General features: G+C 66.5%; 90 protein-coding genes and 1 pseudogene. 83 read left to right on the forward strand and 8 right to left on the reverse strand.

Annotation, left to right across the window (positions count from 1 at the left end; genetic code table 11):
* Positions 1-31 precede the first annotated feature (31 nt).
* From ABZ824_RS35615 to ABZ824_RS35635, 5 genes and pseudogenes are all read left to right on the forward strand, one after another.
* A pseudogene (locus ABZ824_RS35615) lies at positions 32-580 on the forward strand (hypothetical protein); the annotation flags it as partial.
* Positions 581-682: 102 nt separating this feature from the next.
* Positions 683-1,537: a hypothetical protein gene (locus ABZ824_RS35620; protein WP_356968946.1), complete on the forward strand. Its 855-nt coding sequence runs from the start codon at positions 683-685 to the stop codon at positions 1,535-1,537.
* Between the two features lie 601 nt (positions 1,538-2,138).
* Positions 2,139-2,294: a hypothetical protein gene (locus ABZ824_RS35625; RefSeq protein WP_350910434.1), complete on the forward strand. Its 156-nt coding sequence runs from the start codon at positions 2,139-2,141 to the stop codon at positions 2,292-2,294.
* Positions 2,291-2,686: a hypothetical protein gene (locus ABZ824_RS35630; RefSeq protein WP_356968782.1), complete on the forward strand. Its 396-nt coding sequence runs from the start codon at positions 2,291-2,293 to the stop codon at positions 2,684-2,686. Before ABZ824_RS35625 ends, ABZ824_RS35630 begins: the two co-directional genes overlap by 4 nt.
* Positions 2,687-3,022: 336 nt before the next feature.
* Positions 3,023-4,429, forward strand: coding sequence for a selenium-binding protein SBP56-related protein (locus ABZ824_RS35635; protein ID WP_356968784.1), 1,407 nt, complete (start codon positions 3,023-3,025; stop codon positions 4,427-4,429).
* Between the two features lie 3 nt (positions 4,430-4,432).
* Here the strand turns inward: ABZ824_RS35635 and ABZ824_RS35640 are convergent, their stop codons facing one another.
* Positions 4,433-4,828, reverse strand: coding sequence for a hypothetical protein (locus ABZ824_RS35640; RefSeq protein ID WP_356968786.1), 396 nt, complete (start codon positions 4,826-4,828; stop codon positions 4,433-4,435).
* 256 nt (positions 4,829-5,084) lie between these two features.
* On the opposite strand from ABZ824_RS35640, the gene ABZ824_RS35645 reads away from it, so the two are divergent.
* The 4 genes from ABZ824_RS35645 to ABZ824_RS35660 all read left to right on the forward strand — a co-directional run bounded on the left by ABZ824_RS35645 (position 5,085) and on the right by ABZ824_RS35660 (position 8,998).
* Positions 5,085-5,624 (forward strand): hypothetical protein, encoded by a 540-nt coding sequence (locus ABZ824_RS35645; RefSeq protein WP_356968788.1) that lies wholly within the window; start codon positions 5,085-5,087, stop codon positions 5,622-5,624.
* A gap of 907 nt (positions 5,625-6,531) precedes the next feature.
* Positions 6,532-7,143, forward strand: coding sequence for a hypothetical protein (locus ABZ824_RS35650; protein WP_356968789.1), 612 nt, complete (start codon positions 6,532-6,534; stop codon positions 7,141-7,143).
* Between the two features lie 634 nt (positions 7,144-7,777).
* Positions 7,778-8,269, forward strand: a complete 492-nt coding sequence (locus ABZ824_RS35655) for a DUF2199 domain-containing protein (RefSeq protein WP_356968791.1) — start codon at positions 7,778-7,780, stop codon at positions 8,267-8,269.
* A gap of 306 nt (positions 8,270-8,575) precedes the next feature.
* Positions 8,576-8,998, forward strand: a complete 423-nt coding sequence (locus tag ABZ824_RS35660) for a hypothetical protein (protein ID WP_356968793.1) — start codon at positions 8,576-8,578, stop codon at positions 8,996-8,998.
* A 449-nt stretch (positions 8,999-9,447) separates the two neighbouring features.
* Here ABZ824_RS35660 and ABZ824_RS35665 read toward each other — a convergent pair whose 3' ends face one another.
* Positions 9,448-9,963: a hypothetical protein gene (locus ABZ824_RS35665; protein WP_356968794.1), complete on the reverse strand. Its 516-nt coding sequence runs from the start codon at positions 9,961-9,963 to the stop codon at positions 9,448-9,450.
* A 278-nt stretch (positions 9,964-10,241) separates the two neighbouring features.
* On the opposite strand from ABZ824_RS35665, the gene ABZ824_RS35670 reads away from it, so the two are divergent.
* The 4 genes from ABZ824_RS35670 (at position 10,242) to ABZ824_RS35685 (ending at position 12,114) form a co-directional block, all read left to right on the forward strand.
* Positions 10,242-10,475 carry a hypothetical protein gene (locus ABZ824_RS35670; protein ID WP_356968796.1) on the forward strand — a complete coding sequence of 78 codons (234 nt, stop codon included), beginning with the start codon at positions 10,242-10,244 and terminating at the stop codon, positions 10,473-10,475.
* Between the two features lie 63 nt (positions 10,476-10,538).
* A complete protein-coding gene (locus ABZ824_RS35675; protein WP_356968798.1) occupies positions 10,539-11,216 on the forward strand; it encodes a hypothetical protein in 678 nt (225 codons plus the stop codon).
* Positions 11,213-11,497, forward strand: coding sequence for a hypothetical protein (locus tag ABZ824_RS35680; RefSeq protein ID WP_356968800.1), 285 nt, complete (start codon positions 11,213-11,215; stop codon positions 11,495-11,497). The genes ABZ824_RS35675 and ABZ824_RS35680 overlap by 4 nt, the downstream gene beginning before the upstream one ends.
* Positions 11,498-11,571: 74 nt before the next feature.
* Complete coding sequence (locus tag ABZ824_RS35685; RefSeq protein ID WP_356968802.1) at positions 11,572-12,114, forward strand: hypothetical protein; 543 nt, start codon at positions 11,572-11,574, stop codon at positions 12,112-12,114.
* 81 nt (positions 12,115-12,195) lie between these two features.
* On the opposite strand, the gene ABZ824_RS35690 is transcribed toward ABZ824_RS35685, so the two are convergent.
* Positions 12,196-13,191 (reverse strand): tyrosine-type recombinase/integrase, encoded by a 996-nt coding sequence (locus ABZ824_RS35690; RefSeq protein WP_356968804.1) that lies wholly within the window; start codon positions 13,189-13,191, stop codon positions 12,196-12,198.
* Positions 13,192-13,522: 331 nt separating this feature from the next.
* Between ABZ824_RS35690 and ABZ824_RS35695 the strand changes: the two genes are divergently transcribed.
* The 4 genes from ABZ824_RS35695 (at position 13,523) to ABZ824_RS35710 (ending at position 17,295) form a co-directional block, all read left to right on the forward strand.
* Complete coding sequence (locus tag ABZ824_RS35695; RefSeq protein WP_356968806.1) at positions 13,523-13,762, forward strand: hypothetical protein; 240 nt, start codon at positions 13,523-13,525, stop codon at positions 13,760-13,762.
* Positions 13,759-15,549: a zeta toxin family protein gene (locus ABZ824_RS35700; protein ID WP_356968808.1), complete on the forward strand. Its 1,791-nt coding sequence runs from the start codon at positions 13,759-13,761 to the stop codon at positions 15,547-15,549. The genes ABZ824_RS35695 and ABZ824_RS35700 overlap by 4 nt, the downstream gene beginning before the upstream one ends.
* Before the next feature lie 101 nt (positions 15,550-15,650).
* The gene (locus tag ABZ824_RS35705) at positions 15,651-16,508 is read left to right on the forward strand and encodes a Fic family protein (protein ID WP_356968810.1); all 858 of its coding nucleotides are present in this window, start codon (positions 15,651-15,653) and stop codon (positions 16,506-16,508) included.
* 70 nt (positions 16,509-16,578) lie between these two features.
* A complete protein-coding gene (locus tag ABZ824_RS35710) occupies positions 16,579-17,295 on the forward strand; it encodes a hypothetical protein (RefSeq protein WP_356968811.1) in 717 nt (238 codons plus the stop codon).
* Positions 17,296-17,683: 388 nt separating this feature from the next.
* Here the strand turns inward: ABZ824_RS35710 and ABZ824_RS35715 are convergent, their stop codons facing one another.
* Positions 17,684-18,343, reverse strand: coding sequence for a hypothetical protein (locus tag ABZ824_RS35715; protein ID WP_356968813.1), 660 nt, complete (start codon positions 18,341-18,343; stop codon positions 17,684-17,686).
* A gap of 438 nt (positions 18,344-18,781) precedes the next feature.
* Here ABZ824_RS35715 and ABZ824_RS35720 point away from each other — a divergent pair, with 438 nt between their 5' ends.
* Both ABZ824_RS35720 and ABZ824_RS35725 read left to right on the forward strand, forming a co-directional pair.
* A complete protein-coding gene (locus ABZ824_RS35720; protein WP_356968815.1) occupies positions 18,782-19,534 on the forward strand; it encodes a hypothetical protein in 753 nt (250 codons plus the stop codon).
* Between the two features lie 956 nt (positions 19,535-20,490).
* A complete protein-coding gene (locus ABZ824_RS35725) occupies positions 20,491-21,492 on the forward strand; it encodes a hypothetical protein (RefSeq protein WP_356968816.1) in 1,002 nt (333 codons plus the stop codon).
* A gap of 635 nt (positions 21,493-22,127) precedes the next feature.
* On the opposite strand, the gene ABZ824_RS35730 is transcribed toward ABZ824_RS35725, so the two are convergent.
* Positions 22,128-22,619: an N-acetyltransferase gene (locus ABZ824_RS35730; RefSeq protein ID WP_356968818.1), complete on the reverse strand. Its 492-nt coding sequence runs from the start codon at positions 22,617-22,619 to the stop codon at positions 22,128-22,130.
* A gap of 538 nt (positions 22,620-23,157) precedes the next feature.
* On the opposite strand from ABZ824_RS35730, the gene ABZ824_RS35735 reads away from it, so the two are divergent.
* Positions 23,158-23,493, forward strand: coding sequence for a hypothetical protein (locus ABZ824_RS35735; RefSeq protein ID WP_356968820.1), 336 nt, complete (start codon positions 23,158-23,160; stop codon positions 23,491-23,493).
* A gap of 297 nt (positions 23,494-23,790) precedes the next feature.
* Here the strand turns inward: ABZ824_RS35735 and ABZ824_RS35740 are convergent, their stop codons facing one another.
* Positions 23,791-24,645, reverse strand: coding sequence for a hypothetical protein (locus tag ABZ824_RS35740; protein ID WP_356968822.1), 855 nt, complete (start codon positions 24,643-24,645; stop codon positions 23,791-23,793).
* Positions 24,646-24,921: 276 nt separating this feature from the next.
* Between ABZ824_RS35740 and ABZ824_RS35745 the strand changes: the two genes are divergently transcribed.
* Positions 24,922-25,647, forward strand: a complete 726-nt coding sequence (locus ABZ824_RS35745; protein ID WP_356968823.1) for a hypothetical protein — start codon at positions 24,922-24,924, stop codon at positions 25,645-25,647.
* A gap of 62 nt (positions 25,648-25,709) precedes the next feature.
* On the forward strand, positions 25,710-26,210 hold the full coding sequence (locus ABZ824_RS35750; RefSeq protein WP_356968825.1) for a hypothetical protein: 501 nt from the start codon (positions 25,710-25,712) through the stop codon (positions 26,208-26,210).
* Between the two features lie 182 nt (positions 26,211-26,392).
* On the opposite strand, the gene ABZ824_RS35755 is transcribed toward ABZ824_RS35750, so the two are convergent.
* Positions 26,393-26,881: a hypothetical protein gene (locus tag ABZ824_RS35755; RefSeq protein WP_356968827.1), complete on the reverse strand. Its 489-nt coding sequence runs from the start codon at positions 26,879-26,881 to the stop codon at positions 26,393-26,395.
* A gap of 29 nt (positions 26,882-26,910) precedes the next feature.
* On the opposite strand from ABZ824_RS35755, the gene ABZ824_RS35760 reads away from it, so the two are divergent.
* From ABZ824_RS35760 to ABZ824_RS35900, 29 genes are all read left to right on the forward strand, one after another.
* Positions 26,911-27,216: an immunity 53 family protein gene (locus tag ABZ824_RS35760; protein WP_356968829.1), complete on the forward strand. Its 306-nt coding sequence runs from the start codon at positions 26,911-26,913 to the stop codon at positions 27,214-27,216.
* Positions 27,217-27,818: 602 nt separating this feature from the next.
* The gene (locus ABZ824_RS35765; RefSeq protein ID WP_356968831.1) at positions 27,819-28,052 is read left to right on the forward strand and encodes a hypothetical protein; all 234 of its coding nucleotides are present in this window, start codon (positions 27,819-27,821) and stop codon (positions 28,050-28,052) included.
* Positions 28,049-28,849, forward strand: a complete 801-nt coding sequence (locus ABZ824_RS35770) for a Fic family protein (RefSeq protein WP_356968833.1) — start codon at positions 28,049-28,051, stop codon at positions 28,847-28,849. Before ABZ824_RS35765 ends, ABZ824_RS35770 begins: the two co-directional genes overlap by 4 nt.
* A gap of 358 nt (positions 28,850-29,207) precedes the next feature.
* Positions 29,208-30,086, forward strand: a complete 879-nt coding sequence (locus ABZ824_RS35775; protein WP_356968835.1) for a Fic family protein — start codon at positions 29,208-29,210, stop codon at positions 30,084-30,086.
* Positions 30,087-30,173: 87 nt separating this feature from the next.
* A complete protein-coding gene (locus tag ABZ824_RS35780; RefSeq protein ID WP_356968837.1) occupies positions 30,174-30,863 on the forward strand; it encodes a hypothetical protein in 690 nt (229 codons plus the stop codon).
* A 383-nt stretch (positions 30,864-31,246) separates the two neighbouring features.
* Positions 31,247-31,498: a hypothetical protein gene (locus ABZ824_RS35785; protein WP_356968839.1), complete on the forward strand. Its 252-nt coding sequence runs from the start codon at positions 31,247-31,249 to the stop codon at positions 31,496-31,498.
* 208 nt (positions 31,499-31,706) lie between these two features.
* Positions 31,707-31,949, forward strand: a complete 243-nt coding sequence (locus tag ABZ824_RS35790; protein ID WP_356968840.1) for a hypothetical protein — start codon at positions 31,707-31,709, stop codon at positions 31,947-31,949.
* Positions 31,949-32,803: a Fic family protein gene (locus ABZ824_RS35795; RefSeq protein WP_356968842.1), complete on the forward strand. Its 855-nt coding sequence runs from the start codon at positions 31,949-31,951 to the stop codon at positions 32,801-32,803. Before ABZ824_RS35790 ends, ABZ824_RS35795 begins: the two co-directional genes overlap by 1 nt.
* A gap of 487 nt (positions 32,804-33,290) precedes the next feature.
* The gene (locus tag ABZ824_RS35800) at positions 33,291-33,956 is read left to right on the forward strand and encodes a hypothetical protein (RefSeq protein ID WP_356968845.1); all 666 of its coding nucleotides are present in this window, start codon (positions 33,291-33,293) and stop codon (positions 33,954-33,956) included.
* Positions 33,957-34,268: 312 nt separating this feature from the next.
* Positions 34,269-34,739 carry a hypothetical protein gene (locus ABZ824_RS35805; protein ID WP_356968846.1) on the forward strand — a complete coding sequence of 157 codons (471 nt, stop codon included), beginning with the start codon at positions 34,269-34,271 and terminating at the stop codon, positions 34,737-34,739.
* 124 nt (positions 34,740-34,863) lie between these two features.
* The gene (locus ABZ824_RS35810) at positions 34,864-35,262 is read left to right on the forward strand and encodes a hypothetical protein (protein ID WP_356968848.1); all 399 of its coding nucleotides are present in this window, start codon (positions 34,864-34,866) and stop codon (positions 35,260-35,262) included.
* A 1,012-nt stretch (positions 35,263-36,274) separates the two neighbouring features.
* Positions 36,275-37,891, forward strand: a complete 1,617-nt coding sequence (locus ABZ824_RS35815) for a hypothetical protein (RefSeq protein WP_356968850.1) — start codon at positions 36,275-36,277, stop codon at positions 37,889-37,891.
* 87 nt (positions 37,892-37,978) lie between these two features.
* Positions 37,979-38,116, forward strand: a complete 138-nt coding sequence (locus tag ABZ824_RS35820; protein ID WP_356968851.1) for a hypothetical protein — start codon at positions 37,979-37,981, stop codon at positions 38,114-38,116.
* A gap of 291 nt (positions 38,117-38,407) precedes the next feature.
* Positions 38,408-39,160 (forward strand): hypothetical protein, encoded by a 753-nt coding sequence (locus ABZ824_RS35825; protein ID WP_356968853.1) that lies wholly within the window; start codon positions 38,408-38,410, stop codon positions 39,158-39,160.
* 79 nt (positions 39,161-39,239) lie between these two features.
* Positions 39,240-39,593 carry a hypothetical protein gene (locus tag ABZ824_RS35830; RefSeq protein WP_356968855.1) on the forward strand — a complete coding sequence of 118 codons (354 nt, stop codon included), beginning with the start codon at positions 39,240-39,242 and terminating at the stop codon, positions 39,591-39,593.
* Between the two features lie 35 nt (positions 39,594-39,628).
* Positions 39,629-40,267 carry a hypothetical protein gene (locus ABZ824_RS35835; RefSeq protein ID WP_356968857.1) on the forward strand — a complete coding sequence of 213 codons (639 nt, stop codon included), beginning with the start codon at positions 39,629-39,631 and terminating at the stop codon, positions 40,265-40,267.
* Positions 40,264-40,707: a hypothetical protein gene (locus ABZ824_RS35840; RefSeq protein ID WP_356968858.1), complete on the forward strand. Its 444-nt coding sequence runs from the start codon at positions 40,264-40,266 to the stop codon at positions 40,705-40,707. Before ABZ824_RS35835 ends, ABZ824_RS35840 begins: the two co-directional genes overlap by 4 nt.
* 64 nt (positions 40,708-40,771) lie before the next feature.
* Positions 40,772-41,041 carry a hypothetical protein gene (locus tag ABZ824_RS35845; protein ID WP_356968860.1) on the forward strand — a complete coding sequence of 90 codons (270 nt, stop codon included), beginning with the start codon at positions 40,772-40,774 and terminating at the stop codon, positions 41,039-41,041.
* Positions 41,042-41,334: 293 nt separating this feature from the next.
* Entirely contained in the window at positions 41,335-42,363 is a 1,029-nt protein-coding gene (locus ABZ824_RS35850; RefSeq protein ID WP_356968862.1) for an NERD domain-containing protein, read from the forward strand.
* Positions 42,364-42,640: 277 nt separating this feature from the next.
* Positions 42,641-43,039 (forward strand): hypothetical protein, encoded by a 399-nt coding sequence (locus ABZ824_RS35855; RefSeq protein ID WP_356968864.1) that lies wholly within the window; start codon positions 42,641-42,643, stop codon positions 43,037-43,039.
* Positions 43,036-43,410, forward strand: coding sequence for a hypothetical protein (locus ABZ824_RS35860; RefSeq protein ID WP_356968866.1), 375 nt, complete (start codon positions 43,036-43,038; stop codon positions 43,408-43,410). Before ABZ824_RS35855 ends, ABZ824_RS35860 begins: the two co-directional genes overlap by 4 nt.
* Before the next feature lie 207 nt (positions 43,411-43,617).
* A complete protein-coding gene (locus ABZ824_RS35865; protein WP_356968868.1) occupies positions 43,618-44,037 on the forward strand; it encodes a hypothetical protein in 420 nt (139 codons plus the stop codon).
* A 755-nt stretch (positions 44,038-44,792) separates the two neighbouring features.
* Positions 44,793-46,073 carry a hypothetical protein gene (locus ABZ824_RS35870; protein ID WP_356968869.1) on the forward strand — a complete coding sequence of 427 codons (1,281 nt, stop codon included), beginning with the start codon at positions 44,793-44,795 and terminating at the stop codon, positions 46,071-46,073.
* Positions 46,070-46,549, forward strand: coding sequence for a hypothetical protein (locus tag ABZ824_RS35875; protein ID WP_356968871.1), 480 nt, complete (start codon positions 46,070-46,072; stop codon positions 46,547-46,549). The genes ABZ824_RS35870 and ABZ824_RS35875 overlap by 4 nt, the downstream gene beginning before the upstream one ends.
* 303 nt (positions 46,550-46,852) lie before the next feature.
* Positions 46,853-47,836, forward strand: coding sequence for a hypothetical protein (locus ABZ824_RS35880; protein WP_356968873.1), 984 nt, complete (start codon positions 46,853-46,855; stop codon positions 47,834-47,836).
* A 66-nt stretch (positions 47,837-47,902) separates the two neighbouring features.
* Positions 47,903-48,484 (forward strand): hypothetical protein, encoded by a 582-nt coding sequence (locus ABZ824_RS35885; RefSeq protein ID WP_356968875.1) that lies wholly within the window; start codon positions 47,903-47,905, stop codon positions 48,482-48,484.
* A 205-nt stretch (positions 48,485-48,689) separates the two neighbouring features.
* Positions 48,690-48,956, forward strand: coding sequence for a hypothetical protein (locus ABZ824_RS35890; RefSeq protein ID WP_356968877.1), 267 nt, complete (start codon positions 48,690-48,692; stop codon positions 48,954-48,956).
* A gap of 322 nt (positions 48,957-49,278) precedes the next feature.
* On the forward strand, positions 49,279-49,902 hold the full coding sequence (locus ABZ824_RS35895; RefSeq protein ID WP_356968879.1) for a hypothetical protein: 624 nt from the start codon (positions 49,279-49,281) through the stop codon (positions 49,900-49,902).
* Between the two features lie 114 nt (positions 49,903-50,016).
* Positions 50,017-51,486: a hypothetical protein gene (locus ABZ824_RS35900; protein WP_356968881.1), complete on the forward strand. Its 1,470-nt coding sequence runs from the start codon at positions 50,017-50,019 to the stop codon at positions 51,484-51,486.
* A gap of 615 nt (positions 51,487-52,101) precedes the next feature.
* Here ABZ824_RS35900 and ABZ824_RS35905 read toward each other — a convergent pair.
* Positions 52,102-52,473, reverse strand: a complete 372-nt coding sequence (locus ABZ824_RS35905) for a hypothetical protein (RefSeq protein ID WP_356968883.1) — start codon at positions 52,471-52,473, stop codon at positions 52,102-52,104.
* A 502-nt stretch (positions 52,474-52,975) separates the two neighbouring features.
* Between ABZ824_RS35905 and ABZ824_RS35910 the strand changes: the two genes are divergently transcribed.
* The 32 genes from ABZ824_RS35910 (at position 52,976) to ABZ824_RS36065 (ending at position 82,590) form a co-directional block, all read left to right on the forward strand.
* Entirely contained in the window at positions 52,976-54,073 is a 1,098-nt protein-coding gene (locus ABZ824_RS35910) for a hypothetical protein (RefSeq protein ID WP_356968885.1), read from the forward strand.
* A 241-nt stretch (positions 54,074-54,314) separates the two neighbouring features.
* Positions 54,315-55,229 (forward strand): hypothetical protein, encoded by a 915-nt coding sequence (locus ABZ824_RS35915; RefSeq protein WP_356968887.1) that lies wholly within the window; start codon positions 54,315-54,317, stop codon positions 55,227-55,229.
* Positions 55,230-55,259: 30 nt separating this feature from the next.
* Complete coding sequence (locus ABZ824_RS35920) at positions 55,260-55,748, forward strand: macro domain-containing protein (RefSeq protein WP_356968889.1); 489 nt, start codon at positions 55,260-55,262, stop codon at positions 55,746-55,748.
* Positions 55,735-56,091, forward strand: coding sequence for a hypothetical protein (locus tag ABZ824_RS35925; protein WP_356968891.1), 357 nt, complete (start codon positions 55,735-55,737; stop codon positions 56,089-56,091). The genes ABZ824_RS35920 and ABZ824_RS35925 overlap by 14 nt, the downstream gene beginning before the upstream one ends.
* A gap of 286 nt (positions 56,092-56,377) precedes the next feature.
* Complete coding sequence (locus ABZ824_RS35930) at positions 56,378-57,058, forward strand: hypothetical protein (RefSeq protein ID WP_356968892.1); 681 nt, start codon at positions 56,378-56,380, stop codon at positions 57,056-57,058.
* Entirely contained in the window at positions 57,055-57,831 is a 777-nt protein-coding gene (locus ABZ824_RS35935; RefSeq protein ID WP_356968894.1) for a DUF2786 domain-containing protein, read from the forward strand. Before ABZ824_RS35930 ends, ABZ824_RS35935 begins: the two co-directional genes overlap by 4 nt.
* Positions 57,832-57,949: 118 nt before the next feature.
* Entirely contained in the window at positions 57,950-58,330 is a 381-nt protein-coding gene (locus ABZ824_RS35940; protein ID WP_356968896.1) for a TIGR04338 family metallohydrolase, read from the forward strand.
* A gap of 383 nt (positions 58,331-58,713) precedes the next feature.
* Positions 58,714-59,142, forward strand: coding sequence for a hypothetical protein (locus ABZ824_RS35945; protein WP_356968898.1), 429 nt, complete (start codon positions 58,714-58,716; stop codon positions 59,140-59,142).
* A complete protein-coding gene (locus ABZ824_RS35950; protein WP_356968900.1) occupies positions 59,139-59,711 on the forward strand; it encodes a hypothetical protein in 573 nt (190 codons plus the stop codon). Before ABZ824_RS35945 ends, ABZ824_RS35950 begins: the two co-directional genes overlap by 4 nt.
* A 288-nt stretch (positions 59,712-59,999) precedes the next feature.
* Entirely contained in the window at positions 60,000-60,863 is an 864-nt protein-coding gene (locus ABZ824_RS35955) for a hypothetical protein (RefSeq protein WP_356968902.1), read from the forward strand.
* 536 nt (positions 60,864-61,399) lie between these two features.
* The gene (locus tag ABZ824_RS35960; protein ID WP_356968904.1) at positions 61,400-61,726 is read left to right on the forward strand and encodes a hypothetical protein; all 327 of its coding nucleotides are present in this window, start codon (positions 61,400-61,402) and stop codon (positions 61,724-61,726) included.
* 223 nt (positions 61,727-61,949) lie between these two features.
* Entirely contained in the window at positions 61,950-62,435 is a 486-nt protein-coding gene (locus tag ABZ824_RS35965; protein WP_356968906.1) for a hypothetical protein, read from the forward strand.
* Positions 62,436-62,577: 142 nt separating this feature from the next.
* Positions 62,578-63,315 (forward strand): hypothetical protein, encoded by a 738-nt coding sequence (locus ABZ824_RS35970; protein ID WP_356968908.1) that lies wholly within the window; start codon positions 62,578-62,580, stop codon positions 63,313-63,315.
* A gap of 389 nt (positions 63,316-63,704) precedes the next feature.
* A complete protein-coding gene (locus ABZ824_RS35975; RefSeq protein ID WP_356968910.1) occupies positions 63,705-64,145 on the forward strand; it encodes a hypothetical protein in 441 nt (146 codons plus the stop codon).
* Positions 64,142-64,414, forward strand: a complete 273-nt coding sequence (locus tag ABZ824_RS35980; RefSeq protein ID WP_356968912.1) for a hypothetical protein — start codon at positions 64,142-64,144, stop codon at positions 64,412-64,414. The genes ABZ824_RS35975 and ABZ824_RS35980 overlap by 4 nt, the downstream gene beginning before the upstream one ends.
* Before the next feature lie 99 nt (positions 64,415-64,513).
* Positions 64,514-65,836 carry a hypothetical protein gene (locus tag ABZ824_RS35985; RefSeq protein WP_356968914.1) on the forward strand — a complete coding sequence of 441 codons (1,323 nt, stop codon included), beginning with the start codon at positions 64,514-64,516 and terminating at the stop codon, positions 65,834-65,836.
* Positions 65,837-65,930: 94 nt separating this feature from the next.
* Positions 65,931-66,674, forward strand: coding sequence for a hypothetical protein (locus ABZ824_RS35990; protein WP_356968916.1), 744 nt, complete (start codon positions 65,931-65,933; stop codon positions 66,672-66,674).
* Between the two features lie 92 nt (positions 66,675-66,766).
* Complete coding sequence (locus tag ABZ824_RS35995) at positions 66,767-68,182, forward strand: DUF3560 domain-containing protein (RefSeq protein WP_356968918.1); 1,416 nt, start codon at positions 66,767-66,769, stop codon at positions 68,180-68,182.
* Between the two features lie 208 nt (positions 68,183-68,390).
* On the forward strand, positions 68,391-69,323 hold the full coding sequence (locus ABZ824_RS36000; RefSeq protein ID WP_356968920.1) for a hypothetical protein: 933 nt from the start codon (positions 68,391-68,393) through the stop codon (positions 69,321-69,323).
* 19 nt (positions 69,324-69,342) lie between these two features.
* The gene (locus tag ABZ824_RS36005) at positions 69,343-69,531 is read left to right on the forward strand and encodes a hypothetical protein (RefSeq protein ID WP_356968922.1); all 189 of its coding nucleotides are present in this window, start codon (positions 69,343-69,345) and stop codon (positions 69,529-69,531) included.
* Between the two features lie 494 nt (positions 69,532-70,025).
* On the forward strand, positions 70,026-70,358 hold the full coding sequence (locus ABZ824_RS36010; RefSeq protein WP_356968924.1) for a hypothetical protein: 333 nt from the start codon (positions 70,026-70,028) through the stop codon (positions 70,356-70,358).
* A gap of 54 nt (positions 70,359-70,412) precedes the next feature.
* Positions 70,413-70,700 (forward strand): bifunctional DNA primase/polymerase, encoded by a 288-nt coding sequence (locus tag ABZ824_RS36015; protein ID WP_356968948.1) that lies wholly within the window; start codon positions 70,413-70,415, stop codon positions 70,698-70,700.
* A 382-nt stretch (positions 70,701-71,082) separates the two neighbouring features.
* Complete coding sequence (locus ABZ824_RS36020; RefSeq protein WP_356968926.1) at positions 71,083-71,451, forward strand: hypothetical protein; 369 nt, start codon at positions 71,083-71,085, stop codon at positions 71,449-71,451.
* Positions 71,452-71,688: 237 nt separating this feature from the next.
* Positions 71,689-72,147 (forward strand): hypothetical protein, encoded by a 459-nt coding sequence (locus ABZ824_RS36025; RefSeq protein WP_356968928.1) that lies wholly within the window; start codon positions 71,689-71,691, stop codon positions 72,145-72,147.
* A gap of 349 nt (positions 72,148-72,496) precedes the next feature.
* Positions 72,497-74,395: a ParB N-terminal domain-containing protein gene (locus tag ABZ824_RS36030; protein ID WP_356968930.1), complete on the forward strand. Its 1,899-nt coding sequence runs from the start codon at positions 72,497-72,499 to the stop codon at positions 74,393-74,395.
* Between the two features lie 170 nt (positions 74,396-74,565).
* Entirely contained in the window at positions 74,566-75,153 is a 588-nt protein-coding gene (locus ABZ824_RS36035; protein WP_356968932.1) for a hypothetical protein, read from the forward strand.
* 204 nt (positions 75,154-75,357) lie between these two features.
* Positions 75,358-76,071: a hypothetical protein gene (locus ABZ824_RS36040; protein WP_356968934.1), complete on the forward strand. Its 714-nt coding sequence runs from the start codon at positions 75,358-75,360 to the stop codon at positions 76,069-76,071.
* A gap of 285 nt (positions 76,072-76,356) precedes the next feature.
* Entirely contained in the window at positions 76,357-77,598 is a 1,242-nt protein-coding gene (locus ABZ824_RS36045) for an AAA family ATPase (protein WP_356968936.1), read from the forward strand.
* Positions 77,595-79,211: a hypothetical protein gene (locus ABZ824_RS36050; protein WP_356968938.1), complete on the forward strand. Its 1,617-nt coding sequence runs from the start codon at positions 77,595-77,597 to the stop codon at positions 79,209-79,211. The genes ABZ824_RS36045 and ABZ824_RS36050 overlap by 4 nt, the downstream gene beginning before the upstream one ends.
* Positions 79,212-79,246: 35 nt before the next feature.
* Positions 79,247-80,323 (forward strand): DUF6744 family protein, encoded by a 1,077-nt coding sequence (locus tag ABZ824_RS36055; protein ID WP_356968940.1) that lies wholly within the window; start codon positions 79,247-79,249, stop codon positions 80,321-80,323.
* A 268-nt stretch (positions 80,324-80,591) separates the two neighbouring features.
* On the forward strand, positions 80,592-81,491 hold the full coding sequence (locus ABZ824_RS36060) for a bifunctional DNA primase/polymerase (protein ID WP_356968942.1): 900 nt from the start codon (positions 80,592-80,594) through the stop codon (positions 81,489-81,491).
* 286 nt (positions 81,492-81,777) lie between these two features.
* The gene (locus ABZ824_RS36065; protein WP_356968944.1) at positions 81,778-82,590 is read left to right on the forward strand and encodes a PD-(D/E)XK nuclease-like domain-containing protein; all 813 of its coding nucleotides are present in this window, start codon (positions 81,778-81,780) and stop codon (positions 82,588-82,590) included.
* The last annotated feature ends 77 nt before the right edge of the window (positions 82,591-82,667 follow it).

The raw sequence follows: 82,667 nt of genomic DNA on the forward strand, positions 1-82,667 counted from the left end.
ACGGCCCGTGGTGGTGAGCGGAAGCGACGATATGACCCTGCGAGTGTGGGACCTCGCCACGGGAGCCCCGGTCGGTGACCCGTTGACCGGCCATACAGGACCGGTCAAAGCGGTCGTTGCCGCGGACGTCGGCGGTCGGCCCGTGGTGGTGAGCGGAAGCGACGATATGACCCTGCGAGTGTGGGACCTCGCCACGGGAGCCCCGGTCGGTGACCCGTTGACCGGCCATACCGGCGGTATTTCCGCAGTGGCGGCCGCTACCGTAGGCAATCGCACGGCGGTATGCAGTGGAAGTTACGACGGCACAGTGCGAGTCTGGGACTCCGGTACCGGTACCGCCATCGGCGCACCGTCGCCGCGTCACGCGGGCGGTGTCTCCGCAGTGGTGGTCGCTGCCATAGGCGGTCACTGTGCGGTTTTCAGTGGGGGTTCCGACGGCACGATACGAATATGGGACCCTGCCACCGGTAGGGCGATGGGGGAGCCATTGACCGGCCACAGCAATCGAGTTTCGGCAGTAGCTGTCGCCGCCGAGGGCGACCGCGCAGCAGTGATCAGCGGGGGTTGGGACGGCACAGTGCGAGTCTGGGACCCCGCCCCCGCCTACCTTCCTCGCGGCCCGCGCAGTGGCCATTCCGGTGCGGTCAGGGCCGTCGCCGTCGGGATACTGGAGGGCCTGCCCATGCTGGTCAGCGGCGACGACAAGGGCGTCGTTCAGGTGTGTGACCTCGCGACCGGCAACCCAGTCGGTGCCTCGTTCATCGGCCACACCTGTCCGGTGCGGGCGCTCGCGGTGGGAATGTTGGAAGGCCCGCACCGCACCGCAGTGATCAGCGGCGACGACCAGGGCGTCGTTCGGGTCATCGACCTGGCGACCGGCAGCCCAGTTGGTGCTCCGTTCACCGTAGGCAATCCACCGGTCAGAGCGGTCGCTATCGCAGTCAGTAACGGCCGCCCGACGGCGATCACTGGCAACGACAAAGGCGAGTTCGAAATGTGCGATCTGGCGACTGGATATCAGTTGGAAATCGACGGCACCATTCCGTTCCCGAATATCTTTGTCGGGGCGGTGGCCATCGGTGAACATGCCGGTCGGCCGATCGCGGTGACCAGCGACCACAACGGGGTGGTTCGAGTGCGGGATCCGGTTACCGGCGCCCGAGTCGGCGCTCCACCAGCTGGCGGCACCAGATCAATGACAGCGGTCACTGTCGGGATGGTCGAGGGCCGCTCCGCGGTGATCGGCGGCGATGACGAAGGTGTCGTGAGGATATGGGACCTGGCTACCGGTGTCGCTGCCAGCAATCCGCTCGTGGGCCACACCGACGAAATCCGAGCAGTATCAGTCGGTGCACTCAACGGCCACTCGGTCGTAGTCAGCGGGAGCCGCGATTGCACAGTTCGAGTGTGGGATGCAGCGACCGGCGAATGTCGGCAAGTTATCCGGCTCGGCGTGACCATCTCATCAGTGACAAAGCCTCTGAACAATCTGGTAGCTATCGGCCATAGCTCCGGAGTGACTACCCTCCGCTTCTGACACCCTGCTGGCTGCAATAAGCACTCTGAACTTGCTCCGGTATTCCGGACACCGATGGTGCGGCGAGATACTCGCCTTCAAAAGGAGTCTGGATACACCTGAGCCGTCGGCGTCAGCCCTTTCGAATCCGTGCCTCAGCGGCGTGAGCTCCGCGCTGCGCCGTGGGTTCGCACCTCTCGAATATCGCACGTTCGAATATTGCGTAGCCGCCACTCACCGTCCCGGTAAACGTCCCGCCAAGTTGGCGCCACGACAGGAGCCACCAGCGCCGGTTGCCGCTTGCACCGCACGCCGTTGTGCAACGGCCGGGCACTTTCGACATCCTCCGAACCCACGCCACGCCGCATCGGCGCCCCACCGCCTCGCGCTGAGGTAGATCCGCTCGGCAGTCGTGGCGCGCAGTGCGCGCCTGTCGGCGACTCCTGACAGCGGTAGCACATTGCCCGTCGACCGCCACGCATGGGCGCGCAGCGTGCCCGCTGGCCTCAATTCCGACCTGAGGCGCGGCGCAGGCGACGCGGCCTTGAGCTGGCTTCTACACGCTGCCCGGACGTCGTCCTGCAACTCCCGCAGCGGACGCCCGCCTCGTATGATGTGCAACATGAGCGAGCAGGCGGTCGCAAACTGGGACAAGCAGGTGGAGCAGTGGCGCCGCGACAACGGAGCGCCAACACCTGACCAGATCACCGAAGCCGAGGCTCTGGTGGACGCATTCATGAAGCGTCAGGCCCGCCGCGAAGCCCGCCACGCGGCGTGACCTACGCCGCCAGTGCGGCAGTCGGCTTCATCATCGACGCGACCGCAATCGCTCAAGCCCGCTCTAGCATCTTCCTTCAAACCCTGATCCGGACGAACCTCGCTCAGGATCGCCGCATCGTCATTCCCGCCACAGCGCTTCTGCAAGCAGCCAGCACCGGCCGCATCACCGCAGAAGAACTCAATCACCGCGGAATCACAATCGTCGCGCTCACCGAAGCCATCATCGACGATATCGCCGCGATCATGAGCAGCGCCGCCACGCCCGTGCAGCAGCACATTGCCCATGCCGCCTACGAATCCCGTGAAACGGGGTTCTACCCGATCGTCACCGCCGAAGCCTCGGCCTACAGCAGCCTGCCATTTCCGCTCGATCTCGAGCCGCTGCCTTGAAGTGCTGACGGCCGAAGCGACGTGTAAGCACCGCCAGAGCCTCACCAACTTCTGCCGAATCGAGGCGTGACGGGAGCATGGCTGTTCCGAGGACCCCGCGACCGGTCGTGATCGACGTTATCGCTTCGAGTCGCTAGTGGCGGCGCGCCGTTATCGGGAGCTGAGAACGACTTACAGTCGCCGGCGGCAGCTGGTCGATCTGCGTCGATAGGCCGAGACTGGTTACTGCCTGCCCGCGACATCTCGGCACGCGACCACCTGGGTCGCGCCGACCTGGAAACCGCTGGATCGGGCGAGGTGCGTGGGTCTCCGCCATCGGCAGGAAGGAGGCTGGAAATGAATCACTCGGACTTGGACCCGACCTTCTATCGGAGCGCAGCGGAGGCGGCGGCCGCGCCACCGGAGCGGCTCGCATACGTTGTTGCGTTCGACCGCGCGGCACAGAAGCCAGATGCGCTGTCAGTAATCGATGTGGATCCGGGCTCGGCTACCTACGGCCGGGTGGTGGGCTGGACCGAGGTACCCCACCTGGGCAACGAGCTGCACCATTTCGGCTGGAACGCCTGCAGCAGCGCGCTGAAGCACGAGGGGCACCGGATGGAGGGTCTGGCTCGGCGGTACCTGATCGTGCCGGGTCTGCGCTCGTCGCGCCTGTACGTGTTCGACACCCAGCCCGACCCACGCCGGCCCACCCTGTCCAAGATCGTGGACAGCTCCGAGCTCGCGGCCAAGGCCGGCTACTCCCGTCCACACACGCTGCACTGCGGGCCGGACGGTGTGTTCATGACCTGCCTCGGCGGGGCAGACGGATCGGACGGGCCGGGCGGGATCGCGCTGCTCGATCACGGCACGTTCGATGTGCTGCGGCAATGGGAGACCGACCGTGGGCCGCAATACCTGGCGTACGACGCCTGGTGGCATCTCAATCAGAACACGCTGATCAGCAGCGAGTGGGGCACCCCAGCCATGATCGAGGACGGGCTGAACCCGGAGCTGCTGCTGGCCAACAAGTACGGCCACGCGATCCACTTCTGGGACCTCAGCGCCGGTCGGCACCAGCAGCGGATCGATCTCGGCGAGCAATACCAGATGGCACTCGAGCTGCGCCCGTCGCACGATCCGGACGCCGCTTGGGGGTTCGTCGGCGTGGTGATCTCGACCGAGGATCTGTCGGCCTCCGTGTGGCGTTGGCACCGCGATGGCGGCGTGTGGGCGGTCGACAAGGTGATCACCATCCCGGCCGAGCCAGCCGATCCCGACCTGCTGCCGCCGGCACTGAAACCGTTCGGCGCGGTGCCGCCGCTGGTCACCGACATCGACCTGTCGGTCGACGACGCATACCTCTACGTCTCGTGCTGGGGTACCGGGGAGCTGAAACAGTTCGACGTGCGCGATCCGGCTGACCCGAAAGAGACCGGGTCGGTCCGGCTCGGCGGGATCGTAGGCCGCACCGCCCACCCGGCCGCGCCGAACCAGCCGCTTGCCGGCGGCCCCCAGATGGTCGAGATCAGCCGTAACGGCCGACGCGTCTACCTCACCAACTCGCTCTATGGCGCATGGGACGACCAGTTCTACCCGGATGGGGTTGGCGCCTGGATGGCCGTGATGCGCATCCATCCCGACGGCGGAATGACCATCGACGAGTCGTTCTTCCCGCACGACGAGGACTTTCGAGGTCTGCGGGTGCACCAGGTGCGCCTCCAGGGCGGCGACGCCTCCTCCGACTCCTACTGCTACCAGTAGTTACTATGTGCCACTGCCACGTTCGGCATCCCACCGATCCAGCAGTGCGGGCAGCTCCGTGCCTATCCATACGAAGAATTCGTGCATATCCCCCACTCGCGCGGTGTCCTCGCCGTTCGTGTCGTCGAACAGTGCCATGCGCAACTGCTCGGCGACCCCCACAGCAGCCCCAGACGCGTCACAGGCGCGCATGCCGGGCCCGCTGCGCTGCGGCCGGGCGGATATACCCGCCGCGCGCAGGCCCCGGACCTTGCCGAGATCCGGCTTGGACCTGCCTTTCAGATAGACCACTTCGGCCAGTTCCCGCCCCTCCAGCAGCAGATCCTGCGCGAAGGTATTGCGCAGCACTTCCGGAGACAAGGCCGAAGGCAGGCCCGCTGACACGCCGATCTCGTACATGATCTCACCAACACGTCGTGGTGAAATCCGTGCCGAAGGAAGAAAGTTCTTGTCCACCTGTCCTTGCGGCGGCTCTCGCGAGGCATCCACCTCTGATGAGAATGGCTCTGAAATGCGAGGAGGAAATCGACTCGGCGGCAGCGTGGCTCGCGCGTAGTCTGGGTTCCCGGATCCATAAACCCCGGGAGTACCAATGCAGCCCGCTACCTGCTGCCCGGCCTGCGGCAGCACCTACGCTGTTTACAGCCTGCGGGCTGTGAACCAGCAAGGCACCGGCACGATCGAAACCCACAGCACCCACACCGGTATCGGTATCACCTCCACCGGTGCCCTGCTGCCGGTTACGGGCACGACATCGACTCTCGCGGTGCTCAGCACCGGCTTGGCGGCACAGACGGCCCCTGTACCGGCGCCGCGGTCCACCGCCGGGCCGATTGTTTTCGCGTTGGTAGCGCTCATCGCGCTCATGCTGGTCTTCCCGCTGGTCGGTCTCATGCTCGCGGAAGAAGCACGTCACGGCGGCGATGTGGCTGTGAAGGCAGGAATCTGTTCGGCGGTATTCGGCCTGCCCGTGGTCGTGGGTTTCGCGGCCGCCGCAGTGCGTGCACGAAGCAACCGGCGCATCAGCCGCGGTAGGCCGACCGCACTGGGGGTGTGGCACAACAGCTGGTATTGCGGGCGGTGCGGCGGCTGCTTCGTGCCGGAGACGAAATGGCCGGACATACTGCCTGCCCGTCAGCTCCTGGCTCCTCGGGACTACCAGCTGCGCCTGTGGCGCGTCGCCGGTTTCCGCTGATTCACTTACGACACCGTGAGGCTTCGTTGCGGCTCGCTCACCGCCGCGAGACCGCGACTGAGGCATCGCTGGGCGAACCGCTTCGCCGGTGGCCTGTCAGCTGATCAGTGGCCAGGGCCGGCGCTGGAGTCTTGACCGTCGCGGCGCGCTCGATGGGCGGTTTACGGCAGCGGTGACCAGGTCGGCCCACTGCGTGTCGAGGGGCTCGGACCTGTGACCATGCCGCGTGCATCCGGTCATGCCCTCACTCGTCGCGTAAGGGCACGAACAAGGGCGGCTCGGTCATCGTGCTGCTCTACCGCCATGCTGCATCTCCGCCTCGCCCGACTACAGCGCCGCGCCGAGGTTTGCGCGCCAGCATCTGCGGGCGCCGCGTACGACTGTTCAACTCGCACTTCCCCCGCTCACCACATGTGGTTGCGGTAGTTCGCCGCAGCGGAGCCGAGATCGACACGCACCAACTTCGGCGCGCCCCGCTAGAACTGATCAACGCCGGTCTGCATCGACGTGGGGGTGCGAACCTCCTGGCATGCCCGCCAAGCAACCTGCATGGGTTGGGCGGCTTGTCCAGGAACAGCCAGCGATGAGGTTCATGTCGGGCTGAACTCCGGTGAACACCGGCTGCACCTTCGGTGGCATGCAGCGACATCCGGATATCGGGCACGTCGGCAGGCGACACCGAGCATCCCTTTGGTGTCGCCGCCGAATACGTCTTCAATGATGCGCGGGACGCTGCCGGGATCGAGCTGCCGCGGGGCGCTTGCTGGACACTCGTTGTCCGGACAGCCGATCATCTCGCCCGCGCCGTCGAGCGCGCCCGGACAATCGCTACCGCAGTGCGAACCGCCGCCGCTACGCTACGGCTGATGCGCCGTGGCACCATCACGACCACCCCGAGGAGTCCGTTGTGACCACCGCCGACCACACCACCGGCCTGCCCCCTGGTTGGAGTATTCGCATCACCCCCGACAGCGATGCCTGCACCGTGGCGTTGGTCGACGACGACGGCATCGACCGCCTGTCGACCCTCCACCCCCACCACGACCGTGGTCGCGATGGCGAGCAGATCACCGTGCGCCGCCTGACCGACATCGCCGATCCCGCCCTGCGCTCATGTGCCGACGATCTGGTGACCCGTCACCGCGACCGGCTCACCACCGGCGCGCAGACCTTCCTGGCCTTTCGCCGGACCATCGGCCCCATCGACCACCTCACCCAGCGCTTGGACTCGACGATCGCAGGCCTGCGCACCGAGGTCTATCTCGACCTCGACACCCTCAGTGTCGTCACCAACCTGCGCGCCACCTTGCAGGCCACCGGCCCGGTGCGCAGCCTGATCACGACGTGGCTCACCGAAACCGGCCGCGGTGATCAGTTGCCCGCCGGCGTCACCACCGAACTCGACGAGGACGATCCAGCGCTCACCGTGACCCTCGACCAGCCGCAGGCCGAAGCATTCTTCACCTGGTACACCGCCTACACCGAACCCGAAACCTGCACGCACACGGCCGCGTCCTAGAACCGGACGCGCGATGTCGGCCCGAGCAACCAGCGTGACCGGCGTGACTGCACCCGAGCCGAGCGCGAACTGGTTTCGCTGATCCGCAAGTTCCAGGGCAAATGTCCGCTACCAGGACGACAGGGCAACGGTGCGGGAGCCCGCGAACTGGTGATTGAACCACAGTCTCCTCTAGTGGCTGGCTGCCGCCGACGGCGCGGTCACAGTGTCGGTGTACCGGCGATTGCTCCGCGATGGCGTTCGCCCGGGAATTCGCGGCCGGGATCAACGACACCGGATGGTGCAAGCCGACTTCCAGCGCAGCGAGACCGATACCGCCGCGATCCTCGCCGCCGCCGCACCGACGAGTCCGCGCAGTACAGCATCGCCACACGCACCGGCGGCTGGAGCCGGATGCACTACCCGACCCGTCGAATCACGCCCCGACTGATCGAGGAAGCGAAATGACCACCAACCCAGCGTCATTCGAGCCGCGGGTGCAGCCCGGCGACATCGCCATGCTGCTCCGCCAGACCAATGACTCCGGAGCATCCCCGATCGTGGCCAAGGACGCCATCCTCGCCGCCCTCCTGGCTCCCTCACACCACCCGCCAGGCCGTCGCAGCCACGACCCCGAGTCACTGATACTGGTGGCGTGTCTACTGACAGATGCCCCGACTGTGGACGTGTGCTCGACGAGCACGACCGCCACCGAAAATTCAGGCTGCCGGAGCCGGTGTTGCACGCATCCCAGCCGGTGCCCGCCCCGGATGTGTGGAGGAGTGGCTCGGATTACGGGGATTCGGAGTTGCTTCAGGTGCAGCAGATCGGAACGTTCGCACGCGCGACACTGCCGGTCGAGCTGACCGGCGGTTACCGCCTCACCTTCGGAGTCTGGCTGCTGGTTCATCCCGCCGCATTCCCCTCGATCTGCGAAACCTGGTGGAGCCCTGGCTATCGTGAGCTGCGCATCGAAGGCTACCTGGCGAACGAGATCCCGCCGTGGGGAATGCTGGCATCACCGGTCGAGGCGATCGTGAAAGACCCCACCCAACTCCCGGTGTGCGTAGCATCAACGGATGCGCTGCTGGCTCGAGTGTTGCAGCAGCAGTGGCCGCACGACGTCGTGTTGGATTCGATCCCCTGAACCCCATCAGCAGTCCGGTGCTGTACGTTCGCTGTGATCGCGGGACCCCGTGTCGTACCGCGCTGGTGCTGTCGCCGGTCTGTAGGCCGCCGCAAGCAACACGGCGCCGATAAACCTCCAGCACGTCGCACCGTCGACATTCACCCGATGCACCATCCGGTGTGTGGTTCCATCGGCGATCTGTGACATCACCCATCGGTGGAAGCTGACGTCGCCTCGGATCTGAGGATTCTCGTATCGGTGAATTTCGACGTCATGATGTTGGTGGCGCATGGTGTTCGGCTGCCGTAGTGCACAATCGGGCGTATGGCACGATCTCTGCCCGAGGGCGAATCGCTTCTGGTGCGTACGGACTTCACCGACGACGCGGCGTGGGCCCAAACCCTCGCGGCGGTCATCGCGTCCTACGACGAAGACATGATGTCAGAGCTGACACCCGTCGACGACGTGACCTTCGACGGGCTGAACCCCGCCGACCTGGGTGATCTGGTTGATGGCCAGACCTATGTGTTCCTCGCCGACACCACCACGATGACCGACCCCGAGCACCCACTGCTCGTGGTCGATACCAGCGACGAGGATCTCCGAGGGGACGGCGACCCGGTGTTCCGGATCGCGCCGCGCGCGATGGCCGAGGTCGAGGCCAACTTCCTCCTCGCCAGCGTGAATTTCGAGGAATACGCCGCCAGCGTCGACGACGACGGTGTTTACCGCGGCTTCGATCGGTGAACGCCACCGGCGCTCATGACCGGCCGCAGGTCCATCCCCCTGGAGCTATGGATGGACGACTTACCTCCCCACTGCACGACCGTGGGCCAGTACCGGCCGCCCCCAGCTGCATGTACTTCCAGCGTTGGGCAACCGGCCGCCACCGGTAACAGCCAGGTACAGGCTCACCGATGCAGCCTCTACCCGGCACTCTGGTGACGTCGGATTTCACCGATCGGATCGGTCGGTCTGATGCCTGGCGCCGACGGCATTCACCGATAAACGACGTCAGCATTCGCAGGCATAACCAAGTGTGACCGAGCCGCTGCCGAAGCCCGTCGATCAACGACCTCATCGTTCACCCATCCAGCCACCACAGCGTCGGATGCCGCGTTGACGGTCATGGCCAGCCGGGAGTGCTCGCTCGCTCGACCGCTGTCTGCTCACTCCGCCGCGGTGCAGGGCGAGACTTACCGGTCGGCGACACCGAGCATCGTGTAGTAGGCCGTCGGAAGTTTCTGCAGTGTCTGCGGATTGAAACCGACCGGCGCGTGCACCTGGAACCGGAAGGTCGTATCCAGGCCGGTCTCGGGGTCGGTGGCCACCAGCGCCACCGGCTGCGTCCACACCCTGGTGATCTCCGCGGGGTCAGCGTCTACCAGCAGCGGTTTCAGGGCAGGGTTCTCCGCGGCGCACGAGCACAACAGTTGGAAGGCGCGTTTGGTGCCTGAGTCACGCTCTTGCGCGTCGAGGTACCAGAGCAGCAATTGCCGCGCGCTGTCGCTCCAGTTCGGTATCCGTTGCGCCGCCGGATCCAGAAACACCCACTCGATGAGGTTCATCCCCGGCCGAAGCCCGGTGAACACCTGGCTCCACCACCGGTTGCACACCGCCACATCCCAATCCAGCGTCAGGTTCGCGGCAGGCCCTCCGAACACCTCGACCATGCGAGCGTTGTGAATATCGGGCACATGAGCTGGAAACATCGGCGATCCTTCACTGTCGCTTCCCCATAGAGATCCACCCGCATCCCGCCACCAGCATGCCACCACTCCCCCAGCCTCTGCTCTACCCCGGGTAGCCACAACCCCAAGGCCGGCATACCGCACCGACAGCAAACGGCCCCCGCAACAAACCCACATTCGTGCACCCGGCCTTCAGCCCACCCGCTCAGCCAAGTGGCGAGAAGCCGCCGCGGGACGCTCGCCGCGCCGCTGCCCCGGCACCGCAGCCGCGCCATCCCAACCTCTGGAAGGAGTCTGCGATGCCGACCTATGACCCTGCACAATTCGCGCGACTCATCGCGCACCTGCACGCGATGGGGACCTTCACCGACGACACCGTCACGGCCCTGGCCGCCGCCATGAACCTGCGCCCTGACGAGCTCACCGAACTCATCGACCACGCCGACACGCTTTCGAACACGGTGCCCACCCAGCTGAATAACATCGCCAGTGCAAAGAGCTACCGCGGTCACGGCGCCACGGTGAGCGACTAGCGAGCGAGCCCCTCGCCGCTGCCCCCACCCGCCCACCAGCAGTCCACGGCATCGGAGCCGCCGATGCCGCGGCTGCCGTCGCCACCGCAGCCCCAGCCGCCGCAGCCCGTCGAGATCCGCATCGACCACACCGCGCTTGCCTACTGCCTACACAACGCCGCCTGGCTTCCAACGGTACCGACCACCACCCGCGACTGGAACCTGCGCTGGCGCAGAACCACTCGACGCATCATCGACGAACTCGTCACCCACGGCGGCGTCTTCGCAGCCAACCTCCCCAGCGATCTGCCGGTCACCGTGCGCTACGACGACCTCACCGACCCCGTCGGGGTCCAGGTGTGGGCGCAGACAGGGCCCGACGACACCCCGGGGGGCGTGCGCCTGGCCACCGTCGAATATTCAAGCGGCCTGCACTACGCAGCCGACACCACCATCCAAGCCGAAGCCGTCAACGGCTTCCTCACCGACCTCCTTTGCCGCCGCAACGACGACCTGCGCGCGGTGCTCGCGGCCCTCACACCGCACCACCGGCCGCTGCCGACGCCGATGACGCGCAGTAAATCGAACTGGTGGTGGCCCGCGATCCCGACGCCCCTACCAGCAGGTCGTGGAATACCCCATCGACCCGGCCGAGGCGCCGGCAACCACACCCTCGCCCATGCCTTACCCGCTGCCCGCGCACGCCTGCGCGAACCGCGCAACCGCTACCCCCCCCCCCCCCCCCCCGAGGACACCAATTGACCACCCATCCCACCTGCGCAGCCACCCTCGCTGCCGCTGTCACCGACTACTACGAAGTCGCCGAAGGCTTCTTCTCCAACGACGAAGAACACGCCGCCGGAATCGAACTGGCGCGGTGCGCCGAATGGCTGCTGGACACCCGCGCTGTCCGCATCGCAGACCACTTCGCCCGCACCGGACTGCGTGCCCGCGCTTTCGCCCTCCGAACCCGCGCAGCCGCTGCCGCCGTAGCGCGCCGGCCGCGGCGAGCCACCACCATCACCTCCAGGAGCCTGCCCTGATCACCGTCGACGCCGACACCGGCCTGCCCACCGGCTGGAGAGTCCGCATCACACCGGCATGTGACATGCACACCGTGACCTTGATCGACGCCGACGGCATCAACCGTCAATGGACCGTGCGCCGCGGCGCGAACAATCAACGCGGCGGCGAAGAGATCACGGTGCGCCGCCTCGCCGACATCACCGACCCCGCCTTCGGCGAATGCGCCCGCGAGCTGGTCACCCGCCACCGCGACCAACTCGTCACCGCGGCAGCGACTTTCGACGCCTTCTGCCGCACCGTCGGCGACATCGATCACCTCACCCGGCACCTGGACACAACCTTTCCCGGGCTCAGCACCCACCTCCATGTCGACCACACCACCCTCAGCGTCGTCGCCACGCTCACCACCACCGCACAGGCGACCGGTGCGGTGTGCAGCCTCATCACGGCATGGCTCACCGACACCGGCCGCGCCGCTCGGCTACCCAACGGCGTCACCGTGGACCTCGAACCGGACGATCTCGCGTTGACGGCGACCTTCAATCAAGCGCACGCCGAAGCGTTCTTCACCTGGTACAGCACAACCCGGGAAACCGCCGGCACCGTGGCGCGAAAGCAACGAGCCCGACAGTGACGAAGACTCGTCCTACGTCACCGATAGAACGCGGTGCCGAAGGACAGCCACAATCATCCGCTTCCGAGGTAGCCGAGCCTGTCAGAACTCCATACGCAACTGCTCCACCGCGCCCGCAGCCCCAGACCGGCCACCCGCGGGCCTACGACGCTGCGGGCCGGCGGGAACACTCGCCGCGCGCAGGGCTCGCACCTTGTCACGATCCGGCTTGGAGCGGCCCATCAGATAGGCGACCTCAGCCAGTTCACGACCCTCGAGCAGAAGATCCTGCTCGAAGGTGTTGCGCAGCACCCCCGGAGACAAGGCCGACGCCAAGCCCGCCGCCGCACCGATCTCGGCCACGATCTCCCCGACCCGTCGTGGTGAAAGCCTCCGACCGCTATGGCCGAGGAAGAACGCTGTGCCCTTCCTGCGGCCCAATACCTTTCGCCGGGCGGCCGCCCACGTCAGCTGAACCCGGCGTGTCCCCGCCTCCAACGGAATAACCCGATCCGTGTCACCCGGGCCGGGCGCACGCACCCAACCGGAAACAGCGTCGAGGTGAATGTCGTCTTCATCGAGGTTGGCCAGCTCTTCGCGTCGCAGACCGGTTTTCAACAGCAGCACGAACACCGCGTAGTCGCGCGGGGACCGGGTGGCCGCCTCATCCAGACACCGGCTGCGCTGCCAAGCAGTCAACGTCGCTGGCACACCCCAGATCACGCTCACCGCCGCCACCTGCGGTTTCCCCAACCCCCGCCAGGTGTAATAGGAATCCAGCGCCGCCAGCGACACATTGTGCGTGGAGCTGGCCAGACCCCGCTCGACATCGAGGTGAGTAAGGTACGCCGCCACGGCGCGGTCGCGGCCGGTCTGCGAACTCAGCGCATCGAGATACTCCGCGCCCGCCGCCTTCAGCCACCCCAGATACGCCCCCGTCCGCTCCAGGTATGTTGTCTGCGACGCCGACGCCAACATACTCGCCGCAAGCCAGCGACGAAACAACTCCTTCTCCTCCGCCCAACCACCATCACTGCCCGGCTGCTCACCGAACACGCCACCGTCACGAAAATCAGCCGCAGCGACCCCACCAGTCACCGGCCATCACCTCCTCGCCGTCCTTGCCAAGGATCGCAGGCACCACCGACAAAACCCGGCATCCATTAGTGGCGAAAATTGTTTCTGGCGCCGCTACTAATTGGTGCCGAATTCTCCGGCCCAGGAACAATATTTCGAACCAAGATCCGCAGCGCGATGAACCAGAGAGCTACCCAGCGAACTCACCCATCATGGCGTCGGCGAGTCACGTCCCGCGTGACACGAATGCGGTTGGTCGGTTGTCGGCCACGGTAGGGGTGCGTGCGCGCGTAGCCTCGTACCCGCGCTCGCTGTACACGCCGCGAGCCCGGCCTAGGAGGACGACATCGCTGTGGGTAACGCTATCCCGCCACTGGATGAAACAGCCGCCTACGACAGCGCCGTACGCTATCTGACCTGGCTCGCCGCCGCGGCGAGCCAACGGGCCGACGACGACCCCCGATGGGGCGAGGCTCGCGACAATCTGGTTCGCCGACGGGCCGCGTTGCGGCCGCAGCACCACGAGGACATCCGAGCTGTGCTGGACATCGACGCCGCCGACCTGGCCGCGCAGCTGGCGTCCCCGCAATGATCTTGCCGGGGCCCGCGCCGCCGCGACTATCCGAGCACGACCATGCCCGCATCTTTACCACCCAGATCATCCCGGTGCTGCTGGCCGATGCGTTCCCGGACCCCGAGCCACGCGCGGTGGTGCTCACCAGCCATCCCGGCACCCCCTCAGCGGCGCTGGCCCGCGCGATCGCCGACACCTTCTCAGCGCGCAGCACGGCGAGCATCTTCGGTATCGAAGACCTGCTTCTGTTTCACCCGCACCACCAGCACGGCCGGCACCCCGTCGATCCCGTCGTCGCCGAACAGGCACATCAGTGGCTGGTCGCGGCCACCGAACATCTCGCGAACATCGGCGCCAGCTTCATCATCGACAACACCCTCGCCAGCCGAACAGTCGCCACTGACGTCATCACCGCACTCCCCGGCGCCTACCGCATCGAATGTGCCTTCACCGCTCACTCACTCGACGAAAGCCTCCTCGGCGCACTCGAAACAGCCCAGATCGACTACGTGTGCCTGCGAACGGCCGACTACCCCGGCAACGATCACCTGTTCGAGTATGCGCACAACCTGCTCGACGTCGCGGACTGGGCAGACACCGCTGAGCGTGTAGCTGCTGTGTCGATCTACCACGGCCGTGGCAGCGAACCGTATCTGCGCAGTATCCGCACCCCCAGCGGGTGGCGCACCACCATCTCCCCCGGCGACACCCCCCACCCCCACACCCCGCCGCTGGAAGTCAGCGGTACCTCGACCCGCCAAGCTATCGAAACCCTACGGAAGCGGCCTCTGTCATTCCGCGAGAGCCGCGACTGGCTTCGGCTGCACGCCAGCCTGCGCGCACGCGCACACCCGCAACTGCGGGACTCACTCGAGCATGCCCGCGAACTCGTCCAACCACGGCTGTGGCCCACCGCCGAGCGACCGCACTCACAGCTGTCAGCAGTGACTTTCGACCGCTTCCAGGTCGTCACCATCGCCGATCTCGACACCGTGGCCACCATTTTGCAAAGCTATCCCCGCCTCACGATCGGGATCTTGAACCTGCGTCCGCCGCTGCCACCGCCACCACAGCTGCCCCCGGATTTGGTTCTGGCGCATCGCGAACTCGATCGGCTCAGCGCCGAGCAACACAATCCGTTGAGCAGCGGGCAGCGCAGGACGATGTGGATTGCGGCGTTGACCGCCGCGGGACTGGATGAGCGGGTGCGCGTCGAAGAGGTCACCGACCTCCGCGAGATCAACGCCCGCTTCCCGGTCGAGCAGTTCCAGCTCGTCTTCGCCGCCGAGCGGGCCGACGACGCACTCGACGCGACCGCGGCCCGGTTGTTCGCTGCGACGCTGCGGCGAAACGCGACGGTCGTCGATGCGCCGATGCGCTACCACCAGCCCGACCTTGCCGGCATGCGGCGTGCGGGCACCGAGATGTGGCGACGTTACATCCCGCGCGGAGCGTTGGAAGCGTTCCTCGCTGTCGACGGCCCTGACCGAGTTCTCGCCGACCCCACGTCGATGACCACGCAGCGGATCCTGCATCAAGGACCCCGCCCTGACGCGGCCACCGACAGGATCACCGCACAACTCGATGCCGCAGTCGAGGATTTGCGTGCCGAGATCGCCGGCCTCCCCCGCCGCGACCACGGCCTGGATCCCGAGCCCGCACCAGCCGACCAGCACCCAGGACACAGCATCGCAATCGCGGTCGCAGACATCCTCTCGATCGACACCCGCTATGCCAGTGACGTGTTGCCGCACCCGGCGCAGCCGCCCGATCGACCCGGACCGGATATCGGGCCATCCCCATGATCGTCGCGGGCCGCCGATGAATTCCCGGAGCACCCCAGGGGGCGACTACCCGCGTCGGTGGCGCACCTCAGGACCGAACGACCCGGCCGGATGAGGCAGTCATGAGCATCGAGGAACCCTACGATCACGACACGCTGTGGCAGGCGTACCTGTGGCCCTCGGACGCCGGCGAGATGATGCTGCGCAACCGCTACGGACTGCGCAACGAACAGGAACTGGCCCGCCGCGAGCACCGCGAAACCGCCAAACGGGAACTCGAAATCCGCAGCGGAAAGGTCGACATCCCTGTCACGGGCGATCTCACGGAGTGGCGCGCGATCCATGCCCACCTGTTCGGCAACGTCTACGACTGGGCAGGCCAGCTACGCACCGTCGGTATGAGCAAAAGCGGCCGAGACTTCCTGCACCCGCTGCATTTCGACCGCTTCTTACCCACTGCCCTGGCTGACCTGCGCGCCGTGCCCTGGGCACAGCTGGACCGCTTCCGGTTCGTCGAGTACATCTCCTACAACTACATGCGATTGAACTGGGCGCATCCCTTCCGGGAAGGCAACGGCCGAGCACTCGGCATCTTCCTCGATCGCCAGATCGCCGATGCCGGGTACACACTCGACTACACCCGCCTCGGCGCCGACCCCAGCGAATGGAACCACGCGGCCTGGTCAGCATGCCCGGAGAAATACGCGGCACCCACCGACTACCGCCCGCTACTGCGGATCTTCTCCAGAATCACTGTCGCGCGCTGCGCGACCACTACACCCACTCTCGACCCCACAGACCCCCACCACCTCGAGACCATCCGCCACACAGCCCAAGGCCACGAAACCGGGGACGCCATCGCCACCGCGGGCCTGACCGGCAGCGACATCGCGGCCGCGACGCTCCCGCCCGCCGACCAGGCAGCGCAGCAGGTCACCGGCCACGAACCGCACCCACCAACCCCCAGCCCCGAACTCTGACAAGGGAACTCTATGCGCAACCTGCAAAGCCTCGATCGCTCCCGCTCCAGGCGGCTGGGCTGTCGGCAAGATGCCTCCCCGCCAGTGGGTCGACCAGAACAACAACGTCGCTCAATTCGCCCCTGTGCGCCACGAACATTCGCCAGCACCACTCTGCGGCTGCGGCCACCCCGCCGAGAAGGCCATCGGAACGCCACCGGCACGATGCGGCGTATTCCGCTGCACCTGCACGCGGCATCCCACCCCTGACTGGACACTCGACGGCCCGGCCATCGACTGGATCCAGATCGGCCGAGACGCCCACGCCAACGGCGAGCCTGGAATCCCCGCGCTGAACCAGCAGATCAGCGAAGCGCTAATCGGAATGCCTGTCGGCGGCGACGCGGCCGATATCATGCGGCAGTTCCTCGAAGGCTGGAACGCAGCCAACGCAGGCCCTGTCGAAACCGCAACAGCCATCGGTGTGGCCGACTCGCAGCTTCTGATCAAAGCCGCCCTACAGCTCTACGACGACCACGGCGATGTCGACGGCATCCTCAGCGACTCACAGATCGAAACCATCGAACGGCTCCGCCCCGAGGCTGGCTCCCCCATCGAGGAACTGGCGCTTCTCGACCCCTGGGACGTCGTCTCGATCGCCGTCACCGCTCGGGAACTGGCCGACCGCCACCACCGAGATGACGAGCGGTTGCGTGAGGCGATCGAACGCGCCCGAGTCCACCTCGATGTTGGCGACGACGACGATCATCCGGAAGGCGACGTGACTACGGACAGGCTCCCACAATGAGCCGTCAACCGACTTTGTGACTTTCGCCCGTGGTCGCGTTCTCCCAGGTACATATGTCTGAAGCCGACGAACTGCTGATCGCCTGGCGCCATCCGCTGCACCTGCCTGACGACGAACACCCGACCGGCCGACCCCGGGTGCCGGTGGTGTGGTGACGCGCCTCGTCGAACGCGGCGCGGCGCCGCCTGGCCTGGACCCTGATCTCGTCGACTGGCGCGCTTGGCTCACCGACGCGCTTGTCGCCTGCGGTGCCCAACCGCGCCGCGCAACACCAGCCCGGGTCCTCCAGCGACGCTGGCGCATCCCTTCAACGCCGGACCCCGAGTTCATCGACTCCCGTCTTGCGGCAGACCACATGGAGCCTCCTTGGGGCGACAGCAGCTCATGGTCAGCCCACCCTGACCAACTGCTGGCCTTCCCACCAATACCGCGGCAACTCACCCACGGCATCAACCCAATGCTCAGGACAACTGCCATCGCCGAACGGGGAAAGGGCCGGGCAACTCCAATCCGGCTCATCAATGATCACCCCGCACAACCCCAACTCCGCCAGCGAAATCGGCGCCGCACGGCCCTGCGAATCCGGTCTGCGGGGCACCCGCCACTCCCGCTCCTCGACCCACTCCGAGTCCGGGCTCCAACGCACCGCCCAGCTACGCAGGGCAGGTGTCTCAGCTAGCGCCGCGTACTCGGCAGGCCGGGCATACCACACCGGGCCGCCGCCAGCGTCGTAAACCGCCTGCCGGTCGAACATCAACGCCCACGGCCGGTAACCGCGACTGCTGATCATGAAATCCAGTCCGGCCCACGACATCTCGGTCATGCACAGCGCCGGAAACCCTTGCGAGAACGTCATGAAAGGCGTGATGCTGCCCTGTTGCAGAATCGCTGTCAGCCGCTGCTCAGCATCCATCTCCCGGATGTCGGCGGGCACACCCGGCCCCGGCTCGCGGCCACGGTCGACGAAATGCACCAACGTCGCAGAAAGATCCGGGTGCTCGACAATACGAAGACGAGCAGCATCTGCACCAGTCCAACGGCTATCCATACCTTGAACTCCGACGCGAACCGGCGAACCGTTACATCGCCCGCGCGCAGGCACTCAGCGATTTGCCCCCGCCGTTCCACCGCCCGCCAGCTCCCGGCCAGGCCACTTCACCCAGCAGCCGCGCCGAGACCCCATCACTCGAACACTCGGCCCTAACCAGCACAAACGACACGTCCCCCTCGCGGTATCGATCAGGCGCCCACCGCGAGCCCTCGGCTGGCGCCCGCCACACCGAACCGCCCCCGGGACATGTCATCTATCCAGGTCACCGTACCTTTAGGCATCAGGGCGTCGGGCGCGCATCTCGACATGCGAAGCCCTCCGCACGCTCGGCGACCAAAGTTCACTCTCAGCCGACGTCGTCGATTGCCTGCGGATAGCCGACTCACGGCGTTACGCTCGGTGAAATCCCGCTGCAGCGAAGGCAGCCACCGTTTCGTGAGGGGTTCGACCGTGTGGGACGACATCCAGCGCTTCATGACAGGCGAGGACGTGACGGTCATGATGGTCGTCGGCACGCTGATCGGGATGCCGCTGCTGTTGACAGCCTGGGCCAGCGCGGCCTCCCCCGGCTTCCGCTGGACGTGCGGGCTGACCGCGGGCGCCATCCTGGTGACGACTGCGGCGTCTCAGCCCGCCGGATGGATCAACATCGGCGCCTCCCTGGTCACCCTCGCCGTCCTCGTCGCCGCCGTCATCGCCATCGACAGCCACGATAACGACCACGACAACCTGGCTTCGATCACTTGGCGGGGCGGATTCTTCACCCGCCCACAGCGCGCTCCACGCGAGGAACGCAAGCAGGCCCGCAAGGCGCGATTGGCCCGCACCAGCAGGCTTGCGACCGCCCTCGGCGTGGAGATCGCGTTGCTGCGCATCGACGCCGGACTCGACCGCCTCACCATCGCCGACCGCCTCGGCATCCCCGTCGGCCGCTACGGCGACATCGAAGACGCCACCGAAGGCGGCCACTGCGTGAGCGTGGCCGACCTCGAAGCCATCGCCACCCTGCACAACACCAACTACACCGCGATATACGAGGCAGCCCTGAACAGGATCGCCCGCAACGACCTACCCACCCGCAACGAACGGGCGCTGCGAGCCCTCGAGCTGGCTTTGGGCACTGCTACCGACCGATACTTCACAGACCGCGCCATAGCGGCCTCCCCGGGCATCGCCGACGGCACGTAGTTCTCCGCTTCCGCCCGACTCCTCAGCCGTCACCCGACCTGCGATAGCCGATTCCGCGCCGTGCGGCCAACGAGCCGCGGCACGCGAAGGACCGACATGCCAGCACGGGGGGTCGGTCCACGCGGCCTTGGTGAAGTGGTGCTAAATCCCCCCAAATCCCCCGGCGACACGTCCTGGTGGATCGCGCGATGCAGCGCAGCCAAGCTCGGCCCACCCGCCTCGGCCCGGTCGACGAGTTCGCGTTGCAGCGCCGAGGCATGCTGCGCCAATACGTTGGCGCACACTCAGTTCGTCATTCACCCGGAACCACAGCCGCTGCTTCCTCGGCGCTGGCGGCATCCGGCGGCCCCAAAGTCTCGGCAGCCAAACGGACACGCTCGCTGGACAGAACGCCGACCGCCGACAGCGTCGCCAAACCGGCCCGCAGCGGCCCGGCGCACCGCATCCACGTCAAGGTGCACCACCACGTCCTCCGAACGGACTGGCTCTGAACGCAACCGGCGCTACCGAATCAACTGCGGTGCCTTCGACCACATCATCGGGACAACGCTGACCAGCACAGACGACATGTCCCGCACCACCGTGGACACCCGACCTCAACGACCGACCAGCCGATGGTTCTCGCAGGATAGCAACGGACACGACCGGACACCACGAGCTGCGGCCGCCCGCCCCCGGCAACGACCACCGAACTTCGCACTGCTCTCCCGAAGGTGTCGCGATCGCGCTTCCGGCTCGTTCGTTGCCAGTGTGCTGACGCCAGCCCGGCCCCCGTCCGATCAAGGCCAACGGGCCGGAAGCTGCCTGTCAACACCGTCCTGGGGGCATACTCCGAGATCGCCACAGTCAGCATCGGCCTGGTCGTAATACTGCTTCACCAGCTGCGCACGGACACCAGTCCGGACGCGATTTGGCTCACTCACTTCGCGGGCGGCGAGGCCTGAGATGCTGAAGGCGTGGAAAACCCCAACTCCCGCTTCGAAATTCAGCGGCCCCCATACCTCGCTGACGGCTACTGGCAATGCATCTCGGCCGAGGCCGACCGGCTGTGGCGCTCACTCGAGGCTCAGGACGCCTCTCAAGCGCTGGGCGACATCAAATGCCTGGTGGAGTCGGTCGCGAAGATCGTGCTCGACATCAACGGCACCCCGCCCCCGCCGTCCGAAGATTTCAAGAAGGTCGTCGGTGACGCGCACAAGCTGCTCGCCCAGCAAACAGGCTATGGACTGGTCCACACCTCTCCCTTCGGGGACATGGCCAACCAGGCACTGAAAGTCGCCCGCAACCTCGCAGAGGTCCGAAACAATTACGGTGGCGGGCACGGCCGATTCCGGACTCCTGACCTGGCCGACGAGATGCTGCACATGGCCCTCGACGGTGGCTTGATGTGGGTGCGGTGGGCAGTGCGACGAGTCAGCTACTTCGCCGAAGGACGCCCGACACCGCTGATCAACGACCTCATCGTCAACCAGCAAACCTTCTACTCCGGCGTGCTGAAACGACGCCTGGTCGCAGCGAACCTGCCCTCGCTCGAGGACAAGCATCAACGCAGCATCGGCGTCGCCGTCGGTCAGCGCGCGGCGCAGGGCACGTTCGTAGTCAGCCACGATGGTGTCGATGCGTGCCGAGACTCCGACGACCTCAACACATGGCCGGCCGGGTACCGGATCGGAGTGGTATCTGGATTGTGGTTCGACCCCCAAGGTCGAGTCACCCTCACCAGCAACTCGATCACCGACGCGCTGAAGATCCTCGACCCGATCCCCGACTGCGCCACCGAGTTGACCGACTGGGTCGAAGAGATCGTGAAGTCGAAAATCGTGCTCACCGACACCGAGGAGATCACGACGGTGGTGACCGCGTGGAAGGCGATTCTGAATCGGATCGACGACCGCCCCACAAGTGAGCATGCCGCGTGGAAAAAGTTCGCGGACTTCATCGAACCAACGCCGTTTTGAGGTCGGCCGACACCACCGTGGTTCCCTCGACAATCGCGCCCCCGCAGTCGACTTCCCCACTGAAGTCGTGCTTCCCGTTCAACTGCTGACAGGGCGGCGAGCGCGGCTCAGTGCATTCGGACGGACCGACCGTGGAGGCCCGGTCATACTCCCGCGGCGGTCCCCGGATCCCGCACCCGGTCGTGCTCGGCGCCGACCGCAACCCCGCGTGTGGCCATCACCTGTCCACGTTCTGCCTTGGCTGCTCGGCGTGCACCGAATGCACAGGAACCTGCTATTGGCCGCCCAAAGACACCGATCTGCTCGACTTGGCCAGCTGACCGCTGCCACGAAACCCCGCCCGGCAAAAGATTCCGGACGGGGGGTGTGGGCGGTGGGCGAGCCCGCATGTGGTGTACCGGCTCAGCGACAGCCGGATCGTCGAACCACGGCCGCCTCTACCGACTGCGCAACATCAAGTAGGCCCGCGGCTGCCCGCACTGCCGCCCGGCGACGATCCCGTCGACACCTGAACGCTCTGGCTTGTCCTCTTCGACGACGAAGACTGCGGCGCCTGCGGATCGGCAGCGGGTCTCGGTCGGCGCACCCCAAACGCCTGCCCGTGCCGCTATACGCCCTCCGCCCGACGTCCGCCGTCAGATGATCGGCCGGACCAGCACCAGCGATGTCACCCCTAGCCCAGGATGAGTGTGGCGGGTGACGACCTCGAAGCCGTTGCGGCGGTACAGCGCGATGGCGGCGGTGTTGCTGTCGCGCACGTGCAGACCCAGCCAGTCGACACCGGCGTCCTCGCCGGCCCACCGATACAGCTCGGCGCACAGCGCATCGGCCACGCCTCGGCCGCGGTGGCACGCTTCCACGTACATCCCCCACACCATCGCCCATCGATCGCCCTCGGTGACGGGTGGATCCGGCAGATCGAACTCGTCGCTATCGCGCTCGGAGTCCACGAAGGCACCCGCCATCGCCACCCATTGCCCCCGGGTCTGGTCTTCCGCGACCGCCAGCACCTGGCGACCGCTGCGGCTGTAGCGGCCGATCCGCGCTTCCCATGCCCCGGCATCCAGCCTCGCCGCCTCATCGACGGTCTCGAGGAATGCGTGCCCGGCCTCGCGCAGTGCCCGCATCCGCAACATCCGCAACCTCGGCCCATCACCTGCACGCGCTCGCCGCACTATCCACATCGGCGGGACTCACGCTTGCCCGGCGCCGCCGCGGGCGCGTTCGAGCTTTGAGCGGCACAGACCTCGACCCGTCTCTCCCGCGAAACAACAGCACCTTCAAGCGCTTTCGCCATCAGACCATCATCAACACCAGCTGCGGGTCTGTGCCACCGATTTCACGACTGCTCCTCACTCGCAAACGTACTTGTCTGCCGAACGTCGCGCTTGGACGGCGAGCTTCGGCGCGCGGTGGCCAACGAGGTGAGGTGTGCGGCAGATCCGTCTAGCTCCGGGTTCACGACTCAGTTCCGGGAGGCTCGGCCAACCAGAAAGTCTGTAAGACAACGGGCTCGGCGACAGCGAACATTGCAAGCTCCAATACTGTGCATCCGCCACGCACGATGCCGATCTGACAGGGAACCTGCGACGCTGGTCATCGCCCCGCCGCGCGGAGCCCGCCTCGGGCTGCGGTCGGGCCGCAACGACGAAGACAGGTAGGGACATGGATGCAGAATTCGACGACCCGCGGCCCGCGATCGTATACTCGCACAACCAGGTTCGTGTCTGCGAAGACCGATGCACCACCTGTATCTTCCGGCCCGGAAACCTGATGATGCTGCAGCCCGGCCGCCGGTCGCAGATGGTGCGCGATGCACTCCGCAACGAAGGCCACATCCCTTGCCACTCCACCCTCGACCAGAAGCGATCCGCAATCTGCCGGGGTTTCGCCGACCTGCCTGCCGCCCAACAACGCAGCCTCGCCCTACGCGTGGGTGCCGCGCTCGGAATCCTGACCTACGTCCCAACCGAGACCAGCCATCTACACCCACCGCGATGATCAAATGGTCTGCCCGTGCTGGATTATTCCGGACCCGTCGCACTCGCCTGACCTGCAGAGTGTCCGGTTTCACGCCTCGCAACGAGATCGCGCTTTGAGGGAACAGGGCCAGCTGTGATCATGTCGGGCACGGCAGGCGTGGTGTCACGGCGCAACCTCCGCCGCAGCCGCGCGACCCACGATTCGCCGCGCGGAGGAGCCAGCTGCCGGTATTCGGAGTGCCAGCCCGGCGATGGTGGCGGCGGCATCCCGGGCACCAGTACCCGCCCAGCTTGATCCCTCACCGCAGGAGGCGCGTCACCGACCATCGTGCGGGCCCATCCCTGCGCGTCGAACAGCACCTCTGCTGGTAGTCCCGTCCGGACGATCGGTCACGTGCAAGGGCCTCGGCAACGCACTCGTCCGCACCAACGCCAGCAACGGCAACCCGAACACCCGCGCGAAATGCGCCCGATGCGTCCCATCCGCACGCAGCACGTACACCGGACCAGCGGGACCCTCCACCCGTATCAACCGCACCGGCTGCCGCAACCGCCCGATCGTGAAGTCATCGATCCACTCCTCCAGCGCCGCCGCGGTGTCCGCCGCGCGTAACGTCTCGCAGAACCCGACAAGCGAACGCCGACCGGCCTCCATCCGATCGAAATCACCCCACCGCCGATCCGGCGTCGACACGATCGCCCGCGGATCCACCCAGCACAAACACTCCGAACATGCCTCCGGCTCGCGGCTGGGCTCATAGCCAACCGAACCTTTGCCATCGAAGACCGCTACCTCGCCGACCTGCGGCGCTGTCGCGTTCACCTGCTCGGTTTGCTCGCCCAGCCATGCGGCCAAGTCCTGTGGCTCCGCGGGAATCCGGGTCCGCAACTGGCCCAACCGCCCACGCAGCACCTGCCGCTCGGGGCCCACGGCAACGGCCCGGAGCCACGTGTGCCAGGCCTCAGCGTCACGCTCGAGCTTGCCCGCGCGCACATGATCCCACTCCGCGGCCGCCACAACCGGCGACACCGCCGCATCGGCCAACTCCGAGGACCCGACGCCGTAGCGGGCCAACAGCGCCGCCATGTCCTCCACCGTCGACGACCATCCCCGCACGACCAGAGCACCTACCTCGGCCTCGAACACTCCACGTCCATCACGCCAGATCATCCTGACTCTCTCCCCTGCAACTAGATTCGAGTCGGGCAGCCCGATCCGAGTATCGCCCCCGAGTACCGACAGCGGCCAGCGCGACCGAATTCGGTCCCACGACAGCGGCCAGGCTGTCGCGCGGCCGCGGCACCTACCGATGACCCGTCAGATCAGCTGGCCGTACGGGCTGTCGACTGTGGTCGCGTTCTGCTGGGTCAGGCTGGCAGCGGCCGAGGAACTGCTGATCACCTAACCCACTGCACCTGCGCCCCACCCAGTCGAAAGTTGACACTCATGCCGAAATCTCCTCCCGACCGCGAACGGTTCGCCCGAGCCGCGGCCGTGCTGGCCGACATCCACACCTCGATCCGCGCTGTCCTCGACCGCGCACCCGACAGTCCCGCCCCGGCCGACCTGCCGATCCCCGCTACCCCTGAGGACTACGCCGAAGCCCGACACAACCTCTCCGCCAACCTGTGGACCGACAACGGCAACAGCAGGCACCCGCACTGGATCCAGTGGCGGCATCACAATCCCCAGCACGACGCCGTGTTCGAGGCAGTGTATGTGTGGGGGCAAGCTCTCACCGACGCCCTGGATTGGGCTCGCAACAGGACAAGCCCCGCCAACGGCCTGCACGAGATCCGAGAACGCGTCCTGCGGCGGCTGGCAGTCAACGACGCCGAACTTCCGCTCCAAGGCGACGAGCAAGCGATCAAACAACTCGCCGCCGAACTCGGCGGCAGACTGACGCTGGTGCGCGCGAAGCCGTTCACCGCGATCGTCCAATACGACCCCCGCCACGTCCACGAAGAGGCGGCCCACGACGCGCTGGCTCGCCACAACCTCACCCTCCAGCACGCCGCGGTCCTCGAAGCGGTCACCGACGACGCGCCACCGCCCACACTCGACGAATTCCGAGACGCCCTGACACCACCCACACCGACCGCGCCCACCGCCACAACACCCGACCTCGACAGCTTCACTGCCACCGACACACCGCCAGCCGCCGCCGACTGATCACCAGAGATTCCATGACACAAGACCAGCGACCCAGCGCGGACGCCGCTTCCTCTCGCCAGATGCATTTCGATCTGCATTGCGACTCGCCGGCCACCAGACTCAGCGTCGCTCGTGCGGAGGGCCGCTGCGACTGGCCGTCGTGCGGCTTCCCGGCCACCGTCACCCCCGAGCGTGTGGCCAGCGCGTTCCGCGAGCATCTGCGCCTACATCCCGGCATCGACCACATCGTGTTCACCGCGGCCGGGCGACCCCACAGCCGCCCCTACCTCGAGGCGCACCTGGTCGAGGGGCGCGTGCACGTCAAGGTGGCGCCGCTGCACAACACCGAACCTCGAACCCGAGCGATCGTGCATCACCTGCACGCAACCATCACCGATGCGTTCGACCGCACTCGCTCCAGCACAATCGAAGTCACCACCGACATCGGCGGATTGACACGATTGGCACAGACCGTACTTGCCCAAGCACCCGCCGACAGCACCGACGCCAAGATAGTTCGCAGCGTTCTGCGCCTGCTGCACAGCGGTCACACCGACGCTCCCGACACCACGAATGAATGAGCCTCAGCGCCGCAGATGGCGCTTGAGAAGAATCCTCAGACTTGCTCGGCGAATGTCCCCAGGCGCAGCCACAAGCTGTTCGACCCCCCGCCCAATGCGACATACTCACAGTGCAGGAAGCCGACCGGCCCGGCCGCAACCTCCCCGAGGAGGTCACGCTTGGCCGTACACCGCCGACCCTTTCAGCCGCGGCGCCGGTCGCGGGCGCGGATTTCGGGAACCTTCTTCGCGTTGGGGCGGTCGACCTCGCGGATGTCGAATCGTCCGGTGGCATCGATTAATCCGAGATCGGTGGTGTAGCCCCACCGCTCGGACATCCACTCGGGATCGGCACGTTCGAGGGCGGCGACGACCTTTTTCGAGGTGGCCCACCCATCCTCGGCGCGGGCGGCCGCGCTGAGCGTCTCCCGCAGCAGAGTCATCAGGTGCTCGTCGCCCACCAGCTGCGCGCGAGTGCGCCGGGTCTGTGTCAATGCCATGATCCGGCGGTTGATGTCGTGGCGGTAGTCGATCTGCTCGGGGTGGGCCAGCTCGTGCGCCATCAGCGCCGCGACCTTGCAGGACCTACGATCCTCGGGCTCGCGAGCGAGTGCGGCGGCGCGGGTCAGCAGGGTGTGCACCTGTTGCCACATCGACCGCATCGCGACCACCACGATATTCACCGAGGTCATCACCATTTGCTTGATTAGCATCGGCGTTCATGTCCGAGCATGAACATGTCCTCGACTGGCTGCAGAGCTGGTACGCCGCGCAGTGTGACGGCGACTGGGAACACGGATGGGGTTTGCGGATCGAGACGCTCGACAATCCCGGCTGGCTGGTCAAGATCAATCTCGAGCAAACGGACCTGGCAGACCAGGAATATCCTCGACAGCAGATCGACCGGAGCGAGCACGATTGGGTTCATGTCTGGACCGCTGGGCAGACCTTCCACCTGGCCTGTGGTCCACGCAATCTGACCGAGGCGCTCGCGCTGTTTCGTGTCTGGGCATCGGCGCGGGACTGATCAGCGCTCACGGCGTCCGTGCCGATGGCCCGGCTGCGTCAACGCTGGTATCGGCGGGCACGCCGATTGCACGGTGACGTCGAGGTGGTGACCGTGCTCGACATCGAGAACGTGGACGCGGCCGCAATTCTGGTCACGCCGATCTCCCGGACGAGGCGCGCCTGGCGCTACTCGACCTCGACCCCACCGAGGCGGCAATGCACGGAAAGGTCTTGGGCCGGGACGCCGAACGCCAGCAGTGGATACCCGTGCAAGCACCAGTCACGCAGGTGAGTCCCCCGCCCAGCGCCCAAGGATAGGTTCTGACCGATCGCGGCAGCCGAATCGGTCACAGGCACGCCGATCCTGCACGGGATGCGGTGGCTGAAAGCGGCCAGCGAGGGTCACCGCTCAACCCTGCCCGCGGCGGCCCGGCTACCCGAACCATGCGGCACGACCAGCACCGTGCCGGGCCCGCCGAAGCCATGCCCCGATCGCCGAGTATCCCGTCGACCGCGACCACCTCTACGGGTCCGACGCCGCCGAGCCCTTACGCCCGCCGGCGTCGGGTGCGGCAGACTCGACATCATCGACCAGCCTTTGAGCTACTCCAGGAGATCTCTGTGTCCGACGACCCCTCCCCATGGCAACTGCGCTTCCCCGATCTGTACGAGCCGCTCGACGACACGCAACGTCACGCCCTGGACCAGACATTGGCCAACCACGCACCCGAAGGCCTACAACCCGACCGGGACTTCGTCGCCGACCTCGTCGCTCTCCTCACCGGTGCGATCGACGAACAGGAATACGATCAGCGATCTGACCGGTGGGCAGCACAAGCCAAACCTGACCAGTGAGTTCCGGCAACGAGCCCAGCACCGACTACCCTGCGTCGGGCGCCGCGCTCGACGGACAGGCGGCGGCTGCCAATCTGCTCGGTATCCGCGGCGCCGAGCAACTGCGCCGCCGGGAGTATCGCGAAACCAGTTTGCGCGCCCTCGAGATCGTGACCGGCCGCGTAGAAATTGCCCGCACCGGCGATTTCCTGGAATGGTCGGCGATTCACGCCCACCTGTTCGGCAGAATCTACGAATGGGCGGGCATGCCCCGCGCAGTCACCATGAGCAAAGACGGCCGCCCGTTCCTTCAGCCGCGCCACTTCGCCGACTACATCCCGCTGACCACCGACTACATTCGATCTGTCGACTGGTCCCGCCTCGAGCGCGAACAGTTCGTCACGCACGCCGCCCGCGCCCTCATGCAACTCAATTGGTGTCACCCCTTCCGGGAAGGCAACGGCCGCGCGATGCGACTGTTCTTCGACCGCCAGATCACCGACGCCCCGTGGCAGTTGAACTACACCGATCTCGACCCCGCCCTCTGGAACGCCGCTACCCATCTATCCCGGCCCGCCAACGACCAAACACCCACCAACTATCACATCCTGGTCCCCGTCATCGACGAGATCACCCACGCCCGCCCCCACAACGCCCCCACCCGCCGCGAGCCCAGCCACGACGGCTACGACATCGGCACCGCGATCCATGACATCAGCAGACCCGCGACCGAGCGAGCCGCCTCCCCAATCGAGACAGAAAACCACTCTCACGGCGTCGCTCCCGCCCGCGCGAGCGACCCAGACCCAGGTCCATAAGCGACCGCCGCGCCTCACCACCTCCGCGGCAGTTCAGACGAATCTCGTGGCGACACCACGTGGAGGTAAGCGAGGTCACCGCGACACGACAGCCGCTGCTGGTGGCCTTTCAGCCAAAGCCCGCAGCACGCGAGCAGACTGAGCGCAGATCATCGTTGCCGTCGAACTCGAGAGCAATTCTCATGCCAGGGAGCCGATTACATCGTGACCCGTTCACGGTGTGTCTCGATGCCGCCGGTTTGAGCATCGGCTTCAAGCCCACCGTAGGGTCGAGATCCGATGCTGACCTCGTGCAAGCGCCGAGCTGTTTTCCGGTCAGGTGGGCACGGTCACAGGCCGCCGAGACCTGCAGTGGGCCATGACAACCGACGAGGGAATGACCGACGAGCAGCGGTGGGAAGCCTACCTGTGGCCCTCAGATGAAGGGCCCGGCCGCACGATGCTCCGAAACCTATACGGGCTGCACAACATCGACCAGCTTCGCCGCCGCGAGTACCGGGAAACCACGAAACGTGCCATGGAAATCCACCTCGGCCAAGTCGACATTCCGCGCACCGGTGACCTGCGCGAGTGGCAGGCCATCCACGCTCATCTGTTCGGCAACGTCTACGAATGGGCCGGCCAGCTACGTGATGTCGCCCTCGGCAAAGGGCTACGAACCTTCCTTGCCCCGGAGTTGTTCGACGCCTATATCCCCAGCATGCTCGACGGAGTCCGCGCCATCCCCTGGTCCTCGCTGGACCGGCTTCCCTTCATCGAACTCACCGCGCAGGTCTACGCGGCGTTGAACTGGGCACATCCTTTCCGCGAAGGCAACGGCCGCACAACCCGACTGTTCCTCGACCGTCAAATCGAGTCCGCCGACTGGAAACTGGACTACGGCCGCATCGAGCCACACCGGTGGAACGCAGCCTCCGAGGAATCACGTCCCGCGCTCTACGGCATGCCCTCGCACTACCCGCTGCTGCCCGTCTTCGCTCAGATCACCGTGCACCGGAGGGCGACCGTTCTCTCGCTGGACCCCGTCGATCCCCGCGACCTGGAAGCCGTGCTCGCACGATACCGCCACACACCCGGCCACGAGACCGGCGAAGCCATCGCCGCGGCCGGACTCGACAACACCACCCTGCCCTCCACAGCCATCGACACCGACAACGGTACCGACTCCGTGCCACCGAGCCCCGGGCAACAACCCAGCCGCAACTCCTCGCCACCAACATCCGACGCCACCGACTGACCGGCCTTGACCGAATTCGCGAGGCGCCCTCGGCCGCCAACCCGAAACCGCCCATCGAACTGCCGACCGACGTCAAGAAAGACCCGATTGCACGGCCGCGACCTGCTACTGCCCTACGACCTCCTCGAGCGTGCCGCTGGCTACACCCTCACCGACGAGCACCTGGCACGCGTGGTGGACGCCCTACCCGACAGCACACTGTTGGACGTACTCGCCGATACCTTCGACCGGTTTCTCACCGCCACCGACCGTCAGGCCCTCGCAGGCCTCGACCCTCACCCGCGACGAGCACCCACTCACCGGCCAGCGGGCCTGTCACTCACCGTCAATGACATACTGCTCGAGCACCAACTCGAGCACACCAGCGTGCGCGCTCCCTCCAGCGCCGAGTGGGGCCCGGCATGGTGCACCACGGCGGCTGAGCTCATCGGCGAACTCGGGTGGAGCGAGCTGATCACCGTCACCGGCATCGAGCACATCGAGGGCCCGGCCGCCACCCTGATGTACACGGCGACCGCCCCCGACCTCGGCCACTGTTGCGACGGTTTGAGTGTCTGGGTCGAAATCGCAGGCATGCACGGTGTGCGACTGGGCAGCGTCGACTACTTCGCCGGCAGCGCCGACGGCCAGGGACCTGCATTCCGCGACGCCACCGGCGCATCGAACCCGCAACTGGCTGACGCTGCGTCGATGCTGCGCGGCATTCTCGCCGACATCAACACCCAGCTCCACTGGCACAACCACCTGCTGCATCCGTCCGTTCCCCGCCCCGCCTGAATCCTGAATCCCGACCCCCGGCGAACGGCCGGGCTCCGCGCTGCGGGCTGGCGCCGGCGAGGCCGCGCGACCATCCTCTGAAACCGGCAGTTACGCGGGCCGGGCATCGTCTTCAGCGAGTGAGACTGTTGTTCGATGATCCGACCAACCTCGACAACGTCGGGAGCCCATTCCTGGCGGCTGTGGCGTGCGGCTGTGGTGAAACCACACCAGCACCGGCAAAACCGTGTCCAGCATCGCTAACTGTGCTCTTGTGACGGGCGATGATCGACAACGCCGGCTTCGGAGCCCAGAGCGCTTGTAACCGTCGGCGTCGCGCGCATGGCGGCACCATCAGCCGGCCCGACCGCTCCCCCCAACCCCCTATCCGAAAGGACAATCGGATGACCGCCGAAGCGTGGGCCGCTGCGATCGCGGCCGCGCTCAACAGCAAGTGCGAGGGTATGGAGTCCTCGGCACAGAAGGCTCGGGGCGCCGACCCGTGCGACCGCTGGAAGTTCGAGTGGGCGCGCGACAAGTTCAAGGCCCAGCGCGACAGCCTGGTCGAGAAGGCCCGCAAGTTCGGTGATCGTGACGTGATGCAGCGAGCGCTGGACCCGTACATGCTCGGCTACCTGCTCGACCACGCCACCTAGCCCGGCAAGGTCGATGTTCAACGGCGGACCGCGCGGGAACAGGCGATGACCCCGGACCCAGATTCAACAGCATCCTGCAGCCGGTCGCCGGGTCGGCCGACTCCGCATAGCGGTGCTCGCGACCGATTCGGGGGTTTCGGCGGCTGGCAGTTCACGGTGTATCTCGGCAGACTGGACAGCAGTTGATCAAGGCTGCAGGAGGTCGGCGGTGGACCGTGTCACAGACTGGGAGCGCCGGTACCCGGATCTGTTCGCATCCTTGGACGGCTCTACCCGCCGCGCGGTCACTCGCGCGGTCGCCATCCACGCTCAGGAAGTCGGGATCGAACCCGACCGCGACACATTCGCCGACCTGATCGCGGTTGTGACCGGGGCGATCACCCCCGAGGAATACGACAGACGCTCAGACGAGTGGGCCGCGCGTCACAGTCACCGGCCGCCTCCACGCTGATGCCGAACAACCCTGAGTGGACCGACCCCTACCTGTGGCTCGCCGAGGACGGCGAACACAGCGATGTCCTGCGCAACCGGTACGGGATACGAGATCCCGACCAGCTCGCGCTGCGCGAGTACCGCGAAACCGCGCTGCGGTGGATCGAGATCGAGCAGGGCCGCGCGGACATTCCCGCCACCGGAGACGCCGCGGAGTGGCGCGCCATCCACCGGCACCTGTTCTCCAACGTCTACGACTGGGCCGGACAGTTCCGCACCGTCAGGCTGTACAAGGGCGAGTTGGAATTCGCCAACCCGTCCGACATAGAGGACTATCTCGTCGAAGCGACCGCAGAGATCGATGAGATCGACTGGTCTGCCCTCGATCAGAACCAGTTCATCGACCGCGCGGCACGCGCCCACATGCTGTTGAACTTCACCCACCCGTTCCGTGAAGGCAACGGACGCAGCGGGAAACTGTTCCTCGACCGCCAAATCGCAGCCGCGCAATGGGAATTGGACTACAGCCTCGTCGGAACCGAGGAGTGGAACTGGGCGGGCATGTGGTCCCGTGACACCGACGGGCGCAAGCCGACCGACCATCGTGTCCTGCTCGGGGTTTTCCGGCGAATCACAATCCCGCGCGCCGACCCCACCGCCCCCGCGGTACTGGACCCCACCAACCACCGTGACCTCGCCATCATCCTCGACAACATCCGCACGCAGACAACAGGTGCGCACATCGGCGACGCGATCGACGCGGCCGGACTGACCCACGGCCCGCATTCCGGCCTCCAGCCCACCACCGACGCATCAACCACCCACGGCACCGCCGTGTCGCAGAACGCGCCGGATGTAAGTCTCGACACCTGACCGCAACCTGCACGCCCCTTCCCCCCGCCGCGGCCTCGCCGCGGCGCTGTCGGGTCGTGCATGGAAGTTCCACCAATCTCTCGTCTGGCGTTCAGCTCGACAACCGATCGGGTCGTCGTGGGCTCCAATAACCAGATCGCCAGCGGCACTCGGCCTGCCATCCGGCGTCCATCCGCCAGCACGAGATGTGCGTTTACATAGAGAAAGGGCAACCAACGATGGACTTCTTCGACCTCCGTCGCCTTCACCCCGACTGGGGATTCACCGTACCGGGGCTGGTGTGGCTGGGCATCTGGCAGTTCGGACCGGACCTGACCTGACCTGACCACGCAACGTCCACCTCGTCCCCAGATATCGGACAACGCCACCGCGGTAGCGGTGAGCTCGCCGACTCCCGACGCTTGGACATGACATGACAACCCTTCTTCACCGTGCCAGGCAGATCGCCTCCCACCTCGGCCCAGGCTGGCGCGCCGCCTCCGGCTGGGTGCGCTTCACCGAACATGTGATCCTGCATGGACCTGCCGATCAGCGCCTGGACATCAAAAGCGGCAACACATCCCACCGCACGACCGATCACGGCAAGCTGTTCATCTGCCGTGACTACGCAGAGCTGGGAACCCATCTAGACCCCGGGCAGGGAATCGCGACCATCACCGTGTCCGAAACCCGCCCCACCGAGGCCATAGCGGCCAGGATCACGCGCGATCTCTTGCCAGATTTCGTCGAAACCCTCGCACGCTGCCGCGCCCGCGCCCTGAAAGCCGCGCAGACCGAAGCCGGTCGCATGGCGACCATCGAAGCCTTGTGCGCTGCGCTGCCCTCCGCCCGCCGAGTACAAGACAGCCACGTCTACTTCGGCCGGGTCGGCAGCTCACTCAGCGGCCGCATCCGCGTCCACGACAACCGCAATGCCACCATCCACATCGAGGCCACCTGGACCCATGCCCTCGCACTCGCCCGGGAAATCGGCAACCACACCAACTCCGCCACGCCAGCGTCCCCTTACCCCGAAAACGACCATCAGGCCGCCACCGAACCACCCGGCCCGCCGGCGCCGCGACACAGCCGACATCCCCGCAACCCGCCACAGCCCATTCCGCGACGCAGACGCCCCACACCACCGGCCCCGCGAAACCCGCAAAGGACATGATCGGCAGGATTATCACGGCAGGCGCGGAAACCTGATCGGCTCATGCACACTCCACCACGCTGTCGCTGGCGGAGATCGCGACGGAACAGATCCTCGACTGTGCCCTCTTCCCGCAACGGCCACCGCACACCCCGCAGCTTCTATGCGCCGACACCACCGGACCGACGTACCAGGGTGATCATCCGCGGTGCTGACGGCGCGACCGTGCACCCACTCATCACAGCGCTCGACCACGACGGGCTCATCCAACGACCGTCTGACTGCACCAGTCCGGCGGACGCTCCCTTTTCAACGACCCCATCGGCTTCGACCATGAACTCTCCCCAGCCGCCAGCGCCCACGATCTCGCAGATCACAGCACAGATGCACCGTGAGATCACCGAGCACATCACCGCCGGCACCGTCCCCGCATCGGTATCGAACCTGCAGCACCTTCGGTGCTACCTCGACGTGACCGCGCTGGCGCGCGATCTGACCACCGCACGTGAGCAGCTGACCGGCCAGCCTGTGGCCGAGATCGTCGACACCGTCGGTGTGCTGCTCGATGCGTGGCTGCGCGCCGGTCGGCCCACGGTGCTGGTCACCTCGATCCGCCCCAGCCCGCTCGCCGAGCACGACACCGAAATCGAGTTGAGCAACGGCATCCGGATTCTGGCGGCCGACGGTGGCGTCCTGGTCACCACCACCGACCATCGGGTCTTGAGCTTCCTCGACGTGATCGACCACGACCAGGACCACGACCATCTCGACCTCGCGATCGACACGCCGCCAACCACGCACTGACCCACATCCTCTTTCCCTCACCGCGGCGCGCCGCTGAGCCCGCTGTCGCTGCAAGAGGCTGCTGCGTCGGCGAACCACCTGTCGCAGCCGCAAATTCTTGCTGATCCACTATTCAGGAGGCCCTGTGCCGATCGCTTCTCCCGCCGCCTTGTGCCTCGCCGTCGCCGTGCGCGATCTGCTCACCATGCACCCGAGCCTGCACTGCCAGAACCTGTGGATCGGGTCCACCGCCCACAGCCTTGTCGGATGTGTCGGGGGATGGACCGCGCTGCTCGACGGCGCCCGCCCGCACCCCGCAGGCCGGGCGCGGTGGCGCAGCGGCTACCAGTTCGTTTCCGTCATCGGGCCCAGTGGCGCGCCGATCTTGATCCGCGACTATTGCACGACACGGCTGGGACTCGACCGTGAGGAGCGCGACCAGCTGCTCAGCGAGCCCGAAACCACCGCCGCCGCATTGAGTTACCTGAACTCACTCATCGTCTCCGCAGCACACCGGCTCGAGTGCCCCCAATACGACGACTGACCGTGCGGCCGAGCACCGACCGGTACATGTCCCACTGCTCGGCGGCGACAACACGCCCCGCACCCGCAGCTAGACCCTGCTGAGCTCTCGACGCGGCATCGCTGCGCCACCCGCCCCGCACGGGGACGCGGCGCACCGCCACACCTAGGAGCGGCACTCGCTCGAGTCGCCGATCGGAAAAGGACATCTCTTCATGGCAAAGCGCCCACCCCGGGGTCGGCGCCGTCGATTCGACGTCGCCGACATTCACACCGTGCTTGTCGCTATCGTCTCCGCGGACCCCGACCGGCGGGATCAGCATGTCGCCACCGGACACACCCCCCGTTACATCGTCGCCGGCCGCCCCTGCTGCCTTGTCGCTGTCGTGTTCGCAGAATTAGGATTTTCCCTCGGCGTACTGCGTGCTCTCGACAGAGAGTCCAGGCAACCGGCCAAGCGGGCGGTCACCACGATCGAGCTATCGGAGTCCAAGCACCCGATCCTCAACCGCTTCACACCGGCCGCCCGCGCGCTACTCGAATCACTGCAGCGGCGCCAGGACCGTCGACAGCCATGGGCGCAGGTCGTCTCCGATACCTGCGGCCTCGAAATCTCTGGGCGCGATCGCCGCCACCATCCACACCATTGACCCTGGATGCCACTGCTGCGTCGGCGGACTCCACGACCGGCGCCGACCTGCCCCGATCAACATCGGCGTCCACCGGTCGTCCCATCGCACAATCCGGGGCTCGGCGACCTCATCACCGATGCGGCAGTCGAGCATCGATGCAGGATGCAGCACCCCCAACGCTGGCGCAACCAAGCGCACGGCAGCTGTGATGGAAACCGGGCAGCCTACCGGACCTCCTGTCTGCGACGGCTGATCCTCCAGCCCCAGACAGCAGGCGTTGAGACGCCGACAGGCCTGGAGCCGGACAAGGACACTGCGAAGCGAAGCGACAATGGACTCACACCCCAGCGCACCCAGCACGCCACACGCTGCGCTCGCCGCCACGGATACAGGGGTTCGGTGATGAGCGCGCCGCTGGCGACGGGACCGGCTGGACGAAGCCAGCGCATGGCTCATCTGCTGATCAAAGTGGCGCTGCACCGCGCCAGCATGCTGCTCGCGCAGTGGTCTTCCGCCTACACCGCCGCAGACTCAGAACCGACCGGCAGCGGCGGTGTCGACGACATGATCTCCCGCCACCGTGCGGCCGCCCACCAGCGGATGCACAACATCGACTACCAGGGCTCGCTCGAAGAGTTGGCGACCGCGCTGACCGATGCCTGGCTGTGGCGTGGCACCTCTACGCTCGCGGCCGAAACCCTGGCCAACCTGATCGAGGACTTCCACGACGACTACGGGCTGATCCTCGACCCCGACACCGCCACGCTCACCGTAGACCCCGCCGTCGACCTCGACTGGGCGGAATGGTCCAACGAGCGCGTCAGCGCGCTCAACCGGTCGATCTCCGCCGAAAAGTTCGCCAAAAACACTCTGTCGGTCGCCATCCCGTCCGAGCAGCGCCGCGAGGTCGATCAGCAGCTTCGCCGGTGGGCGATGGCGTTCTCCCGATTCCCCGACAGCCGAGAACGCCTCCGCCTCAACGCTATTCGTCAGGATTTCGACGCGGCAATGGAACGCGCGGCGGTCCCGGCCGCCACACGGGAAGCCATCCAGTTCGGGCTCATCTACCTCTCCGGGTGGCTACCGGAATCGTTCGACCTTCGCTCCTGCCCGATACTCGTGGACACAGCCACCTCACCAGGCGGTGAGGCCGATCGGGCCCAGATACGGGGCATGCTGCCCGAATACGCCGCCGCGGCGGGCGCGATGGCCGCCTACGCCGACCGCGTGGCCGACAACCCCGACCTCCCGCTCGGTGAGCACATCACCGACATCGAGGACCTTCTGGCCCGCATGGACCGACACCGTCGTGATTTGTCGTGGTTCGCCGACAACAGTGAAGGGCTCCACAGCCTCGAACGCAGCATGGTCCGCTGCCTGGTCCACGAAATCGGGCACGGCGACATCACGCTGCCCGACCTGCTGCTGATCGACCCGCACTCCCAACACCTCGCCGAGCGCCAGCAGCACGACCGGATCGGGCGCAGCACACTCGAGACTGCCGAACACCGCATCATCACCGCACTCGACGCTGCCGGCACCGGTGTGCGGGATCTGACCGACACCGACGCGGAGGCGATTCGCACCACCTGGGAGCGAACCATCATCCACCTCAGCGCCTTGGCTTACCGTTGGACCCCCCACCCCGACGTGGCACGCACTGAATGTCGCAGGCTCGCTGGCGAGCTCGATCGGCAACTCGCCCACCGCGCCGTGCCCGCCGAGGCCCGCGCCGACATCCACCGCACACTCCAGGACACCATCGACTTCGCCGACCACCACGCCCACCACGGCATCCAACGCGACCGGGAGTGGGCCGCCCGCTCGATCGGCCGCGATTCCGACATCCAGCGCGACATCAGCGCGCACCTGTCACCGGACATTCCCGGCCCATCTCAGACCACCGAGATCCTCGACGCCCTGCCAGCCACGCCGCACGCGCCCTGGACCTCCCTGTCCGAGGCACAACACACAGCACTTCCGCCACCGCCCGAGCGGCAAGCAGGCCCCGCACTCTGAAACACCACCAATCCCATCCGCACCCCGGGCACCCGCCTGTAGGCGACGTTGACAATGTCAACGAAAACAGTGCCGCTCATTGGGGACATGGCGCCGGATACAGCATCCGAGCTCAGCGCGGTCCGGCTGTCCGCAGAGACTGCGGACGGCGGCCGCGATCGCAAGATCACCATCGCCGACGATTCCGATCCGATTTCCCGCTTCGTCTGCATCCTCATCGTCTGAAGCTGCCCGCGACGTAGGAATCTGCGTGCCGGCCGATAATCCGCCGCGCACGAAATCCACGATGGGAAGACCACGCGGCCACCGTCCCTGGACCCCGCCCAGCAGACCTACCCGTGACGTGCCCGCCTTCGCTTCTGTCTCTTCCCTGCTCGTTTCCGAAGCCGAGAACGGCCGATCGTTCCCGATCCGGCCCGCTTCGAGGAGCAGTCACCGACGGCGGCCGCTTCGACACTGGCACGCCCACGACGCACCAACGGGGCCGACGAATCAACACATGGAAGGCGACGAGAAGTGACCGTCTACATTGCTCTCACCGACGCTGGGCTCCCCGCCATCACCCACCCGCAGATGCGTTCGGAGTTCTCCAGCCCGGCCGCCGCGCACCGGTGGTTCGACGACTACGTCAACAGCCGCATCAACCGCGGTAGCGGCTCCCGCACCGGCATCAAGGGTGGCTCGGCCTCCGCGGTGATGCAGATCTACCGCCACCGATACGACGAGGTGCCGATCGCCCGGCTGCGTGTCGCAGACAACCCGAATGGCACCCGCCGCGTCATCAACGAGGCCGAAGGCGACCGAATCGACAAGGGCGCAGCGGCCGCCAAGGCGGGTGGTGTCGACATCGGCGCAGTCGTCGACGGGTATCGCGAGGCGCTGCTGGCCATGCAGCCGGACTACACAGGCCTTGCCTGCACCTGCGCCAGGGTGAATCCGTTCGATCACGCTGCCCCAATGTCACGTCGGCTCACCGTCGAGGACATGGCAGGTGAGCTGGTTACGAGGATTTGGGCCAACCTCCGTTACGCGATCGGGCGGCATCCGCTCGCCGCCCGCCTGTATGTGGCCGCAGTCGGCTCTCGCACGCTGGGCTGGGATCTCTACGCCGACCAGGTGCACAAATGGTGCGGGTTCCGGTGGCGCACCGGCGCCGGAGAACTCCACGCCTACATGGTGCGGCTGAGCCACAGCATCCCCGTGGTGCACGTGATCGAGCGCAACGGCGTCCTCATCGACAGCACCTCGGTGAGGCGCTCGAAGCAATGAGCGAACGACAGCAGCAACGCCGGTGGTCACCCCCCGCGACCCGATCAGCCACCAATTCGCCGAGAAAGACGGTACAGCAATGACTTTCGCTATCCCTGAGGAACAACCCCAACCCTACGCGGCGGCCGGGCGGGCGCTGATCGCCCTAGCGGCGTGGGCGTCCACCCGCGAAGAAATCACCGTCGAACAGATCTACGACAACACCTACGACCACGAGGTTCTCGGCGACTTCGGCGCCGACCTGCTGCACCTGCTGCACCTGCACAATGTCGACATCGACGAGGTCCGAGGGCGGGCGTGGATGCACTTCACCGAGGAGTCGACCGCCCAGCCGACCCCGAGCTCGGACGCGACCACCGGCCCCACCCTGGCCGCGATCCAGATGCTGAGCAACGTCGTCTCCCAGGCCCGCCACGGGCGAGAACAGCCATGACTGAATACACCTTCGACACCTACATGCTCGCCACGGTGAAGGTGAAAGCCGCGACCCCGCCCCAGGCCCGGCGCATGCTCCGCGCGCTGACCAGCCACGATGTGCCCGACGCGCACGCGAAAATCGCCGAGGGAGTCGAGCTGACGGTGCTCGAGTACCGCGGAACCGCGGACATACCTCACGACGTCCCCGCCCAGCGGGGCGAGCCCGCACCGCCCAGCAACGGCTTCGCGCAGCTGGAACAGATGGCCAATGGTGGCACCGGGCTTCCGATGCTGTTTCGTGTCGTGCAGGTCTCTCCGGAAGGTGACGACATGCGGGAGGGGAACGTCGAGACGCTCGGTGAGTACCTTCGCGGCGACCAGGTGATCCGTGTCGGCCTGGCTCGCGCGGTCTGCCTCGCCGAGGAAGTGCCGGCACCGGAGATCGTTGTCCGCCCCGGAGGCACATTCGAGGTCCTGACCCCAGGCTGGCAGGTTCTGTCGGGGTTCAGTCGCCGTCGGGGCTACGACGGCCCGCTGATGGAAACCTACGAACCCATCAATGACCGCCTGGCCCAGCACATCCTGTGGCACCCCGGCCTGTACACCGCCGTGCCGGCCTATGACGGCGCGGCATCGTGGATCGTGCTGTACCGCGACGACTCCGAAGAGATCTCAGAGGCGTTCGGGTGAAGGTCATCTACTGCGGTAACTGGCCGCGCCGTGCGATCGCGGCAGTGGAGTTCGCACATGCCTCCTACACGATCGCCGACGCGCACAATCAGCGGCTTCGCGAAGCCGGCCGCAGCGACGTGGAGCCGTTGGACGGTGACTGGATCCGCAGCGAGGCCGGCATGTGGCAGGTCGTCGGCGTGGGGTTGAATGGACTGCCCGCACTGCGCCGAGCACCCGACCCGCCGCTGCTGCCTGAGCTGAGGGTCGTCGCGGAGCCGCTGGATCCGTTGCGGTGGGCCCCGACTGTCCGCGCGGACAGTGTGCGCGCCGAGATCACCATGACCGACGAACTCAGACCCGCTCCCGCGCTGTTGCGCCACCGCGATGGGCGGATGTTGACGTGCGGGTTCCCGGTGCGCGTGTGGCAGGCGACCTGTTTCGAGATCGACGAGAGCTGACCGCCGATGCACCCCGCTCGAACCCCTGCCCGAGGGACAGACGGTGTGGGGGTGCTGCTCCAGCATGAGCGGTCCACCGTGCGGGCATCGCCGCAACCCGGACGGCAGCCTCGCCCCGCTGGCCGCCGCGGAATTCGAAGACGGCCTGAGCGTGCAGCTGCGGGATGTGAGAACCCAGTTCCCCGTGCCGGGTGTGGACCGTCCGAGCGATGCCGAATGGGAGCGTGCCGAGCTGATCGTCGGCGACCCGCTGCAACGCCACTGGCCGCCCGGAACTCGGCTGGCAGGACCGCACCCACGTGGCGAAACCGCGCCAGCCTGCGCAGCCAGGTGAACCGCCATTTGCTACGCAACTTCTACCGGCACGCGCCCGTCTGGTGTCGCGCAGTCCGGGCGGCTCGGTGAGCGGCAAAACCGGCAGCCGCCACCCCGAATGCTCGTGACCGACAACTGATCTGGCCTCCGACCGCAATCCTCTCCAGCCGCAACCCTCACAACACCGTTCCCGCGCTGTTCACACGAGTCGCGACGGCCGCCGACATAGGCGACCCCTCTCGCTGCTGGTCGCTTGCAACGGATCCAAGCAGGGGGCGACTCAGTACCCACACCACAGAGGCAGGAAGGCTGATGCTGGTCATCAACACCCGACCCACGATCGAACCCAGCGAAGCGCGGGTAGCGCATTGGATGAGTCACTGGAACGGCCGATACGCCGTGCGCGGCGTCGCTATCTCGAGCTACCACCTGCCCGGACGCGACAACGCAGGCCAGCAAGCCGATTTCGTGCTCCTCACACCTCAGGTGTCCGCCGTGCTCGAGGTCAAAGGCACCCATCATGACCTCACCCACGGAGTCATCACCGCCGAGCCCAACGGCCGCTGGCACCACTCCAGTGACGACCGAGATCCCGTCCACACCCGCGCACACGACCTCAACCCGATAGACCAGGCACTCAGCGCTACCTACCTGCTCAAAGCGTTGGTCGAAAAACACAATCCCGGCCGGTCGTTCGTCTCCGCGGTGGTGGTGGTCGTGCCGCCGCGGCGCTCGACATTGCGCTTGCAGGTGGGATCGCTGCCGACCGGCTGCGAGGTCGTGCTCGGCAACCGGGGGTTGCGCCGCTGGCTGCACCGCACCGCACGCCGCGACCCGATCTGGACTGCCGAACAGGCTTACTCGCTGCTCAACGCCATGAACCTCGGGCCCGAACTGACCATCGGCGACCTCATCGCCGAGGGCTTCCCCCCGCTCGAAGCCACACCCGTCACCTCGACCGCTCGCCGAGCGAAGACGACAACGATAGCCGACGCGACCACTCCCCCAGCCTCGCAGCCGCCCAGCGACCAGCCGGCCGCACCCCCGACCCGGGCAGCTTCCCGGCCCGATACGAGTTCGCGCGTCAGCAGATCGCACGTAGACCCCAGTCCGCGGGCCGCCCATCGCGGCCCACAGCAGCCTGGACACACCGGTGCCCTACCGCGGCCGCGTCACCGCCGCCAGCAGATAGCCGCGCTCATCGTGCTCGCAGCCGTCTGGACCGTCCTCTGGCTGCTGGCGGCGCATTACCACCACGCGCCACCGTCTGCACCGACCACGTCCACCCCGACCGAGCAGCCATTCCCGCAGCGTCCGGCCCAACATCCGCCGCGCCGGTGACCGGCGTCCGCACGAGTGCGTGAGAAGCGAGCCCCTTCAACTGTCGGCGCCGCCCGGCGCTTTTCTGAGGGGACGGCGCGACCCACCATCCACCGGCGCCCCTCGACTCCTCACCCACGGCCAAGTTCGCATCAACCGGTGTCCGCCTGCGCATCGCAGGCACCGCGAAGCTGCCTGAGTCACCTGCCCCAGGAGCACCATGATTTCTCATCGAGAAGTCTCAGTCTGGCTCGCCAGTCTTCCCCCGACCTGCGATATCGCTGTGGACGAGGGCGGATTGACCCTCGTTGTGCTTCACCACGGGCACACCACAGCGGCGTACCTCGAAGTCGGCGGCTACGACGATCCCGCGGATCTCGACAGCTTCGGTGAGCCCGGCACCATATCTCCCGCCTCGCGACACGACCCGAGCAGAGTCCCGGACTTCGCGGCTTGGTCCAAGGCACTGAAGAACGCCACCGCGCACGCGATGTGCTTCGAAGCCATCGGCTACGCCCGCGGTCACTGCGACGCCGCGCGGGTTAGTTCCAGCGATGCGATCGACTTCGGCCATGCCTTCGCCGTCCTCGTCGCCACCGGTCGGTCACGGCCCACCATCGCACAGGCGTGGCACAACTGGTGTACGGGAGGCGCCATCGACTCCATGACTTCCACACACCTGGTCAGGCCACAGTGACCCACACCCCACCCGCCGCCGGCGGCGGGCACGGGCCCCACGCACAACCCGCCGTCGAACATCAGGTCTGGTCGATCACCGCTTACTGGGAGGTGGACGGCTGGCGCAAACAAGCCGAACTACTGGTGTGGCGCTGCCCGGAATCAGGCAATCACTTCGCTCATCTGTGCGCCAGTTCCGGTCTCGGCACACCGGTGACTGTCAACCACCCGCGGCGGCTGGAAATCGCATGCTCCGGCCAACGCCTGCACCAGCAGGAGGTCGAAGAGTTCTACCACCGCGCACTAGCCCAGGTGCGCCGCCGATTCGATGCCCACGACCCACTGGTCAGGGCCTACTTCGATCCCCACTCCATGTACTGGGACAGCTGAGTTCGAGCAGGACAACGCGACAACCGAAGAGACCCAACCCCGATTCGTCGCCGCGGCCGGTGCCGGCCGCACCATCCCTGCCGCGCCAGCTACCCCCTCAACCACCTGCGCAATCCGCCGTACTCGCCGCGACTGCGCGCGCCCGCGTACGCACGATCCCGGCGGGTGATCTGTTGTGTCAGCACCGCACCGATTGGAGCAACCATCATGGCCACCGCCCTGCGAATCGTCCACACCGCCACGCACGGCACACAGTTGCGCACCGAGGCCTCCGACCCCCGAGTCGGCGATGTCATGGGGCGAGTCCGAGACCGCGTCGGCGGATGGACATGGACCCATCAGCACTGGGAAATCCGCGGATCACGCCACCACCAGCCCCACATCCGCCGCATCGACGCCGCTGCCGCTGCCCTACGAGAGGCCGGAATCCCCGTCGAGGTCCACATCAACCGGATCGGATGCCCACCCACCGCCGATCAACCCGCCCCCGTCGCCAACCGCCCCACCGCCACCACCAGCCACCACCGTGACCTGTCCACGAAGTTGGCGCACCTGCCACCCGCGCCACCGTTTCGCCGCCGAGCCGACAGCCACTACGGCGCCCGTTACCACAAACGCACGACCTGACGATCACTGCCCAACAGCGGTCGAGCGACACCGCTTCGCCGTACCGATACCCATCCACCTTCCCAACAACTCGGTCGCTTCCGGCCAGCGCCTCGCCGCTTCGCCGACGCAGCCCCACGCGCGGTTCCACCCCCGGCTCGCAGCCCTTCGCATGCGGCACACCTCGCGAGCGCCCACGATCGCCGCCGCGGCGGCCGCCACCCCGCCGTGTACGACGAACTCCGGAAGAAGTCCCGCTCCCGGCCAACCGTTTCCACAATATGCCGAACCGGCCTCCGATTCACGTGAAGGACACTTCATGGCTCAACCGACTCTGCGGGAGCCCGAAACCGCCTCGTTGATTTCAAAAGCGCTGTTCAGCAGATGAATTCGACCGCCTTTCCGTTGACCGCCCTCGCGGTGCTCGGCCTCGGCGGCATTGTCCTGCTGATCTGGCTGCTGTGCCGATAACCGCCCCCACCTGGCCACACTCGCCGTGATCGACGACACACCCTCTTTCACTGGCTGTCGTCACGCGAGGCCCGGACGCACCCGCCCCTGCCCGCCACGAGGCCGCGCGGTGGGCAGCACCTACTACCCCTCAGGACCTACCGTTGCTCAGCATCGACTCCGACAGCGGACTACCCACAGGATGGAGCATCCGCATTCGATATCACGGCGACTGCACTGTGCTCACCCTGCTCGACGATCACCACAGACACCGCGAAACCTGCCCGCCTCACCCAGCGCCGCAGATACCATCCGGGTTGGAAGCGATGGTCGAGCGGATACCTGATATCGCCGATGCCGCGCTGCGCCGACGCGCCGCGGCCATGGTCACCGACCACCTCGACCGCGCGCAAACTGTCTTCGAACAGTTCACCGCGACCGCTCAGGTCGAGGCGCTCATCCACCGCCTCCGCGACGCCGTCACCGGAATAGACATCGACATCCAGCTACGGCCCCGTGATCTCAGCGTCTACACCGACTTCACCATTACGGGTCCGGGAGCCGGAACGCTGATGGCGTTGGTCACCGACTGGCTCGATTCCACCGGCCAGCACCGTGACCGGATCCCCGCCGGCGTCGACATCGACTTCGACCAACCATCATTCACCCTGTCGGTCGGTCTGCAACAACCCGCGGCGGAGGCGTTCTTCACCTGGTACCGCTACCGGTCCGATCCCGCGGTCCTCGACGCGAACTCCCTCACCGCGATTCGGGATGTCTCGACCCGCTACCAGCGAACCGCACACCCTGACCCTCGCCTCGAGACGCCCCTGACCGTGCTCGCACGCGCCCATGCCATCGCCACGGCGCCCGCCTGGTGCGCACTGCCCGAACACCTACGCGCCAGCATGTCCGACGGCTACGACAGCGACGCGGTCAACAACATCCTCGGCCAGATCACCGACGCCACCGGCGTGCGGGTGGTCTGCGTATGGGACGTCTACGACGACTTCGGCTATACCGGAAGTTCCGACTTCCGCGTCGAAGACCCGCTCGGGCACTTCTACTACCTCAGCGGCGACTTGTGGGCCTGGCTCAACGAAACCGCCGACCATGCCCCCGCGCACCCGGGATCCCCAGCCAGCTGGATCGGCGGTATCGACACCGAGCACACCACCCACACCCTCGCCGGAGGCGACGGCGCTCACAACCACGCCATCCACGACAAGACCGCGCCCAGCGGCGAAATGCCCGCGCACACCGACCCGCTCGAGCGGGAACTCGACCATGCCCACGCCCAAGCTCGCTTCGCCGCCGACCGCGTCACCACACTGTCGCTCACCCGCATCCGCACCTACCTGCGCGAGCACGCCCCGACCGTCGACTCGGTCGAATTCATCCTCGACACAGACGGACTGGTCCCCACCACGTTCCGCGACACCTCCGGCACTCCGATCGATGCGGCCACGCCCGGCCACGACAACTGGATCAGCGACATCAGCCAGTGGAGCATCGCCGTGACCGACCCGGACAACGCTGGACTCACCAGATCCGAACACGCACCCTTCGTGCTCGACCTGGCAGCAGCAAACACCACCGACCGGTGAACAACCCACCATCCGCCGCCGCAGCACTCCAGTACGCGGTCGGTGCCCCTGCTGCCCCAACCATCGCCGCCATCGACAGCTGTGCCTCGCCGAGGCATGTCGCCGACCTGGTCGCCACGGTCGTCGCTGGCTACCCGGACTCGGACCTGACCACGCTCACCGGCCACCACTACCGATATCTGATCGCGCGGACCCGCAGCGGCGAAGGGATCTACCTGGTCACCGCCGCCGACGGCGACGTCGGTGACTTCACCGAGGAAATCTACGAAGCATGCGTAAGGGAAGGCGAACGCGAAGGACTACACCCCGCCTATCACATCCACTCTCGCTACAACCTCTTCGCCACCCCCGGCGTGTACTGGACCCAGCTGTCTACCGCACCCGCGCGGTCCGCCACTGACGACAAGAGGGCAAAGATGGGTCGCCCGACTCCCGCAGTCAACTCACCGCGGCCGACGATCTCGCATCCGCACTAACGCCGAGCTGTGGCGTTGCGGTCGAACCGCTCATCGCGCGCCACGTCGCCGCCCTCGACGTCACCCGGGCCAGACGAACAGCCGACGACACGACGGCTGCCAACCATCGCGACTCACACAACCTAGTCATCAGCTCGGCGCTCCCGCAACCACACCTCGCGCGAGCAGCTTCGGGGCACGGCCGCATTCCTCGTGCAATCTCGCACAGGCCGCTTGCCGAGCCGATGCTCACCCGTGCGGGCTTGCCTCAACGACGCCGCCGCAGCCCTTTGCTGCGTGATTCATCTGCATCAAGGATTTCCAATGGCATCTTCCGATACGGCCGCTGCCGTGAACGACACCGAACTGGCCGCGGTCATGACCGCGCTGCCCGATTCGCAGGATTTCGTGGTCACCGACGTCTGGAATGTCCACGAGGTCCTCACCGCCGCGCGCGACGCCCTGGGCAGCCGGCCCTTCACCGATGTCGAGGTGTGGGCGGTGGAAGACTCGCATCTGCTGGTCACCCTCGAAGCTCAGCCCGGCATACGGCTGGCCAGCGAAAGCCTTCGCGTGCTCGATACATTCGCCACCGACAGCGCGGTGGTTGGTTCGGGCGCGGTCGGCCATGTACTCGACCAGCTCGCGCGTCTGCATCGCAGCCTGGTCGACGACCTCTACAGCCAGTTTCCGGATATTCCGCCCAGTCCCGACCGTCGAATGCTCGCGAGCGTGGTCGACTATCTGTGGGAGGTCGAGACTGCCGACTACTCCAGGCAAGACGATGACGGCCGCAGCGGCCACATCCTGCACGACCTGCGTGGCCTGGCGCGTTGGCTCGACATCGCGACCGTCACCGCCTTGTTGCCGCTGCCGACGCAGTTGCGCGGCAGCCTGCGTCCCGGCTTCAGCCCCGACCACGCCAACAAGGTCCTGTCCGAACTCGGTGCCTGCTCGTGGCTGCGTCCGATCTGCCTGTGGGACTGCCACGATCCCGACACCGGCTACCACGGTAACCCGACGGTCTACCTACACGGCAGCTATCAGCTCTACCAGCCATCGGCTCGGCTGCTCGCCTGGCTGGGCACACCCGCCGACCCCGACGCACCAGCACCAGATTCGCCGGGTCTGCCCGCAACCTGGATCGGCGACATCGCCACCGACATCGACCTGGCCGAACGCCCCGACATCAGCGCCGACGCCTGCACTTCCCATCAGGACCACCCTCACAACTACTGCCGGGCAGCACCGACCGCGACCGGCCCCATCAGCCACGCTGGCCCGCCGGCATGCACACCCATCGAATGACCGTCGACCAACTGCCCGGCTGCACCGGACCTTGCGCGAGGCCGGCACATCCCGAGAAAGACCAGAATGGACGTACACGAGCCGAAAGTCATCGACGTCGGCGGCGGCCGAACCTACACGGTCACCTTTCCCGCTGACGAGGACGCCGACAGTCCCCGCGGAAGCGGAGCGGACGAAACCCTGATGGTGGTGGTCACCGCCCACGGTGTGACTATCGACGAAACACGCAGCGATCGCACGCCACACGCTGCTGCGCTGGCGTATTTTCTGCGCGAATTCGGTTACCACGACGTCGACACTGTCGAGCGCCGCTACCAGCTCTGGCGCGCTATCACCGGCAGTCCGTTCCAGTTGTTCACCGCCGGTAGATACGTCTACCCGATCCAGTCGGGCTTGGCCGAATGGTTCGTACTGGCCGAGTCGGAAGCCGCGGCGCAACGCGAGATCAGCGAGTACGCAACATGGCTCGGCGGTCGGGTGTTCACCTGCGTAGTCACCGGCCCGGACTCGACCGAGATCGGCAGCCGCCCGAACCTCTACGACACCATCGCCGCGCGAGAGTTCTACGACGAACTCATCGCCCGCACCGAAGCCGACCTCGCAGACCAAGCCCGCCTCCGCGGCGCCGGAATCATCGGTCTTCTTTGAACCGCGCCATCCCACCGGTCGCACCCGAGGGGTCTCCGCACTTCGGTGCCTGCGTCACCGGGGCCTCCTATCGGGATGCCTCCTCTGCTGCCCACATGTGGCCGGCGCCACCACTGCTGCGTACTCGGATCCACCGTCGCCGCTGAAGGCTGCTTGCACTAGGAAAGGTCAGAGATTGACATCAACGCCTGACGAGCACTCTGAAATGAACGTCCTGCGGATGCGCATCTTCCGCGCCATGAACGCAACCCCTTGCGGGCCGCTCGTCCGCGTGAAGAGGTTCAACCCTCACGAACCCAACGTGCAGGTATGGCTCCACCAGTTCGCTGAATGGTTCGAGGAACTGGGAGAAGTCCTCACGAAAGTCGGCATGGACGGCGATGCCCGAGACCACGCACTGTTGGAGTTGCGTCGCCAACGCACGGCCATACGCACGTTCCTGGGACTGCCTGACGATCCGACGACCCTCTGACCGGACCCCACCCCGGAAGCGCACCCCGTCACGAGGCCGGGCTGAGTCCCGGTCGAATCGCCGCAGTCGGCAACGGCCTGTCTTGGACGTCATCACGCATCCGGGACCTACCTTCCAGTACCTGATGTCGCCAACACACCCGCCGCCACCGCTGCCCCAAGGCACCCGGCCCCGCCCTCGTGGGTCCAGGCGACAACCGCGCCACAACACCCGAGCCCGAACCATGCCTTCGAACACCACAATGTCCCCTCGCGGCGACCCACGACAGCCGCCGCCGATCGCTGCGCGACAGAGACGACCTTCGGGCGGACCGGTCACGCCGATGAGCCGCCAGTTGTCGTTGCAGCTGTCGCCTGTGATCGCCTTCTACCAGGTACATGTCGCAGAGGCCGAAGAACTCTTGATCGCCTGGCGACATCCTCTGCACCTGCCCGACGACCAATACCCCACCGGCAGGCCCTACCGGCGTCCGTTCGGCAGCATGGCATTCGTCATGGAGGACCGCGGTCGTCGTGCCGCGGTCGTCGTTCTGGCCAGCACCGTAAACGCCAGCGTCTCCAAACCGCACGGTCTACACCGCTACAACACGGTGGATCTCGCCAGAATCGCTCGCAGTCCCCACCGCCGCGACCAGCGATGTTTGCGGGCAGTTCTGCGCATCGCACGCGACTATCTCGCGCCACTGTGGCTGGGCACCTACCCCAACTGGGATGCGCGCAGCGCCGAATTGTGCGGGCAGCCGCAGATCGCCGCCCTGTCGAGCACGAGCCTGCCCGGCACGCCCGGCGCGATGTACCGATTCGACGGATTCGATCGCCTCCGCACCTCCACAGGCAGCAAAGGCGGCGGACACCAGCGCCCCAGCGCCGCCAACGCCATCCACGACGGTGCGCGAGGCCTGTGGGTCTACCGCTACCCCCGGCCACTGCGCCCCGCCGACGCCTAGACCCGCGCGCCGATCAACTCCGCAGGGGGCCGCGCCGGCGTCACCGGTCGCCACCACGCCACCGGTCCCCGGCGACCGGTTTCCTCATGCCTCAGACTGCAGATCGGAAAGACATTGACAGACAACGGAAGTCGCTGGCCCCCTAAACCACGCGGGGAATCTGATCGACTGTCGCCTACGCCGAGCCGCGGCCCGTCCGGGTCCGCGCCCGGTATCGGGACCGGTGACCAGCTTCCGGCCTCACTCGGCACACCTCCCGGCGGTGGCGCCAACCGGGTCTACCCGATCCGCTACGCCTACTGCTGGACCGACACCTCGACCGGCGCGCAGCGGATCGTGGAGGCGATCAGCCGCGACGACGCCTACGAATCCGCTGCCGGAATCCGCCGCATCCAACACCGCCGCCGCCGTGACCCCGACGCCACGGTCCTCAGCGGCTTCGGGGCGGGGCTGTGGGTCGACGGGGACATCACCCCGCTACAGCCCACCGGTGTGCACACGGTCGAAGATGTGGATATCGCTGCCCAGATCTGCCGGGAAGTGCTGGAAAGCATCGCTGAGGGCATCGTGCCCGCTGATGTCAGCCGATTCGGTGAGCTGCACGAATACGTCGACGCCAACATGTACGCCGACGAATGGATTTCGCGCAGGGAACGTCTTTCGGGTCAATGCTTCAGTGACTTCATCGGCCAGGTGCAGGACGTGGTGACAGGTTGGCTGCAGTCCGGACGTCCGCCGACCTTCGCTGTCACACCCCCGGTCGGGCCGGTGATCGTCCAACTGCATCCACCAACCAGCTATGCCGACACCCGAAACGTGTCCGATGTGCAGGACTCACCGCTGCCGCAACCCGCGCCGCGTTCACCGCTCACGGTCGGGTCGCCCTACACGACAGCAGAGGTGCTTCAGCAGGCCACCACAACCGAGATCACGGTGAACGGGGTCACCACGATCACCTATCACCTCGTGCCGGACGAAACGCGCTGGCACAGGGCTACACCCGCCGACACTTCGCTCGGGGTATGGGTGTATCGGGGTCCTGAGGGCTACCGCGGTGTCCTCACCAAAGACCGGCACGGCCTCCACTGGGGCACCATCCTGCGGCCTGGAGGCGAACGCGGATCACTCGATGAAGGTCAACTCAGCACCAACCTTGAAGAATCCAAGTTGGCGGTGGAAGGCATGGTCGCCATCGAAGCCGGGATACACCACGGGCGTCGGCTCGAATGGATCAACTCCGGGCCCGACCCGCACTGCGAAGCCGTCGAGATTCACGAGTACGAAGGCCCTTTCGACTCCTTCGCGGTGGTCCGCGTCGGCGAAGACGGCGTTGTCCGGCTCAGTGTCTACGGCCGATGCGAACCGATATGCCAAGACGAACCGGTCGAGTCCGTGGACGACGGCAAGAGCGACGCCATCGCCACCATCCAAACTCTGATCGGCTCAGCCACCCAACTCGACACCTACACCGCCACCACCCGCCCGTACACCGAACCGCAGCCGCCTGCGAGGCTGCACCATTCAGCTCCACACGAACCACCCACAGACCGCAGCGCGCAGACTATCGAGCAATCGCACGAATGAGGTCAGCACCGGCAGATCCATGCGGAATCAAATCGCTGCGGTCGGAGTCGAGCAGGATCCACATCTCCCCGGGGCGGCGACCATTGACTGCTGCTGCCGACGAACCCCACCTCGCCCGGGTCGACGGCCGGCCGCGCGAACGCCTCAATCTGCCGGAAAAAAACATCGCAGGTCGCGCCCACATGCTCACCGAACCTGCACCTTGACCACCGCGATGCTGCAGACACGCAGCCGCCAGACTCATCGCCGTTCATGTGAACACCGACATCGGCCCTCAATCGACACCTCGCCGCTGTCAGCGGCCAGTCGAGACTCCCCACGGATGGCCAGTTCCGCTTCCCCGCAGGCGGCCAGTTGGCACATCCCGGCGCATGACCAGCAAATCGTGCCGAACGCACGCTCATGCCGATCACAGGCCGGCCGGGATCTGCACCGACACGGGATCGTCAGTGCCTGCGGTAACGCTGAGACGGGTCGGCGGATTCGATCTGCTGGAGCTGAGCCGCGATCGCCGCTTGTTCGTCGGTCTGAGTCTCGCTCGGGTGATGGATCCACCAGCCTGGCCCCCACCGCAGCACCCTGCCGTACAAGGTCAATAAGAGACCTTCCTCGAAATCATTTGCTGGCACACGGATGTCGCGAACCAAGCGGCAGCCACTCATCCTCAGTGAGCAGACGCTCGACCGGCAGATAGCCCAGCCGGTGATACACCTCGGCGTACACCGACGCCACCTCGTCCGTGCAGCGGCGCTCCACATCGAAGATCGCCGCGAAAGGGCCGTGGACTCCGAGTTTTCCGAAGCCCCGCAAAAACTCTCGAACATCTTCATATTCATCGTCGCGGTCGTCCAGGTAGCACAGATCTCGAAGCCGTTCTCCAGCCACCGACTCCATTTCCGGACCAGACCGGGCATACATCCCCGGCCGAGCAAACACCTGCTGCGCTTCTGTCAGCCAACGCTGCTTCAGATCTTCCGATGACCGCACCCACCGAGCCTAGCCAGAACACGCCCTCATGCCGCATATCGCGCGTCCACCAGCCAGCGTCTCCGTTGCTGCAACGTCACCCTGGCGGCCAGATAGCTCCCCCGCCAAATGGCCGCCGTTGGGGAACTTCAACTGGCCACTGACACGCCGCCACAGCTCCGGCATCGGATCGTCCTGTAGCTGCGCGGCGGACCGAGAAGTCCGTCAAAGAACGCGCCCGCTCCGCACGTACCGACGTGGACACACACGGGGGTCTCCATGCCGACGCCGTCTGCGCGCTGTCCGCAAGTCCGCCTCGAAGAAATGTTGCCTCTTGACTCACCCCGAAGCATCCACATTGTGTGGTCCAACCCTTGATCCGAGTCGCGTCAGCTGCGAGCCGCGGACCGTCATCGCCCGCTGGCCTATCGGACGAGTTGATCCAAAAGGCTGGCAACCCCACGCCGAACTGCGCATCACCTACGACACGCGCCCCGGTGAAAGAGACTGTTACACAGCGACATTGACAGCGCTGTATCGCCACGGCGACGGCGCCACGACCTACGCAGTAGGCATACCGACGATCGTGGTGTATCGCCGTCCCAGCAAACGTTTCCGGGGGTCGCAGCTCGAGCGAACCTATCAGCGGGCGCTGACGGTGTTGCGTGAGCGATTCGTCCACGATGCCGGTGTCCGCGAGTACTTCGACCCCGCGTCCCGGATATTCACCGACCTCGAGTCCTTCGGCATCCGCTTCCACATCCCCGACCCGTCCGGCGAAAGCCCGACTCGACGATGGGAACTGCACCGCAAGACTGAACTCACCGGCGAATCCGCTGTCGCTGTCCTGGCCCACGGTGTCGAGTTTCCCGACGGGACCGCCGCGATGCGCACCTCAGGTTTTCCCGCAATCACCACCGCCCTCGAGTCAACCTCACACGCCGAGATCCTCGACGGCTACCACGATCGGACCCGCGTCATCTGGACCGACCCATCGCCACCACCCGGTCAGGAGACGACCCGCGTCGCCGTGCGCGTACCCCTCGAGGACGACGACACCCACACATGGGCGCTCTACACCTGTCCCGTCGCCGTCCTCGGCGACGCGCACCGCGAAGCCGACGAGATCGGAAGGCACTGCGCGGAATTCTCCGGTGACGTCGTGGTCGTCGACACAGTCGAAGGATTCGCTGCAGGCTGCAGCACCTGGTCGCGCTACAGCCACCAGCCCGACCCCACCAACCCGCACGGCAGCGAGTACGCCCAGGCGCGTGCCGAGCACTGGGGCTGCCAACACACCTTGTTCGGCACAGCCACCGATGACTGGACCGACGAAACCGACCTGTATATGGGTCGAGCGATCGGCACCATCACCGAGTGGAGGCTCGAGTCGCTGGATTGGCGTGCAGCGGTCGTACGCACCACCGACGAGCCGGACGTCGTGGCCGTGTGGATATCCCGAGACACCGAACAAAGCGGGTTGGACGACACCCATGGCGACGGTGAACATGTCCTCGTCGAAGCCGCCCCCTATCCGAGCATCGAGGACGCCAAACGCGCCGCCACCGCCATGATCGTGGACATACTGTCGCGGCAACGCCCCACCGCCCCCACCACCTAGCGGCTGCCGATGCGCCGGGCCCGACGCCGAACAGGCCACCATGCCGCAAGACGGCAGCTTCGTGTCACGGCCCTCGCACACACCGGGCATCAGCATCCTTCCGGAGGCTTCCATGACGAATTCTGTCGATGCCGTTCACTCCGATCGACTTCCCGATCGTGCGCCGGATCACCACCGGCCCTCGCACCCACCCACCGACGCGGGCGCCGCGGACTTCCAGGTGCGGCGCAGGAGGCCACCGATGATTCGCTCGCGCGGACGGTCTGTGGTGAAGCGGGTCGTGCAGATGTCGGGCGGAATCGGGTCGTTCGCTGCCGCGACCCGTGTCGCGCAGCGGTATGGCACCAAAGACATGGTGCTGCTGTTCGCAGATACCCTGACCGAAGACGAGGATCTGTACAGGTTCCTGTCCGACGCCGAGGACTACCTGCGCGTCCCGTTGGTGCGAGTATGCGACGGTCGCACACCGTGGCAGGTATTCGCCGACGTGAAGTTCATCGGGAATTCGCGAGTGGCCCCGTGCTCGAAGTGGTTGAAGCAGATACCTTGCCGCCGATGGCTCGAAGACCACTGCGACCCGGCCGACACCGTGCTGTATGTCGGACTGGACTGGGCCGAGCGGCGGCGTGAACCCGGCGTCGTCCACGGCTGGGCGCCGTGGCGCGTCGAGTTCCCCATGGCCGAGGATCCCTACCTGACCAAGCAGCAGATGCTCGATGACTGCCGCTCACGCGGATTGGTGCCGCCGCGGCTGTACGAGCTCGGCTACAGCCACAACAACTGCGGCGGCGTGTGTGTCCGTGCCGGCCACAAGCAGTGGCGCCACACCCTGCGCGTGTTCCCCGAACGCTTCGCCGAAGCCGAACGACACGAGAACCACCTGCGGACACTGGTCGGGGACCGGTCGATCCTCACAGAACAACGCCGCAGCGTGAAGTATCCCCTGCCTTTGTCGGAATTGCGGCGGCGCGCCGAGTGCGCACCGACACCGCACACCCTCTCCGAGACCGCGCCCGCTGCGCCGAGTGGTCGCCAGCCGGTCGAAGAACCCGGCCCGAAACACTCCTCCCGAGGGCTCGCTGCGGCGGCGCGCTCCCGGCGGTCTTCTCAGCGACCGGTACTGCGCACACCCGACGCTGCCTCCCGTTGTCGGTGACCTCACCTACCTTCGGCTCAGGAGGATGCCATGGCAGCAGTAACCGATATCCGGTACACCCGCGGTGACGCGACCGCACCCCACGGCGCCCGTCCTGCGGTTATCGCTCATATCGTGAACGACCGCGGCGCGTGGGGGCGCGGTTTCGTCCTCGCCGTCAGCCGCCGCTGGCCCGAGCCCGAACGCGCCTACCGCGCCTGGCACCGCGGGCGGGAATCCAACGATTTCGCTCTCGGTGCCGTTCAACTCGTTCGCGTCGAACCGCAACTGTACGTGGCCAACATGATCGGCCAGCACGGTGTCGCCACCCGCCGTTCTGCTCGCCCGCCGATCCGCTACGACGCCACCGGCCGATGCCTGGCGGCACTGGCCGACCACGCAGCGGCCGCGGGCGCGTCGGTCCATCTACCCCGCATCGGATGCGGCCTGGCTGGAGGCCGTTGGGAGCAGATCGAACCACTCATCCGCACCCACCTGTGCGCGCGAGGGATCCCGGTGACCGTCTATGACCTTCCCTGAGGACCACCACAACCCCGAAACCCCAGCCGAGCAGCTGCTCCGCCACTACAGCGACGCCGCACTGGTCGGCGAAGCGCACGCCCTCATGCACGGCGAGCGACACCTCACCATCGAGCACGGCTATCCCGAGACCGCCGACGACACCGCCCGTCTTCAACACCTGTCGGACACCGCATGGCGCGGTCACGACGGAGCACGCACCCGATCCATCGGCGGCGGCGGCGACTACACCACGATCACCGTCGAAGGCCCGCACGCCGATGAGTTCGTCGACAGCCTGGCACAGCTCGCCCAAGAGAGCCTGAACCCTGGCTGGTGGCAAGTTCGCCGCTCAGCACGCTGAATCCGAAGGACCCAATCGGTCTTTCCGCCCTCACTCGTGTCGTGCTCGTCCACGACGAGGCCCGTGACCTCCCGGCTGGGCAGGTCAGCGAGCACACGACCACCAACGCGCCCCTCCACCCTCCCTGCTGATCCGGAGACGAGCGAGCCCGGCAGCGGCGACGCATCGGCGGCCGACGACCCATCCAGCTGATCACCGACCGGCCCCTGTTCTGGCCCGGCACTGGACCCCATGTGCCCGGCGGTCCACCGTTCGCTCCTCCTCTTTCACAACGGAGTTCACTGTCATGACCGAACACGCCCCACCCCCAGCGCCCCGAAACGAAGACACCCCTGCCCTGCCTGACGCGCTGCGCGATGCACCCATGTCGCAGGGCATGGCGGTGCCCTACATCACCTTGGCTCATCGCGACCGCAGCGACCGGCCCGCGTGGGGCAACGTCGACACGATCCGTTTGCGAGAGGTACTGGAACGCGCGCTGTGCCAAATCTGCGGCACACCTCTTGGCGAGCAGGTCATTCTGTTCATCCTGCCCTCCGACTTCCGCCAGGGCCTCACGGTCGAACCTGGGCTCCACCCCGCCTGCGCCGAGTATTCCGCCCGAGCGTGCCCCCTGTTGGCCGGCCGGATGCACCGCTACCACCGCCATCCCGCACAACGTCTCACCCGATGCGCCGATCCCCGCTGCCACTGCTGGGGGTGGGTGCCGCCGCGGCCCGACCCTGCCCGGGACGGGGCACCGACCGAAGCCTGGTACGAACTGCGCCTTCCGTTGAGCGAGTACCGGGTCATCACCGTTCCCGGTGCCGATAACCGCCCAGCGGTGACCGGCATCGACCTGAAGACACCCCGGTTGATGCGCCGGATCCGGAAGATCCGTGACGCCGCGCAACCCAGCCAGCGCGAGCGCGACCCGTTGGCGATGCTTCTCGTCGTCGGCGTGTTGTTCGCAGGTACAGACCAGTGAGCGGATCCGACCGGGCGCTCGCGCGCGTCGCCGGGTTGCTGCACAAGGCAGAGCGCACCGACAATCCGCACGAAGCCGAAATCTACTTTGCCCACGCACAGCAACTCGCGACGCGGCACTCGATCGATCTCGCCCTCGCTCGCGCCACGCAGCCAACCACTACCCGGGCGACCCCGGTCATGCGTGAGATCGCCATCGGTGAACCCCGCGCCCGAGGGCTTTCGACCTACGTGCAGTTGTTCCTCGCGATCGCGCGTGCCAACGACGTGCGCGTGGACATCGCGACGAATTCGACGTGGGTGATCGCCTTCGGGATGGAGTCCGACATCGCGGCGGTCGAAGTCCTCTACGCCGGCCTGCTGCCGCAAATGATCCACGAGTCTCGCGCCTACCTACGTTCCCCCGAGCGTCGCGCGCAACACGCCGAGGGACGCGCGAAGCCGGGCATCACCGCGCGCCTGGCCTTCCAACACGCCTTCGCCACCCGCATCGGCCAGCGTCTCACCGAGGTCCGCGACATCACTCGCGCCCAGGCGCTGTCCTCGGCCGGTGACCGCGGCGCGGGGCCGAGCACGGCGCTGGTGTTGCGCGGCAAGGAACTCGAAGTCACCGACTTCTACACCAGCCACTCCCGAGCTCGCGGAACCTGGCGCGCCCCGCGCCGCCGCCGCGTCGACGGCGCGGCCTCGATCGCCGGAGACCAGGCCGGCCGCCGCGCCCGCCTCACCGATCGCCCCTCCCTGCCTGCTGCTGTGCGGCGGTTGTCGTCATGACCCGCAGCACCCGGGATACTCGTCGAAACCGTGTCTATGCTGCCGAAGCGCTGGTGTGGAACATGTTCGAGCGGGCCGATCAGCTACCGGCCGCCAGGTCGAGATCTTCGGTTCGCGAGTGACATTGCCGATCGAGCGGCGAGTGGTCTCGCTGGAGTCGATGCAAACCTACGTCGATGCCGTCCTCGCGCTGGAGACAGTGCGCAGCCGGTACAAGCGAGCCCGGATCCCGGTCACGGTCCGGGCCCGACGCGGACAGTCGCGCGCACACTACGAGTACGCCACCGCCACCATCGCGATGCCCTTGCACAATCGCAGCATGCTCAGGGAGTTCGTGCTGCTGCACGAAATAGCCCATCGTCTGCAACCGCTCGGCAGTCCCGGCCACGGCCGGCAGTTCTGTCAGATCCTGTGCCATCTCGTCGAGCTCGCGATCGGCGCCGAAGCTGCCTGGCTGCTGCGCGCCACCCTCGCCGACACCCAAGCCGATCACAGCTGACCCCATCACCGTGCGGGCTGCGCAGCATCCGGCCTTGATCCACTCACCCCTGCTGCGTCCAGACGGTCCGCCGCCACCGCCCGCAACCAGCGACCCGAAGAAACTGCTCGAAACCCGCCGCAGATCCTCGCACTCGCTGACCGGATCCGCGACACCGTGACCCGCCTCAACGAAAACCCGCTCTTAGCAGCGGATTTCACCGTCACGCTCATCGTGGAGCTCACATCGACTTCGACGTCGCCCCCGGGCCACGTGCTCGCCTTCGCCCACGCACTACTACCCATGCCTGAATCCGCGACCGACACCACTGCGGGAGCACGTCGCGGTGGACGCCGCGCGCCATGCGGGCCGCTGCCCGAGGCGACGACAGGAGAACCCACCAGATGGACACCATGCAGGTGTGCTGGTCGGACACCGACCGCACCCACGCTCACGCCACCTACGCCGGTCACCGCACCGTCTGCGACCTGCCCGTCATCGAGGCCCGCCCGATCCACGCTTCCGTCTTCGGCGACCTCACCTGCCCGGCATGCACCCGGCACGCCCGCCTCCAGCTGGCGCGCGCAGCCGCCCAACGTCACCTCAGCGACCATGCTGCCGAACTCGATGACCCCGAAGGCCTCGTGGAAACCGCTATGCAGATCATCGTTCCCGAAGCACTCGCGCGGCGACGTGCCGGTGACAGTTGGCACGCGATCACCACCGACTATCTGCTGGCCACCGACCCTCCCAGCCAGTCGGATCCCGATACCCGGTTCGCGGCAGGCCTCGGATCGGCGGTCCTGAAGTCCCTGGAAGCCACTGAACAGTGAACCCCGTCGCTCATCTGCGTCTGCTGCGCACCCGTCTCGACGAGTGGGCCGCGCAGCTACCGTGCGTTCGCGCCGCCAGTGCCTGCAGCGGTGAGCCCAACCATCGGCTGTGGTGGCATCTGGACGCGACGCTGACCAAGGCAGCCTCCGAAGCGCTGTCCGCCTACGATGCCTGGTCGGCCGCAGTCGCCTTGCTCTGGGCGGAGGAACTCGCGGATGTGGCGTGGCGCCGTTGCGCGCGGCGGCACATCCTCGTGGCCGCCATCACCGGCCGCGATGGGCTAGACGGTGCCGCGCCGCCGTCGCTGCCCGCACTGGCCGTAGCTGCCCGATTCCAGCCGCAAGCGTGGATCAACGATCACGCCGTCGATACCGACGTCGACTTCCCCAACCAGTGGACCGTGTCGCCATCGCTGGCGCCACAGGCTCTGCGTGCGATCCTCACCGGCCCGACCCCCGCAGACCTGGACTTCCTCACCTGCGATCCCGCAGCACCCGACTGGATCCGTCGCTGGTCCGGCCCCTTCGACATCACCCTCGACTACGCCATCCACCCCATCGACAGCTGAGTCCCATATCGGGAGCGGCTACCAAATGTCCGCACCCCAAGCCGGGAGTCCGGCAGTTCCAATACCCCCTGCGTCGTACCGCCCGCCGCTTTCACGCACCCGGCCGCGAGGCATGCCCCGGCACGGGTCTCCGGGCTTCACGGAGCCGCACCGCCGCCACGCTCACCGAAGGGCACACCCTCGAGCGGTTGTGCTCGGTCTGCATCCCCGCCCCGACAGGCCCCTGCGCTGGCTCGCAGCTGCACACCACTGCCGAAGTCGACCCATCACCTCAAGGAGGCCCTCACTGTGACCTTGCGACTGTGTCTGTTGCTCGAGGAACGCTACCGAGCCGAGAGCCTGCCCCTGGCCTTGGCCTACCGACTGCGTCAGAATGGCCACCGCGTCGACATCGTGCGCCCGGGTGGCCAACTCCTGGACCTCGCCGGGCTCATCGACAGTGCTGACCATGACGCCTGGATTCTGAAAACAGTCTCCGGTGGCCCTGGACTCGGCCTGCTCGAAGCCGCCGCCCACGCCGGGCTCACCACCATCAACGACGCTCGCGCCATCCGCGCTGTCCGGGACAAGGCCCGCGCCCACCTGCTGGCCGCACGCCACGGTCTGCCGGTCCCTCCCACCTGGGCCGCCACGGATGCCGCCGCGTTCGCTGCGGTGCCCGCCCAGCACTACCCGCTGGTCGTCAAACCCGCCGACGGCAGCGCCGGACACGCCATCCACCTGATCACCGGTCCGGAGGATCTGCACCGCCTCTGCGGGCCTCGCAGCGATCAATTGCTGCTGGGACAGCCCTACATCCCCAACCGCGGAGTCGATTTGAAGGTCTACCACATCAATGGCCGACTCTTCGGCACCGAATGCAGTTCACCGTTGGCGACCCGCACTACGGCAGATCGCCCGGTACGCCTGGTCGCGGAAATCAGCGACCTCACTCACCGTGTCGCCGACCTGTTCGGCCTCGACCTGTTCGGCCTCGATATCGTCTTCGGCCCCGATGGCCCGACCATCGTCGACATCAACGACTTCCCCAGCTTCCGCCGAGTCCCCGGCGCCCTGGACCTCCTCGCCGACGCCTGCTTGTCACTGGCCTGGAAAGGCGCTCGGTGCACTCCCGTGGCTGCCGCACAGCACGCCCACCCCACACCAGCATGACCCCGCATGCTGCAGTAATGGACTCATCGGCCAGCCAAATCGACTCTGCCACAGCGAAGTTCGATACAGTGCGGTGGGCTTGCTCTGCGTCGGGATTCGGCAGGCCAGCCCAGCGCCTGCGTGTCGCTGTCCGGGCGATGTCCGGCCATCTTTCCTCGCCCCCGTTCCTCGATGAATCGCGCCCCCGGCACCGCCGCCACGACATACGGCCCCGCTGCCGTGTGGGCCTCACCGCCGGGCAGCGTGTCACCGCGCTCGCCGACCAAGACCCGAGCCGGCCGTGACAGCGGTAGACACACCGCACGGCGGGGCCCGCGTCGAGGACGGACATCTCATGCGACCAGCACGCCATGCCGCCACATGACGACACCGATGGGCCGACCCATCGCTGTCCGAACTGCACCGGCGATCCCGCCCCGCTTTCGCCCCAGCGACAATCCCAGCCGCCCACTGATGCAGGTGACGACAAACCCGTTGCCCCGCAACGTGTCCCGTACCGACCCCAGCGCTGCAAGCTTTGACCCGAAAGCGCAACGATGAGCATCAGCGACTACACCGACTTCAAGGACAACGCCGTCGCCATCGACCCACCGGGGTGCAGGTGCACCGATTGCCAAATCGGCCATTCCGTCGCCCTCGACGACCCGTGTTCGCTCGATCTACTGGCTGAGCAAGCCGTCGCTGGCCGCCGGCTCATCAACCGCACCGACGGCCCCCTCCTGCTGGTCCGCGACACACCGGCGATCTGCCCCCTGCCCCGCCACTTTCCTCATCGCTGGCGCCACGCCAAGGACGCAATGGTCACCGTCTCCGGCGAGACCTCGATGGCCCACCCGACTTCGGACCAGGACAGCACACCATGACCAGGAACACCGATTCGCGCGCCCCCAGCGCTGGCTCTCCCACGCGCAGGACACGACCGGTGCAACTCGCCCTGGACGGTGGACGCACCACCGTCCAGGCACCGCCGCCACCGACTGGAACGCTGCCACGGTTTGCTACACCTTGACCGGCCCCAGGCTGCGTGGAAAGTGGACTCTTGGTGTACATTCCGCGGCCGACAGCGCCGAGGCAACCTCGCTCGAGGTGAACTTCGGGGTTGGCGGCCTGAAGTCCATCCCGTTCACCCGCCGCGACAAGCCTGTCATCAACGGGATCGAGATCATGGGCAGCATGGTGATCCGCAACCGCGACACCCTCACAGGCCGCGGAGAACGATATCCTTCCGGCGACCAGCTACCCGATCCGACCGCGGCTCGACTGACGAGCGTGGTCCGCGCCGTCGCCGATCACCTCCTGACAGATGAGCGCCTGGGTGAACTCCACCACCGCGCCGCGGTCCTGGACGCCTGCACCCTACGCGAGATCGTGGGTGAGCGTCTGGCTGAGGATCAGCGCACACTCCGGGAGATCACCGCCGCTGTCACCACGCGGTGCGACTACTACCGTGCACTGGCCGAACACTATGACAACATCGCCAACCGCACCGCACCACCGGGCCCGTTCGCCGGGACCGACAGCGCCGGCCGACCACTCGCACAGCCGACACCACCACAGATGTACGTCGTCTAAGCCATACCCGCAACAGGGCAGCTCTACCTCCCGAGCCAGGCCACAGCGCGCCTGCAGCCGCGCGTGCCCGGCGGTCGCCGCCCGCACTCGTGCGCACGGTCTCGGCGGACACTTCGCACCGCCCGCGGTCAGGAGCACCCCCATGAATCTCACCGATCCGTCCATTCCCCACCGCCGGCCCGTCGCCGGGCACGGCAGCCACGCCGAAGCCGTCGCAAGGGCACTGTTGGCGCCCTACGCCCCGGGGGTACCGGCCATCTCGCTCCGCCCGCATTCCGCAGGAGTCGATTCCATCCACGTCGATGTGCGCCGCGACACCTTCCGGTTCGTGATCGACGTCGTCGCCGCCGATGCCGTTGCCATGGCCGCGCTGCTGGCCGACCTGATCGCGCCACCCGCACACAGCGACGAGCCCGACTGGTTCCAGCTGGGCCGCGCAGGCTTCGAGGCGGGCCTCGAGCACCCCTCGCCCCTTTTGAACGACAAGGTCGCGCCGTTCATCACCGACCCCGAGGCCGACCCGGATCGTGTTGCCGAGATCATCCGCCAGTACGGACAAGGCTGGGACGCAGCGTCCGAAGACAGTGCGCGAGCCGGGCTTCCGCACTCCTACACCGCACCCAACCAGCCGCCGCCACCGGCCCGGCCGGTGTATTTCGTGTGGGACCGCGACCTCGGGCAGGTCACCGCGATCCTGCCCGACCCGGGTGCGACCGCTCAGCACCTCTACGACGCCCTCACCGCGGCCGGTCGCAGGCGTGTGCACGCGGAATGGGTCCAGCGGCAACGGCCCGCCACCGACGAGGAAGCCGCACCCCTACTGCAGCAGTTGACCGCCGCCGGATACCGACCGCACGTCCTGGCATCCATGCCGAGGTAGCCAGCCGCCGGGCACACCAGCTCGCCGGTTCGCCCAGCGTGGTGCGTCGTTGTCCGCGCGGGCCTGAACCCTGCGACAACCGAATTTGCGAGGCCACTCCGATGACCGACCCTTCCGATGCGCTCGATGCCTTCTACAGCCTCCCCACGCCCGTTCTTGCCGCCTGCCGAGATGGCAGCCACATACTCAGCGACAGCGAATCCCGCGCTGTCGCAGCGGTTTATGCCCAGCAGAACACATCTCTGTAGCACTGGGGCGCCGGCATCGACGTCGCCCACACCGCCCGCCTGATCGAAGACACCCAGTGGCTGCTCGACGCGGCCGGCGTCCTGTGTGATGACACCGACCCACACCGCTACCCCGACGAAGCACGCAACGCCCTGCGCGCGTTGCTCGACTACTTCCGCGGCCGCGCCCGCGTGCGGCCTACCCGGGCTGACTACGAGCGTGAACTGACCCAGATCTACACCAGCGAGTTCGAATTCCTACGCGCCCGCGGACACTCACCCCGTATCGCTTCGACCGGCCATGGCGGCGGATGCACCGGGCTGGCGACCGTGCTGGACGAGCGGTATGAGCTCTACGCCACCAACGGTGACGCCTGCCTGGTCGGCAGTGAAACCGGCGAAACGCCCGGGCCCTGGTCGGTCGGCATCTACGACCGGGAAACCGGCCACGCTCTCACCAACGCGACCGACCCCCACTTCAACACCGCGTACGCCGCCGCAGTCGCCGCCATCCCCCGCCAACGCACCCGCCTGCCGCTGTCTGCGCTGCGGCCCCTCTCCCGGATTGGCAACCTGCTCCGGATAAGGAGAACTCACCGATGAAAACGACCTTGCGACTGCCGAGCACATTCGCCGACCGAATCCACCAGATCGCCGGAGTGGACAAAGAAAACTGCGTCGTGATCGACGACGGGTCCACCAGCCTCGTGACCCTGACACCGTGCTGCCACGCCTACGGAAAAGGCTCGGCCCATTCACGCACCGGCGTCGTCTGCCGCGCCTATTACGACGAAGTCGACGTCAAACACGCCGGAGGCGGCGCCGATATCGCCATCCACCGCGACGACCTGAACATCGTCATCGAATCCTGAACCTTCTCCCGCCGCACATTGCGTCCGGCGTGATCCACATTCATCAGCCCCTCATCCTGCGACGGCGACCCCCTATTCGAATTACACCCTGGATGCTTTATGACGGACTTCGACGGACTGTTCGATATCACGTCGCTGACTCCCACCAGCAGCGGCACCGGTCACGGACCCTCACTGCTGGTCTGGTCTTATGGAATGGGTGCCGAATCAACCGCCGGGATCGTCCGAACGATACTCGACCCGACCTTCCGCCACCCGTGCCTGCTGCCGGACCTGTCGAACCTTATCGTCGTGACAGCGCAGACAGGCGACGAATTCTCGTCGCTGGCAACCCTGGTGGAACATCACGTGCTGCCTCTTTTCCGTGCCCACAACATTCGAACCGTCGAGGTCGCTCGCGCGGGCCCGCGCAACGAGGACGGAATCGTCGTTTTACAGGACACACGCCAACCGCAGCGGATGCATTTCGACGCCAGGGAGCATGGCTTCTACGCCCTCAGTGACGAAAACCGCGCGAACGCTGTCCAGCCGCAGCGCAGCGGGAAACGGAAATGCACATTGAAGTTCAAGGGCTGGCCCATGGATACGTGGCGTGACCGTGAACTAGGAGCGCGCCCGTATCTGCACGCGATCGGCTACAACGCCGAAGAGGAAAATAGGATCGCCCGAGAGTCGGTCCTCGATCTGGGCGGCCACCGGCAGATGATCTACCCCATTCACAACGCCGGATGGACACGGCAACAATGCCGTGAATATCTCCACGATATCTTCGGCGTGTGGTTGCCCAAATCGCTGTGCCGCGAATGCTGCTTCGTGTCGAAAATCGAATGGCCCGACCAGATCGCGCGGTTACTGGCCGAGCCCGAAGAATCGTCTCGGCATGTCGTCGATGAGTACGTCACCCTCGCGCTCAACGCGAAGTCCGGGCTTTTCGGCCCGCAGGACACGCTGACCGAGCGACTGCGAGCCGCGGGCGCGGACGCGATCCTCGAGCTGGCCGAGAACGAGATCTCCCACAGCCCATGGGCGTTGTATCGGTTGCGGCGGGTCTACTTCGCTCCCGCCACCGCATGGCGATCGGTCGATGTCGCACTGCGAGGCACGCCCGCACACACCCAAGAAATGCTGAGGCGCTTGGCGGAATCTCTCGAGATCCCGGTCATCACCGACGCCCGCCACCACACCCGACTGTGGCTGGCGCAGCGCCCACCACAGTCAACGACATACCCGCAGGTGGAGTGCTTTTTCGTCGCTATGCCAGCCCTGGTGATGGACAAACAGCAGCCGGGGTTCGAAACCCACTGGGTGGCACACGCCTCCGACGAGTTACGGGAACTCAACATGGCCGCTGCCGACCACCTGCACCATCTGCTGAGGCAGTCCAGCTCGCCACTCGCCGCGCCCGCCACGGTTCGCTCGTAGGCACCTGCTTGCGGCCGGCGGTGCACTTCGGCGCGGGGCGTGAGCATCCGCGATCGACGAATCAACCCTCCGAGAGAGTGAAAGAAGGATGGTCATGATCTCTGTCCAGGAATTACATCGCTGGGTAGCGGGTTTGAACACCTCAAGCTTCGTCGGTATCGACGAGGGGAGCCTCGTCCTGGTGGAGGTCCGCGATGACGAACACCTCACCGGCGCCTCCATCGAGATCGGTGGATATGAGAACGACACCGGCGATGCACCGCAGCCGTCGGCTATGGCTGTCGAGCCCGCGAGGGTGAGCGCGCCGCTCGAGGCGGCGGTGATATCGGTGGCGGATCTGCTGGCCATGGTCGACGGCAGCCTCACCCGCACCGAACTGTCCATGGTGCGCGCCGCGATCCGGAAGTCGAGTATCGGTGACTCGCTAGGGGACGTGGTGTTCGCCGTCATCTCCGAACGCCGCCGCGAACTCACCGCCGAGTTGCGTCCGTTCACCGATCCGGACGCATTCACCGCTCGCCTGGGCTCGGGGCCGCTGGTCTCGGTGGCTGCCGAGCGGATCGGTGGGCTGTTCGCCGCGATCAAGGAAGCGACCGGACTGTCGCTGATCCGCGTGCGCTGCGGTGACGCCGCGCGGCTGTGCATCGAGGACCAAGCGACGGGCAGGCTGTTCGAGATCGGCGACACCCTCGAGCTGTGGTTGCGTGGTGACATCACCACCCCCGGCCCGACCGCGGCGTGGATCGGCGCCCCCGTCGACGACTTCACCCACGACGAACTGACCCGCACCGGCCCCCACGACTACCAGCTCCCCGAACCGGCACCTCGCCGGGACTGACCCGCGGCTACAGAAAACCGGCCGGACGAACCCAACCCAAACACATGCTCAGATTCGCATGTCGACAACTCATGGAAGGAAGGTCGTGGCTCGTGACCGCGCTGACGATTTCCCACACGGCCGAGGACGGCACCCTGTTGAGCGGCACCGTCCGCGACGACGGCACCTACGAGGTCATGTGCGCGGTCCGCAAAGCGGTCGGGCACTGGCGGTGGGCGCGGAGTCTGGGGTGTTGGATCGTGGTGTCCTCCCGCGATCGCCAGCCCAAGCAGTACCACATCGACTACGCCGCGCAGAAACTACGCGAGGCCGGATACACCGTGAACCTCGACATCGACCGCGCCTCCCGCGCGACCGAGGACGCCGAGACCGACCGCGCCCTACGTCAAAACGATCGAGTCGACGCATTGCGGGACAGAGCATCCCGCAAGGACGCTCGCGCCGCTGCCGCGGAGGCGGCGCATCAGCGAGCCCATGAGGCGTTGCCCCCGGGCGGGGAGCCGATCAAGATCGGACATCATTCCGAACGCCGGCACCGTCGCGCCATCGACAAGGCGCAGACCGCGTGGGGACGCTCGGTGCAGGCCGACCGGGACGCCACCCGCGCCCACAATCGCGCCGAGGCCGCCGCTCGCACCACCGAGCAGCGGTATTCCCCGCGGACGGTGGCCAACCGCATCGAGGTCCTCGAAGCCGAGCAGCGCGCCGATCAACGCGTCCTCGACGGGCACACCCGCCGGTTCCTCGACAGCGACGGCAAGGTGCACCACACCGACACCACCCGGGCAGCGACCGGGGAGTACCGGCAGCGGGTGCTGGACCGGATGACCCAACGCGAGAAGGACATCGGCTACTGGAAACAGGTCCGCCAGTCCCAGATCGACGAAGGTTTGACCCCGGGCTGGGGCCAGCAGGATTTCGCGGTCGGGGACTTCGTGCGCGTCGGCGGGGCGACGTGGCGTCAGATCACGCGGGTCAACGCGAAAACGGTGTCGGTGGTGAATCTGTCGCTGTCGCGGCTGGCGTTCCACACCATCGCTGCCAAAATGACCGCGCATCGGGAGATCACCACCGATCACCCGGTGCGCTTCCATGAGATCACCGCGCACATGACCCAGGCCCACGCCCACGAACGCTATCCCGATGTCTTCACCGACCTCGACACCCCCAGCCTCCCGCCGCGCCCGAAACGCCGCAGCGGCAAGACAAAACTCGACCACCACCGCGGACCGCAGGCCGACTACTGGTCCTGGAGCATCGACGGCATCGAATACCGCGCGACATGGGCGCACCCGGCCCACTGGTACTCCACCCCGCCCGCCCCGATCACCGAACCGGGCACGGTGCGCCTACGCGCGCAACACCGCGCGCCCGGCCGCGTCCACGGCGACCCAGTCGAACTCCCACTGACCGAGTACACGGTCACCGGGCCGGTGTGCTGGCCCGAGGAAGTCCACAACCAGGTCCGCGCCCTGGTCGAGGCCCGCACCTACCTGCCCGCTACCTGACCCCCGGTGCGCACACATCACCGCGTCCGGCGTCAACAACGCAGCGCCGCAGCCCCAAGACGACTCACTTCCGCCCTGCACGCGCAGCGGCACCAAGGGATGTTCGACGAGAACCTGTACGGCGAGGGGCACAGCGCCTTTCACAGGTGCTGACCGTCAGGCCAGGACCGAGCTCATCACCACTGCAGCAGTTCGAAGGACAATGCCGATGACCAGACTCTTCTATGACCGCGACCATGTCACCGCTGACCTCCACGACGGCGGCTGGATGGGCGAGATCGCCGAACGGCTCCGACGGTGGCAACCCACCGACGACGACAACGGACTCGCTGTCGTGCGCGACCTCATCGAGGCCACCCGAGGCGGTCAGAACAGCCTGTGGCGGCTGGATGTCGCGAACCTTCCCGTGCTCGTCTTGGCCGCGTTCAGCTGCGATGAAAACGGTTTGCTGACCTACAACGGCGAACTGACGCTGTCGATGATGATCGATGGCCGATTCGAAATCGCCGACACCGGCCTCAGCCGCCTGGAAGACCTCGCCGATCTCACCGGACAGCATCACGGCAGTCAGCGGCTGTTCACGCTTCTGGACGCCATCACCGACCACCTCAACCTCATCCTGGCCCGGGTGCTCCAATTTTCCCGGCGGCACGATCACGAACGCGGTGATTCCCCAGCACGGATGTCACAGCCGCTGTCATCGAAGGCCGACGACCAAGTACCCACCACTACCGACATCGCCGCGCAAATTCGCCGCGACATCGCCTTCGGACACGCTCCAACCTCTCTGCTTCCGCGAATACCGCCTGCCCCGGGATTCGGCCACAACGCCGAAGAGTTGATCACCGCCCGCGAACGCGCGCTCGGTCGCAGCCGCGGCAGCTTCTGGCTCGAGGTCGAAGAACTCAACCAAGGCTGGACAAAAGCAGGCTGCCCCACCATTGGGGTCGTGTCGATCACCCCCGGCACAGGCGGCGAGCACAACACCGAAATCGTGTTGAGCAACGGGCTACAGCTATTGGTCAGCCAGACCGGGATAGGGCTGTCCGATACCCGCGGTCGCCACCTGTACTTCCTCGACGCCATCAATCCCGAGGCCGGCCACGACCACCTCCACCTCACACTGCGCCCCGACGCCTGAACACCCGCAGGACCCGAAAATGATCAACCTCCTCTGCGCAGACCACGGACTCGCCATCATCACCGTCCACCACGGCAACGGCGCAACCAGCGAAATCCGCATCCACGACCTGCCCGACCACCTCGAGATCGTCACCGAAATCGCACAATCCGTGGAAGCCAGCGTGACCGTCGACGGCGCGCAAACCCTCTTCGACGAGAATCGCTGAGCTCAGCTCATCCTGCAGGCCGGATCGACGCGCCCTGACTCGCGCGAGTCCGGCACACCGGCGACTTCCGACCGCAACACAGGATTCGCGATGAACTGGACTGGCAGTAACGCAACCAGATTGGTAGCGGCCATCACAGAGTCAAGGGCAACCGACCGACGGTCCGTACCACAGGCAACCCAGGCGGCGGGCCACGCTAACCCTCGCCGATCAAGCCGAAGCCATGCTCAACATCGCCAACCCCTCACCGTGTCGCCGCATAGTGACTGCCCCAGCACAGTCTGCATCAGGCGCTACCACCGAATATGTGAACCGTAGCGTTGCTTCCTCGACAGCCCCACCACCGGTGAACCTACCGTCACGGCCCACGCCGACGCCGAGAATCTGCCCGACGCAGCCTGACCGAACCCGGTACACCTCGAATCGGTGCGCCCGAAACGTACTCGGGGGCATCGGGACCGGTTCCCGATCTACGCGACACGAAGGAGTCAGTTGTGCGCACCCCCGACGAACCGACCATCGATACCCTGGCCCGCACCGACAACGGCTATCGCGCCCGTAGCCTGTGCCTGGTCGACCATCAGCCCGCCGACATCACCATCACCGTCGACAGCGAGGGCCGCTTCCTCTCCACAGTGTGCGTGTTCGACCAGATGAGCCTGTCCTGGCATCTGCTCCTGCGCGCCGACCATCTCGACTACTCGCGGTTACCTGCCGATCCCGGCCACCCCGACACCCTCGAAGCGGTGCGCGAGCGGATGCGGGAACTGCACGCCACCGCGGTCTGGGTAGCAAGCGCTGCCCGCCACGTCGGACCACGCTGGTGACCACCACCTCCCGACCTCGAGAAGGTCTGGACGTGCGCAGCGCTCGACCTGCGGCTGGTAGCCCTCGACGACGCCACCGCGCGCGGGTGGCCGGTGTCTCTCGTCCGTCCCAGCGCGAAGAAACCGCCGGTGTTCCAACGCTGGCCCACGCGCGCCAGCACCGACCCGGCCCGCATTCACGGGTGGTGGGAAAAGGACCGGCCCGCAAACTCGCTCTCGCGACCGAACCGGCCGGGTTGTGCGTTGAGCAGCGAACTGCCCGAACCCCGCCACTGCCCCGCTCATCGCCAGGGTCGCGCATTTGTGGCACAGACGCATTCGGCACCGGAGGACGTGCCCTGACCACCGCCCTGCGCCTCGGGGCACCGACATTCACTATCCAGCCCAGCGGCGCGAGCCATCCGCACCCCGGTCACCGCCCCCGCCGACATCATTGCCACCCCACCAGCACCTAGGACACCTCCAACGAAGCCCCTTCAGTTCGAGCGAAGCCCCCTTCAGTTCGAGATCCCCTCGGCGGGAACACCCCGTGCCGAGATCCACGCCACGACGGGCTCCCACCTGGGTGCCCGGCCGAAGGCGAGGAATCCAGGTGTCCTGGACCATCGAGATCCCCCCGGTGTCAGCACAGTCTGCATCAGGCGCTACCGCCGAATATGTGACTTGTCGCGTCGGTTCCTCTCAATCCCATGCCGCGACTCGGTCACGAGAAGGAAGGAAACCTATGAACACTCCCCCCGGGGTAGAGCGCACATACGCACCCGCGCGCGAAACCATCGCCCGATATCTCATCGACATCGGCGCCGGCTACCCTGACGACATTCAGTTCCAATGGGGTTCAGCATCCGGCAGTCATATCGATGCCGCGTACACAGACGAACTGACACTCGTGGTCGATGCTGGAACCGGTGACGATCTGGAATTGCCAGAAAGCGGAACGCCGGATCGTTGGCGTGTTCAGCTGGTCGGCTCCATGAACGATCGCGAGTACGTGCTCGCCGAAGGTGTCGGCACTGACCTGTACGACACACTGGCCAACACCATTCACCAGCACTCGACCCGCGCATTCCAGCCACGCCGGCTTCGGAACTGAGAAGTCATCAAGGACTGACACCGACGCAGATCGCCAACGAGTGCACATTCGCTCGACCGTCGCTGACTGAGGGTGTTGTGCTCTGGGCCAGAGAGACCTCAGGCCCGCTGGCGCGGCCGCGCCGACGTCGCTCCGCAGTGCCGCAGCAGGCCGCGGAAGTTGATGATGCGCCTCAGTCTCGAATCGGCCCCGAGGGCTGCTCGGCATCTGTCGGCTCAGGGGAAGAAACCTCTCGACATGTCCATCTCCCTGCTATCTCCCCCTGCCACGCGGCGGGTCTTCGACGACGGCATCATGGGTTTGCCTGTCACCGTGTTCCGGCCCGCGTTGGCGGATCGGGGCGCCATCTCGCTGTGCACCGCGAAGCCGAGGCTATTTGTCGTCGGCATCGCTGATACTCGCGGTGATCTGCCGCTTCAGGAAATCGACGCCTGGCAGCAAGAGCCGGTGTTCGATGGACGCAGCAGCGCCGTCGTTGTCCACATTCGGCAGCGCAAGGGCAATATCCATCCCGAGGTCAGTTTGGAAGCGGTGACACTGACCCTCACCGGTATCACGCGCCGCAGCCACTGTGTGTTCACCGGCGCGTACGCCGGAACCGAGCACTACGCCTTCACCGAGGTACTCGAAAAGATCCTCGGCTATCCCGTGGCGGGGCCGTTGCCGATTCGCGCACCCGTCGGCAGCTCGTACTGAAGCCTCGCTGTCGCGCCCCCCGACGCCCTCGCTTCGCGGGTGGCGTCTGATCTCGTGCTGCGCTCATCGGTCTGCGCTCGAAGCGCTTGTACCGTCTCGGCTCGGCCGCCACCTGACGCGTCGTCGACCGTGTCGAGAATGCCACCTCCCTCAACCATCGGTTAATTGGCGCTGTCCCGGGCCAGCCCACGGGTCACGACCCACGTGGAGCCAGCACCACTTGCCCGAGATCCCCTGTCCGCCTGCATATCTCGCACACCCGAAGGCGCGCGCCATCAACGCCGCCGCGCAAAGCAGCTCCCAAATGCGGTGTGTCCAACCAACCTCTGTCGATAGGAGAGATGTCAACATGACTGTCACCGACCTTATCCCCACCGAGACTGCGGCACTCGACCCGGTCGAGCCGGTCGCGACCGAGCCACCGGATGACGATGACGTACGGAATGCTGGTGAACTGATCTTCATCGATCCGAACCGGCTGGTACGTGCACCCAACCGGCCGGAGAAGCCGGAGGACCCGGATTTCGACGCCGACATCGCCGAGCACGGCAATCACGTGCCGATCGTGGTATCGCGAAACGCCGACGGAGATTACGAAGTCGAAGATGGCTGGCACCGCACTCGCGCGCTGCAAAAGACCGCTCATCTGGCATGGGTGGCGGTGTTGCCAGAGGATCTCAGCAAGGACGAGAAGACCCGCGTCATCGACCGTGTCGGCCGCCAGTTCTCCACCGGCAAACATCGGTTCGCCCAGACCGAGGCCGATCGGCTGCACGCGATGCAGATGCTGTTCGAGATCGACCTCAGCAACACCGAGGTCGCCAAACGACTGAAGCTGTCGAAAGAGACGGTGAAGAACGCACGCATCGTCGTCAAGTCTGAGCGTGCCACCGCGGCAGTGGCCAGCGACCAGCTCGACATCATCCACGCCGGGATGGCCGAACAGTTCGCCGACGACCCCGATGCCATGCGCGAGCTGCTCGACGCCGAGCGCGACGGCATGTTCGAGGTCGTCTTTCAGCAACTGGTCGACGAGCGCAAGCGCCGCGCCGAGCAGGAAGCCGCGGAGGCCGCCGCAGCCGAGGTCGCTGAGCGGCTGCGGGAGATCCTCGCGGCCACGAGTGCAGAGTTCCAGCAGCGCGGATTCGAAGTGCTCGAGTTCGAACCAGATCTCGATGACCCCGACTATCTGCCGCTGGCGGCGCTGCGGACAGGCGACGACCAGGCGGTCACCGCGGACTTTGCCGAGGACAATCCGCACGCTTTCGCGGTGTTCCTGGTGCGCAAGACCACCCTCGCGGAGACCGGTGAGCTGATCCATCCGGAGGAAGTCGACGACGTCACCCGCCGCTACCCCGATGCCACCGCCAACTCGGGCCTCTACCACGCTCGTGAGGTGGTCGAGGAAGAAGAGTTCGTACCGATCTACCTCTGCCACGATCGGGAGTCTGTCAACCTTCATCTTGCCGATGACGCCGCGGAGCCCGAGAACGACGACATCACCTCCACTGAGGACTCGGCCGAGCAGGAGGCTGCGCGCGCCGAGGCTGCGCGCAAGAAGCGTGAGGAGTGGGAACGTCAGCAGCGCGAAGAGGCCGCACGGCTCGCGGCGATCCAGCGCACCACGGCACTCAACAACCAGATGCGGTCACAGACGACCCGTCGCCGCGACAACATCCAGGCGAAGTTGTTCACCGACCGCAAAACCGTTCCTGCCGGCTGGATGGAGCTGATCGGGAAAGTCACCGATGAGCCGGCCCTGCTGACACGATTCGCCGCCCAGGTCCTGCGTAGCCGACTGGGCGCAAAGGTGCCCGCCGAACCGACCGGCGGCGGAATCAAAGTTCGCGACAATCACGGCGGGATGCGCGCGCTGCTGAACACCGTAGCCGCCCTCGAGGCCGCTATCCAGGCCAGCGACACCAGCGACGACTGCAAGACCTACGAACGTCCCAACCCGCTGTACAAGCTGTATATGGAATTGCTGGAAAAGACCATCGGCCATGCCATTTCGCCGATCGAATACACCTTGACCGGTGACTTGACCCCCGACGAGGTGTTGGCCGGCCGCCGAAGCCCCCACGACCCGCCCGTAGGACAGGACGACACCGGCGAGGCTCTCGACAGCACCGAGACAGGCAACCTCGATCACACCGACGAGGAAGTCACCGACAGCGGGCCGAGGACCCCCGTGGCCGAAGTCGACGACAACACCGTGGACTACACCACCGAAGCCCACGCCGCGTAATCCACTGGTGGCGGCCGCATCGCGATTGATGCGGCCGCCACCGGCGAATCGCTGTCGCGGCGCCTCGAACCCTGAGCGCGCACCGACCTGACCGGCTCTCGCCCACGACAGCAGCGGCTGCCACCGCCGGCGGTCTGCCGCGGCAAAGGTTAGTCGAAAGGTAGATCTCGATGAGTTTGACGCTGCGGCCGTCCGATCCGGCGGGCAGCACTTTCCACTCCCACGGCCTCCCCACTCCTGCCGGGCGCTGGAGCTACATCCTGGATGATTATTCGATCGCCTATGGCAGCGGACTGTGGCCCTTCCAACCCACAAAAGCCAAACAGGCCAGTGAGCCGGCTTGCTTACGCGCGAGTTCTGTCCGTGTTTCTCCCGACGTCGAGCACCGCAGTTGGGACAACGAGTACGTGTCACTGCTGCCCCGTTATGGGTTGGATGCGGCCTTCATCGAAGCGCGGATGAATCTGTTCGTCCGCATGGAGGGCGCATTCGCCGTTGTCGTGCGCACCACGCTGCTGCTCAACCTTCGCACAGCTACTGCCGAGCTGGAGTGCGACTGCCCCCGCCAGCTCACGCGTCAAGCGATCGCCAAGGCGTCCCGACTGCTGGATTTCATCGCGCGGCACCAGCAAGCCCGCGACCAAGGCGTGCGGATTCCCGAAAGCGTGTCCACCCGCTGGGCACACACCGCCAACGACGCCCGATCATCGAGCATCGCACCATCATCAAGTCCTGCGCCGAGACACGTCCGACATTGAGACGGGTTCGTGGACCGCGCGGCTGCCGCGTCGCGCACCAGACCCCCGAGTGTCCGGGCACAGCAGCATGGCGGAGGCAGCCAGTTGGAAATATTCTTGGGTACTCATTGCAAGAAATGGTTGTCGACCGTTCCGGTTCCGCTGTGCATCAGCGATCGGCAAATTCGCCGAGGTAAGCGACCAGGCCCCGCGCGCTCACGATGGATGCTCGACAGCGGTGCCTTCACCGAGCTCCAGCGCTTCGGCAGTTGGCAGCACGGGCCCACCCCAGCAGAATATGTAGAACGAGTTCGCCATTACAGCGCCGAGATCGGAAACCTTGTCGCGGTCGGGCCCCAGGACTGGATGTGCGAGAGAGAAATCATAATTGGTGGTCGTTTCGGGCGGATCCGCTACGCTGGAACTCGCCTTTCGGTTCGCCGCCACCAGCACCTCACCGTGGAGAACTTTCTTCACCTTCGGTCACTGGCCCCCGAATTACCGATCATGCCGGTGATCCAAGGATGGAACGTCGCGGACTATCTGCGCTGCACCCAAATGTATATCGACGCCGGCGTCGATCTTGCTACACAGCCGCGGGTCGGCGTCGGTTCCATTTGCCGACGACAAGGCACCCGCGAAGCCGCCGAAATCTTCGCCACCCTCATCGACGCCGTTCCTGGAATACGGTTACACGGTTTCGGCGTGAAACAAGCCGGGCTGACTGCCTACGGACCATTGCTGGCTTCAAGCGATTCGCTTGCCTGGTCTAAGAACGCGTTGCATGCACCGCCACTGCCGGGATGCCACCACCGTCGATGCACCAACTGCCTACAAGCTGCACTGAGATGGCGGGCGAAGCTGCTCAACTCTCTGGCCACCGCCGGCCCCAACTACCGCGGCATCCAACTGGCCTTCCCTCTCGAGACATCCCCATAGCACCCAGACGCCGACGCTCACCACGTCAGTGGCCTCACGGAACCGAGTTGCCACATCGCTGGTAGTGCGGGCTCCGCCGGCGCCCAGCCGCCAGCACCGTGACGTTCCACCCGCCGTCGTGTCCCGGCGGCCGCGCCGAGCGCGCACACCAGTCCCGATTCCGATCCGCACCGACCCCGGTGGCAGTCGGCCCGCCCGACAGCCACTGGCCGCCTTTCCCCCAATCCTCGGCCGCACTGTAACCCCTGTACACCACCTGATCCTGTGATTGCGAGAACACCACCTATGAGCAACACCCCTGTGCCTGCACCCGCAGCCGCGGCAGCAATCTCGAATCCCGTCGCCGCGCGCATGCGGGCCATCGTGGAGGAGCTGTCGCGTGACTTCCTCGAACGCGGCGAGGTGGTGCGTTCCATCGTGATCGCCATGCTCGCCCGCCAGCACTCCTTTCTGCTGGGTCCGCCCGGGACGGCGAAATCGGAACTGTCGCGTGCCTTGACCGCACGCATCACCGGCGCGCGCCGGTGGGAGATCCAGATGTCGAAGTTCACCTCCCCCACCAAAATGTTCGGCCCCGTGGACGTCGCCGCGCTCACCCAAGGGGAGTACCGGCAAATCCTCGACGGTCGCGCCACCACCGCGCACATCGCGTTCGTCGACGAGATCTTCAAGTGCAATCTCGGAGCGCTCAACGAGACCCTGTCGTGGCTCAACGAACGCATCTACGTTCCTGAATCGGGCGGAGACCCCGTGGTCTGTCCGCTGATCAGCGCGGTCACCGCCAGCAACGAGCTGCCCGTCGGCGAGGAGTCCGCTGCCATCTGGGACCGGCTCACCGTGCGTTTGGTGGTGGACTATTTGGCCCAACCGGGGAATTTCGAATCGCTGATCCGCTCGGCTGTGCGACCGGCTGCCGCACCGGCCCAGCCCACCACAATCGACCTCACGGAACTACAGCACGCCGTCGGCGTCGATGTCCCCGCCGTTGTGTTGCCCGACGGCATCATCGATGCACTGCGCGAGCTGCGCTCGGCCCTTGCGGGCCAGGACATCGTGGTGTCCGATCGTCGTTGGCGACAATGCGCACGGCTGCTGCAGGCTTCCGCGTGGCTGGATGGCCGTGACCAGGTCAACGACAACGATCTGGCAATCCTCGCTCACGTGCTCTGGTCGACACTGGCCCAACGCGAGACCGTGCAGACCACCCTGGTGAAGATGATCAATCCCGATGCTGCCGAGGCCTTGAACGCTCAGGAAACCATCCGGCAGCTGATGGCTGATCTCGATCAGAAACACAACACCCTGACCCCTGCGGAACTCGCCAGATGGGGCGTCGAAGAGGCCTTGGACAAACTCCGGGACCTCGGGGGCCAGTTGGTCACATTGCGGCAGAAGGCGGCGGATGCCGGACGTGCTACCGACACTGTCGATTCGGTCATGGCGGAACACGCCGCGCTGCACGAGCGGATCATGAGAGATGTCTTGCATGTCCCTGCGGCGCCGGTGACTGCGGGCGCGGTGCGATGAACTCGCGCACCGTGACAACGATCGCGCAACTCGCGCGCAAAGCCGGGCACTGGCTCGGGCTCACCGACCCCCCGCCGCGCCATGTGCACGCGGTCATCAGCGACCGCTACGACGAGGATGCCTGGGTCCAGACACTGCACGAGGCCGCCTCGCTCACCGATCTACAAGCCGAGCTGACACCGCGGCTGCCTCATGCCGATGACTTGCTACGTGACATGTTCGTGCTGGCCATCAAACACAGCCCCGCCATCCGCGAGGCCGACGACATGGTCGCCTCCAGGCTGCCCAACCACGCCATCATCGAATCCATCTCAGCGACCCCGGAATTCCAGCAGCTGCACCGACACACCATCGGAGATCGTTACGCCGCGGCCATGGCGGTCCTGGCCCAGGCGCCTGCGATCCGCGCCATGCTCGACAACGCCGACGACGCGCAACGCGCCGCTGAGGAGGCGCAGCGCCGCGAGCAAGCCGCGCAGGCCGCCGCGGGCGCGGTCGCCGACGCGTTCGCCCAAGCCGACGCCGCCGTTGACGGCCAGCAGAATGTGCCGGATCACCACCTCCAGGCGGTCACTCAGGCGGTCGACGCCGCCGACACCGCACAGCAGGCCGCCGAGGCCGCGGTGGCGCAGGCCCGTGATTCCGCCGCGGCGCTGGCGTCGAGTCTGCGCGCCAGCCTGCGGGAAGCCATGACCCAAGCCGCAGGTCAGGCGCATGCCGAGAAGGCACTGATGGATGCCTGGCAGCTGCCGCCTGCGCAGCTGCAGCGCATGTCGTTCGCCGAACGCAGCGACCTCGCCCGCCGTTTGCGTTCAGGTCGACTCGGCGAGTACGCCGAGTTGATCGGCCGATTCCGCATGGTCGCCGAGGCAGAACACGCCCAGCGCTGCGATCACGGACACGACGAACTCGCCGGGATCACCCGCGGCGATGACTTGTCGCGCCTGCTTCCCAGCGAGTTGACCGCGCTTGCTGTCCCAGCGTTACGCGCGCAGTTCGCCGCCCGCTACGCCGAGGCGGACCTGACGATGTACGAAATCATCGGCGAAGAAGGACAAGGGCTCGGCGCGATCATCGCCGCGATCGACTGCTCGAGTTCGATGAACAGACCCCACCAAGACTCGCGCGGGAAGGCGGTGACCCGCGAAGCGTGGGCCAAAGCATGCGCGCTGGCACTGCTGGACCAGGCCCGCCGTCAACGCCGCGACTTCGTCGCCATCCTGTTCTCCGACGCCACCGACATCGACACCTTCGCATTTCCCGCCACCGAACCCCCACCGCTGGACCGTGTGCTGGCCATGGCCGATTGCTTCCACGCCAACGGCACCGACTTCCAAGCCCCACTCGGTGCCGCGACAGAAATCATCGCCGAGCACTACAACCGCCAGCACACCCCACGAGGGGACATCGTGCTCATCACCGATGGCGAAGCCACCGTCGAAGACACCTGGCTCACCGACTGGAGAAACCGCAAGGCAACTCTCGGCTTCCGCGTGTTCGGGATCTCGATCAATGCAGCACCGGGAGCCACCCTCCAGACGCTGTGCGATGACCTGCGGGTCATCGACGAACTCACCCCGACCGCCAGCGCCGACTTGTTCGCAACCATCTGACCACCTCGATCTCCGGCCCGAAAGCGACAGCCGACATGACCACTACCACCGCATCCCCCACACCGCTGCCCCCCGACAACGCGAGTGCACGAGAGCGTCTGTCGACCTACTCCCAGCAAGCCGACCAGGCCCCCAGCCTCGGATTCGTCGTGCTGTACAGCGTGTTCGGCGGAGAGGTCACTCCCGAGACCGCCGCCGCCTGGTTTCGCGAGCTGCGCCTGGACCAGTCCTTCCTGCCTGGAAAACTACGCGCCGACAACGCCTTCGAACGGGTAACCGGCAGCGACGGCGTCCACGACACCTACGATCTGGCCGACGTTGAAGAGCCCAGCCCGACGGTCGCTGGCGCACCGGCCGCCCAAAGCTCGGCAAGAACCGGTGTCCGCTCGGCCAACCTCATGATCCGTCACGTGCGCCGCAGCCAGAGCCGGATCATGCGGCACATCGTGCGCGAAGTCCGCGACGAGACCGCCTCCGAACTCGCCTACGACACCCACCTCGGCGAAGTCGAGTTCCGACGCGCCGCAGGCCACGACGGATCCGGCACCTTGTCGGTCACGCTCGACTACACCGCGGTCGGTTCCCTGCCCGCGGCCGAGCAGGCCCGCGTCCACGCCCTGGCGAGCAAGATCGATGAACGCTACCTGTGGCAGTGCACGTATCTCGGTTCCGACCGCGTGCGGACAATCCTTCTGAAGTACATGCGTGCGCTCGAGGCAGTCGCGTTGCGCCCCACCGGCGGGGTGTATTTCGTGACCGCCGAGCATGCCGATACTCTGGCCGCGCTGCGTGAGTTCACCGATCGAGTCGGCGATGGCAGTCTGCTGGCCCGTATCCCGTTGGCCGATCAGGCCGAGATGCGTCAACTGGTGATCCATTCGTTCGTCACCTCCGCGCGTGACGAACTGCAGAAACTCTCCCTCGAGATCGCCGCCGCCAGCCGCGGCGTCGTCAGCAGCAACAAACTGACCGCGCTCCACGACCGGTATCGTGCCGTCAAGGCCCAGACCGAGAAGTACTCCCAGCGACTCGCGACCAGCCTCGGGGAGACAGAGTTCTCGCTGCAATTGGTCCAGCAACAGCTCGCCGCACTGTTCAAGGTCGCCGACTGACCGCGCCCTTGCCCCTATACCGCGCTGCGTCCCGGCGCCGTCGAACGGGTTCACGCCCCGCGAAGTTCCCGCATCGCGGCCCCTAAGGGAGCAGCGTTTGATCTTAAGGAGATCTCGATAATCTGTGCCAAGGTTCGATTCCTCTGACTCGGCCGGATCCGGCATCCCGCAGCGCCCGCCGTCGCCCCGGGGTTCGATCGAGTTTGCCGAGAAGGCGGGGTTCCCTCCGGCCCGCCGCCTACCTACTATTCCGCCGTACCCTGGGCACATGGCTGGAGCGCGGAGGGCACCGGCGCCACGCTTGATGCGCGCTGCGCTCGCCGCCGCTGACCGCGGTTTCTGGGTGTTTCCACTCGGCCCGGGATCCAAAAAGCCTGCGCTGCCCAAAATCAACTGGCAGCACCTGGCCACTCGCGACCCGGAAGTGATCGCTCGCGCGTGGCGGAAGGCGGCGTTCAACATCGGCATCGCCTGCGGCCCCAGTCGACTGCTCGTGCTCGACCTCGACCCCAGCCACGGCGACCGGCCACCTCCGGAATGGGAAGGCGCTCGCCATGGCCGCGACGTCCTGGCCCGCCTGACCGCCGCCCGCCAAGTTCCCTATCCACTGCACACCTACCGGGTTGCCACACCGTCAGGCGGTGAGCACCTCTACTTCGCCGCTCCCGAGACACCCGAATTGGGCAATAGCTCAGGGCGGCTCGGGTGGCGCATCGACACCCGCGGCGCCGGCGGCTACGTCGTCGGCGCCGGATCGGTCTCGCGCAGCGGCCACCCCTACCAACTACTGGATGACCGGCCACCTGCTCCACCACCGGACTGGCTGATCACCGCCCTCACCCCACCACCCCTCCCGTCCCCGACCACGGTCAACCTTGCCGAAGTGCGCGTCAACGCCTATGTGCGCGCCGCGCTGGTCAAACAGGTCGAACGGATCATGGCCGCACCGCGGGGCCAGCGTCACGACACCCTACTTTCAGCCGCTGGTTCCATCGGGCGCCTCGTCGGGGCAGGGCTGCTCACCCGCGACGACGCGCACCGGGTCCTGAGTGCAGCCGCCGACAGCCACATCGGCATCGACGAGTTCACCGAACACGAAGCCGAACGCGTCATCAGCGACGGCCTCGACTTCGGCATCGCCCACCCCCGCCATATCAACCTGCACTGACAGCCCTAGCCCGACGACGCGCCTACCAGCCGGATACATCACACAGCCGCACCAGCCGGTTGCGGCACAAGATCTACAGCCGACCCCCGCTAGTCAGCGCCCACTACGGGCTTCGCGGTGAACGGCACCTTGATTTCGCTGCGTCACACGCCGAGCCGATCCGAGCCGATCCCGAGTGAGACCGTCTGTCCGCCGCTGGATCCTCTGGGCGAACAGACTGCCAACGGTGCCACCGCACACGCAGACACACTGCACTGGTCCCCAGGGGCGCGAGACAGGATTCTACGTGAAATCTATTGCGGCCAGCGCTTTGTCGCGCCACCGGCCCCAGAGACGCTGCGTCGCTGTCGGCAGGGCTTCATCGGAGTTCCTGCACACCACCACCCCGACCGCCGGCATCCACCTACACCTGCCCGACCAGGTCTATCACCGCTATCACCCCACCTCCCTGTCCAGCTCCGGAGCGCGACGACTGTGGTGGTCGGGGATCACCCCACGCCAGTTCCACTACGAACAGCTCTACGGCGCCCCCGACACCGACACCCTCGAGTTCGGGCGCGCCGTGCACACCCTCACCTTGGGTTCCGGCCCGCCGGTGATGCGGCTGGAGTTCCGGGACTGGAAAACCAAACGCGCTCAGGAACTGCGCCGCTGGTATCGCCAGACCGGCCGGATCCCGCTGCTGGCCCACGGGTACGACAAGGCCCACGCCATGGCCGCCGCGACCCGCGCGCACCCGGCGCTGGTGCCGCTTCTGGCCGAAGGCTGGCAGGAGGTGTCGTTCTACTGGCCCGACCCGCTCACCGGGCTGATGCTGCGAGCCCGCCCGGACTGGCTGCATCCCTTCGACGACGAAGGCGGGGTGGAGGTCGTCGAACTCAAGACCACCGACAGCGCCGACCCCGAAGACTTCGCCTGGTCGGTCCTGCGCTACGGCTACCACCTGCAACAGGACTGGTACCAGCAGGGCATCCGCGCCTGCGGGCTGGTGGTGCGCCGGTTCCTGTTCGCGGCCGTCAGCAAGCATCCACCACATGTGGTCAGCGTCTGCGAGCTGTACCCCGACGACGTCGCTGAGGCCGTGTCGACGTTCACGTAATTCCCGGTGCCCGCGCTCGCGGAATTCCGCAGGTGGTGGGTCCTGGTTGATGTTCTACCCGATGGCCTCCTTCGGTG

Source organism: Nocardia sp. NPDC047038 (assembly GCF_040644075.1).
Taxonomy (GTDB): Bacteria; Actinomycetota; Actinomycetes; order Mycobacteriales; family Mycobacteriaceae; genus Nocardia; species Nocardia sichangensis.

What these genes read in the sequence shown, in the direction of transcription:
- ABZ824_RS36030 (WP_356968930.1), top strand. Translation starts at nt 72,497, where the DNA reads ATGACTGTCACCGACCTTATCCCCACCGAGACTGCGGCACTCGACCCG.
- ABZ824_RS36025 (WP_356968928.1), top strand. Translation starts at nt 71,689, where the DNA reads ATGTCCATCTCCCTGCTATCTCCCCCTGCCACGCGGCGGGTCTTCGAC.
- ABZ824_RS35915 (WP_356968887.1), top strand. Translation starts at nt 54,315, where the DNA reads ATGATTCGCTCGCGCGGACGGTCTGTGGTGAAGCGGGTCGTGCAGATG.
- ABZ824_RS36000 (WP_356968920.1), top strand. Translation starts at nt 68,391, where the DNA reads ATGACCAGACTCTTCTATGACCGCGACCATGTCACCGCTGACCTCCAC.
- ABZ824_RS35755 (WP_356968827.1), bottom strand. Translation starts at nt 26,881, where the DNA reads ATGACCTCGGTGAATATCGTGGTGGTCGCGATGCGGTCGATGTGGCAA.
- ABZ824_RS35620 (WP_356968946.1), top strand. Translation starts at nt 683, where the DNA reads ATGCTGGTCAGCGGCGACGACAAGGGCGTCGTTCAGGTGTGTGACCTC.
- ABZ824_RS36040 (WP_356968934.1), top strand. Translation starts at nt 75,358, where the DNA reads ATGCTCGACAGCGGTGCCTTCACCGAGCTCCAGCGCTTCGGCAGTTGG.
- ABZ824_RS35700 (WP_356968808.1), top strand. Translation starts at nt 13,759, where the DNA reads ATGATCTTGCCGGGGCCCGCGCCGCCGCGACTATCCGAGCACGACCAT.
- ABZ824_RS35985 (WP_356968914.1), top strand. Translation starts at nt 64,514, where the DNA reads ATGACGGACTTCGACGGACTGTTCGATATCACGTCGCTGACTCCCACC.
- ABZ824_RS35990 (WP_356968916.1), top strand. Translation starts at nt 65,931, where the DNA reads ATGATCTCTGTCCAGGAATTACATCGCTGGGTAGCGGGTTTGAACACC.
- ABZ824_RS35715 (WP_356968813.1), bottom strand. Translation starts at nt 18,343, where the DNA reads ATGGATAGCCGTTGGACTGGTGCAGATGCTGCTCGTCTTCGTATTGTC.
- ABZ824_RS35865 (WP_356968868.1), top strand. Translation starts at nt 43,618, where the DNA reads ATGGCCACCGCCCTGCGAATCGTCCACACCGCCACGCACGGCACACAG.
- ABZ824_RS36060 (WP_356968942.1), top strand. Translation starts at nt 80,592, where the DNA reads ATGGCTGGAGCGCGGAGGGCACCGGCGCCACGCTTGATGCGCGCTGCG.
- ABZ824_RS35980 (WP_356968912.1), top strand. Translation starts at nt 64,142, where the DNA reads ATGAAAACGACCTTGCGACTGCCGAGCACATTCGCCGACCGAATCCAC.
- ABZ824_RS35920 (WP_356968889.1), top strand. Translation starts at nt 55,260, where the DNA reads ATGGCAGCAGTAACCGATATCCGGTACACCCGCGGTGACGCGACCGCA.
- ABZ824_RS36055 (WP_356968940.1), top strand. Translation starts at nt 79,247, where the DNA reads ATGACCACTACCACCGCATCCCCCACACCGCTGCCCCCCGACAACGCG.
- ABZ824_RS35845 (WP_356968860.1), top strand. Translation starts at nt 40,772, where the DNA reads ATGAGCGGTCCACCGTGCGGGCATCGCCGCAACCCGGACGGCAGCCTC.
- ABZ824_RS36005 (WP_356968922.1), top strand. Translation starts at nt 69,343, where the DNA reads ATGATCAACCTCCTCTGCGCAGACCACGGACTCGCCATCATCACCGTC.
- ABZ824_RS35775 (WP_356968835.1), top strand. Translation starts at nt 29,208, where the DNA reads ATGACAACCGACGAGGGAATGACCGACGAGCAGCGGTGGGAAGCCTAC.
- ABZ824_RS35945 (WP_356968898.1), top strand. Translation starts at nt 58,714, where the DNA reads ATGGACACCATGCAGGTGTGCTGGTCGGACACCGACCGCACCCACGCT.
- ABZ824_RS35625 (WP_350910434.1), top strand. Translation starts at nt 2,139, where the DNA reads ATGAGCGAGCAGGCGGTCGCAAACTGGGACAAGCAGGTGGAGCAGTGG.
- ABZ824_RS35880 (WP_356968873.1), top strand. Translation starts at nt 46,853, where the DNA reads ATGGCATCTTCCGATACGGCCGCTGCCGTGAACGACACCGAACTGGCC.
- ABZ824_RS35970 (WP_356968908.1), top strand. Translation starts at nt 62,578, where the DNA reads ATGAATCTCACCGATCCGTCCATTCCCCACCGCCGGCCCGTCGCCGGG.
- ABZ824_RS35705 (WP_356968810.1), top strand. Translation starts at nt 15,651, where the DNA reads ATGAGCATCGAGGAACCCTACGATCACGACACGCTGTGGCAGGCGTAC.
- ABZ824_RS36045 (WP_356968936.1), top strand. Translation starts at nt 76,357, where the DNA reads ATGAGCAACACCCCTGTGCCTGCACCCGCAGCCGCGGCAGCAATCTCG.
- ABZ824_RS35870 (WP_356968869.1), top strand. Translation starts at nt 44,793, where the DNA reads ATGGTCGAGCGGATACCTGATATCGCCGATGCCGCGCTGCGCCGACGC.
- ABZ824_RS35805 (WP_356968846.1), top strand. Translation starts at nt 34,269, where the DNA reads ATGAACTCTCCCCAGCCGCCAGCGCCCACGATCTCGCAGATCACAGCA.
- ABZ824_RS35745 (WP_356968823.1), top strand. Translation starts at nt 24,922, where the DNA reads ATGCCGAAATCTCCTCCCGACCGCGAACGGTTCGCCCGAGCCGCGGCC.
- ABZ824_RS35735 (WP_356968820.1), top strand. Translation starts at nt 23,158, where the DNA reads ATGGATGCAGAATTCGACGACCCGCGGCCCGCGATCGTATACTCGCAC.
- ABZ824_RS35850 (WP_356968862.1), top strand. Translation starts at nt 41,335, where the DNA reads ATGCTGGTCATCAACACCCGACCCACGATCGAACCCAGCGAAGCGCGG.
- ABZ824_RS35820 (WP_356968851.1), top strand. Translation starts at nt 37,979, where the DNA reads ATGGCGCCGGATACAGCATCCGAGCTCAGCGCGGTCCGGCTGTCCGCA.
- ABZ824_RS35710 (WP_356968811.1), top strand. Translation starts at nt 16,579, where the DNA reads ATGCCTCCCCGCCAGTGGGTCGACCAGAACAACAACGTCGCTCAATTC.
- ABZ824_RS35750 (WP_356968825.1), top strand. Translation starts at nt 25,710, where the DNA reads ATGCATTTCGATCTGCATTGCGACTCGCCGGCCACCAGACTCAGCGTC.
- ABZ824_RS35930 (WP_356968892.1), top strand. Translation starts at nt 56,378, where the DNA reads ATGACCGAACACGCCCCACCCCCAGCGCCCCGAAACGAAGACACCCCT.
- ABZ824_RS35795 (WP_356968842.1), top strand. Translation starts at nt 31,949, where the DNA reads ATGCCGAACAACCCTGAGTGGACCGACCCCTACCTGTGGCTCGCCGAG.
- ABZ824_RS35730 (WP_356968818.1), bottom strand. Translation starts at nt 22,619, where the DNA reads ATGCGGGCACTGCGCGAGGCCGGGCACGCATTCCTCGAGACCGTCGAT.
- ABZ824_RS35785 (WP_356968839.1), top strand. Translation starts at nt 31,247, where the DNA reads ATGACCGCCGAAGCGTGGGCCGCTGCGATCGCGGCCGCGCTCAACAGC.
- ABZ824_RS36035 (WP_356968932.1), top strand. Translation starts at nt 74,566, where the DNA reads ATGAGTTTGACGCTGCGGCCGTCCGATCCGGCGGGCAGCACTTTCCAC.
- ABZ824_RS35740 (WP_356968822.1), bottom strand. Translation starts at nt 24,645, where the DNA reads ATGATCTGGCGTGATGGACGTGGAGTGTTCGAGGCCGAGGTAGGTGCT.
- ABZ824_RS35665 (WP_356968794.1), bottom strand. Translation starts at nt 9,963, where the DNA reads ATGTTTCCAGCTCATGTGCCCGATATTCACAACGCTCGCATGGTCGAG.
- ABZ824_RS35760 (WP_356968829.1), top strand. Translation starts at nt 26,911, where the DNA reads ATGTCCGAGCATGAACATGTCCTCGACTGGCTGCAGAGCTGGTACGCC.
- ABZ824_RS35890 (WP_356968877.1), top strand. Translation starts at nt 48,690, where the DNA reads ATGAACGTCCTGCGGATGCGCATCTTCCGCGCCATGAACGCAACCCCT.
- ABZ824_RS35925 (WP_356968891.1), top strand. Translation starts at nt 55,735, where the DNA reads ATGACCTTCCCTGAGGACCACCACAACCCCGAAACCCCAGCCGAGCAG.
- ABZ824_RS35830 (WP_356968855.1), top strand. Translation starts at nt 39,240, where the DNA reads ATGACTTTCGCTATCCCTGAGGAACAACCCCAACCCTACGCGGCGGCC.
- ABZ824_RS36050 (WP_356968938.1), top strand. Translation starts at nt 77,595, where the DNA reads ATGAACTCGCGCACCGTGACAACGATCGCGCAACTCGCGCGCAAAGCC.
- ABZ824_RS36020 (WP_356968926.1), top strand. Translation starts at nt 71,083, where the DNA reads ATGAACACTCCCCCCGGGGTAGAGCGCACATACGCACCCGCGCGCGAA.
- ABZ824_RS35640 (WP_356968786.1), bottom strand. Translation starts at nt 4,828, where the DNA reads ATGTACGAGATCGGCGTGTCAGCGGGCCTGCCTTCGGCCTTGTCTCCG.
- ABZ824_RS35885 (WP_356968875.1), top strand. Translation starts at nt 47,903, where the DNA reads ATGGACGTACACGAGCCGAAAGTCATCGACGTCGGCGGCGGCCGAACC.
- ABZ824_RS35960 (WP_356968904.1), top strand. Translation starts at nt 61,400, where the DNA reads ATGAGCATCAGCGACTACACCGACTTCAAGGACAACGCCGTCGCCATC.
- ABZ824_RS35675 (WP_356968798.1), top strand. Translation starts at nt 10,539, where the DNA reads ATGCCGCGGCTGCCGTCGCCACCGCAGCCCCAGCCGCCGCAGCCCGTC.
- ABZ824_RS35815 (WP_356968850.1), top strand. Translation starts at nt 36,275, where the DNA reads ATGAGCGCGCCGCTGGCGACGGGACCGGCTGGACGAAGCCAGCGCATG.
- ABZ824_RS35660 (WP_356968793.1), top strand. Translation starts at nt 8,576, where the DNA reads ATGGCACGATCTCTGCCCGAGGGCGAATCGCTTCTGGTGCGTACGGAC.
- ABZ824_RS35895 (WP_356968879.1), top strand. Translation starts at nt 49,279, where the DNA reads ATGAGCCGCCAGTTGTCGTTGCAGCTGTCGCCTGTGATCGCCTTCTAC.
- ABZ824_RS35635 (WP_356968784.1), top strand. Translation starts at nt 3,023, where the DNA reads ATGAATCACTCGGACTTGGACCCGACCTTCTATCGGAGCGCAGCGGAG.
- ABZ824_RS35670 (WP_356968796.1), top strand. Translation starts at nt 10,242, where the DNA reads ATGCCGACCTATGACCCTGCACAATTCGCGCGACTCATCGCGCACCTG.